An 83,054-nucleotide genomic window follows, 5' to 3' on the forward strand; every position below is an offset into this window, starting at 1 on the left:
CGACGAGCATGTGTTGGTGGCGGTGGTGCACCATATTGCCGCCGATGGCTGGTCGATCACTCCACTGGTGGCCGATCTCGGGATGGCGTATGCCAGCCGCTGTGCGGGTCAAAGCCCTGCCTGGGCGCCGTTGCCGGTGCAGTATGTCGACTACACGCTGTGGCAGCGCGCCCAATTCGGTGACCTCGACGACCGGGATAGCCGCATCGGCGAGCAGCTGGCGTATTGGGAAGATGTCCTGGCCGGCATGCCCGAGCGCCTCGCCTTGCCAACGGATCGGCCCTATCCGCGGATCGCCGATCAGCGCGGCGCCACGGTTTCGGTGGAGTGGCCCGCCGAATTGCAGCAGCGCGTGCGCGAACTAGCCCGCGAGCACAATGCGACCGGTTTTATGGTGGTGCAGGCGGCCCTGGCGGTGTTGTTGGGCAAGCTCGCCGCGAGTCGGGATGTGGCCGTTGGTTTCCCGATCGCGGGGCGGCGTGACCCGGCGCTCGACGGGCTGATCGGGTTCTTTGTCAACACACTGGTGTTGCGAGTGGATCTTGCTGGAGATCCCACCATCGCAGAGCTCATAGCCCAGGTGCGCCGGCGCAGCCTGGCCGCCTATGAACATCAGGACGTGCCGTTCGAGGTGCTGGTGGAGCGGCTCAATCCGATCCGATCGCTGGGCCATCATCCGCTGGTGCAGGTGATGCTCGCCTGGCAGAACCTGCCCGGCCACATCAGCGACCCCGCCGCCGGGTTGGCGTTGGGTGATCTGGAGGTCTCCCAGTTGCCGGTGGACACCCACACCGCGCGAACCGATTTTTCGTTGTCGTTGGCCGAACGCTGGACCGAGGATGGTGAGCCCGCCGGGATCGCGGGGTCGGTGGAATTTCGCACCGACGTGTTCGACACCCAAACCATTCACGCGCTGACCGAACGCTTGCAGCGCGTGCTGGAGGCGATGACCACCAACCCCACCCGACGATTGTCGTCGATCGATGTGCTCGATGCTGCCGAGCACGCCCGCCTCGAGGAGATCGGTAACCGAAAGGCGCTGACCCAGCCCGCACCCGCGCCGGCATCGATCCCAACATTGTTTGCCGAGCGCGTGGTTCGGGCGCCGGGGGCGGTGGCGGTCAGCTTCGAGGGTCGCACGTTGACGTATCGGGAGTTGGATGAGGCGGCGAATCGGTTGGCGCACTTGCTGATCGGTGAGGGCGTTCGTCCTGGTGAGTGTGTGGCGCTGGTGTTGCCGCGCTCGGCGCAGGCGGTGGTGGCGATGGTGGCGGTGCTTAAATCGGGGGCGGCGTATCTGCCGATCGACCCGTCGCTGCCGGAGGCGCGGATCGGGTTCATGCTCACCGATGCCGCACCGATCGCGGCGATCACGACCAGCGAGTTGGCCGATCGGCTCAACGGCCACGAATTGCTCGTCGTCGACATCGACGACGAGCGGATCGCGGTCCAGCCCAGCACGGCACCACCGGCACCGGACGCCGGCGACGTTGCGTATGTGATTTACACCTCGGGTACGACGGGGGTGCCCAAAGGTGTTGGGGTGACGCATCAGAACCTGGCTCATTTGGCGGCGTCGTCGCCGACGGGTCTGCCGGTGGGTCAGGTGTGGACGCAGTGTCATTCGTATGCGTTCGATTTTTCGGTGTGGGAGATCTGGGCCGCGCTGCTGGGCGGGGGCCGACTGGTCATCGTGCCCGAACAGATCGTGGGCTCCCCGGAGGACTTCCACACGCTGCTGATCGGCGAGCGGGTCAATGTGTTGACCCAGACCCCCTCGGCGGTGGCCGCGCTATCACCGCAGGGGCTGGAGTCGGTGGCGTTGCTGCTCGGGGGTGAGGCCTGCCCGACCGAGGTGGTGGAGCGGTGGGCGCCCGGGCGCACGGTGATCAATGCCTATGGCCCGACCGAGGCCACGGTGTATGTGTCGATGAGCGCGCCGCTGTCGGTGGGGGCCGAGGGGGTGCCCATCGGTGCGCCGGTGTCCACGGCGGCGTTGTTCGTGCTCGATGAGTGGTTGCACCCGGTTTCGGTCGGGGTCATCGGTGAGTTGTATGTGGCCGGCGCCGGGGTGGGGGTTGGCTATCTGGGCCGTTCGGAATTGACCGCGTCGCGGTTTGTGGCGTGTCCGTTTGGCGGGCCGGGGCAGCGGATGTATCGCACCGGGGATTTGGTGCGCTGGCGCCCTGATGGGCAACTGGACTATGTGGGCCGTGCCGACGAGCAGGTCAAGGTTCGTGGGTATCGCATCGAGCTGGGCGAAATCCACACCGCCCTCATCGAACTCGACGGCGTGCAGCAGGCCGCGGTGATCGCTCGCGAAGACTCCTCGGCCACCACGCGCCTAGTCGGCTACATCACCGGAACCGCCGATCCCGCCCGCATCCGCACCGCACTGGCCGAACGCCTACCCGCCTACATGGTGCCCGCCGCCATCGTCGTCCTCGACGCACTACCCCTGACCGTCAACGGCAAGCTCGACACCCGCGCCCTACCCGCACCCGACTACGGCGCCGAGCGGTATCGGGCCCCCACCACACCCGCCGAAGAAATCCTGGCCACCATCTACGCCCAAGTCCTCGGAGTGCCCCGCGTCGGAATCGACGACTCCTTCTTCGACCTGGGCGGCGACAGCATCCTGTCGATGCAGGTGGTCACGCGCGCGCGTGCCGCCGGCCTGACATGCAAACCGCGCGACATTTTCGTCGAGCAGACAGTGTCGCGGCTGGCGCGGGTGGCCGGGGTCGCGACCGACGCCGGTGGCGTGATCGACGAGGGTGTGGGCCCGGTGGCCGCGACCCCGATCATGCGATGGCTGCAGGGCGTCGACGGTCCGGTGGAGCAGTTCAACCAGACCGTGGTGATCCAGGCGCCCGCAGGCGCGACCGAGGCCGACGTTGTGGTGCTGCTGCAGGCCTTGCTGGACCGCCATGGCATGTTGCGGCTGCGCGTCGAAGACGACCGGTCGCTGACGGTGCCCGAGCCCGGGTCGGTCGATGCCCACGCGTGCCTGCAATCGGTGAACGCGTTGTCCGAGGACGAGCTTGTCCAGGGGCGAGCCCGACTGAATCCGGCCGCCGGGACGATGGTCAGCGCGCTGTGGGTCGCCGGTACGGGCCAGTTGGCATTGATCATTCACCATCTCGCCGTCGACGGCGTGTCATGGCGAATCCTGTTGGAGGACTTGAATATTGCGTGGGCCCAGCACCGTAGCGGCGGGCCGGTGGCATTGCCGGCGGGCGGGACGTCGTTCGCGCGGTGGGCCTCGCTGCTGACCGAGCACGCCCACGACCCGACGGTGCTAAAACAAGCCGAGACCTGGCGGCAGGTGGCCGCCGCCCCCGCCACGTTGGCCACGCCGCCACCCGAACTCGACACCTATGCCAGCGCTGGGCACCTGTCGATGGACCTCGACGTCGAGACCACCCGAATGCTGCTCGGTGAGGCGCCCGCGGCGTTCCACGCCGGGATACAGGACATCCTGTTGATCGGATTTGCCCTGGCGCTGGCACAATTCGTGGGCAGCGGCAGCGCGCCGATCGGCATCGATGTCGAGGGCCACGGACGCCACGACGAACTTTCCCCCGATGTCGACCTGTCGCGCACGGTGGGCTGGTTCACCACCAAATACCCGGTGGCCCTGAAGGTTGGCCCGATGTCCTGGGCGCAGGTCATCGCCGGCGAGGCCGCGCTGGGGGCGGTGATCAAAGACGTCAAAGAACAGCTCCGCGCCCTGCCCGATCCCTTGACCTACGGTCTGCTGCGCTATCTCAACGCCGACGTCGACTTGGCCGGGTCCGACCCGCCGATCGGGTTCAACTATCTGGGACGCTTGGGCGCGGCGGCCGAGCCGTCCGGCGAATTGTGGCGGATCAGTCGGGATGGCCTGTCGGCCACCGGCGCGGCCACAGCGATACCCATGCCGTTGGCGCACACGGTCGAGCTCAACATCGCCACCGTCGACACCGACGCCGGCCCGTATCTGCACGCCGACTGGACGTGGGCGCCGTCGGCGCTCGATGACAACAAAATCAGCCGCCTCGCCCAGTTGTGGTTCGACGCGCTGGCCGGCATCTGCGCGCATGTCCAGAGTGGTGGGGGCGGGTTGACCCCGTCCGACATCGCGCCCGCCCGGCTTGGCCAGCACCAAATCGACGCGCTGCGAAAGCAATACACCATCGCCGATGTTCTGCCGCTGACCCCGATGCAACACGGGCTGCTCTTCCACGCCAGCACCGCGCAGGAAAGCGGCGACGATGTGTATGCGATGCAGCTGGACATCGCCGTGAGCGGTCCCCTCGACCAGCACCGGCTGCGCGAAGCGGTGGACACGGTGGTCAGCCGCCATCCCAATCTGGCGGCCATATTCTGCCAACAGTTCGACGAACCGATGCAGATCATCCCCGCCGATCCCGAGACGCCCTGGCGGTACGTCGCAATCGGCGGCGACGACATCGATGAGCAGATCGACCGACTCTGCGCCACCGAACGCGCGGCCGTGTGCGACCTCAGCCACCCGCCGGCGTTCCGGGTAGCGCTCATTCGCACCGCGCCAGACCAGCACCGGATAGTGCTGACCGCTCACCACATCGTGCTGGATGGCTGGTCGCTGCCGATCCTGCTGCGGGAGATCTTCGCCGGCTATTACGGGCAGCGACTGCCCGCGCCGGTCCCGTATCGCAGGTTTGTCACCTGGCTGGCGCACCGAGACCTCGAAATCGCCCGCACAGCGTGGCGCGACGTGCTGGCCGGATTCGACACGCCCACGATGGTGGGCCCGCCGGAACGGGCGCACCTGGGGCCGCGAGGCGCGACCTCGCATCGATTGCCGGCCGACATCACGCGAGCCCTAGGCGATCTGGCCCGCTCGCACCACACCACGGTCAACACGGTGCTACAGGCGGCGTGGGCGTTGCTGCTGACTTCGCTGACCGGCCGGCATGACGTCGCCTTCGGTGTCGCGGTCTCGGGTCGGCCGGCCGAGGTATTGGGCGCGGACTCGATGGTCGGCCTGTTGATCAACACCGTGCCGGTACGGGCGCACATCACAACGGCAACCACCACCGCCGACCTCATCGATCAGCTGCAAAGCGCTCACACCAAAACCCTTGAGCACCAACACCTGTCGCTGAGCGACATTCACCGCATCACTGGCCACGACCAATTGTTCGACACGTTGTTCGTGTTCCAAAACTTTCCGATCGACACCGGCACACCATTGGGCGCCGACGGATTGAACGTCACCGATTTCGCGAGCCGCGAATTCAACCACTACCCGCTCACGGTCCAGGCCACGCCGGGCGCTGAACTGGGCCTGCGCGTCGAATTCGACACCGATGTCTTCGGCGCGGCGAGCGTCCAGGCGCTGATTGAGCGGTTCGGGCGGGTGCTGGTGGCGATGACGGCCGAACCCGCGCGACGGCTGTCATCGGTGGATGTGCTCGATACCGACGAGCGTGCCCGCCTCGCTCTGTGGGGCAATCAGGCGGTCCTGACCGAGCCGGCAACCGCTTCGGCGTCGATTCCAACGCTCTTCGCCGTCCAAGTCCTACGTGCTCCCGAGGCGGTCGCGCTGACTTGCGGTGGCCGCTCGATGACCTACCGGGAACTGGACGACGCCGCAAACCGGTTGGCGCACTTGCTGGCCGGCGAGGGCGCCGGCCCCGGTGAGCGTGTTGCGCTGCTAATGCCCCGCTCGGCCGAAGCGGTTGTCGCGATATTCGCGGTGCTCAAGACGGGGGCGGCGTATCTGCCGATCGACCCCGCGCTGCCCGGCGCGCGGATCGAATTCATGCTCGAGGACGCCGCGCCTCTCGCGGCGATCACCACGACCGAATTGGGCGGCCGGCTGGACGGGCATGAGTTGCTCGTCGTCGATATCGACGACCCGCGTATTGATGCGCACCCCTGCACGGCGTTGCTGGAGCCGCGCCCGGATGACGTTGCCTACCTGATCTACACCTCGGGGACCACCGGTGCGCCCAAAGGTGTGGCGGTCACCCATCGCAATGTCACCCGGCTGGTCGAAGCGCTCGAGTGCGCCGACGTGGGACTGTCCGCGGGACAGGTGTGGACACAGTGTCATTCGTTGGCGTTCGACTTCTCGGTGGGTGAGATCTTCGGTGCGCTCCTCGGTGGTTCACGGCTTGTCGTGGTGCCCGAATCGGTGACCCGATCCCCGGACGACCTGCGCGACTTGCTGATTGCCGAACAAGTCAGTGTGTTGAACCAGACGCCGTCGGCGTTTTATGCGCTGCAAACCACCGACGCGCTATCACCAAGGTCAGATCGGCTCAAACTCGAGACCGTGGTGTTCGGCGGGGAAGCGCTGGAACCACAGCGTCTTCGCGCGTGGCGGGACCGCCACCCAGGATTGCCGCGCCTGATCAACATGTACGGCATCACCGAGACGACGGTGCATGCCTCGGTGCGCGAGATTGCCGACACGGATCTGGATAGCAACGCCAGCCCAATTGGGGTGCCGTTGCCGGACCTGGCGTTTTTTGTGCTCGACGAGTGGTTGCACCGGGTGCCGGACGGTGTGGTGGGGGAATTGTATGTGGCGGGTCGCGGTGTGGGGCTTGGCTATTGGCACCGTTCCGGGTTGACCGCGTCGCGGTTTGTGCCCTGCCCGTTCGGTGGGCCGGGGGAGCGGATGTATCGCACCGGGGATTTGGTGCGCTGGCGCCCTGATGGGCAGCTTGAATATCTGGGGCGTGTTGACGAGCAGGTCAAGATTCGCGGGCATCGCGTCGAACTCGGCGAAATCCAAGCCGCCCTAATGGAACTCGACGGGGTCGAGTGGGCGGGGGTGATCGCCCGCGAGGATCGCCCCGGGGACAGGCGGCTGGTCGGCTACGTTACCGGTACCGAAGACGCGGCTCGATTGCGCGCCGCGCTGTCAGAACGGTTGCCGGCCTACATGGTGCCCGCCGCCATCGTGGCGATCGACGAGTTGCCGTTGACGGTCAATGGCAAGCTCGACACTCGCGCCCTGCCCGCCCCCGACTACACCGGCACGAGCGACCGTGCCCCGGCCACCCCGACCGAGGAGATTCTGGCCGGAATCTATGCCCACGTGCTTGGGCTGCAGCGCGTCGGGGCGGATGTCTCGTTCTTTGATTTGGGCGGGGATTCGTTGTCGGCGATGCGGTTGGTCGCGGCAATTAATTCCGGGGTGGGTGCGGGGCTTTCGGTGCGCGACCTTTTTGAGGCGCCCACCGTCGCGTTGCTGGCGCCGCGGATCGGTTCCGGAGGCGCTGAGTTGGAGCCGCTGGTGCCGATGCCGCGCCCGGCCGTGATCCCGTTGTCGTTTGCCCAGAACCGGTTGTGGTTCATCGACCAATTGCAGGGCCCGTCACCGGTTTACAACATGGCCGTGGCTCTACAACTGAGCGGAAATCTGGATGCCGACGCGTTGTGGAAGGCGCTCGCCGATGTGGTGGGTCGCCACGAGAGCCTGCGGACCCTGTTTGTTGCCGCCGACGGCATCCCGCTGCAGGTGGTGCTGCCCGCCGAGCGGGCCGACTTTGGATGGCAGATCATCGATGCCACCGGCTGGCCGGCGGACGCAATTCATCAGGCCGTCGAGGAGGTGGCGGGTCACAGTTTCGATTTGGCCAGCGAGATTCCGTTGCGGGCACGGCTTTTCCGTCTCAGCGACGACGAGCATGTGTTGGTGGCGGTGGTGCACCATATTGCCGCTGATGGCTGGTCGATCACCCCACTGGTGACCGATCTCGGCATGGCGTATGCCAGCCGCTGTGCGGGTCAAGCCCCCGGCTGGGCGCCGTTGCCGGTGCAGTATGTCGACTACACGCTGTGGCAGCGTGCCCAATTCGGTGACCTCGACGACGCCGGCAGCCTGATTGCCGCCCAGCTGGCCTACTGGGAGCGGGCGTTGGCCGGGATGCCCGAGCGGCTGACGTTGCCCACCGATCGGCCCTATCCGCGGATCGCCGACCAGTGCGGCGCCCGGATTGCGGTGGAGTGGCCCGCCGAGTTGCAGCAGCGGGTGGCCCGGCTGGCGCGCGAGCACAACGCTACCGGCTTCATGGTGGTGCAGGCGGCTCTCGCGGTGTTGTTGGGCAAGCTCGCCGCCAGTAGCGATGTGGCCGTTGGTTTCCCGATCGCCGGGCGCGGCGATCCGGCGCTCGACGGGCTGATCGGATTTTTCGTCAACACGTTGGTGTTGCGAGTGGATCTTGCTGGAGATCCCACCATCGCAGAGCTCATAGCCCAGGTGCGACAGCGCAGCCTGGCCGCCTATGAGCATCAGGACGTGCCGTTTGAGGTGCTTGTCGAGCGGCTCAACCCCACCCGAAGCCTGGCTCATCATCCGCTGGTGCAGGTGATGCTGGCCTGGCAGAACCTGCCCGGACATATCAGCGAGCCCACCGCGTTGGCGTTGGGCGACTTACGGGTCACCCAGCTACCGGTGGACACCCACACTGCCCGAACCGATTTGTCGGTCTCGTTGGCCGAACGCTGGACACCGGAGGGCGAGCCCGCCGGTATCGCCGGCATGGTCGAATTTCGCACCGACGTGTTCGACACCTCAACCATCCAAACCCTCATCGAACGCCTGCAACGGGTGCTCGAGGCAATGACCACCGAACCCACCCAGCGCTTGTCAGCGATCGACGTACTGCATCCTGCTGAGCACGCCCGCCTCGAGGAGATCGGTAACCGAAAGGCGCTAACGCAGCCGACATACGCGCCCGCATCGATCCCAACATCGTTCGCCGCGCAAGTCGCGCGCACACCCGAATCGGTCGCGCTGACCTTCGAGCGCCGCACCCTGACCTATCGGGAACTCGATGAGGCGGCAAACCGGTTGGCGCACTTGCTGATCGGTGAGGGCGCCGGGCCCGGTGAGCGTGTGGCTCTGCTGCTGCCCCGCTCGGCCGAGGCCGTCGTGGCGATGCTGGCGGTGCTCAAGACCGGGGCAGCCTACCTGCCGATCGACGCCGCGCACCCCGACGCGCGAATCGCATTCATGCTCAGCGACGCCGCACCCATCGCCGCGGTCACCACCACGGAGCTGGCCGAGCGGCTGAACGGCCACGAATTGCTCGTCGTCGACATCGACGACCCCCGCGTCACGACCCAGCCCAGCACCGCACCACCCGCACCGGCCCCCGACGACGTCGCCTACCTGATTTACACGTCGGGCACCACCGGGGTGCCCAAAGGCGTGGCCGTCGCCCACCGCAATGTGAGCCGGCTGCTGGACGCACTGGACGCGGACCTGGAGCTCTCAGGCCCCGGGGTGTGGACGCAGTGCCACTCCTATGCGTTCGACTTCTCGGTGTGGGAGATCTGGGGTGCGCTGTTGCACGGCGGGCGGCTGGTGGTGGTGCCCGAGTCGGTGACCCGGTCGCCAGAAGACCTGCACGCCCTGCTGGTGGCCGAACGGGTCACTGTGCTGAGCCAGACGCCGTCAGCGTTTTATGCGCTGCAGACCGTCGATGCGCTGGCGCCTGGGCGCGGGGATCGGCTCGAGCTCGAGGCGGTGGTGTTCGGCGGCGAGGCGCTGGAACCCTCGCGTCTTGGGTCGTGGCTGCATCATCACCCCGAATCGCCGCGCCTGATCAACATGTATGGCATCACCGAGACGACCGTGCATGCCTCGGTGCGCGAGATCGTCGACGCCGATCTCGACGGCAACGCCAGCCCTATTGGGCTGCCATTGGCCGATCTCGGCTTTTTCGTGCTGGATGGGTGGTTGCGGCCGGTGCCGGCAGGTGTGGTCGGCGAGTTGTACGTGGCCGGGGCGGGGCTGGCGTATGGGTATGTGGGCCGCTCGGGGTTGACGGCGTCGCGGTTTGTGGCCTGCCCCCACGGGGCGCCCGGGGCGTGCATGTACCGCACCGGGGATTTGGTGCGCTGGGGCGCCGATGGCCAATTGCTATACGTGGGCCGCGCCGACGAGCAGGTCAAGGTTCGTGGGTATCGCATCGAGCTCGGCGAAATCCAAACCGCCCTAACCGAACTCGACGGCGTTCAGCAGGCCGTCGTCATCGCCCGCGAAGACCGCCCTGGTGACAATCGCCTCGTCGGCTACGTCACCGGCACCGCCGATCCCGTTCAGTTGCGCGCCGAATTGGCCGAGCGGTTGCCGGCCTATATGGTGCCCGCGGCGGTCGTGGCGATCGGCGCCATGCCGCTGACGCCGAACGGGAAACTCGACAGCCGCGCCCTGCCCGCTCCCGACTACACGGATGGTGCGCGTTACCGTCCCCCTGGCAACCCGGTTGAGGAGATCCTGGCCGGCATCTATGCCCAAGCCCTCGGCGTGGAGCGGGTCGGCATCGACGACCCATTCTTCGACCTGGGTGGCGACAGCATCTTGGCCATCCAGGTGGTGGCACGGGCCCGTATTGCCGGAATCCGGTGCCGGCCGCGCGACATCTTCGTCGAGCAGACCGTGGCCCGGCTGGCGGCGGTGGTCGAAGTGGTCACCGGCGCGGGTGACGTGATCGATGCCGGCGTCGGGGCGGTGGTGCCGACCCCGATCATCCGCTGGCTGCAGGGCCTCGAGGGCCCGGTGGAGCAGTTCAACCAGGCCATGGTGGTGCAGGCGCCCGCGGGGGTGACCGAGGCCGACGTGGTTGTGCTGCTGCAGGCCTTGCTGGACCGGCATGCCATGTTGCGGCTGCGCGTCGACGACGACTGGTCGCTGACCGTGCCCGAAGCGGGATCCCTGGACGCCGGCGCCTGCCTGCAATCGGTGGACGTGTTGTCCGACGAGGCGCTGGTGGCGGCGCGCGCTAGGTTGAACCCAGCCACCGGGACGATGGTCAGCGCGCTGTGGGTCGGCGGTACGGGCCAGTTGGCGTTGATCGTTCACCATCTCGCCGTCGACGGGGTGTCGTGGCGAATCCTGTTGGAGGACCTCAACATTGCCTGGGCGCAGCATCGCGGCGGGCAACCGGTGGTGCTGCCGGCGGGCGGGACGTCGTTTGCGCGGTGGGCCTCGCTGCTGGCCGAGCACGCACATGCCCCGCACGTTGTGAACCAGGCGACCGTGTGGCGCCGGGTAGCGACGACCCCGGCGATATTGCCACCGGTGCAACCCGACCTGGACACGTATGCGAGCGCCGGGCAACTGTCGGTGGAGCTGGATGCCGAGACCACCCGGATGCTGCTCGGTGAGGTGCCGGCGGCGTTTCACGCTGGGGTGCAAGACATTTTGTTGATCGCGTTCGCATTGGCGTGGGCGCAATTGATGGAAACGGGCAGCACGCCGATCGGCATCGCGGTTGAGGGGCACGGGCGCCACGAGGAACTGGCCGCCGAGGTCGACCTGACGCGCACGGTGGGGTGGTTCACCACCAAATACCCGGTGGCGCTGACGGTAGGCGGACTGTCCTGGGCGCAGGTGCTCGGCGGTGAGGCCGCGCTGGGGGCGGTGATCAAAGACGCCAAAGAGCAGCTCCGCGCCCATCCGGACGGATTGACGTACGGTCTGCTCCGCTACCTGAACGCCGACGTCGACTTGGCCGGGCCCGACCCGGCGATCGGGTTCAACTATCTCGGCCGCCTCGGCGCCGCGCCGGCCTACGCGTCCGGGGATGTGTGGCTGGTCAGCCAGGAAGGTTTGTCGGCAACCGGTGCGGCAGGCGCGATTCCCATGCCGTTGCCGCATACCGTCGAGCTGAACGCCGGCACCGTCGACACCGGCACCGGCCCGCACCTGCACGCCAACTGGACCTGGGCGCCCTCGGCGTTTGACCACAACAAGATCGCCCGGCTCAGCCGGTTGTGGTTCGACGCGCTGGCCGGCATCTGCGCGCACGTGCGCGGCGGTGGGGGCGGGTTGACGCCGTCGGATATCGCGCCCGCCCATATGAGCCAGCAGCAGATCGACGAGCTGCAGCGGGTTTATCCGGTCGCGGACGTCTTGCCGTTGACGCCCCTACAGCAGGGGTTGCTCTTTCACGCCAGAGCGGCGCGGGGCTCCGGCGACGACGCGTATGCGGTGCAGTTCGGTATCACCGTGACCGGCCCGCTCGATCAGCACCGGCTGCGCGCCGCCGTGCACACCGTCGTCAGCCGGCACCCCAACCTGGCGGCGCGATATCTGGAGCGATTCGACGAGCCGGTGCAGATCATCCCGGCCAATCCCGAGGCGCCCTGGCGGTACGTCGAACTCGACGGCGGCGACATCGAGGAGCGGATCGAGCGCGTCTGCGCCGCCGAGCGCGCGGCCGTGCGCGATCTGACCGACCAGCCGCCTTTCCGGGTCGCATTGATCCGCACCGCACCGCAGCGGCACCGCATCGTGCTGACCAATCACCACATCGCACTCGACGGTTGGTCGACGCCGATCCTGCTGGCAGAAATCTTCGCCGGCTACCACGGGCAGCGGCTGCCCGCGCCGGTGCCGTATCGCAGCTTCATCGCCTGGCTGGCCGATCGAGACCTCGACACCGCCCGCGCGACCTGGCGCGAGGTATTGGCCGGCGTTGACGCCCCCACGCTGGTGGGCCCGCCCGATCGACTGGGCCTGGGGCCGCGAACTGTCGCGTCGTTCCGCGTGCCCGAGCCGACCACCCGCGCCGTCAGCGAGCTGGCCCGTTCGCGCCACACGACGGTCAACACCGTGCTGCAGGGCGCGTGGGCGCAGCTGCTCATGTGGCTGACCGGTCAGCGCGACGTCGTCTTCGGTGCCGTGGTCTCGGGCCGGCCCGCTGAGGTGGCCGGGGTGGAGTCGATGGTGGGCTTGTTGATCAACACGGTGCCGGTGCGGGCGCACATCACGCCGGCGACCACCGCCGTCGACCTCATCGACGAGCTGCAAAGCGCCCACGCTAAAACCCTTGAACACCAACATCTTTCGCTTAGCGAGATCCACCGCATCGCCGGTCACGACCAGCTGTTCGACACCGTTTTCGTCTACGAGAACTACCCGACCGACACCGCGGCGTCGGTGGGCGCCGGCGAGCTGGCCATCGGTGAGCTCACCAACCGCGACTACTACCACTACCCGCTCACGATCCAGGCCGGGCCGGGCCCGGAATTACAGCTGCGCGTGCAATATCGCACCGACGTTTTCGCCGCCGCTGGCGTCGAAGCGCTGATGGAGCGGTTTACGCGAGTGCTGGACGCGATGACCGCCGACCCGGAGCGCCCGCTGTCGTCACTCGATGACGGTGAGCGGGCCTGGGTCAACCGGATGGTGGCGACGCGGCCCGCCACGGTGCCGGCGCCAGCGCATCACGACACCGGCGACGGCTACGGCGCCCCGACGACCCTGGTCGAGGAGATGCTGGCCGACATCTACGCGCACGTCCTGGGGATAGATCGCGTCGGAGTCGACGAGTCATTTTTCGAGCTGGGCGGGGATTCGCTGTCGGCGATGCGCGCGATCGCCGCGATCAACGCGGCCCTGGACATCGACCTCGCGGTGTCCACCCTTTTCGATGCCCCGTCGGTTCGAAGTCTCAGCCGGCAGGCGAGCCCGGCAAAGGGAACTTCCCGCGGCGAGCCGGCCGGCAGCCCGTAAGCCGGCGCGGCGGTCACCACATAAGTGGGACCAGGCGATAGCGAACCTTCTCTGTGTACGAGCGGTATCCCTCCAATTCCTTTCGGAGAAGGGCTTCTTCGTCGCGGATGCGCAGACTGAGCACGACGACGCCGGGTATGACGAAGGCGAGGCCCCAGTAGGAACCAAGCGCAAGGGGGATGCCGACCATCATGATCACGTTGCCGGTGTACATGGGGTGGCGCACCAGCCCGTACAGACCGGTGGACGCCAGCTTCTGGTCCGCCTCCACCTGGACCGTGGTGGCCGCGTAGCTGTTCTGGATGACCACCAGCATCACCACACTGAGCCCGACGACTACCAGAACATCGCCGACCAAGCAGATCGCGGTGGGCACCGCCGACCAGCCGAGGCGATGGTCAACGGCGCTGAGCACAATCGCTGCCGCGAGAGACAGGTACCAGCCGACGATGATGACCTTCTGCACGGTCCGGGTCTCCGCGGTTGGCCCACCCCGTGTTCGCCTCTCGAGCGCTTGGGGATTGGTGCGCAACAAGTAGATGCCGGGAATCCACGTCGACAGGGACGACACCGCCAGAAACACCCACGCCTGCCAGTAGTTGAGAGTGCCGGCTGTCCCAAACAAGATCAGGCCGAATACGACCGGGTCGAGCAGGCCGAATAGCAGCCTCTTAAGAACCGAATTCACCGAGCCTCCCTAGGATGCGTACCGCACGCTAACAGGTGACGCCGCGGCGCCGGCAAGCCGCCGGGAGTTGCGTTCAGCCGTGCGTGATCGCTGGCCCACCGCTGAGCCGAGTAATTGCGGGCCGCTTACCCCGCGCGGGTGGCAAAAAAGATTTTGAAAAAACAGGTTTGAAAGATATTGACCCGGGTTATTCCTCACGCGTTTGATTGAGCTATTGCACACGTGTTCGGCAGGGCAAAGGGGTGCGGTATGGCTGGCTTCAAGAGAATCATCGTCGTGTTGATCCTCACCCTCACCGCCCTGCTAGCGAGCAGCTGCGCCGGGTGCAATGGGGCCACGTCATTCCTGCGCGTAGCTACCGATTCCATCCAGAATGATCCGATGGCAGTAAATGTGGTGCATGCAGAAGAACAGGTCTGCGTCGCCCATTCGAGCTAGTCGTTTTGCGCGGTTTTTCCGGCGCGGTTATCAGGGCTCAAATGACCAATCTTGTATTCGCCTGTTTGGCCACTTTTGAAACAATTTGCCAACCAATTGCAGGCATTGCCTTACCTCAGGTTCGGAAAACCGGGCAGAACGATGCAGCCGGTCGGATCGCTGGTTGTGTCACGAGACTCAGGTCTGCTTGACGGCCGGCGAGCGCGGGGTCTGCAGCGGCGGGCCCGGCGAGTGCGGCCACCGCCTCCAGTTTGGGTGCCCTCGGTGGGATTCGAACCCACACTGGACGGGTTTTGAGTCCGTTTCCTCTGCCAGTTGGGATACGAGGGCTTGATCCTGCTCGAGTCCGGCCTCCTACCTTAGAGGCAGCCTCCCACCATAGAGGATTCGGCGTGGATGCCCGTCTGACCCGCCCCGAGGTCGTCGGTCCCGCGCGTTCACGACACAATGTGCGTCATGACAGGCCCCACGACCGACACCGACGCCGCCGTGCCGCGCCGGGTCCTGATCGCGGAAGACGAAGCGCTCATCCGCATGGACCTGGCCGAGATGCTGCGAGAGGAGGGCTACGAAATTGTCGGCGAGGCCGGCGACGGCCAGGAGGCCGTCGAACTGGCCGAGCAGCATAAGCCCGACCTGGTGATCATGGACGTCAAGATGCCGCGCCGCGACGGGATCGACGCGGCGTCGGAAATCGCCAGCAAGCGCATCGCGCCGATCGTGGTGCTGACCGCCTTCAGTCAGCGCGATCTGGTCGAGCGGGCCCGCGACGCCGGCGCGATGGCGTATTTGGTGAAGCCCTTCACCATCAGCGACCTGATCCCGGCCATCGAATTGGCGGTGAGCCGGTTCAGCGAGATCAGCGCGCTGGAACACGAGGTGGCGACGCTGTCGGACCGGCTGGAGACCCGCAAGCTCGTCGAACGCGCCAAGGGCCTGCTGCAGACCAAGCAGGGCATGACCGAGCCCGAGGCCTTCAAGTGGATTCAGCGCGCCGCCATGGACCGCCGCACCACCATGAAACGGGTGGCCGAAGTCGTCCTGGAAACCCTCGGAGACGATTCGGCGGAGGAGTCCAAGTAGCCGTTCCGCATCGAGTGTGCGCTGACGGCGTCGAGTGTGCGCCCTAGGCGCCCCGCTTGCACACTCGACGGGGCAGAGACGGGCAGAGATGGGCAGAGGCCGCTAGCGCGCGACGATCACCGACGAACCGTGTCCGAACAGTCCCTGGTTGGCGGTGACGCCGACCCTGGCGTCCTCTACCTGCCGGCCGGTGGCCCGGCCGCGCAGCTGCCACGTCAGCTCGCAGACCTGAGCGATCGCCTGGGCCGGGATGGCCTCGCCGAAACACGCCAGTCCGCCCGACGGGTTGACCGGGATCTTGCCGCCGATGGTGGTCGCACCGCTGCGCAGCAGCGCCTCGGCCTCGCCCTTGGCGCACAGCCCGAGGTGCTCGTACCAGTCGAGTTCCAGCGCGGTGGATAGGTCATAAACCTCGGCCAGGCTCAGGTCCTCGGGCCCGATGCCCGCCTCGGCGTACGCCGCGTCGAGGATCTGATCCTTGAACACCCGGTCCGGTGCGGGCACCGCGGCGGTGGAATCCGTTGCGATATCCGGTAATTCGGGCAAGTGTTGCGGGTAGCGCGGGGTAACGGTGCTGACCGCGCGCACCGAGGGCACCCCGTCCAGCGAGCCGAGATGTTCGCGGGCGAACTTGGCGCTGGCAACAATGAGCGCCGCCGCGCCGTCGGACGTGGCGCAGATGTCCAGCAGCCGCAGGGGATCGGCGACCATCGGGCTGGCCAGCACGTCTTCGATCGACGTCTCCTTGCGGAACCGCGCGTTGGGGTTCTGCAGACCGTGCCGGGAGTTCTTGACCTTCACCTGAGCGAAGTCCTCGAGCGTGGCGCCGTAGAGGTCCATCCGCCGTCGCGCCAGCAGCGCGAAGTACACCGGGTTCGTGGCCCCGATCAGGTGGAACCGCTGCCAGTCGGGGTCGTTTTTGCGTTCGCCCCCGACGGGTGCGAAAAAGCCCTTCGGCGTCGTGTCGGCGCCGATCACCAGCGCAACGTCGCAGAACCCGGCCAGGATCTGGGCCCGCGCGCTCTGCAGCGCCTGCGAGCCGCTGGCGCACGCCGCGTAGCTCGAACTGACCGGAACCCCGTTCCAGCCCAGCTTCTGTGCGAACGTCGCGCCGGCGACGAACCCCGGATAGCCGTTGCGGATGGTGTCCGCGCCCGCCACCAGCTGGATCTGTTGCCAATCCAGCCCCGCTTCGTTCAGCGCGGCACGGGCGGCGGCCACGCCGTATTCGGTGAAATCGTTGCCCCATTTGCCCCAGGGATGCATTCCGGCGCCGAGGATGTACAGCGGTTCGGGCGTACTCATCTGGCGACCCTCATTTGCGCCGCTCCTCCTCATCGCTTCGCTCTGCATCGTCGCCGGCGCGCCTCCACGCGTGCACGAGGCGCTGCACGCCGTCCTCGTCGGTGAACAGCGGCATGGTCGTCAGCTCCATCTCCATGCCGACCTTCAAGTCGGCCGCCAGCGTGCCGTCGACCACCTTGCCCAGGATGATCAACCCCTCGTCGGCCAGCTCGACGGCGGCAACGGCGAAGGGCTCGAAGGGATCCGGGGACGGATAGGGCGGGGGCGGCGCGTAGCGGTTCTCGGTATAGCTCCACAGCTTTCCGCGCCGCGACAATGCGACCGATTCCAGCGCGTCGTTGGCGCACGCCGGATTGGGGCAGTTGTTTTCTCGCGGCGGGAAGACGTAGGTACCGCACTGCGGGCATTTGCTGCCGATCAGATGCGGGACGCCGGCTTCGACGGTGGTGAACCACCCATCGACCGCCGGTTCTTGGCGGGTGACCTCTGGCACCGGGTCAGCGTACCCAGCGGAGGCGCGAAACTGAAACGTGTTGCAGTTCTGCCGCGGTGTCGTGCCGATGACTTCGGCGGGCGGCGGCGGTCATACCGGTGTGAGCCAAGCGAAGGAGGGTCCCATGGTGATCGTCGCGGGATACCTCGTCGTCGACCCGCAGCGGCGAGACACATATCTGGCCGGATGTGAGGCCGTCGTCCGGCAAGCCGGCCGAACCCCGGGCTGTCTCGACTTCGCGATCAGTGCGGACCTGCTCGATCCGAGTCGCATCCGCATCTTCGAACGCTGGGAGTCGCGGGCCGCCGTCGAGGCGTTCCGCGGCAGCGGACCCACTGATGAACAACAGGGCTTGATCGTGCGCGCATCGGTTTCCGAGTACGACGTGGGCGCCGAACGGCGGCTCACTTGATGTCACGAGGGGTGCCTAGAGTGTGAGCCGTGAGCACCGCCAGCGAGGAACAGACCAAGCCGACGCTGATGCTGCTGGACGGCAATTCACTGGCGTTCCGCGCGTTCTACGCGCTACCCGCCGAGAACTTCAAGACCCGCGGCGGGCTGACCACCAACGCGGTGTACGGATTCACCGCGATGCTGATCAACCTGTTGCGCGACGAGGCCCCGACGCACATCGCCGCCGCGTTCGACGTGTCACGGCAGACCTTCCGTTCTGAGCGCTACCCGGAATACAAGGCCAACCGATCGTCGACGCCCGACGAGTTCCACGGACAGATCGACATCACCAAGGAAGTGCTGGGCGCGCTTGGCATCACGGTGCTCGCGGAGTCGGGATTCGAAGCCGACGACCTGATCGCGACGCTGGCCACCCAGGCGGAAAACGAGGGGTACCGCGTGCTGGTGGTGACCGGTGACCGTGACTCCCTGCAGTTGGTCAGTGACGACGTGACGGTGCTGTATCCGCGCAAGGGCGTCAGCGAGCTCACCCGATTCACCCCGGATGCCGTCGTCGAGAAGTACGGCCTGACCCCCGCGCAGTATCCCGACTTCGCCGCCCTGCGCGGCGATCCCAGCGACAACCTGCCCGGCATCCCCGGCGTGGGGGAGAAGACCGCCTCGAAATGGATCGTCGAATACGGCTCGCTGCAGGGGCTGGTCGACAACGTCGAGTCGGTGCGCGGCAAGGTGGGCGACGCGTTGCGCGCGCATCTGGCCAGCGTGGTGCGCAACCGGGAGCTCACCGACTTGGTGAAAGACGTGCCGCTGGCGCAGACGCCGGACACGCTGCGGCTGCAGCCGTGGGATCGCGACCAGATCCACCGGCTCTTCGACGACCTCGAATTCCGGGTGTTGCGTGACCGGCTGTTCGACACGCTGGCCGCCGTCGAGCCCGAGGTCGACGAGGGTTTCGACGTGCGTGGCGGCGCGCTGGACGCCGGCACCGTGGGCCAGTGGCTGGCCGAGCACGCCAGCGACGGGCGTCGCTGCGGGTTGGCGGTGGTCGGTACGCACCTGCCCTACGAGGGAGACGCGACCGCGCTTGCCATCGCCGCCGCCGACGGGGAAGGCGCGTACGTCGACACCGCGACATTGACCCCCGACGACGACGCCGCGCTGGGGGCGTGGCTGGCCGATCCCGCGAAACCCAAAGCGCTGCATGAGGCGAAGCTGGCCATGCACGACCTGTGGGGCCGCGGCTGGACGCTGAGCGGCGTAACGTCCGACACCGCGCTCGCGGCCTACCTGGTGCGGCCCGGTCAACGCAGCTTCACCCTGGACGACTTGTCGCTGCGCTACCTGCGTCGCGAACTGCGCGCGGAAACACCTGAGCAGCAACAACTTTCGCTGCTCGATGACTTGGACGAGGCGGGTGGCGTCGACGAGCAAGCGGTCCAGACGGTGATCCTGCGGGCCCGCGCGGTGGTGGATCTGGCCGATGCGCTGGATGCCGAGCTGGAGCGCATCGACTCCACGGCATTGCTGGCCGAGATGGAGCTGCCCGTTCAGCAGGTGTTGGCGCACATGGAAAACGCCGGCATCGCAGTCGATTTGCGGATGCTGACCGAACTGCAGAGCCAATTCGGCGACCAGATCCGCGATGCCGCCGAGGCCGCGTACGCCGTGATCGGCAAGCAGATCAACCTGGGCTCGCCGAAGCAGTTGCAGGTGGTGCTGTTCGACGAGCTGGGCATGCCGAAAACAAAGCGAACCAAGACCGGCTACACCACCGATGCCGATGCACTGCAATCGTTGTTCGACAAGACGGAGCATCCGTTCTTGCAGCACCTGCTCGCTCACCGCGACGTCACCCGGCTGAAAGTCACCGTCGACGGGTTGCTCAATTCGGTGGCGGGCGACGGACGCATCCACACCACGTTCAACCAGACCATCGCGGCGACCGGCAGGTTGTCGTCGACGGAGCCCAACCTGCAGAACATCCCGATCCGCACCGACGCCGGCCGTCAGATCCGGGATGCCTTCGTGGTTGGGAAGGGCGCGGGCGGCCCGATGGCCGAGCTGATGACGGCCGACTACAGCCAGATCGAGATGCGCATCATGGCGCACCTGTCCCGCGATGAAGGCCTCATCGAGGCGTTCAACACCGGCGAGGACCTGCACTCGTTCGTCGCTTCGCGCGCTTTTGGCGTGCCGATCGAGGAAGTCACCGCCGAATTGCGCCGCCGGGTGAAGGCGATGTCGTACGGATTGGCCTACGGGCTCAGCGCATATGGCTTGGCCGCCCAACTGAAGATCTCCACCGAGGAGGCGAAAGTCCAGATGGACCAATACTTCGCCCGATTCGGCGGAGTGCGCGACTACCTGATGGACGTCGTCGAGCAGGCCCGCAAGGACGGCTACACCTCAACGGTATTGGGCCGTCGGCGTTATCTTCCCGAGCTGGACAGCAGCAATCGCCAGGTACGCGAGGCCGCCGAGCGGGCGGCGCTCAACGCGCCGATCCAGGGCAGCGCGGCCGACATCATCAAGGTGGCGATGATCGAAGTCGACAAGGCCATCAAGGACGCCGGCCTCTCGTCGCGCATGCTTTTGCAGGTCCATGACGAATTGTTGTTCGAAATCGCCCCTGGCGAGCACGAACAGGTCGAAGCGCTGGCACGCGAAAAGATGGGCAGCGCCTACCCGCTGGACGTGCCGCTGGAGGTTTCGGTGGGCTACGGCCGCAGCTGGGACTCAGCGGCCCACTGAAGGGGAATAGCGCCGCATTACAGCCCGAGTTTGTCCAGCTTGTGCCCTGTCGAGTAGCCTCAACAGGTAAATCCCGAATTGTCCCTACGACCCCACCTGTCCGGAGCAACCCAACAACATGCCGAGTCCCGCCGTCACCTCGCCCCAAGTAGCCGTCAACGACATAGGCTCCAGCGAGGACTTTCTTGCCGCAATAGACAAAACGATCAAGTACTTCAACGATGGCGACATCGTCGAAGGCACCATCGTCAAAGTTGACCGGGACGAGGTGCTCCTCGACATCGGCTACAAGACCGAAGGGGTCATCCCCGCCCGCGAGCTCTCCATCAAGCACGATGTCGACCCCAACGAGGTCGTTTCCGTGGGAGACGAAGTCGAGGCCCTGGTTCTCACCAAGGAGGACAAAGAGGGCCGCCTCATTCTGTCCAAGAAGCGCGCGCAGTATGAGCGCGCCTGGGGCACCATCGAGGCGCTCAAGGAGAAGGACGAGGCCGTCAAGGGCACCGTCATCGAGGTCGTCAAGGGTGGCCTGATCCTCGACATCGGGTTGCGCGGCTTCCTGCCCGCCTCGCTGGTCGAGATGCGCCGGGTGCGCGACCTGCAGCCGTACATCGGCAAGGAGATCGAGGCCAAGATCATCGAGCTGGACAAGAACCGCAACAACGTGGTGCTGTCGCGGCGGGCCTGGCTCGAGCAGACCCAGTCCGAGGTGCGCAGCGAGTTCCTCAACCAGCTGCAAAAGGGCGCCATCCGCAAGGGTGTGGTGTCCTCCATCGTCAATTTCGGTGCGTTCGTCGATCTGGGCGGTGTGGACGGCCTGGTGCACGTCTCCGAGTTGTCTTGGAAGCACATCGATCACCCGTCCGAGGTGGTCCAGGTCGGCGACGAGGTCACCGTCGAGGTGCTCGACGTCGACATGGATCGCGAGCGGGTTTCGTTGTCGCTCAAGGCGACTCAGGAAGACCCGTGGCGGCACTTCGCCCGCACCCACGCCATCGGCCAGATCGTGCCGGGCAAGGTCACCAAGCTCGTTCCGTTCGGCGCGTTCGTCCGTGTGGAGGAGGGCATCGAGGGCCTGGTGCACATCTCCGAGCTGGCCGAGCGGCACGTCGAGGTGCCGGATCAGGTGGTCGCCGTCGGCGACGACGCGATGGTCAAGGTCATCGACATCGACCTGGAGCGTCGCCGGATCTCGTTGTCGCTCAAGCAGGCCAACGAGGACTACACCGAGGAGTTCGACCCCGCGAAGTACGGCATGGCCGACAGCTACGACGAGCAGGGCAACTACATCTTCCCCGAGGGCTTCGACGCCGAGACCAACGAATGGCTCGAGGGCTTCGACACCCAGCGCAACGAATGGGAAGCCCGCTACGCCGAGGCCGAGCGTCGGCACAAGATGCACACCACGCAGATGGAGAAGTTCGCCGCCGCCGAGGCCGCAGCGCCCAGCGGTGGCGACCAGTCGCCCGGCAACGGCGCTCCCCCCGAGAAGGCCGCCGGTGGGTCGCTGGCCAGCGACGCCCAGCTGGCCGCCCTGCGGGAAAAGCTCGCCGGCAACGCCTAACTCTCGATGCTGCGCATCGGGTTGACCGGTGGCATCGGCGCCGGAAAATCGGCGCTGTCCGCCACGTTCGCGGAGTGCGGCGGAGTCATCGTCGACGGGGACGTCATCGCGCGCGAGGTGGTCGAGCCCGGAACCGAGGGGCTGGCGTCGCTTGTCGACGCGTTCGGCGACGACATCCTGCTACCCGACGGATCGTTGGATCGACCGGCGTTGGCCGCCAAGGCTTTCGCCGACGACGAGGCACGCAAGAAGCTCAACGGGATCGTCCACCCGCTGGTGGGCAAGCGCCGTTCGGAGATCATCGCCGCCGTAGCCGAGGATGCCGTCGTCGTCGAAGACATCCCGCTGCTGGTGGAATCCGGGATGGCGCCGCTGTTCCCGCTGGTTGTCGTGGTGCATGCCGATGTCGAGTTGCGCGTACGGAGGGTGGTCGAGCAACGCGGCATGTCCGAAGAGGACGCGCGCGCAAGGATCGCCGCCCAAGCCGACGACGAGCAGCGCCGTGCCGTCGCCGATGTCTGGCTGGACAATTCGGGCAGCCAGGCGGATTTGGTACAGCGGGCGCGCGACGTATGGCACAACCGGATCCTGCCGTTCGCGCACAACGTGGCGCAGCGCCAGATCGCCCGGGCGCCGGCCCGGTTGGTGCCGGCCGACCCGGCCTGGCCCGACCAGGCGCGGCGTATCGTCGCCCGGCTGCAGACCGCCTGCGGCCACAAGGCGTTGCGGGTCGACCACATCGGATCGACCGCCGTGCCCGGCTTCGACGCGAAGGACGTCATCGACATCCAGATCACCGTCGAATCCTTGGCGGTGGCAGACGAACTCGCCGAGCCCCTGCTGTCCGTCGGGTATCCGCGCATCGACGCGATCACGCAAGACGTCGCCCACACCGACGATCCCGCGTTGTGGCGCAAGCGGATTCACGCGTCGGCCGATCCCGGCCGACCGACGAATGTGCACATCCGGGTGGACGGCTGGCCCAATCAGCAGTTCGCGCTGCTGTTCGTGGATTGGCTGACGGCCAACCCCGACGCCCGTGCCGACTATCTGACCGCCAAGCGCGACGCCGAAAAGCGGGGCAACGGCGACAGTGAAATCTACGTTGCCGCCAAAGAGCCGTGGTTTTTCGATGCCTATCGGCGTGCGTGGGACTGGGCCGACTCAACGGGCTGGCGGCCCCGGCCGGTCACCTAGCCCGGCAACGGCGCTCCGCATTGCAGCGAACCGCTATTCGGATCGCCGATCGCCGGCCTGACCATTTGGTCGGCTTGCGTGAAAACGTTGTCGTCGACATCGATCTCGCAATGCACGTTCGCGGCGTATGGGAAACGAAGGACGATCCGGAGGCCGGCTTGCTGCGGGTCGGGTAGCACGGTGTTGGCTTCGAACACGTTGCCCGGCATCGACGGAAGGCTGGTGGTGTTGGTCTGGCCGCCGTTGATCACGAAGGTGGCCTGGCTGCCCGTTGTCAGCGCATCGATCCTGGCGCGGTAGGTGATGTTGTGCAGGTCCGCCCGCGCGGTCGCCGGGCTTAGCTGCGCGCCGGCCGCAACCACGGTCAGGGCGGCGATCGTCATCCACCTGCGCTTGCTGAGGCTCATAACTGCCGAGATTACCCGGGCTGGCAGCGGGGACACCACACCGATGTCCGGCCCCCGACGCGACGGCGGGTGAGTCGCGTGCCGCAACGCAGGCAACTCGGGTCCGGCTCGTCGCGCACCCGGGTGAGCCAGCGCGATAGGCCGGGCACCCGGCCGTGTCGCACCGAGGTGCGCAGCACCCGCGTCATCGCGGCGTGAAGCCGTTTGACGTCGTCGGCGTCCAGGTCGGCAACCGGGAGCGTCGGTCGCAGCCGGGCCCGCCAGCAGATTTCGTCGGCGAGCAGGTTGCCGAGGCCCGCGATCACCGACTGGTCCATCAGGGTCGGCTTGAGCCGACCGTGCCGACCGGACAGCGCGTCGCGAAACGCCCGTAGGTCCATGCCCAACGCATCGGGGCCCTGCGGACCCGTCACATGCGCGATGTCGTCGTCGGAATCGGCCAGCCACACCCCGCGCAGCTTGCGCAGGTCGGCGTAGCGCAGTTCGCCCCTGTCCAGGGACATCACCAGCCGCTCATAGCCCTTCGGCTCGGCATCGTCGGCGGCGTAGTACGGATGGCCCGTCATCCCGCTGTGCACCAGCAGTGTCGGGCCGTCGGTGGGCAGGATGAGCCACTTGCCATGCCGGCGTGGCGCGCGGAAGCGGCGGCCAGTGCAGCGGCGTCCGAGCGCCGCCGCGGTGGTGTTGCGCAGAATGCCGGGATCCCGAACCTGCACGTGCCGAATGCGGCGGCCGGGCAACACGCCGGCAAGCTCGCGCCGAAACCCTTCCACGTCAGGCAGTTCAGGCACGACGCTTCGCCAGTCGCTTCGCCGGGCCGCCCAGCGCGCGCGCATGACGGGATATGTCCGCCCACGGATCACGTTGCCCCGCCAGCCGTTTGGGAACATCGCGGATGGTGAATCGGTCGGCCCGTAGGCCGCGGGCATCCAATTCGTCCCATTCCAGCGGCGTCGCCACCGGCGCACCGGGGCGGGCCCGCACCGAATACGGTGCAACCGCGGTTTGGGCGTACGCATTTCGCATCACGTCGAGATACACCCGGCCGCCGCGCTTGTCCTTGCGCACTTCCACGGTGCGATGCTTGGCGTCGTCGGCCGCGACCACCTCGGCGACGTCGCGGGTGAACTGCCGGGCGGTGTCGAAGTCCGTGTCGGGGCGTACCGGGACCACCACGTGCAGCCCGCGGGAACCGGTGGTCTGTACGTAGCACGCCAGTCCGAGGTCGTCGAGCACGCCGGCGGTCGCGCGGGCCGTCGCGCGCACCACCGCGAAGTCGCTGTCGGACGGGTCGAGGTCGAACACCAGCCGGTCGGGGTTGTGCAGCCGATCCCGCCGCGATTGCCACATGTGCAAAGTGATGCAGTTCTGGTTGGCCAGCCAGCGCAACGCCTCTCGGCGGTCGGCCACCGGATGCACAAGGGTGCCGCCCTCTTTGGCGACCTCGGCGCCGCTCATCCAGTCCGGCAGCGAATCGGCGAAATCCTGCTGCACGAACCCTTGTTCGCCGATGCCGCGCGGAAACCGTTGCACGGTCAGCGGGCGGTCGCGCAGGTGCGGCAGCATCGTGTCGGCCACCTCGCCGTAGTAGTCGACCAGATCGCCCTTGGTGATCCCCTTACCCGACGACGGATCGGGGAACAACACCCGATCCGGATGGGTGATTTCGACTTCACGTGTCATCAGTGCGTCTCCCGTACGACGTCCCGGGCATCCTTGTCGATGCGCAGTCCCTGATAGCGCGGGTGGCGCAGCTTGCCATCGCGCGTCCACTCGGTGAACCCGATCTGGGCCACCAGCTCCGGGCGGACCCAATGGGCGCTCTTCTCGCGCACCAGACCCCGGGTGAACGGCGGCGCATCCTGCTCGATGGGGGACAGGCGCTCGTGCAGGCTGTGCAGGGTGGCTTCGTCGAAGCCGGTGCCGACCTTGCCGGCGTAGACGAGGTCGCGGCCGTCGTGATAGCCAATCAACAGCGCGCCCAACTCGATGCGGCTGCCTTTGGGGCTGGTGTAGCCGCCGACCACGAATTCTTGGTCGCGAACGCATTTGAACTTCAGCCAATTCGGTGAGCGGCGGCCTTCATACGTCGCGTCGGCGCGTTTCGCGATCACTCCCTCGTCGCCGCGGGCGCAGGCGGCCCGGTAGGCGGCGATGCCATCCCCGACGCGGTGCGGCGCATAGCGCAGTGAGCCGGTGAAGTCGATCGCGTTGCGCAGCAGTCGTTTACGCCAGAGCAGCGGTACCTCGGTGGTCGACATGCCGTCGAGGTGCAGCAGGTCGAACAGGTAGTAGTAGACGCGGATCCGCGACGCCCGGGCCACCTCGGGGTCGGTGATGCCCAGCCGCCCCTGCAGCCGGGCGAAGCTGGTGCGGCGTCCCTCGAACGCCACCACCTCGCCGTCGACGACGAATCGGGTGGTGTGCTGGGCCGCGAGCGCGTCGACCAGTTCCGGGTAGGTTCCGTTGAGCCGCTGACGATTTCGCGACAGCAGCCGCACCCGATCGCCGTCACGAAACGCCAGGCAGCGCATCCCGTCGAATTTTCGCTCGAAGATCCAGCGATCGTCGGAGAAGCGCTTCTCGGTCAGGGTGGCCAGCGTGGGACCCCGCCACTCCGGTACCGGCTCGTCGCGCAGGGCCGCGCGTACCGGGCCGGGCATCCCGGCAAGAGGGGTCACGACTCGTCCAGGTCGTCGAGCGTGCGGCCGGACAGCACCGATTCCGGCTGGCTCTTGACCGGCTTTCGGCGCGCATCGGCGTCCTCGTCCCGGCGTTTGATCAGCAGCCAGGTCTCGTCCTTGCCCTCACGGATCCGTGTGAGCGCAAAGCCACCGTGCAGCTTTTCGCCGTGCAGGCGGAACGAAAGGTGGCCTCGGTCAAGGCCTTCGGCCATTTCGTAGTTGGTTGCGTTGGCATAGGTCCCGCGGTCCCAGACGATGACCTCGCCGGCGCCGTATTCGCCGCGCGGGATGACTCCTTCGAACGTCGCATAGTCGAGCGGATGATCCTCGGTGCGCCGCGCCATTCGCCTGTCCTTCGGGTTCGTCGACGGCCCCTTGGGTATCGCCCACGACACGAGCACGCCGCCGATCTCGAGTCGGAAGTCATAGTGATCGCTGCGCGCCGCGTGGTGCTGGATGACGAAAGACGGCCGCTTGCCGGCCTTGCGGCGCTTCGTGTCCCGCTCGCCACGCGGCTCGGGGCTGGTGCCGGTTCGAAGGCCGGAGCGCCGTTTGCGCCGATACTCGCTCAGGGGCATGTCGGGGGCATACCCCTCGGCGGGTGCGGAAAACTGTTACGCCGTGCGCCAGGTGAGTTGCATGCCGTTGCCGGCCAGCCATCGGGCGAGGTCATAGCCGTTGCGGGCCAGCCCGTCGACGGCATCCACGGCGCGCCGCACCGCCCGTTCGGCGACATCCGGAGTCAGCAGGCCGTGGCGGACGGCGTCGAACAGCTCGTCGACATCGGCCAGCTCGGCTCCCCTCCCGGTACGAACCTCGATGTCGAGATAATGGTCTTCGGAGTGCCACGCCTGCCGGCCGGGCGTGTATTCGCCGACGTCGAGGTAGTAGTCATGGTCGCGCTCGTGGCCGGGATTGAAGTGGAACACCGTGGCGCGCAGGCCCAGCGACGGCAACAGCCACGACTCCAGGTAATGAAACTGGGCCCGCCCCGGGGTGGGCCGGGCGACGTAGAGCCCCCACGGCTGCACGACGTACTCGTCGACGCCCCGCACGATGCCCTTCGGGTCGGTATTGGTGCAGGCGACCAGGTCGAATGTCTCGTGTTTCGGCGGATGCATGAGTCAGCGGCGCAGCCGGATCTTCCATCGCACAAACCCGGCATAGAACAGCGACAATGCGGCCAGCATGCCCATGTCCAGCAGCCAGATCTTCGGCGTGTGTTGCCAGAACCGGTCCTCGGGGACCAGCGAACCGGGCACCAGGTTGCGCAGGTCGACGGTCGACGCCGCCGCGGCATAGCCCCAGCGCGCGGGCGTGGCGAAGGACAGCTGATCGAGCCCCAGCCGGCCGGTCACCGGGACCATCCCGCCGCATAGCACCAACTGCGCCATCACCGAGACCACGAACAGCGGCATGATCTGCTCAGTGGAACGGACCAGCGACGAAATCGCCAGCCCTAGCAACGCCGAGGCCACACACGTCGCGGCGACGGTCGCGAATAGCTCGAGGGTGGCGTTCCCCAGCACCACCGCGCCCCGCGTCGGCGCGCCCTTGCCCAGCACGACGATCGCGGTCGTGATCGCCGACTGCAGGATCGCGAAGCCGCAGAACACCCCGGTCTTGGCAAGCAGATAGGCCGTGGTCGAGAGTCCGACCGCCTGTTCGCGCTGGAAGACGGCCCGCTCGCCGACCAGGTCGCGGATGGTCAGCGCGGTACCCATGAAGGCCGCGGCGGGCAGCAGCAGGCTGAGTATCTGCGCGGCTTCGTCCGGCGTGCCGGCATGGGGGCCCGCGGCGTGAAATCCGATGTTGCCGGGCACGGTCAGCGACAGCGCACCCAGGATGAACGGCAGCAGGGCCAGGAACACGAAGTAGGCGCGGTCGGAAACGACAAGGCGGACCTGACGGCGCGCGACGGTCGAGATCTGGCGCCGCACACTGGTATGCACCGGTGCGCCGAGGTCGCCCGGCCGGTCGGTGTTGTCCGGAAGGAGGTTCTGCGGCCGCCGCTGGGCCTCGGCGCGGGCCAGAAAGCGTCGATTGGCCTCTTCGGGGTCCGCGCCCACGTGGGTGAAGATCTTGGCCCAGTTCGTGGTGCCCATCGCCGCACCGATCTGGTCGGGCGGGCCGCAGTAGGCCGTCTTGCCGCCGGGCGCCACCAACAGCAGCTGGTCGCAGGTGTCGAGGTAGGACAACATGTGCGTCACCACGATCACCACCCGGCCGGCGTCGGCGAGCTGGCGCAGCATCGTCATGACTTGGTGGTCCAGTGCCGGGTCGAGACCTGATGTCGGCTCGTCGAGGATCAGCAGCGACGGCCCGGTGAGCAGTTCCAGGGCGACCGAGGCGCGCTTGCGCTGGCCGCCGGAGAGCTTGTCGACGCGGGCATCGGCGTGCTTGGTGAGCTCGAGTTCGTCGAGGACCTGCGCGACGACCCTGGCGCGGTCGGCCTTGCCGGTGTCGGGCGGAAGGCGTAACTCGGCGGCGTAGCCCAGGGCCTGGTTCACCGTCAGCTGGCGGTGCACGACGTCGTCCTGCGGGACCATGCCGATCCGGCTGCGAAGGGACGCGTATTCGGTGTGGATGTCGTGGCCCTCGAAGCTGACCGATCCGGAGGTGGGGCGGGCGTAGCCGGCGATCAGCCGGGCCAGCGTGCTCTTGCCCGCCCCGGACCCGCCGATCACGGCGGTCAGCGTCCCCGGCCGGGCGGTCAGGGAGATGTCGTCGAGCAGCTGCTTGCCGTTGTCGACGACGTACTTCACGCCGCGCACCTCGAGGCCGCCGGTGCGGGTCGCGGCGGCGCTGCGTTCGATCAGCGTGCCGTCGCGGAACACCAGGTCGACGTTGCCGATGGTGACCACGTCGTCCTCGGTCAGGATCGCCGACCCGATCCGGGTGCCGTTGACGAACGTCCCGTTGACGCTGGTGTCGCGGATCTCGGTGCCGAGGTGCGTCTGCACCAGGCTGGCGTGCCGGCGCGAGGCCAGGACGTCGGACACCACGACGTCACTGTCGGCGGCGCGGCCGATCGTGATGCCGGTGCCGACCGCCGGCGCGCGTGGGGTCAGGAACTTCACCATTCGCGTGGCGAGGTTGGACACGTCCGCGGTCTTGGCATCGATCACGGTGAACTCGCCGGGCGGCGCCGGGTGCGGCTTGGCTAAGGTGCCGGCGTTGATCACGGTCCGCTCGTTGTCCGGTGCCCGTCGCGGCGGCCGCGCCGGTCGCCGGATGGGATTCGTCTGCTCCGCGCTCGTCGACCACGCCAGAGTGGGAGGCCCGGAATCCGGCACCGCCCGCGTCGGGGATGGCCGACTGGTCGGCCCCCGCTGCGGGCCGACCGCGAAGGTCAGCTGGGGCCCTTGCGGATTGCCGACGTTGATGCTCTGTCCGTCGTGGATGTCGATGACCGGCATCGGGTAGCCGTTGACGTAGGTCCCGTTCAACGAGCCGTTGTCGATCGCCAGCCAGCGGCCTTGATCGAAACGCAGTATCAGGTGCGCGCGCGAGATCCGCGGGTCCGGGATGCGTAAGTCGGCGTGCAGGTCGCGCCCGACGACCACCTCATGACCCGCGGCGAAGGAACGTTGGGACCCGTCATGCCGAATGGTCAGCGCGGGCGCGGCGGGTCGACTCACCACACAAGTATCGGCCGCCGCCCGAGTGGGCTCCATGAGAGTCGGCTGTGATTTCGCTTTGTTTCGTGCTCACAGCTGTTTCATAACCTCCGGTGGCCCAACGCCTATCCGCGCCCGGCATCATGCGATGGGGTGCCGGGGGAGCGCCCGGCATCATGCGATGGGGTGCCGGGGGAGCGCCCGGCTGAGCGTGCAACGGTGCCTGCTCGACGCCCGAAGCGGCGATACCCATTAGCAATGCCGAGGCTTGAGGGGGCAGCCATTCGATGGACGAGCAAGACGACCACAAAGTAACCACCCGGCGCATTGCCGCCGGGCGGCTGCTGCTGCGCAACCCGCGGCGGGCCCGAGAGGCATTGCGCGCACACCTATTTCGCCGTGCCCCGGCGGCCAGCTCGAACCCGAACGAGGGCAGTGGCCCGCGCCTGGCGATGGCCGGCGGCACGAAGTTCGCCGGATACACCATCCTGCGACCGCTGGGCGCCGGGGGGATGGCCGAGGTCTATCTGGCTTTGCATCCGAGGCTGCCGAGGCGCGACGTGATCAAGGTTCTCGCCGAGGCGGTCACCGCGGATCCCGAATTCCGGGAGCGGTTCAATCGCGAGGCCGATCTGGCGGCAACCCTGTGGCACCCACACATCGTCGGCGTGCACGATCGCGGCGAATTCAACGGCCACCTCTGGATTTCCATGGACTACGTCGAGGGCACCGACGCATCGCGGCTGGTGCGAGAGCATCACCGCGATGGTATGCCAATCGACGAGGCGTTCGCCGTTCTCGACGCGGTCGCGGGCGCCCTGGACTACGCCCACGATCGGGGCCTGCTGCACCGGGATGTCAAGCCTGCCAACATTCTGCTCACCCATCCTGAGAACGATGAACGCCGAATCCTGTTGGCGGACTTCGGTGTAGCGCGCCACCTCGGCAGCATCAGCGGGATCACCGAGACCAATGTCGCGGTGGGAACGGTCGCTTATGCCGCGCCGGAGCAGTTGACCGGCGCCAACATCGATGGCCGCGCAGACCAATACGCGTTGGCAGGCACGGCATTTCATCTGCTCACCGGCGCGCCACCGTTCCAACACTCCAATCCCATTGCGGTGATCAGCCAGCACCTGCACGAGGATCCGCCCCGGCTCAGCGAGTACCGCCCGGATTTGGCGCACCTCGACGACGTGTTCGCCAAGGCCCTCGCCAAACGCCGCGAAGACAGGTTCGACCGGTGTCGCGACTTCGCCGCCGCCGTCGGCGAGCGGTTGGACAACGCCGCTCCGGCGGGGGTAGCCACGCACCGGCGGCGCGGCGCCCGGGCGCTCGTCGCGGCGATGGGCCACCGCTGCTCGTCGAGGACCCGATGGGCGACCGCGCTGGTGTGCGCGGTGCTGATCGCCGTGGCGGCGACCTGGTCGGTCCTGTACTCCTTCCAGCCGGAACCTACGCCGGCCAACCCCGCGCTCGCGTCGAGACCGTCGCCCCCGGCCGCTAGCGCCGCGCCCACGGGCCCCGGCGGTCCGACGTTGAGCGGCACCTACCAACTGACCTACGACCAGGGCAAGCGGACCGGAAACGGCGTCGCGATCCGTCAGGACGCGGCCGACACCGACTGGTGGGCTTTCCGCTCCGCGTGCACCACCAACGGTTGCGCGGCGACCGGGACCCGGTTGGACGACGCGGACCACCAGGTGGCGAGTACCGCCAACGGAGGGGAGACCGACAGCCTGCGTTTCGTCGCCGGATATTGGCAGGGCGCCCCGCAGCAGGAGCGGTTGCGCTGCGTCGCTCCGGACGGACTTGCCGGGGTCACCCAGCAGGAGACCGTCGCGTGGTCGCTGGCGCCGCAGGCCGACGGGACGCTGCGCGGCACGCAAACCGAGACCGTGGTGAGCAACGAGTGTGGCGCGCAAGGGGCCGTGGTGCGGATACCTGTGGTGGCCACCCGCGTCGGTGATGCGCCGGGGGGCGTGCCGTTGGCCGATCCCACGCAGGTCCTCGACACCTCGACCGCGCCGGCCAACCCGGTACCGCCCGTCCTCGGCGGGTCATGCACCGACGTCGACAAGCTGGCCTACGACCCGACGAACAACGAGCAGGTCGTCTGCGAAGGCACCGCCTGGGCCAAGGCCCCCATCACGACGGGCGTGCACGCCTCGGGCAGTTCGTGCGATCGCCCGGGCACCTCGGTGTTCGCCACCTCCACCTCGAACGACGGCTACCTGCTCCAATGCGACCCGGTCAGCCGGACGTGGACCCGCCCCGTCGGATAGGGCGCGCTCGCGAGACGACCTTGTCGGTGGCTGGCTCTACCCTGGTGGCATGGCTTTCGCCACCGAGCATCCGGTCGTCGCGCATTCGGAGTACCGCGCCGTCGAGGAGGTCATGCGCGTCGGTGGCCGCTTCGAGGTCGTCAGCCCGCACGCACCTGCCGGCGACCAGCCGGCCGCCATCGACGAGCTCGAGCGGCGCATCAAGGCGGGGGAGCGCGACGTCGTGCTGCTCGGCGCCACCGGGACCGGCAAGTCGGCCACCACCGCGTGGCTCATCGAGCGGCTGCAGCGGCCCACCCTGGTGATGGCGCCCAACAAGACGCTGGCCGCGCAGTTGGCCAACGAGCTGCGAGAGATGTTGCCGCACAACGCAGTCGAGTACTTCGTGTCGTACTACGACTACTACCAGCCGGAGGCGTACATCGCGCAGACCGACACCTATATCGAGAAGGACAGCTCGATCAACGACGACGTGGAGCGGTTGCGGCACTCCGCGACGTCATCGCTGCTGTCGCGCCGCGACGTGGTGGTGGTGGCCTCGGTGTCGTGCATCTACGGCCTGGGCACACCGCAGTCCTACCTGGACCGCTCCGTCGAGCTGCGGGTCGGCACCGAGGTCCCCCGGGACGCGCTGCTGCGGCTGCTCGTCGACGTGCAGTACACCCGCAACGACCTGTCCTTCACCCGCGGCTCGTTCCGGGTGCGCGGCGACACCGTGGAGATCATCCCGTCCTACGAAGAGCTGGCGCTGCGCATCGAATTCTTCGGCGACGAGATCGAGGAGCTGTACTACCTGCACCCGCTGACCGGCGACGTGGTCCGCAAGGTCGACTCGCTGCGGATCTTCCCGGCCACCCACTATGTGGCCGGGCCGGAGCGGATGGCGCACGCGATCTCGACGATCGAGGAGGAGCTGGCCGAGCGGCTCGCCGAACTCGAAGGCCAGGGCAAGCTGCTGGAGGCCCAGCGGCTGCGGATGCGGACCAACTACGACATCGAGATGATGCGCCAGGTCGGGTTCTGCTCGGGTATCGAGAACTACTCGCGGCACATCGACGGCCGCGGGCCTGGCTCGCCGCCGGCGACGCTGCTGGACTACTTCCCGGAGGACTTCCTGCTCGTCATCGACGAATCGCACGTCACCGTGCCGCAGATCGGCGGCATGTACGAGGGCGACATGTCCCGTAAGCGCAACCTGGTGGAGTACGGGTTCCGGCTGCCGTCGGCGTGCGACAACCGCCCGCTGACCTGGGAGGAGTTTGCCGACCGCATCGGGCAGACGGTGTACCTGTCGGCCACCCCCGGCCCGTACGAGCTGAGCCAGACGCAGGGCGAGTTCGTCGAGCAGGTGATCAGGCCCACCGGGCTGGTCGACCCCAAGGTCACGGTCAAGCCGACGAAAGGCCAGATCGACGATCTCATCGGCGAAATCCGCAAGCGCACCGCGGTCGACGAGCGGGTGCTGGTGACCACGCTGACCAAGAAGATGGCCGAAGATCTCACCGACTACCTGCTGGAGATGGGCATCCGGGTGCGGTATCTGCATTCCGAGGTCGACACGCTGCGCCGGGTAGAACTGCTGCGCCAGCTGCGGCTGGGCGACTACGACGTGCTGGTCGGCATCAACCTGCTGCGAGAGGGCCTCGACCTGCCCGAGGTGTCCCTGGTGGCGATTCTCGACGCCGACAAGGAGGGCTTCCTGCGCTCGACGCGCAGCCTGATCCAGACCATCGGCCGCGCCGCGCGCAACGTCTCCGGCGAAGTGCATCTCTACGCCGACACCGTCACCGACTCGATGCGCGAGGCCATCGACGAGACGGAACGGCGGCGCGCCAAGCAGGTGGCGTACAACGAGGCCAACGGCATCGACCCGAAGCCGCTGCGCAAGAAGATCGCCGACATCCTCGATCGGGTCTACACCGAAGCCGACGACACGGAAACCGTCGAGATCGGGTCGGGGCGGAGCGTCTCACGCGGGCGGCGGGCGCAGGGCGAGCCGGGCCGGGTGGTCAGCGCCGGGGTGTTCGAGGGCCGCGACACGACCAACATGCCGCGCGCGGAACTGGCCGACCTGATCAAGGACCTCACCGCGCAGATGATGGCCGCCGCCCGTGACCTGCAGTTCGAGCTGGCCGCGCGGTTCCGCGACGAGATCGCGGACCTCAAAAAGGAACTGCGCGGGATGGACGCCGCCGGCCTGAAGTGACGCACACCGCCACCACCACCGGCAGCTGGCGCGAGCTGCTGGGCGCCCGCTATCTGGGGACGTCCGTCGTGCTGGCCGGTGGGGTGGCGCTGTACGCCACCAACGAGTTTCTGACCATCAGCCTGCTCCCCAATACGGTCGCCGAAATCGGCGGCAGCCGCCTGTACGCCTGGGTGATGACCCTCTACCTGGTCGGGTCGGTCGTCGCCGCGACCATGGTCGGTCCGATGCTGCTCCGCTACGGGGCGCGCAGGTCGTATCTGATGGGGCTCGCCGTGTTCGCCGTCTCCAGCCTGGCCTGCGGCCTGGCGCCCAGCATGGAAATCCTGATCGCGGGACGCGCCCTGCAAGGCGTGGCCGGCGGCTTGCTGGCCGGCCTCGGCTATGCGGTCATCAACACCGCGTTGCCGCGCGCGCTGTGGACGCGGGCCTCCGCGCTGGTGTCCGCGATGTGGGGCGTCGCCACGGTGGTGGGACCCGCGACGGGTGGCCTGTTCGCGCAATTCGGTTTATGGCGTTGGGCTTTCGTCGCGATGGCGATTGTGACCGCCCTGATGGCGCTGCTGGTACCGGTCGCGTTGGCCGCCGGTCGGGGCGCCGCGAGCGGCGCCGCGGCGGTGATGAGGGTGCCGGTGTGGTCGCTGGTGCTGATCGGGGCCGCCGCGTTGGCGATCAGCGTCGCCCAAATCCCGCACGACGTCGTCGCGACCGGCGGACTGCTCGCCGTCGCCATCGTGCTGGTCGGACTGTTCGTACTCGTCGACTGGCGGATGCCTGCAAAGGTGTTGCCGCCCAGCGTATTTGGTCCCGGGCTCTTGAAGTGGATCTACCTGGCCATGGGTGCGCTGATGCTCGGCGCGATGGTGGACACCTACGTGCCGCTGTTCGGCCAGCGGTTGGCGCATCTGAGCCCCGTGGCGGCGGGATTCCTGGGCGCCGCGCTCGCCGTTGGCTGGACGTTCAGCGAAATCGTCAGCGCATCGCTGGAAAGCCCGCGAGCCATCGGGCGGGTCATCGGGGTGGCGCCGGTAGTGGTGGCCGCGGGTCTGGCGCTGGGCGCCTTCACCCAGCGCGACAACGCGTCGGCCGGGATCGTCGCGCTCTGGACGCTGGCCTTGCTGGTGGCCGGGATCGGCATCGGCATGGCGTGGCCCCACTTGTCGGTGCGCGCAATGGATTCCGTCAACGACCCGGCCGAAGGCGGCGCGGCGGCCGCGGCGATCAACACCGTGCAGCTGGTCTCCGCGGCGTTCGGTGCCGGTCTGGCCGGCGTCGTGGTCAACACGGTCCAGGGCGGCGACGTGATGGAAGCCCGTTGGCTGTTCGCCGTTTTCACCGTCTTGACCGGCGTCGGTGTGGTGGCGTCCTATGCGGCGGTCCGCGGTGATCGCCGAGCCCTCATCGCGTCGACTTGACCACCTGCGAGTAGTGGAATTGCCAACGCTCGACGATGTGGAAACCGAGGTAGCTCGGGAATCGGTACGCCGGGGCACGGCCGAACACCCCCGCCGGCAACGGTTGTCCGACTTGGTGATCGGGCAGGGACTTGTCCCTATTGGTGATGGTCCAGATGGTGGAGCACTTGTTGATCTTGGCGGTCGTCAGCCACACCGCGACATGGCCGTCCCACAGCCAGCCCACCTTGGGCCCGTAGACACCGCGCCCGACGTCGATCACCGACCGAAAGGCCTCGGGCCGGGTGGCCAGCACGGCGCGGATAGGACCGGGCCGCCAGGGCACCGTGTTGTCGACCAGCAAGCAGTCCCCCGGCGCGGCGTGGGAGCCGATCAGGTCGGCCACCTGGCTGTAATCCCAGCCCTCCTTGGCGTATGGCCAGCGCTGGATGAAAAGGTAATTCGGCAGCGCGGCCGCGGCGAACGCCAGGACCACCGCAGCGATTGGCCACGGTTTGCGGGCGAGCGTGACGATGCAGACGGCGATGACCATGGCCACTGCGGGGGAGGTGAGGATCAGGTAGCGCGGAAAATAGATCGGTTCGATGACGGCCGAGTAGACGACGACGAGCGCGGTGGGTAGGACGATCCACGTCGCGCAGATGACCAGCAGTACGCGCAGGTCGCTCGCCGGACGCCGCGCGCCGGTCAGCCGGGCCACCAGCGCCGCGCCTACGAGCACCGCCGTGAGAATCGCGAACGGAACGCTGTGGTCGAAGTACTGCCGCAGGACGATGTCGAACGCGTAGTGCCAGCTGACGGGAAAGATCCAGTTGACCTGGTACACCTGGCCATGGGCGAACACGAGGAACGGCGTCATGACGCCGACGGCGACGGCCGAGCTGACCGCCCACCACACGGCCGGGGACCTTCGGGATTTCGCGGGCACCAGCAACGGCAGCATCGCGGCGTACAGCAGAACCAACAGGATCAGGTTGAGGCTCAGCAGGATCGACAGCATCATCGCCAGCGCGTAGCAGAGCCACAGCCGGGGCCTGTTGCGCCGGACCGCGGCGACGAACAAAACGGTCAGCCATACCGCGGCGGCGGCCGCCAAGGCGTACGGGCGCGCCTCGATGCCCGCCCACGTGGTGCGCGGCAAGATGGCGAAGACGGCGCCCGCGCACAGCGCGGTCGCCCGTCCAGGGACGAATTGCTTGCTGAACACCGTGACGCCGGCGGCGGCGGCCCCGATCGCCAGGGCGCTGGGGACCCTCGACCAGAATTCGGTCGGCGGAAATATCGCGAACCAGCCGTGCATCAGCAGGTAATACAGGCCGTGCACAGCGTCGATGTGACCCAGCAGCTTCCACAGCTCGGGCAACGTTCGGCTCGCCGCCGCCGATATCGTCGCCCCTTCGTCGAACCACAGCGAAGGTCGGCAGGCCCAGGCTGCGCTGATGACGGCTGCCAGGGCGCCTACCAGGCACGGGTCGAGCAGCCGGCCGGGCCGGCGGCCGGGCGCAGGCTTGTCAACGACGCCCGGCGTGGGCTGCTCGATGGTGGGCATCGACATGATGCATGTCACTGTAAGTCAGGTGGCGCCGCGTCCGCCCAGGTCACCGGCGCACGCGGCCCAAATCCCGCGAGAAGTGATGCGATGCAATGCTTTCCGCCGCCGGCATGACGCAGCGGGAGCATTTTCGTCTGTAAATTGTCCGTTGCCGCAGCGTGGCGGGATAATTTGCGGGTTGCGCCACGCCACCGGTGTGTGGGTAATCTGACCCATCTTTCTCCGGCAACGCGATACTGTCTGGGGTTGGCGTAGCAACCGACACTGGGAGGGTAAATGAGCGCCTATCGGACTGTGGTGGTCGGGACCGACGGCTCGGACTCGTCGATGCGTGCGGTGGACAGGGCAGCCACCATCGCCGGGGACGGCGCCAAGTTGATCATCGCGTCGGCGTATCTACCCCAGCATGAGGACGGCCGGGCCGCCGACATCCTGAAGGAAGAAAGCTACAAGGTGTCGGGCACCGCCCCGATTTACGCGATCCTGCACGACGCCAAAGAACGGGCGCACAAGGCCGGCGCCAAGAACGTCGAGGAGAAGCCCATCGTCGGTGCTCCGGTCGACGCCTTGGTGCACCTCGCCGAGGAGGAAAAGGCCGATCTGCTGGTCGTCGGCAACGTCGGTCTGAGCACTATCGCGGGCCGGCTGCTGGGATCGGTGCCGGCCAACGTCTCACGTCGGGCCAAGGTCGACGTGCTGATCGTGCACACCACGTCGTAACCGCTCGTTCGGTCTACCAGCCCCGCTCGCGCCACTCGGCGAGGCTGCGTCGCTGTATGCCTATCGCCGTCATCGCGTTGCCGCGGCCCAGGCGATATGCCCCTCGAAGCCAAGTGTTTTCGCCATGTCCCGGTAGCGATCCCGGAAGGCCGCGTAAGCCGCGGCATCGCAGTGGGCCTGCGCCAATAGAGCTCGCAACCGTAGCAGCCAAATATCCTGCAGAGCCGAGCCGCCATCAGCCGGTGCCTGCGCTAACCGCTCGATCGAGGCCTCGGCTTCGCCCACGTCACCCTCGGCCCCGCGCTCTAACAGTGTCTCCACCAGAACACCCGTCGCTGGCGTACCCCACCCCAGGAGTTGCCCCTCGCGGAACAGGTGGTCGACGGTGGCGCGCAGGAGCCGTATCGCCCCGTCGAGATCTCCACGCCGGGCCCTTTCCCGCGCCACGTACACGTCGACGAGCGGTCGATCCCCTAAGTTGTGTGCCTGGCGTGCGAACACGTCACTGACCTCGGCTAGAAGAGTTCGTCCGCGTTCGCGCTCCGCACCCGTTCGGCGGTGAACCAGCGTGAGGCCGAGCGACATCCGGGCCAAGGCCAGCGCCATATCATTGCCGGATCGTTGCGCAATCCGTAGCGCATCCTCGATCTCACGCACCGCGCGATCGTCGGCAACCAATACGCCATTCGGGATTCCCGAGCAGTAACCCAGGGCAACGACCGCAGCGTAGGTCAGGGGGTCGGCGCTGCGGGCCATGTCCAGGGCATGGCGCAGGTCCTCGCGCCATCCGGGACGTCCTAGGTAGTAGCGGGCCATCGCCCTCGAGGTCAGGGCCAGCGCTAACGGAGACCCGAAGATGAAATTGCCCTTGTAGGGATCGTCGTCGGCCAGCTCGATAACCCTTTGTGACCACCGCAGCACGTCAGGCCATTCGCCACACTCGAATTTGGTGTAGATCGCTGGGTAGGACAGCCCCACCGTCAGGATCGGGTCGCCGATGGATTCGATGAGGGCCATGGCTTCCGATGCCCGGCGCGACGCCTCACGCAGCCGGCCCTGATACGCGTGATCCATCACCAGGCCGGCCATCGCGATGGCTAGCGACGCTTTGTCCCGTGCGGCGGTGCACAACTGCCGCAACTCGTCAAAGTAGACAGCGGCGATGTTGTTCGCATGGACCCGATAAACGGTCCCGCACAACATGGTGCGGGGGGCGATGCGCATGGCTGTCCGGTTCGGGTCCGCGGTGGGCAAAGCGTCGGCGATCTTTTTGGCGCGCTCCCAACTTTGGCGCGCCGCGGCCAGGTCGCGGCTGGTCGCCCACGCTGCGGCGCGCATGTGCCAGCCGTAGGCGGTGCACAGCTCACCGGCGGCCTCCAGATGTTCGGCGATCAACGCAGCGTTCTCCTCGGCCGCTGCCGGGTCACGTGATTCGATTGCGGCCGCGACGAGCCGGTGCAGCTCGGCGCGATCGGATTTCAGTTGTGACTCGTAGGCCACGGCGCGAATCAACGGATGGTGGAATGCATACTCGGCGCGCGGGGTGAACCGCACCTGGTCGATTAGCTCTGCCGCGACCAACTCGTGGACGCGCGGATCGATGGCCAGGCTGGTTAGCAGATCGGAACTGAAGCGAGATCCGATGACCGCTGCGGCGCCAAGGGTGTGTTTGGCTTTCGGGTCGAGCCGGTCAATGCGCGCGGCGATGGCCGCCTGTAGCGTCGCCGGGACGTGAATCTCGCCGACATCGGCGGAGCTGGTGTAGTGGCCGCGCTCGCCGATCAGGACGCCGCGCTCGGCGAGTTCGCGAGTGATCTCGTGTGCGAAGAACGGATTGCCGGCCGCGCGCTCGGCGATCGTCTGGCTGATCTGGCCCACGGACGGGTCGAGGCCTACCAGTTCAGCGACCAGCGTTGAGGTTTCCGCATCATTCAGGGGCGCCAGGGCGAGGGTCTGTGCGCCCGCCGCATGCTGCAGTGCTCCGTGGTATTCGGGGCGGTAGGTGAACAGCACTATCGAGTGGGTCTGGGGGACCACCGCCACAAAGTCGGCGAGCATGGATTCGCTGACCTCGTCGATCCAGTGCACATCCTCCACGACGAACATCGCCGGCCGAGCGCGGGCCAGTTGGGCGGTATTGATCAACGAGGTCAATCGCCGCCGCCTCGCGTCCGGGTCGATCTTCGGCAGCGGCACATCTGGATCGGCGACGCCCAGCAGATCATCGAGCAACAGCATGTCCTCGGCGTCGGCGTCTGCAAACCGTTCCCGCAGACGCACGCGCGCGGCCGCATCATCTAGGCCGCTGACCTGCCCCACGGAGCGGAGCAGACGCGCGACTACCCGAAATGGGATATCGGTGGCGTGCGATTCGCAAAAGGTCGAAAATACCTCGACTCCGCGGTCTTTCGCGAGCTGCACAACTTCACCGGCGAGCCGGGTTTTGCCGATGCCGGGAGGCCCGACCACGCCCATCACCGACCCACGTCCATCAATCGAGCGATTCAGCAGCGCCGCCAACGTGGCCAGTTCCCACTCGCGGCCTACCAACCTCAACGCCGACGGACTGCTTCGACTTGGCTGTGCGGTCATGCCCAACAGCCGTCGCGCCGGCACCGGATCTTTGGCGCCCTTGATGCGCACCACCTCCGGCTCAGCCAACACCGCCGCGCCCTCCACGAGCCGCGCAGTGGACTCACTGAGCATCACTCCGCCCTCGGGAGCGACCGACTCCATCCGCTGGGCCATCCCTACCTGTGCACCAACAGCGGTGTAACCCAAAGCGCCCGAGCCGATCTCACCCGCAATGACCTCACCGGAATTTAGGCCTACGCGCAGTCGCAGCGCGATGCGGTCACGGACTCGGACCTCGTTGGCCAGTTTGGTTACTGCCGACTGGATGTCGAGGGCGGCTAGACAAGCGCGAAACGCATGGTCCTCCAATGCAACTGGCGCGCCGAATACCGCCATGATGCCGTCGCCGGTGAATTTGTCCACCGTGCCGCCATAACGCTGCACTGTCGCCGAAGCGCGGTCGACCAGATCTGTCATGATCTCGCGCAGCCGCTCCGGACCGACGGCCGCGGCGATATCCATGGAATGCACCATGTCGGCGAACAACACCGTTACCTGCTTGTACTCGGCGTGCTCGCTGGCCGATGCGATCGGGGAACCGCAGCCGTCACAGAACCGGGCGCCTTGCCGCGGCTCGGTGCCACACACATGGCACGCGATCGCTGCGGTCATCCCGACCTCCGCCGCTTGCGGCCCCCGAGTTACCCGGTTCCCAGAATAGGGTGCTACACGCCTGGCTAGGCCGTTTTCACGGCGGATTTGGGATGAACGCCGGCGCCATCACCACCGTCGTTTCCGCCACTCCTCGAGCTGGGGACGCTCGGCGCCCAGTGTGGTGTCGTCACCGTGGCCGGGATAAACGACCGTCGCGTCGTCGAATCGGTCGAAGACCCTTGTCTTGACGTCATGGAACAAGGAGTCGAACTCCGCCGGTTTTGTGGTCCGCCCGAGGCCGCCCGGGAACAGGCAGTCGCCGGTGAACAACTGGGTAACGCCGCCGGTCGCGGGCCCGTGGAGCGCCAGCGCGATCGATCCGGGCGTGTGCCCGCGCAGGTGGATGACGTCGAAGCTGAGCTCGCCTATCCGCACGGTGTCGCCGCCCGAAAGCAAACGGTCCGGTTTGACCGGCAGTGCTTCGGCGTCGATCTCGTTGGCCGCGGTCGGCGCGCCGGTGGCCGCGGCGACTGCCTCGAGCGCCTGCCAGTGATCGAAGTGCTGATGGCTGGTCACGATCAGCGAAATCGTCGGGGCGTGCCGGCGGATCAGGTCCGTCAGGACCTCGGCGTCGTTGGCGGCGTCGATCAGCAGGGTTTCCCCGGTGGCCGCACACGTCACCAGATAGGCGTTGTTGTCCATCGGTCCCACCGACGCCTTTAGAATCGTGGCGCCGGGTAGGGTCCGGCGGGCCGCAGTACCAGGATCGACATGTCCGGTGTAGTTGTCATCCACGGCAGTCATGTGCGCCACGTTACTGGTCAATCGAAACTTGTCGGTATGGGCACATAGCATGGAATGCGCCGTGCGCGTTCACCGCTTTAAGCACTGGCAAGAGCTCCATCGAGAGGGACAGTGTGGCTGACCGCCTGATCGTCAAAGGCGCCCGCGAGCACAACCTGCGCGGCGTCGACCTCGACCTGCCGCGCGACTCGCTGATCGTGTTCACCGGGCTATCCGGCTCGGGCAAGTCGTCGCTGGCCTTCGACACGATTTTCGCCGAGGGCCAGCGCCGCTACGTCGAGTCGTTGTCGGCCTACGCGCGCCAATTCCTCGGCCAGATGGACAAACCCGACGTCGACTTCATCGAAGGCCTCTCCCCGGCGGTGTCCATCGACCAGAAGTCGACCAACCGCAACCCGCGGTCGACGGTCGGAACGATCACCGAGGTCTACGACTACCTGCGGCTGCTGTATGCGCGCGCGGGCACACCGCACTGCCCCGTCTGCGGCCACCGGATCGCCCGGCAGACGCCGCAGCAAATCGTCGACCAGGTGCTGGCGATGCCGGAGGGCACCCGATTCCTGGTGCTCGCCCCGGTGGTGCGCACCCGCAAGGGCGAGTTCGCCGACCTCTTCGACAAGCTCAACGCGCAGGGCTACAGCCGGGTCCGGGTCGACGGCGTGGTGCATCCGCTGACCGATCCGCCGAAGCTGAAGAAGCAGGAGAAGCACGACATCGAGGTGGTGGTGGACCGTCTCACGGTCAAGGCCACCGCCAAGCAGCGGCTCACCGACTCGGTGGAAACAGCGCTGAACCTGGCCGACGGCATCGTGGTGCTGGAGTTCCCCGACGATCACGACGAACACGGCCACCCGCGCGAGCAGCGGTTCTCGGAGAAGCTGGCCTGCCCCAACGGGCACCCCCTCGCGGTCGACGACCTGGAACCGCGGTCGTTCTCGTTCAACTCGCCCTACGGCGCCTGCCCGGAGTGCGTCGGCCTGGGCATCCGCAAGGAGGTCGACCCCGACCTGGTGGTCCCCGACCCGGATCGCACCCTGGCCGAGGGCGCGGTGGCGCCGTGGTCGAACGGCCACACCGCCGAATACTTCACCCGGATGATGGCCGGGCTCGGCGAGGAGTTGGGATTCGACGTCGACACGCCCTGGCGCAAGCTGCCGGCCAAGGCCCGCAAGGCCATCCTGGAGGGCTCGGACCACCAGGTGCATGTGCGCTACCGCAACCGGTATGGCCGCACCCGCTCGTACTACGCCGATTTCGAAGGCGTGCTCGCGTTCCTGCAGCGCAAGATGGCCCAGACCGAGTCCGAGCAGATGAAGGAGCGCTACGAGGGCTTCATGCGCGACGTGCCCTGCCCGGAGTGCGAGGGCACCCGGCTCAAGCCCGAGATCCTGGCGGTGACGCTGGCCGCGGGGGACCGCGGTGTGAAGTCCATCGCCGAGGTCTGTGAACTGTCCATCTCGGACTGCGCGGACTTTCTTCAGCGCCTCACCCTCGGTCACCGCGAGCAGGCGATCGCAGGGCAGGTGCTCAAGGAAATCCAGTCGCGGCTGGGCTTTCTGCTCGACGTCGGGCTCGAGTACCTCTCCCTGTCCCGCGCCGCGGCCACACTGTCCGGCGGGGAGGCTCAACGCATCCGGTTGGCCACCCAGATCGGCTCCGGCCTGGTGGGAGTGCTCTATGTCCTCGACGAGCCGTCCATCGGGCTGCATCAGCGCGACAACCGCCGTCTCATCGAAACGCTAACCCGCTTAAGGGATTTGGGGAACACGCTGATCGTCGTCGAGCACGACGAGGATACCATCGCGCATGCCGACTGGGTGGTCGACATCGGCCCGGGGGCCGGCGAGCACGGCGGCCAGATCGTGCACAGCGGCACCTACGGCGACCTGCTGGCCAATAAGGATTCGATCACCGGCGCCTACCTCTCGGGCAAGGAAAGCATCGAGATGCCGGTGATCCGGCGTCCGGTCGACCGCCGCCGTCAGCTCACGGTCGTCGGCGCCCGCGAGCACAACCTGCGCGACATCGACGTGTCGTTCCCGCTCGGCGTGCTGACCTCGGTGACCGGCGTATCCGGTTCCGGCAAGTCGACTCTCGTCAACGACATCCTGGCGGCGGTGCTGGCCAACCGGCTCAACGGCGCCAGGCAGGTCCCGGGACGGCACACCCGCGTCACCGGCCTGGATCGGCTGGACAAGCTGGTTCGGGTGGACCAGTCGCCGATCGGGCGCACGCCCCGATCCAACCCGGCCACCTACACCGGGGTCTTCGACAAGATCCGCACCCTGTTCGCGGCCACCACCGAGGCGAAGGTCCGCGGCTATCAGCCCGGCCGATTCTCGTTCAACGTCAAGGGCGGTCGCTGCGAGGCGTGCACGGGCGACGGCACCATCAAGATCGAGATGAACTTCCTGCCCGACGTGTACGTGCCGTGCGAGGTCTGCCACGGCGCCCGGTACAACCGGGAAACCCTTGAGGTGCACTACAAGGGCAAGACCATCTCCGAAGTGCTGGACATGTCGATCGAAGAAGCCGCGGAGTTCTTCGAGCCGATCACCGGCATTCACCGCTATCTGCGCACGCTGGTCGACGTCGGCCTGGGTTATGTGCGGCTCGGCCAGCCCGCGCCGACGTTGTCCGGCGGCGAGGCGCAGCGGGTCAAGCTGTCCGCGGAATTGCAGAAGCGCTCGACAGGGCGCACCATCTACATTCTCGACGAGCCGACCACCGGGCTGCATTTCGACGACATCCGCAAGCTGCTCAACGTGATCAACGGCCTTGTCGACAAAGGCAATACGGTGATCGTCATCGAGCACAACCTGGATGTGATCAAGACATCCGACTGGATCGTGGACATGGGTCCGGAGGGCGGCGCCGAGGGCGGCACCATCGTCGCCGAGGGCACTCCGGAGGACATCGCCGCGGTACCCGAAAGCTACACCGGGAAGTTTCTCGCCGAAGTCGTCGGCCGCGGGCGCGCGCCCGCGAGTACAACGCGGCGGCGGCGCAAGGTCGGCGTTTAAGGGAGGCTTTCGTCGCGACACATAAACGTCGCACACGACACGCCGTACAACCTCGCAGCGGTTTATGTCTCGGCGACGACGCCGACCGATTTGGACAGCGGCGACGGAAAACGCGGGCTGATCCGCACGCCGTCCAGCCAGGACGTGAGTTCGTCGGCCCGTCGCTGCAGCGCACGCCAGCCGCGCTGGCCCGGATCCTCGAGGAGTTGCAGCCGCACCCGGGAGCTGTCGTCCTGATACCAGCCGCCGACGACGCGTCCGCTCCACCACGCGGTGGGGCCGGCGTTGCCGTTGCGGTCGAAAACCTGACTCCGATGCGGGCCGAGATACCACTCCCGTTCGAACCAGCCCATCGTCGTGGCGTCCAGGCCCGGCACCAATGCGCACCACGGCGGTGCGTCCGGTTCCGGCTCGAGGTCGTCCGGGAGCGCGTACCCCGGGCTGCCGTGCAGGTCGACCTGCACGGCACCGATGTCGGCCAACGCCCTTCGGACCGCGGTCATCGTGGTGCCGAGCCACCATTTGATGTCGGCGGCGGTGGCCGGGCCGAAGCTGCGCAACCAACGCCGGATCAGTTCGGCCTGGGCGTCGACGGGCTCGTCCCGCCCGCCGAGCCACTGGGCCGCGTGGACCCACCGCGGCCGCGACGTGGTCCAGCTTCCGTCGTTGGGTCCGCGCACGATGTCGCCCCGCGCCGAGAGCACGGTGAGCACCCGCGAGGCAATGGGAATGGCTCCGCCCCAACGTTTTCCGGGCGCCGGGTCATAGGTGCCGGCAAGTTCGGGCAGCGCGGCCCGCAGTTCTGTGCTGCTGGCCGGCCCGTTCTCACTCAGGTGGCCTAATACCGCGGAGCAGGCCTCCTCGAGCCAGCGGTCCCCGTCCGCGGCCAGGCCGGCCTTGCGGACGTCGGCGGCCAGCCGGCGGCGTTCATTGTCGGCGACCCGGTCGCTGGCCGCGGACTGGATCATGGCCAGGTCGTCGCTGTTCACCAGCCACAGTGTCCGGCGCATCGCCAGATGCCTTAGCGCGGACCGCTTCTCGTACAGCTCCGCATCGAGGTCGGCGGTGGCGAAGCCGGGGGATCGGGCCCACAGCGACAAGTACGGCGTCGCCGGGTCGGTCGCATGCAAAGCGACGAGCCCGGCGATGATCCGCGTTACCGGCTGCGGATCCGTCGGCACCAGGAAGTGCCTGCGCGCCAGGCGGTTCCGTCGCTCCTCGGCAGTGAATTTTCGCATGCCGCTATTTCGGTATCTTGGCCGCCATTTCGTTGGCGATCAGCCTGGCCTGGTTGATGGTTCCGGGTGCGCAGACGTTGACGTCGAGGACAACATTGGACACGGCGTCGAGGACGTGCTGGCACACCACAGGACTGCCGGCCAAACTGTGCTGCAGGGCGATATTGGGCGGATTTCCACTGAGTTGGCCGAACGTCCACTCGGACGTCTTGCCGTTGTTGACCTGTGTCACGGATTTCCCGGCGCACCTGCGCCACTGGTCCACCTGACCCGTCACAAAACCGTTTGCCTGGCCCGCGGAAGCGAAAATCACGGCGCCTTGGACCAAGGCGTAGCCGGGGTTGCTATTCGGCTTCTCCATCAACTGGGCCACCATCGCGGTGTAGCCACTGCTCTTGTAAACCCGGGTCTGGTAACCGATGAGCGCCCCGCGACACTGTTCGTCCGACAGCGTGTCCTCGGGGCCCGGGTCTTTCATATCCCTCGTGGTGCGGCTGACGACGATGCCCGTGGTGCCGACGATGACATTGACCTGCTCGGGCGGGAGCAGGAACGAGTCCAGTTGCGCGGGAGCGACCGTCGGGACCGCGGAGGTTGACGCGGTAACCGTGGTCGTTATGGCCGGACTGTTCGTGGTGGTGACTGGGCTGCCGGACTGCCCGCCGTCAGTGTTGGCCAGTCCCAACCAAATTCCGGTGGCGGCAACGGCGGCGACGACGGTCAGCACAGCGGCCAGGATCAGCCAGGGTCTGCGCCGCGCCGGCGCGGGGGGCGGCAGTGGTGGTGGTGCCCAGGGCATCGGGCCGCTGGGCGCGGGGGCGAATTGCTGGGTGTGCGCGAGCATGGTGACGGCACGCTCGCGGTCCGGAACGCTGAGCGCTTGCTGGGCGGCGCGAGCTAGGTCCCCGGCGGTGGGATAGCGCTGGGACGGGTCTTTGGCCATGCCCCGCGCCACCACGCCATCGAAGGCGGCCGGGATGCCCGGGCGTTGCTGGCTGGGCCGGGGGATGGGCTGCATGAGATGCGCCCCCATGAGGCTGGTCAGGTTTTGGGTTCGATACGGCCGTGTGCCCGTGAGGCATTCGTAAAGCACGCAGGCCAGCGCGTAGATGTCGGATCGGTAGGTGACGTCGTCGCCGGCGAACCGTTCGGGTGCCATGTAGCTCCAGCTGCCCACCGCGGTTCCGGTTTGGGTGAGGTGGTGCTGGTCGGTTGCCGCGGCGGCGATGCCGAAGTCGACCAAATAGGCGAAGTCGTCGCCCGTGATCAGAATGTTTTCGGGTTTGATGTCGCGGTGGACGACTCCGGCGCGGTGAGCGGCATCCAGTGCCGCCGCGACCTGGCTGATGATCGCGACTGTCCGGGGCGGCGATAGCGCTCCGCGGCGAAGCATGCCGCCGAGGTCGGTGCCTTCGATGAAGCGCATGTCGATGAACAGCTGGCCGTCGATTTCGCCGTAGTCGTGGATGGGCACGATGTGTGGCTCTTGAAGGCGTCCGGCGGTGTGGGCCTCGCGTTGCATGCGCCGTCGAAATACGTTGTCGGAGTTGAATTCCTGGGACATGAGTTTGAGCGCGACGGTGCGATCTTTCGCGGTGTCGTGCGCTTCGTAGACTTCGCCCATTCCGCCGCGGCCCAGTAATCGCGTGAGGCGGTAGGGCCCGAACTGGGTGCCCACCCGCGAGGCCGGCGCCGCGTCACTCATCGGGGTGCATGGACTCGCGGATCTGCGCCAGCCGCTCGGCTGCCGCGCGCTGACGCTCGTCGTATTGCTCCTCGACGTCGCGGCCTTCCGGAGTTTCCGCGGCCAGTTCCGCGGCGCCCTGCGAGGTGCCGTAGCGGTTCTCGATCTTCTCGCGGACGTGTTCGAAGGTCGGCACGCCCGCGTCGTCGTACCCGGGGTCGGGCTCCGCGGGAGTCACTGGTTCGTCGGGCATGCCTGAGAGGTTACTTCGGCGCGTGCTGGCGATCGAAATAGCGCACCATCTGCTCCCAGTACACCAGCGTGAGCGCCATCTGCACGGCGGTTGCGAGGGCGGCCGGCACCAGCCGGCGCCGGCGGGCGGAGATCAGGGCGCCCACCGCGGCCACGGAGGAGAGCGCGCTGACGACCATGGCCGCGTCCCGTGGCCGACGGCTGATCCACAGCTCCTCGCCCAGCATCGCCCTCGTCGACCAGGCGCGGTGGTGCGCGGGCTTGCCGAAGACGAACGGATTGACCGCCAGCCACACCGCCAGCGCCGCGGCGTGGCCCCAGCGCCGCGTCCACGCCGGCACCAGCGTCAGCGGTGTGGTCGCCCAGCGGGTCCACGCGCTCCACGGATTGCAGTGCCGCGCAAAGAGTGCGCGCCGTGCCCGCTCAACCGCTGGCATCGGCCGCTACTTCATCGCGGTGGCGGGCCGCTCGACGGGGACCACCGGTCCGGTATGGGCGGAGGGAGGGTTGGTGCCGGGCAACGCAATCCGCGGGACGTCCGGGGTGCCCAGCTGTCCGGCCAACCACGGCAGTGCGGACGCGAAGACCCGGTCCGCGAACGGCCAGTCGTGCTTGCCCGGCTGGGGGACGACGGCGCAGTCGATGCCGTGATCACGGCCGAGCGCGCACAGCGAATACGCGGCCGCCGTCTGGTTGCTCGGGTTGGCGGCGGCGTCGCCACTGGCCAGGCGTATCGAGCCGGCATCCGCCATCGCGAAGTTGCGCCGCGGCGCCGGCGGGGCGTCCGAGGAGATCGCGAACCATCCGGCGACATCCGTGTAGTGGCCGTGCCGGGTGATCACGGAGGTCGGATCGAACGCCGCCCAGGCGGTCGCGTTTCCGCCGAACAGCCGGGCGATGGTCTGCGCCTTCGTCCCCGCATTCGGGAAGAAGTCACCGGCGACATCGACGAAGGCGCTGAACATTTCGGGGTGCATGACGGTCAGATCCACGGCGCATGTTCCGCCCATGGACCAGCCCGCAATGCCCCAGTTGGACCGCGCGGGGCTGACGCCGAAGTTCGAGACCATGTACGGCACAACGTCTTTGGTCAGATGATCGGCCGCGTTGCCGCGAACGCCGTTGACGCATTCGGTGTCGTTGTTGAAGGCGCCTCCGGAGTCCACGAACACCAGCACCGGGGCCTTGCCGTGATGAGTGGCCGCGAAGTCGTCGATCGTCTTGATCGCGTTACCGGCGCGCGTCCAGTCGGCGGGGGTATTGAACTGCCCGCCGATCATCATGACGGTCGGCAGCTGCGGCGGAGGGTTGCTGGCGAACCACTCGGGCGGCAGATAGACGAGTTCCCCGCGGTGCTTGAAATGTGAGGCGTCGGACGGGATCACGACCGGGACCACGCTGCCGTGCGTGGGGCGGTTTCCCTTGCTCGCCATCGCGGCGACGGTGGCCTTGTCGGTTTGATCCGGCAGCGGGCCGGAGGTGAGCTGGTTCCATGCGGACTGCACAGTGGGGAAGTAGCCCACCCACAGGTTGAGCACCAGCGCCGTGCTGAGCAGGCACAGCGGCACGGCCGCAAATGCTGCGCCGCGCCGCCAGCGGTGCGCGGTGCGCCAGCCCAGGATCAGCACCGCCGCGGCCATGCCCGTCAACGCGATCCAAAGCCACAGCGCCGGGGGCGCGGGTTCGTCGGAGAGGCCCCGGTCGACGATGTACCAGTGCGTCGCGTAGGCCGCGACGCCGCCCGCCAAGCCGGCCGCCGGCAGCCACACCGTTCGCCAGCGCCGCGAGCGCCAGCCGATGGCCGACGCCAATACGACTCCCGCAGTCAGCTGGATCGTGAGGGGAACCCAGCCATGCATCAGCGAGGTGTGGCTGGTTGCGAGCAACTGCGCCATGGCATGGGGCGTCGACGCGGTCACGGATCCATTGTGAGGGATCGTTAACCTTCCCGGAACACATTCACCGAATGTTCGCCGTGCACTCGCCGCACGTCGGCGGGGCCCACTAGTGGGGCTTGGCCAGCGGAAATGGCAGGGTCTCGCGGATGCTGCGGCCGGTTATGAGCATCACGAGGCGATCGATGCCCATCCCCAGCCCGCCGGTGGGCGGCATCGCGTATTCCATCGCCTGCAGGAAGTCCTCGTCCAGCTCCATCGCCTCGGGGTCGCCGCCGGCCGCCAACAACGACTGCTCGTGCAGGCGGCGCCGCTGTTCCACGGGGTCGGTGAGCTCGCTGTAGGCGGTGCCCAGCTCCACACCCCACGCCACCAGGTCCCACCGCTCGGCGACGCCGCGTCGACTGCGGTGCGGGCGGGTCAACGGCGACACGGACGTCGGAAAGTCGATGTAGAACGTCGGCCGCTCGGTCCGGTCCTCGACGAGGTGCTCGTAGAGCTCCAGCACCACCGCGCCGGAGTCCCACTGCGCCCGGTAGGGAATGTGCGCGGCGTCGGCCAACTTGCGCAGCGCGCTCAACGAGGTGTCGGGCTCGATGCGTTCGCCGAGGGCTTCGGACACCGCGTCGTGCACGGTTTTCACGGGCCACTTGCCCGAAATGTCGACGGGCTCAACCTCGGCGCCGCCGGGCCCGGGGTCGGCGCGGGGCCGCAACACGGTCTGCTCGCCGTTGGCGGCCTGGGCCGCGTTCTGGATGAGCTCGCGGCACCCGTCGATCCACGTCAGGTAGTCGGCGTGCGCCTGGTAGGCCTCCAGCAGGGTGAACTCGGGGTTGTGGCTGAAGTCCACCCCCTCGTTGCGGAAGGCCCGGCCCAGTTCGAAGACTCGCTCCACGCCGCCGACGCACAACCGCTTCAGATAAAGCTCCGGCGCGATGCGCAAGAACAGGTCCATGTCGTAGGTGTTGATGTGCGTGACGAACGGCCGGGCCGTGGCCCCGCCGTGAATCTGCTGCAGGATCGGGGTCTCGACTTCGATGAACCCCTTGGCGAACAGCGTCTCCCGGACCGAACGCAACACGCTGCTGCGGGCGGTGATCAGGCCGCGCGACTCGGTATTGACGGCCAGGTCGACATAGCGGGTCCGCACCCGCGCCTCGGGGTCGGTCAGCCCTTTCCATTTATTCGGCAACGGCCGCAGGCACTTACCGATCATCCGCCAGTCGCGCACGATCAGCGAGCGCGTCCCGTTCTTGGAAAAACCCATGTGCCCTGTCATCTCGACCAGGTCGCCCAGATCGATGGCCGCGTGGAAATCGGCGGTGCGGCCGCACTCCAGACGTGAATTATCCAGCAGCACTTGCATTTCGCCCGACCAGTCACGCAACTGGGCGAATAGAACACCGCCGAAATCGCGGATCCGCAATATCCGGCCGGATACCGAGACGGCGTCCTGGTCGCCGGCGTCCAGCGCCTGCGCGACGGTGTGGCTTGGTGGGGAGCCGACGGGGTAGGCGTCAATGCCGGTGCGGCGCAGCGTCTTCAGCTTGGTCAGGCGCACCCGCACCTGCTCGGGCAGGCGGGACCTGAACTCGTCGTCCTCCTCGATGCCCTCGTCGCTTCTGAGCCCACTGACATCCGGCGCCGACCCGTCGTGGTGCAGCAGCCCCGATTCCGCCAGCCGGGCCGGCACCGCGGGGTGGTGCCCGGTATGCAGCTTGTCGCGCCGCCTGAACGGCAACACCAGGAAACCCTCGGCGATCACCGACGCGACGCCCACCCGGGGGATCAACCGGGCATCTTCGTAACAGGCATAGCGGGGAACCCAGTCGGGTTGGTATTTCATGTTCGAGCGGTACAGCGTCTCCAGCTGCCACCACCGCGAGAAGAAGATCAACAGCCCGCGCCACAACCGGGCAATCGGACCGGCGCCAAGTTGCGCGCCTTGCTCGAACGCCGACCGGAACATCGCAAAGTTCAGCGAAATGCGGGAAATACCAAGCGTTTCGGCGTTCAGGGCCAGATCGCTGACCATCAGCTCGATGGTGCCGTTGGGGGACTGCGGAGAACGCCGCATCAAATCCAGGGAGACGCCGGTGGTTCCCCAGGGGACGAGCGACAGCATGGCGACCACGTGGCCGTGCGGGTCGATCGCCTCGACCAGCAGGCAGTCCCCGTCGGCCGGATCACCCAGCCGGCCCAACGCCATGGAAAAGCCTCGCTCGGTTTGGGTGTCGCGCCACGAGTCGGCGCGCGAGATGGTCTCGCTCATCTCCTCGGGTGAGATGTCGCGGTGCCGCCGGATGCGCACCGTCAGCCCGGCCCTGCGGGCCCGCGTCACGGCCTGGCGGACCCCGCGCATGTCCGGGCCTGACAGTTTGAACTCGGCGGTACGCAGAATCGCCTCGTCGCCCAGCTCGAGCGCGTTGAGGCCGGCCTCCCGATACACCTGCGCGCCTTGTGAACTGGCGCCCATGACGCCGGGCGCCCAGCCGTAGGTCTGGCACAGGCCCAACCACGCATCGACGGCCTGCCGCCATGCTCGCGGGTCGCCCACCGGGTCGCCGCTGGCCAGGCAGACGCCGATTTCGACCCGATAGGTGATGGCCGCGCGGCCGCTGTGCGCGAAGACCACCGACTTGTCACGACGGGTCGCGAAGTAACCCAGGGAGTCGTTCTTGCCCCACAGCTCCAGCAGGCCGCGGATGGCCGACTCGTCCTCGCCGGTCAGTGCGTTGTCGGCGCGCTGGGACTGGAACAGCACGATCGTCGCGGCGATCAACGCGAGCGCACCGAACAACCCGAAGATCGCGTTCATCAGCACGTGCGGCCTGCCGGTGAACAGATCGGGATCGGCGAGGGCGAATCCGACCACCCGGTTAGCGACGTAGGGCAGGCGGTCTTGCCGCGCAAGCGTTCCGGGGAACAACTCGACGAGACCCCAGGACAGCAGGATGCCGATCACATCGCCGACCACCAGCACCGCGGCCGCCTTGAACAGCGCGGCTTTGCGGACCTTGGCCCAGAACTCCCGATAGCCCAACACCAGCAGGACGACCGCGACGACGTGTACGGCGAACCCGAGGTTCTCGCCGAAGGTCTCGGCGGCGGTGTTGTCGCCCGCGGCGATGTCGGCGGCATTCCAGAACGCGGCCAGGATCATCTGGCCGAGCAGCAGCAGCCAGGCGATGCGTTTGCGCGCGGTCAGCGCCGCGGCCAGCAACGCCAGCACGAACGACCACGCGATGCTGGTGTCGGGGAAGTTGAACAGATAGTCGTTGATGAATTCCCGCGGGACCTTGATCAGCCAGCGGAACAGTGGCGACACGCTGCCCACCAGCGACAGGGTGGCGATGACGCCAACGGTCCAGCCAGCCGCCGCCGGTACCCAGTGATACCGGGAGCGCGACCGGCTGCCAGACCGAGGGCCCGAGCCAGCAGAAGCGAGTGTCACAGACCGCGAGGATATTCCCTCTACCCGTGAAATGCCGCGTGATGCGAAAGAGTTTGTCGCCGCGTTGCCGCGCTCGCGAATGCTGGCCGGCGGCTCACGGCTGCTAGACTGACCGTCGCGACCATCCCGGCGAAAGCCAGGACAGTTAAGTGGAGTCCCACTCCCACCGCTAGCCACGAGACGGTTTCCGTCTCGGTCACGGCGACACGGTCCGGTCACGGGCATTGCATAATGCCTGCTCCGCGCGTGGCGCGGGCGGCTTGACCCAAGGTTCAAGCGGCGATCGGTCGGCATTGGGCCCTGCTTGTGCAGGGCCTTTTTGCTGGTGGTGTGGCGTTTCCACCGCTGACTTCGGACGGGCCCAGGCACTGGTCGTGATTGGACGACCAGAAGCCCAACAAGGGAGGCCCCATCAGCACTGAGACCCGCGTCAACGAGCGCATTCGCGTACCTGAAGTCCGATTGATTGGCCCAGGGGGGGAGCAGGTAGGCATCGTGCGTATCGAAGACGCACTGCGCGTCGCCGCAGACGCCGATCTCGACCTTGTCGAAGTCGCCCCGAACGCCAGGCCCCCGGTCTGCAAGATCATGGACTACGGCAAGTACAAGTACGAGGCGGCGCAGAAGGCGCGCGAATCCCGCCGGAACCAGCAGCAGACCGTCGTCAAAGAGCAAAAGCTTCGACCCAAGATCGACGATCACGACTACGAGACCAAGAAGGGCCACGTAGTCCGCTTCCTGGAAGCGGGATCGAAGGTAAAGGTCACCATCATGTTCCGCGGACGTGAGCAGTCGCGGCCCGAGCTGGGCTACCGATTGCTGCAGCGGCTGGGCGCGGACGTCGCCGACTACGGCTTCGTCGAAACGTCGGCCAAGCAGGACGGCCGCAATATGACGATGGTGCTGGCACCGCACCGCGGCGCGAAGACGCGCGCAAGGGCGCGGCACCCCGAAGGACCAGAGGCCACGCCAGAGGCCAATCCGAATACCGCAGAACAGCAGAACTAGAACCAGAGGAAACATGCCCAAGGCCAAGACCCACAGCGGGGCTTCGAAGCGGTTCCGGCGCACCGGGACCGGAAAGATCGTCCGGCAAAAAGCCAATCGCCGGCATCTGCTCGAGCACAAGCCCACCAAGCGGACCCGGCGGCTGGACGGCCGCACCACGGTTTCAGCCAACGACACCAAGCGCATCAACGCGTTGTTGAACGGCTGACCCTGACCATTTACGTCTGAACGAGAGTAGGAACATCCATGGCACGCGTGAAGCGGGCGGTCAACGCCCACAAGAAGAGGCGCAGCGTTCTGAAGGCCTCGAAGGGCTATCGCGGCCAGCGATCCCGGCTCTATCGCAAAGCCAAAGAGCAGCAGCTGCATTCGCTGAACTACGCCTACCGCGACCGCCGTGCGCGCAAGGGCGAATTCCGCAAATTGTGGATCTCGCGGATCAACGCCGCCGCGCGCGCCAATGACATCACCTACAACCGGCTGATCCAGGGTCTGAAGGCCGCGGGTGTCGAAGTGGACCGCAAAAACCTCGCCGATATCGCGATCGCCGACCCGGCGGCGTTCACCGCGCTCGTCGACGTCGCCCGGGCGGCACTGCCCGAGGACGTCAACGCCCCCTCGGGCGAGGCTGCCTGAGTTCCCGTTCGCGGCAAGCCGTTTCGGTGCTCACCGAACGGTCCGCGAGGGTATCCGCGGCGGTCAAACTGCATCGCCACGTCGGCCGGCGGCGGGCGGGGAAATTTCTCGCCGAAGGCCCCAACCTGGTCGAGGCCGCGTCGCTGCGCGGACTGGTCCGGGAGCTGTTCGTCACCGAGCCCGCCGAGCAGCGGCACGCGCCGCTGCTGGCCGCCCTGGCTGAGCGACATGACGTTCCCGTCCACCTGGTGACCGAACGTGCCGCAAAAGCCTTGTCCGACACCGTCACTCCCGCGGGGTTGGTGGCGGTGTGCGACGTCCCGGCCATCGGGCTCGAGGACGTGCTGGCCGACGCCCCCCGGCTGATCGCCGTCGCCATCGAGATTGGCGAGCCGGGCAATGCGGGCACCGTCATCCGCATCGCCGACGCCATGGGCGCCGCCGCGGTGATCTTGGGCGGGCACAGCGTCGACCCGTACAACGGCAAGTGTTTGCGCGCGTCCGCCGGGAGCATTTTTTCGATCCCGGTCGTCGCCGAGCCCGACGCCGATGCCGTCCTGACCGCGCTGCGGGCCGCCGGGCTGCAGGTGCTGGCGACCACGGTCGACGGCGAGACCCGCCTCGACGAGGCCGGGGAATTGCTCGGCGCGCGCACGGCTTGGCTGTTCGGGCCCGAATCGCAAGGCCTGCCAGTCGAAATCGCCAACCGGGCGGATCATCGCGTGCGCATCCCGATGTCCGGCGGCGCGGAGAGCCTGAACGTGGCCGCCGCCGCGGCGATCTGTCTCTACCAGAGCGCGCGGGCCCTGGCTGGGCCGAAGCTGCCTTAGCGGACTTTTACGCAGCTTTTTTGGGGCCCCGCGCGGACCGCACGCCGGCCAGCGAAAGCGTGGTGTGCACCAGTGACCCGGCGCGTTCGATCAGCGACTTGCGCGGCGGGAAGTAGTGCATCGGCAGCCCGCGGCGATCGCGCGGGGGCGCCATGAATTCCGGCGCCTCGACCAACGGCGCGTCGCCCGGAATTCGCCCCTGGGCGCGCCGGTACGCGGCCAGCGCGCGTGGGTGCAAGCGAATCTCGTCCGGGACGGCCAGGAAGGCCAGCTCGACCATCTTGCCGAAGATGCGCAACAACACCTCGTCGCCCGGCGTCCAGCGCATGCCCGCCTTCTCGCGCACCGCGGGCTCGAACAGACCCGCCGCGATCCAGCGCTGACCGGCCACCAACGGCCTGAACAATTGGTCCCAGATCGGCGTCGGCATCAGGATGAACTTGGGCTTGGGGATGCGAATCTGGAAGATGTCCAGCGTCGCCTGGTTGATTTCCAGCTCCTCGCGGCACACCCGGTCCCAGTACTCCTGGAATTCCTCCCAGGATTTCGGCACCGGCCGCATACTCATCCCGTACATCCGGTACCACCGCACGTGCTCGTCGAACAGCTGTCGCTTTTCTGCCTCGGTCAAGCCCCCGCAGAAGTACTCGGCCACCTTGATGACGAGCATGAAGAACGTGGCGTGCGCCCAGTAGAAGGTCTCCGGGTTCAGGGCGTGGTACCGGCGCCCTTCGGTGTCGGTCCCCTTGATGGTGTCGTGGTAGCGCTTGATCTGCTCACCGGTCTGCGCGGCCCGCTCGCCGTCGTAGACGACGCCCATGATGGGGTACACCGACCGGGCCACGCGCTGCAGCGGCTCGCGCAGCAGGATCGAATGCTCCTCGACCCCCGCGCCGAGTTCCGGATACATGTTCTGGATTGCGCCGATCCAGATGCCCATCATCCCGGTGCGCAAATCGCCAAAGTACTTCCACGTGAGTGAATCTGGTCCGAGCGGATCAGCGGATGCAGTCGATGCGGCAGTCATCACGGCCTCCTAGTACTACCTGCGCTCACGATAACTTTGACAACGCGTGTTGTCTATGATTTCGGCCCTCGGCGCGGCCGGGTGTTACCGAGTTTCGATGCCGGCGTGGCCGGCCGGTAATCCGGTGTCAATCAGGGCCTTCGATGCGAGATGTGACACAACCGAAGCGGGTGTCATTGCCTGCGTCAGCCGGAACTACTTACCCTGGCCAAGTGGAGCGCGCACCTGGCGATCCGGTCCCGGGTGAGCCCCAGGAAACGGACTCTGAATCGGTGACCACGGCGGCGCCCCCCGACTCGAAACTTCGCTCTCCGGCGCAGTGGTTGCGCACCACCAACCACAGCCCCGGCGTGGTGGCGTTCGTCCGGCGGGCGCGACGGCTGTTGCCCGGCGATCACGAATTCGGCGACCCGTTGTCCACCGCGGGTGAGGGCGCGCCGCGGGCGGCGGCGCGCGCCGCCGACCGGCTGCTAGGGGATCGCGACGCCGCGTCGCGGGAGCTCAGCCTCGGCGTGCTGCAAGTGTGGCAGGCGCTGACCGAGGCGGTGTCCCGACGGCCGGCCAACCCGGAAGTGACGCTGGTGTTCACCGATCTGGTGGGCTTCTCGACGTGGTCGCTGCACGCCGGTGACGACGCGGCGCTCGCCCTGCTGCGGCAGGTGGCGCGGGCGGTCGAACCGCCGCTGCTCGACGCGGGAGGGCACATCGTCAAGCGGATGGGCGACGGGCTGATGGCGGTGTTCGGCGATCCGACGGTCGCCGTGCGCGCCGTGCTGGCCGCCAAGGAGCAGCTGCGAACGGTCGACGTGGACGGCTACACGCCGCGGATGCGGGTCGGGATCCACACCGGACGCCCGCAGCGGATGGCCGCCGATTGGCTGGGCGTCGACGTCAACATCGCCGCTCGCGTGATGGAACGGGCTACGAAGGGCGGAATCATGGTGTCGAGTTCGTCACTCGACCAGATACCCCAAACCGCGCTCGACGAGATGGGCGTCGTCGCCAAACGTGCACGTAAACCGGTGTTCGCGCCCAAAACCGCCGGCGTCCCCGCGGACTTGGCGATCTATCGCCTGCGGACTCTTAGGGAGTTGACAGCCTCCGATCACACTTCGGAAACAAATTAGCCCGCATAATAGACACCGATGATTGGGGGCATCTTCTCCCGGCTGGCCCGGGTCCGGTTCACCATTGGGTACGTGGCGATTCTGCTCGCCATCAGCTGCGCGATCCTTGCGCTCGGCCCGCACGCGCACGACGTGCTCGTTCAGCGCGCCAGCACCAACCTGCACAACCTCGCGCACGGCCATGTCGGCACGCTCCTGGGCAGCGCGCTGGTCGTCGATGCCGGCCCGCTCTACTTCTGGCTGCCGTTCCTGACGTGCCTGCTCGCGCTCGCCGAACTGCATCTGCGCACCATCCGGCTGGTCATGGCGTTCTTAGTCGGACATATCGGCGCGACGTTGGTGGTGGCCGCCGCCCTCGCGGCGTCGGTCGAGTTCGGCTGGCTGCCGATTTCGATTACCCGCGCCAGCGACGTGGGGATGAGCTATGGCGCCCTGGCGGTGCTCGGAGCGATGACGGCGGCGATTCCCGAACGCTGGCGACCGGCCTGGGTCGGCTGGTGGGTCTCGGCGGGCATGGCGTCGGCGATCATCGGTGGTGACTTCACCGATGCGGGTCATACTGTCGCCGTCGTGCTGGGCGTCCTGGTGTCCGCGCGGTTCCGCCAGCCGATCCGGTGGACCCCGGTGCGGTTCCTGATGCTGGCGGCGTCCTCAGGATTTGGGTTCCTGATGTTGGCGCACCACTGGGGAACGATGGCCGCCGCGTCGTCGTTCGGCGTCCTGGGCGCCGTAGTGGCTTACGCGGTCGCCCAGTTCTTCGCGCGGCGCGGCGCGCTCCCGCTGGCCGCCGACGCACCGGCCGGTCTGCAGCCGGTCATGGCGGGCTAAGCGCCGCTCGACATCTGCTAGCACGCGCCCAGCGCCGTGCTCCGAATCCCCTATGATCGGCATTTGCGCTGGGCGCATCCAGCCCTGCAACAGCCTCGTCAGCAAGGAGAGTGTCGCCGCGTGGGCGATCAACCCGTCGACCTGTCGCCGGAAGCGTTGACCAATGCGGTCGATGCCGCCCGGCAGGCCATCGCACACGCGGATGACCTGGAGGCGCTGGCGCTCGTCAAGACCGAGCACCTCGGGGACCGTTCGCCGCTGGCGCTAGCGCGACAGGCGCTCGCGGCCTTGCCCAAGGACCAGCGCGCGGACGCCGGCAAACGCGTCAACACCGCGCGCGGGGAGGCTCAGCGCAGCTACGACGAACGGCTGGCGACCCTGCGCGCCGAGCGCGACGCGGCCGTGCTGGTCGCCGAGGGCATCGACGTCACGTTGCCGTCGACTCGGCAGCCGACCGGCGCCCGGCACCCGATCACGATATTGGCCGAGCACGTCGCCGACACCTTCATCGCGATGGGATGGGAGCTGGTCGAGGGGCCGGAGGTGGAGACCGAGCAGTTCAACTTCGACGCCCTCAACTTCCCTCCCGACCATCCCGCGCGCAGCGAACAGGACACCTTCTACATCGCGCCGGAGGGTTCGCGACAGCTGCTGCGCACGCATACCTCGCCGGTGCAGGTGCGCATCCTGCTCGAGCGCGACCTGCCGGTCTACATCGTCTCGATCGGCCGTACGTTCCGCACCGACGAACTCGACGCCACCCATACGCCCGTCTTCCATCAGGTCGAAGGGTTGGCGGTGGACCGCGGCCTGACCATGGCGCATCTGCGGGGAACGCTGGACGCGTTCGCTCGCGCGGAGTTCGGCCCCTCGGTGCGCACCCGGTTCCGGCCACACTTCTTCCCGTTCACCGAACCGTCCGCCGAGTTCGACGTCTGGTTCTCCGACAAGAAGGGCGGCGCCGACTGGGTAGAGTGGGGTGGCTGCGGCATGGTGCATCCAAATGTGTTGCGCGCCGCGGGGATCGACCCCGACGTCTACTCCGGCTTCGCGTTCGGCATGGGCCTGGAACGCACGCTGCAGTTCCGCAACGGCATTCCCGACATGCGCGACATGGTCGAGGGCGACGTCCGCTTCTCGCTGCCCTTCGGGGTGGGTGCCTGATGCGCATTCCGTACAGCTGGCTGCGCGAGGTCGTCGCCGTGGGCGCCCCGGGCTGGGATGTCACCCCCGGCGACCTCGAGCAGACCCTGGTGCGCATCGGCCACGAGGTCGAGGAAGTCGTCACGCTCGGTCCGGTCGACGGGCCGCTGACCGTGGGGCGGGTCACCGGCATCGAGGAGCTCACCGAGTTCAAGAAGCCGATCCGGGCATGTCTCGTCGACGTCGGCGAGGGGCAGCCCCGCGATATCGTTTGTGGAGCAACCAATTTCGTCGTCGGCGACCTGGTTGTGGTGGCGTTGCCCGGTACCACGCTGCCCGGCGGGTTCGCGATCACCGCGCGCAAGACGTATGGCCGCAACTCCGACGGAATGATCTGCTCGATGGCCGAACTTGGTTTGGGCGCAGACCATTCCGGAATCCTGGTACTCCCGCCAGGCACTGCCGAACCCGGGGCCGACGGCGCCGGCGTGCTCGGATTGGACGACGTGGTCTTCCACTTGGCCATCACCCCCGACCGCGGCTACTGCATGTCGGTGCGCGGCCTGGCCCGTGAAATCGCCTGCGCCTACGACCTGGACTTCGTCGACCCCGCCGAGGTCAAGCCGCTGCCCGTCGAAGGCGAGGCCTGGCCGCTGACGGTGCAGGCCGAAACCGGCGTTCGCCGTTTCGCGCTGCGACCGGTCACCGGCATCGACCCCGCCGCGGTATCGCCATGGTGGCTGCAGCGCCGGCTGCTGCTCTCCGGCATCCGCGCGACCTCCCCGGCCGTCGACGCGACCAACTACGTGATGCTGGAACTGGGCCACCCCATGCACGCCCACGACCGCAACCGCATCAGCGGCGGCCTCGGCGTGCGGTTCGCGCGGCCCGGCGAGACCGTCGTCACCCTCGATGACGTTGAGCGCAAGCTCGATTCCGCCGACGTCCTGATCGTCGACGACGCGGCCACGGCGGCGATCGGCGGCGTTATGGGTGCGGCCAGCACCGAGGTGCGGGCCGATTCCACCGACGTGCTGCTGGAGGCCGCGGTATGGGACCCGCCCGCGGTGTCGCGCACCCAGCGACGGCTGCACCTGCCCAGCGAGGCCGCTCGTCGCTATGAGCGTGGGGTGGACCCGGCCATCTCGGTGGCCGCGCTGGACCGCTGTGCCGCGCTGCTCGCGGGCATCGCCGGGGGAGCGGTGGTCGAAACCCTCACGGATTGGCGCGGTGACCCGCCGCGCGACGACTGGTCCCTGCCCCCGATCCGGATCGCCGTCGACCTGCCGGACCGCGTCGCGGGCGTCGCCTATGCCCCGGGCACGACCGCAAGGCGGCTGGCCCAGATCGGCGCCTTGGTAGCGGAAGAAGTCACCGAAGATGGCGGCGTGTTGACGGTGACCCCGCCGAGTTGGCGCCCCGATCTCGTGCAGCCCGCCGACCTGGTGGAGGAAGTGCTGCGGCTCGAGGGGCTGGAGGCCATCGGATCGGTGCTGCCGTCGGCGCCCGGCGGGCAGGGGCTTACCGCGGTGCAGAAGCGCCGCCGTGCCATCGGCAAGTCGCTGGCGCAGTCCGGGTACGTCGAGGTCCTGCCGACACCGTTTCTGCCGGCCGGCGTGTTCGACCTGTGGGGACTGCCCGCCGACGATCCGCGGCGCAGCACCACCCGCGTGCTCAACCCGCTGGAAGCGGATCGCCCGGAGCTGGCCACCACGTTGCTGCCCGGTCTGCTGGAAGCGTTGGGGCGCAACGTGTCCCGCGGCCTCGTCGACGCCGCGCTGTTTGCCATCGCCCAGGTGGTGCAGCCGACCGAGCAGACTCGCGGCGTCGAGCTCATCCCCGTCGACCGCCGCCCGACCGATGCCGAGATCGCGATGCTGGATGCGTCGTTGCCTGGGCAACCGCAGCACGTCGCCGTGGTGCTGGCCGGCCTGCGTGAACCACGCGGCCCCTGGGGCCCCGGCCGCGCCGCCGATGCCACCGACGCGTTCGAGGCGGTGCGAATCATCGCGCGCGCCAGCGGAGTTGACGTGACCCTACGGGCGGACCAATGTCTGCCATGGCATCCGGGGCGCTGCGCCGAGGTGCTCGTCGGGGAGACCCGGGTCGGTCATGCGGGCCAACTGCATCCCGCCGTGATCGAGCGCTCGGGGCTGCCGAAGGGCGCCTGCGCGCTCGAGCTGAATCTCGACGCGATTCCGATCGTCGAAGCGTTGCCGGCGCCCCGGGTGTCGCCGTTCCCGGCCGTGTTCCAGGACGTCAGCCTGGTGGTCGCCGCCCACGTGCCCGCCCAAGCGGTCGCGGATGCCGTCCGCGAGGGGGCGGGCGAACTGCTGGAGGACATTCAGCTCTTCGACGTGTTCACCGGCCCTCAGATCGGCGAGCGTCGCAAGTCGTTGACGTTCGCGCTGCGCTTCCGCGCGCCGGATCGCACGCTCACCGAGGACGACGCCAGCGCCGCGCGTGACGCCGCCGTGCGGCGCGCCGCCGAGGCCGTGGGCGCCGAACTACGCATGTAGCATTGATTTGCAATCTATTGCATAACCATGCAGAATGGTCGAAATGGCCGACGTTCTCAAGGTGGCGGTTGCCGGTGCCAGCGGCTACGCGGGTGGCGAGATCCTCCGCCTGCTGCTCGGACATCCCGCCTACGCTGACGGCCGGCTCACGATCGGTTCGGTGACCGCCGCCGCCAGCGCCGGCAGCGCGCTGGGTGAGCACCATCCGCACCTGACGCCGCTGGCGCAGCGGGTGGTCGAGCCCACCGAGCTCGCCGTCCTGAGCGGTCATGACGTGGTCTTCCTGGCGCTGCCCCACGGGCATTCGGCGGCACTGGCCGAACAGCTCGGCCCCGACACGCTGATCGTCGACTGCGGCGCGGACTTCCGGCTCGGCGACGCCGTCGCGTGGGAGCGGTTCTACGGGTCCCCGCACGCCGGCAGCTGGCCCTACGGGCTGCCGGAGCTCCCCGGGGCGCGCGAGCGGTTGCGCGGCGCCCGACGCATCGCGGTACCCGGCTGCTATCCCACCGCGGCGCTGCTGGCGCTGTTGCCCGCGGTAGCCGAGGACCTCGTCGAGCCCGCCGTCACCGTGGTCGCCGTCAGCGGAAGCTCCGGGGCCGGTCGCGCGGCCAAGACCGACCTGCTCGGCTCCGAGGTCATCGGGTCGGCGCGGGCCTACAACATCGCCGGCGCCCACCGGCACACGCCCGAGATCGCGCAGGGGCTGCGGGCCGTCACCGAGCGCGACGTCACGGTGTCGTTCACGCCCGTCCTCATCCCGACGTCACGCGGCATCCTGGCCACCTGCACCGCGCGCACCCGCTCCCCGCTGTCACAACTGCGCGCCGCCTACGAAAAGGCCTATGACGCAGAGCCTTTCGTCCATCTGCTGCCGGACGGCCAGTTGCCCCGCACCGGGTCGGTCATCGGCAGCAACGCGGCCCACATCGCCGTCGCGGTGGACGAGGCCGCCGAGACGTTCGTTGCGATCGCCGCGATCGACAACCTGGTCAAGGGGACCGGCGGCGCCGCCGTGCAGTCGATGAACCTGGCGCTGGGTTGGCCTGAGACCGAAGGCCTTTCGGTGGTCGGAGTGGCGCCGTGACCACCACGACCACCGAGGCTCGGCTGCTGCGTGAGCAGGGCGTGACCGCCCCGGCCGGGTTCCGGGCCGCCGGCATTGCCGCCGGGATCAAGGCATCGGGCGCTCGTGACCTCGCCCTGGTCTTCAACGAAGGGCCCGACTACGCCGCCGCCGGGGTGTTCACCCGCAACCGGGTCAAGGCCGCGCCGGTGCTCTGGACCCAGCAGGTGCTGACGACCGGAGCGCTGCGCGCGGTGATCCTCAACTCCGGCGGCGCGAACGCCTGCACCGGGCCGGGCGGCTTCCAGGACGCCCACGCCACCGCGGAGGCGGTGGCCGCCGCGCTGTCGGACTGGGGAACCGAGACCGGGGCCATCGAGGTCGGGGTCTGCTCCACCGGTCTGATCGGCGACCGGCTGCCAATGGACAAGGTGCTGGCCGGGGTTCGCGAAATCGTGCACGAGATGGCGGGCGGGCTCACGGGCGGGGACGACGCCGCGCACGCCATCATGACCACCGACACGGTGGCCAAACAGGTTGCGCTGCATCATCGGAACAACTGGACGGTCGGTGGGATGGCCAAGGGTGCGGGCATGCTCGCGCCGTCACTGGCCACGATGCTGTGCGTGCTCAGCACCGACGCGGTCGCCGACGCGGCAGCGCTGGACGCGGCGCTGCGCGGGGCCGTCGCCCGCACGTTCGACCGGCTCGACATCGACGGCTGTTGTTCCACCAACGACACCGTGCTGCTGCTGGCGTCGGGTGCCAGCGGGATCGCGCCGCCGCAGGCAGAACTCGATGAGGCGGTGCTGCGGGTCTGCGACGACCTGTGCGCGCAGCTGCAGGCCGACGCCGAGGGCGTCACCAAGCGCGTCACCGTGACGGTGACCGGCGCGGCGTCCGAGGACGACGCGCTGATCGCCGCCCGGGCGGTCGCCCGCGACAGCCTGGTCAAAACGGCGCTGTTCGGGTCGGACCCCAACTGGGGCAGGGTGCTCGCGGCCGTCGGCATGACGCCGATCACCCTCGAACCGGATCGAATCAACGTGTCGTTCAACGGTTCCGCGGTGTGCGTCGACGGGGTCGGGGCCCCCGGCGCGCGGGAGGTAGACCTGTCGGGTGCGGACATCGACGTCACCGTCGACCTGCGTGTCGGAGAAGCCTCCGCCGCCGTCCGCACCACCGACCTCTCGCACGGGTACGTCGAAGAGAATTCGGCCTACAGCTCATGACCATGAAGATCGAAGAGTTGACCACCGTGGTCAAGGCGCAGGTGCTCGCCGAGGCGCTGCCGTGGCTCAAGCAGCTGCACGGCAAGATCGTCGTGATCAAATACGGCGGCAACGCGATGACCGACGACGCGTTGCGGCACGCCTTCGCCGCCGACATGGCCTTCCTGCGCAACTGCGGGGTCCACCCCGTCGTGGTGCACGGCGGCGGGCCACAGATCACTACGATGCTGCGTCGCCTGGGCATCGAGGGCGACTTCAAGGGCGGATTCCGGGTCACCACACCGGAAGTGCTCGACGTCGCGCGGATGGTGCTGTTCGGACAAGTCGGCCGCGAACTGGTGAACCTGATCAACGCGCACGGGCCCTACGCCGTCGGCATCACTGGCGAGGACGCGCAGCTGTTCACTGCCGTGCGGCGCAGCGTCACCGTCGACGGCGTGGCCACCGACATCGGGCTGGTGGGCGACGTCGATCGGGTCAATACGGCGGCGGTGCTGGATCTGATTGCGGCGCGCCGCATTCCGGTGGTGTCGACGCTCGCGCCCGACGCCGACGGCGTGGTGCACAACATCAACGCCGACACCGCCGCGGCGGCGCTGGCCGAAGCCCTGGGGGCCGAAAAGCTGTTGATGCTGACCGATGTCGAGGGCCTGTACACCAGCTGGCCGGACCGCGATTCGCTGGTCAGCGAAATCGACACCGCCACACTGGCGCAACTGCTACCCACGCTGGAGGCCGGCATGATCCCCAAGGTCGAAGCGTGCCTGCGCGCGGTCACGGCCGGGGTGCCCAGCGCACACGTCATCGACGGGCGGGTCGAACACTGCGTGCTGGTGGAGCTTTTCACCGACGCGGGCACCGGCACCAAGGTGGTTTCCGCATGACGCACACCGACGAGCTACGGCAGCGCTGGGAAGCCGTGATGATGCACAACTACGGAACCCCGCCGGTCGCGTTGGCCAGCGGGGAGGGCGCCGTCGTGACCGACGTCGACGGCAAGACGTACCTGGACCTGCTCGGCGGCATCGCCGTCAACGTGCTCGGCCATCGCCACCCCGCCATCATCGAGGCCGTCACGCATCAGGTCGCGACGCTGGGCCACACGTCCAATCTGTATGCCACCGAGCCCGCGATCGCGTTGGCCGAAGAACTGGTCGGGCTGCTGGGCGCGGACGCGGCGACCCGGGTGTTCTTCTGCAACTCCGGGACCGAGGCGAACGAGATGGCATTCAAGCTGTCCCGGCTCACCGGGCGCACGAAACTCGTTGCCGCACAAGGGGCTTTTCACGGCAGGACGATGGGCTCGCTGGCGCTGACCGGTCAGCCCAGCAAGCAGGCGCCGTTCGCGCCGCTGCCCGGTGAGGTCACGCACGTCGCGTACGGCTCGGTGGACGCGCTGGCGGCCGCCGTCGACGACGACACCGCCGCGGTGTTCCTCGAACCGATCATGGGGGAGAGCGGCGTCGTCGTCCCGCCGGAGGGCTACCTGGTCGCCGCCCGCGAGATCACCAACCGGCATGGGGCACTGCTGGTGCTGGACGAGGTGCAGACCGGAATGGGCCGCACCGGTGCGTTTTTCGCCCATCAGCACGACGGCATCACCCCCGACGTGGTGACGCTGGCGAAGGGGCTCGGCGGCGGGCTGCCGATCGGCGCGTGCCTGGCCGTCGGTCCGGCTGCGGAGCTGCTGACGCCGGGCCTGCACGGCAGCACCTTCGGCGGCAACCCGATCTGCACCGCCGCGGCGCTGGCCGTGTTGCGCGTCCTCGCCGCCGACGACCTCGTCCGGCGCGCCGAGGTGCTGGGCAAGACGATGCGGCATGGCATCGAAAGGCTCGGTCACCCGCTGATCGACCACGCGCGCGGCCGCGGCCTGCTGTGGGGCGTGGTGCTGTCCGCGCCGCGGGCCAAGGAGGCCGAGGCGGCCGCCCGCAACGCGGGATTCCTGGTCAACGCCGCCGCGCCGGACGTCATCCGGCTGGCGCCGCCGCTGATCATCACCGAATCCCAGATCGAGGGCTTCATCGCCGCCCTGCCGGGCATCCTCGACACTGCCGGGGCCGCAACATGATTCGGCATTTCCTGCGCGACGACGACCTCGCACCCGCCGAGCAGGCCGAGGTCCTGCAGCTCGCCGCCGACCTCAAGAAGGACCCGTTCGCCCGTCGCCCGCTCGAGGGTCCGCGCGGCGTCGCGGTGCTCTTCGACAAGAACTCCACCCGCACCCGGTTCTCGTTCGAGGTGGGCATCGCCCAGCTTGGCGGGCACGCCGTCGTCGTCGACGCCCGCAGCACCCAGCTGGGCCGCGACGAGACGCTGCAGGACACCGCCAAGGTGTTGTCCCGCTACGTCGAGGCCATCGTGTGGCGGACGTTCGGGCAGGACCGGCTCGACGCCATGGCTTCGGCGGCGACGGTGCCGGTGATCAACGCGCTGTCCGACGAGTTCCATCCCTGCCAGGTGCTCGCCGACCTGCAGACCATTGCCGAACGCAAGGGGACGCTGCATGGGCTGCGGCTGTCCTACTTCGGCGACGGCGCCAACAACATGGCGCATTCGCTGATGCTCGGCGCCGTCACCGCAGGCATCCACGTCACGGTCTCCGCGCCCGACGGCTTCGCGCCCAACGCGACGTTCGTGGCCGCGGCCGAGCAGCGCGCACGGGCCACCGGCGCATCGGTGCTGGTCACCGCCGACGCCGAGGCCGCCGCTGCCGGCGCCGACGTCCTGGTGACCGACACCTGGACGTCGATGGGCCAGGAGGACGACGGGCTGGACCGCCGTACACCGTTCCGGCCGTATCAGCTCAACCCGCGACTCGTCGGCCTGGCGGATTCGGAAGCCATTGTGCTGCACTGCCTTCCGGCCCACCGCGGTGACGAGATCACCGACGAGGTGATGGACGGACCGCGCAGCGCGGTCTGGGACGAGGCCGAAAACCGGCTGCACGCCCAGAAGGCGCTGCTGGTGTGGCTGCTGGAGCGGGCGCGATGACGCCGCGCCGGCGACGATGCAGAGCGCAGCGATGGGGAGGAGTGGCGCAATGACACGCAGCAAGCCCACCCCCGAAACCACCCGCGCCGGCCGGCAGGCCCGCATCGTGGCGATCCTGTCGTCATCGTCGATCAGCAGCCAGAGCGAACTAGCGGTGCGGCTGGCCGACGAGGGCATCGACGTCACCCAGGCCACGCTGTCGCGCGATCTCGAGGAGCTCGGCGCGGTGAAGCTGCGCGGCGCGGACGGCGGCGTCGGGGTCTACGTCGTCCCCGAGGACGGCAGCCCGGTGCGCGGGGTCTCCGGCGGCACGGCGCGGCTGTCGCGGCTGCTCGGCGAGCTGCTGGTGTCCGTCGACTCCAGCGCGAACCTGGCGGTGCTGCGCACCCCGCCCGGCGCCGCCGACTATTTGGCCAGCGCAATCGACCGGGCGGCGCTACCGTACGTGGTCGGCACCATCGCCGGCGATGACACCCTCTTCGTGGCCGCCCGAGAGCCGATGACCGGCGCCGAGCTGGCCGCCACCCTCGAGAGCCTCAAATAAAGGAGATTGACTCATGTCAGAACGCGTCATCCTGGCGTATTCCGGCGGTCTGGACACCTCGGTGGCGATCAGCTGGATAGGCAAGGAGACCGGCCGTGAGGTCGTGGCGGTGGCGATCGATTTGGGCCAGGGCGGCGAGGACATGGAAGTCGTGCGCCAACGGGCCCTGGACTGCGGCGCCGTCGAGGCGGTCGTCGTCGACGCCCGCGACGAATTCGCCGAGGGCTATTGCCTGCCAACAGTGCTGAACAACGCGCTGTACATGGACCGCTACCCGCTGGTGTCCGCGATCAGCCGGCCGCTGATCGTCAAGCACCTCGTCGCGGCCGCCCGCGAGCACGGGGGCGGCATCGTCGCGCACGGCTGCACCGGCAAGGGCAACGACCAGGTCCGCTTCGAGGTCGGATTCGCTTCGCTGGCACCGGATTTGGAGGTGCTGGCGCCGGTTCGTGACTACGCGTGGACGCGGGAGAAGGCGATCGCGTTCGCCGAGGAGAACGCCATCCCGATCGGCGTCACCAAACGCTCGCCGTTCTCCATCGACCAGAACGTGTGGGGCCGCGCAGTGGAGACCGGGTTCCTCGAGCACCTGTGGAACGCGCCCACCAAGGACATCTACGCCTACACCGAAGACCCCACCCTGAACTGGAGCACGCCCGACGAGGTGATCATCGGATTCGAGCGGGGCGTGCCGGTCTCCATCGACGGCAAGCCGGTGTCGATGCTGCAAGCCATCGAGGAACTCAACACCCGTGCCGGTGCGCAGGGCGTGGGGCGCCTCGACGTCGTCGAGGACCGGCTGGTCGGCATCAAAAGCCGCGAGATCTACGAAGCGCCCGGCGCGATGGTGCTCATCACCGCGCACGTCGAACTCGAACACGTCACCCTCGAGCGCGAACTGGGCCGCTTCAAACGGCACACCGACCAGCGCTGGGCCGAGCTGGTGTACGACGGGCTGTGGTACTCACCGCTCAAGGTCGCGCTGGAGAGCTTCGTCGCCAAGACGCAAGAACACGTGTCCGGCGAGGTGCGAATGGTGTTGCACGGCGGCCACATTGCGGTCAACGGCCGTCGCAGCGCCGAATCGCTGTACGACTTCAACCTGGCCACCTACGACGAGGGCGACAGCTTCGACCAGTCGTCGGCGAAGGGCTTCGTCTACGTGCACGGGTTGTCGTCGAAGATCGCCTCCCGCCGGGACCTGGCCGCCGACGAGACGTGAGCACGCGCGAGGGATCCCTGTGGGGCGGGCGGTTCGCCGACGGCCCGTCCGAGGCGCTGGCCGCGCTGAGCAAGTCCACCCACTTCGACTGGGTGCTGGCGCCCTACGACATCACGGCGTCGCGGGCCCACACCATCGTGCTGTTCCGGGCCGGGCTGCTCACCGAGGAGCAGCGCGACGGGCTGCTCGCGGGGCTGGACAGCCTGGCCGAGGATGTGGTCGACGGCAGCTTTTCGCCGCTGGTCAGCGACGAAGACGTGCATGCCGCCCTGGAGCGCGGCCTGATCGACCGGGTCGGGCCCGACCTGGGTGGCCGGCTGCGGGCCGGCCGGTCGCGCAACGATCAGGTGGCCACGCTGTTCCGGATGTGGCTGCGCGACGCGGTGCGGCGGGTCGCCGCCGGGGCGCTCGACGTCGTCGCGGCACTGGCCGCCCAGGCCGCCGCCCACCCGAAGGCGATCATGCCCGGCAAGACCCATCTGCAGTCGGCCCAGCCGATCCTGCTGGCCCACCATCTGCTGGCGCACGCGCATCCCTTGCTGCGCGACGTCGACCGGATCGTCGACTTCGACAAGCGCGCGGCGGTGTCCCCGTACGGCGCGGGCGCGCTGGCCGGGTCGTCGCTGGGGCTGGACCCCGACGCGATCGCCGCGGACCTGGGCTTCGCCGCCTCGGCGGACAACTCCGTCGACGCGACCGCGGCCCGGGATTTCGCCGCGGAAGCCGCGTTCGTGTTCGCCATGATCGGCGTGGACCTGTCCCGGCTCGCCGAGGACATCATCATCTGGAGCTCGACGGAGTTCGGCTACGTCACCCTGCACGATTCGTGGTCCACCGGCAGCTCGATCATGCCGCAGAAGAAGAATCCGGACATCGCCGAGCTGGCGCGCGGCAAGTCGGGGCGGCTGATCGGGAACCTGGCCGGCCTGCTTGCGACGCTGAAGGCCCAGCCGCTGGCCTACAACCGTGACCTGCAGGAAGACAAGGAACCTGTATTCGACTCGGTGGCCCAGCTGGAGTTGCTGCTGCCGGCGATGGCGGGCCTGGTGGCCAGCCTGACCTTCAACGTCGAGCGGATGGCAGCGCTGGCCCCGGCGGGCTACACGCTGGCCACCGACATCGCTGAATGGCTTGTGCGCCAGGGAGTCCCGTTCCGGTCCGCGCACGAGGCCGCCGGCGCCGCCGTGCGCGCGGCCGAGGAGCGCGGCGTCGGGCTCGAGGAGCTGACCGACGACGAGCTGGCCGCCATCAGCTCCGACCTGACGCCGCAGGTCAGGGAGGTGCTGACGATCGAGGGCTCGGTGTCGGCGCGCGATGCCCGGGGAGGCACCGCGCCGACCCGGGTCGCCGACCAACTCGACGGGGTCCTGGCCAGCTCCGAGCGGCTGAAAGAGCGGCTGCAACAGCAGCTGGCGGGCTGAAACGAGACTGGCCGTTTCTTTGCCGTTAATTTGCGAGCGGACTAAGCTTCCATCAGCTAAGCAATCCGGGTGAACCGTCGTGCCCGGGGGTACGTGACCAGGGGGTGGGTTCAATGAGCGTCATCGCGGGAGTGTTCGGTGCGTTGCCGCCATATCGCTACTCCCAGCGCGAGCTCACCGACTTTTTCGTCAGCATTCCTGAGTTCGAAGGTTACGAGGACATCGTTCGGCAGCTGCACACCAGCGCCAAGGTCAACAGCCGACACCTGGTGCTCCCGCTGGAGACGTATCCGACCCTCAAAGACTTCGGCACGGCGAACCGGATCTTCATCGAAAACGCCGTGGACCTCGGCTGTGAGGCGCTGGAGGGGGCGCTGGACGAGGCGGGCCTGCGACCCCAAGACCTCGACGTGCTTGTCACGACGACGGTCACCGGGCTGGCGGTGCCGTCGCTGGATGCCCGGATCGCCGGGCGGCTCGGGCTGCGCGACGATGTGCGCCGGGTACCGCTGTTCGGCCTGGGCTGCGTGGCCGGGGCCGCGGGGGTGGCCCGGCTGAACGACTACCTGCGCGGCGCGCCGGACGGGGTCGCGGCGCTCGTGTCGGTCGAGCTTTGCTCGCTGACCTACCCGGGATACAAGCCGTCGCTGGCGGGCATGGTCGGCAGCGCATTGTTTGCTGACGGTTCTGGAGCGGTGGTCGCGGTCGGCGAGCGTCGCGCCGAACAGATCGGCGCCGCCGGGCCCAGCGTCATCGATTCCCGCAGCCACCTCTACCCCGATTCGCTGCGCACGATGGGCTACGACATCGGCACGACGGGATTCGAGCTGGTGCTGTCCAAGGATGTCGCTGCGGTCGTCGAGCAATACATCGAAAAGGACGTCACGGAGTTCCTGGCCGCCCACGGCCTGAGCACCGACGACATCGGCGCCTTCGTCAGCCACCCCGGTGGCCCGAAGGTCATCGAAGCGATCAACGCCGCCCTGTCGCTGCCGGCGGAAGCCCTGGAGCTGACCTGGCGCTCACTCGGTGAGATCGGCAACTTGAGCTCGGCGTCGGTGCTGCACGTGTTGCGCGACACCATCGGCAAGCGGCCGCCCAGCGGCAGCCCAGGCCTGATGCTCGCGATGGGTCCGGGATTCTGCTCTGAACTTGTGTTGTTGCGCTGGCATTGATGCGCGATCGTGGACTCCTGCTCGATCGCAGCACGAAAGGCCGGGTCCTATGAACAGCAGTCAGGACGAGCTCGTCGAGGCTCTCCGCAAGTCTCTCAAGGAAATTGAGCGGCTGAAGCGGGAGAACCGCGAGTACCTGGCGACCGACCCGATCGCGGTGGTGGGGATGGCGTGCCGGTATCCGGGCGGCGTGGATTCCCCGGAGGCCTTGTGGGAGATGGTCGTCGAGGGCCGCGACGTGGTGTCCGATTTCCCGTCCGATCGCGGCTGGAATCTGAGCGAGCTGTTCGACCCCGACCCCGACGCCATCGGCAAGTCATACACCCGGTGCGGCGGATTCCTGGCGGACGCCGCCGATTTCGACGCCGCGTTCTTCGGCATCGCGCCCAGCGAGGCGCTCGCGATGGATCCGCAGCAGCGCTTGTTGATGGAAGTGTCGTGGGAAGCGTTGGAGCGGGCCGGAATTGATCCGTTGGAGCTGCGCGGATCGGCGACGGGCGTGTTCGCCGGGATATTTCACGGTTCGTACGGGGGGCAGGGGCGGGTCCCCGGAGAGCTGGAGAGATACGGGCTGCGCGGTTCGACGCTGAGCGTGGCCTCGGGGCGGGTCGCCTACGCGCTGGGGTTGGAGGGCCCGGCGGTGTCGGTGGATACCGCGTGTTCGTCGTCGTTGGTGGCCCTGCACTTGGCGGCGCGCTCACTGAGGTCGGGCGAGTGCGAACTGGCGTTGGTCGGCGGGGTGACGGTCATGGCCACTCCCGCGATGTTCATCGAATTCAGTCGGCAGCGCGCGCTGGCCACCGACGGACGGTGCAAGGCGTATGCCGGTGCGGCCGATGGAACCGGCTTCTCCGAGGGTGTCGGGGCGTTGGTGCTGGAGCGGTTGGCCGATGCGCGGCGGCTGGGCCACCCGGTGCTCGCGGTGGTCCGGGGCTCGGCCGTCAACCAGGACGGCGCCTCCAACGGCTTGGCGACTCCGAACGGGCCGGCGCAGCAGCGCGTGGTGCGGGCCGCACTGGCCAACGCGCGGTTGAATACGGCCGACGTGGATCTGGTGGAGGGCCATGGCACCGGCACCACGTTGGGCGACCCGATCGAGGCCCAGGCGCTGCTCGCGACCTACGGCCAGGACCGGCCGGCGGATCGGCCGCTGTGGCTGGGGTCCATCAAATCGAACATGGGTCACACCTCGGCCGCCGCGGGCGTAGCCGGGGTGATCAAGATGGTGCAGGCGATCCGTCACGGGCTCATGCCGCGGACGCTGCACGTGGATGTGCCCACGCCGCACGTGGATTGGTCGGCGGGCGCCGTCTCGTTGTTGACCGAACCCCGGGCATGGCCGGCGGGGGACGGTTTGCGCCGGGCCGGGGTGTCGTCGTTCGGAATCAGCGGGACCAACGCGCATGTGATCCTGGAGCAGGCCGACGCGCCGGCACTGGAAACCGTTGGCGCTTCGGGTGATAACGACATGCCGGTGGTGCCGTGGGTCTTGTCCGCGCGGTCGGCCGAGGCGCTGACGGCTCAGGCGGAGCGGCTGTTGACGCACGTGGGCGCCGATCTCGATGCGGCCGACGTGGGCTGGTCGTTGGTGTCGACGCGTTCGGTGTTCGAGCATCGGGCCGTGGTGGTGGGCGGTGACCGCGAGCAGCTGCTGGCCGGATTGGCCGGGTTGGCGGCCGGCGAGCCCGGTGCGAACGTCGTGGTGGGGCGTGCCCGCGCGGTGGACAGGACGGTGTTCGTTTTTCCCGGCCAAGGCTCGCAATGGGTCGGCATGGGAACCCAATTACTCGACACATCAAAGGTTTTCGCCGATCACATGCACCGATGCGACAAGGCGCTCGGCGAACACGTGGAATGGTCCCTGATCGATGTCATCCGGGGCGCGGCGGGCGCCCCGGGGCTGGACCGGGTCGACGTGGTGCAGCCGGTGCTGTGGGCGGTGATGGTATCGCTGGCCGAATTGTGGCGGTCGGTGGGCGTCGGCCCGGACGCGGTGATCGGCCACTCGCAAGGAGAGATCGCGGCGGCGTATGTCGCGGGCGCGCTGTCGCTGGAGGACGCCGCCCGGGTCGTGGCGCTGCGAAGCCGGCTGCTGGTGCGATTGTCGGGTTCCGGGGGCATGGTCTCGCTGGCGTGCGGCCTGCCGCAAGCGCGCCAGTTGCTGGAGCCGTGGGGGGATCGGCTCAATGTTGCCGCCGTCAACGGTGTTTCGGCTGTCGTTGTCTCCGGTGAGGTGACGGCACTCGAGGAACTGATGGCGCGCTGCGAGGCGAACGGCGTCCGGGCGCGCAGGATCGATGTCGACTATGCCTCGCACTCCGCGCAGGTGGACGTGATCCGTGAGCCGCTCGCCGAGGCGCTGACCGGCATCGCGCCGCGTTCGTCGTCGGTGGCTTTCTTCTCCACGGTCACCGGCGAGCTCATGGATACCGCCGGCCTGAACGCCGAGTACTGGTACCGGAGCATCCGGCAGACAGTGCAGTTCGAACGCGCGGTGCGCGCCGCGGGCGAGAGCGGGCACCAGGCTTTCATCGAATCCAGTCCCCATCCGGTGTTGCTCGCCGGCATCGAGCAAACCTTGGCAGATCGGAATGCCCCCGACGCCGTCGTCATTCCATCGCTGGGGCGCGACGACGGTGGGCTCGATAGGTTCTTGCTGTCGGCCGGTCAGGCTCACGTCGCGGGCGTGGACGTGAATTGGCGGGCGGCGTTTGTGGGCGGATGTCAGGTGCCGTTGCCGACGTATGCCTTTCAGCGGCAACGGTTTTGGCTGCCAGAGATGGGCGCCGGAACCGGCGACATGGGCGCCCTGGGTTTGGCGGGGGCCGAGCACGGCTTGCTGGGCGCGGTGGTTCACCGGCCCGACTCGGGCGGAGTGGTGCTCACCGGCCGGCTCTCGACCGCTGCCCAACCGTGGCTGGCCGATCACGCGGTGGCCGGGGTGGTGTTGTTCCCGGGCGCCGCGTTCGTCGAGTTGGCGTTGCGCGCCGGCGACGAGGTCGGTTGCACCGTGCTGGAGGAGCTCACACTATCGGCGCCGCTGCTGTTGCAACCGGCCGAGGGCGTGCGGGTCCAGGTGGTGGTGGGCGCCCCGACGAGTTCGGGTGGACGGACGGTGTCGGTGTATTCGCTTGCGGCGCAGACCGGTTCGGAGTGGGTGTTGCATGCCGAGGGCGTGCTGAGCCCGGGAACGGTGCAGCCGGCCGCGGATCTGTCGGTCTGGCCGCCGGTGGGGGCGACGCCGCTTGACGTGGTCGATGCGTACGAGCGACTGGCCGACCGGGGTTATGAGTATGGGCCGGCGTTTCGGGGTCTTCGTGCGATGTGGCAGCGGGGCAGCGAAGTGTTCGCCGAGATCGCTGTCCCCGAGGCCACCGGAGTGGACGTCGGCGGCTTCGGGATCCACCCGGTGGTGTTGGACGCGGCGCTGCACGCGATGGGAGTCGCCGGCGAACAGGCCGAGACGATGCTGCCGTTTTCCTGGCAGGGAGTGTGTTTGTACGCGGCGGGAGCGGCGCGTGCGCGAGTGCGGATCGCGCCGGTCGGCGTGGCGGCGGTGTCGGTGGACCTGGCCGATGGTGCGGGTCTGCCCGTCTTGTCGGTGCGCGAGCTGGTAGTTCGCCCGGTCTCGGTGGCGCAGTTGTCGATGCCCGTGCCGGGCCGTCGGGCGGGTGGGGGATTATTCGAGGTGACCTGGTCACCGGTGTCATTGGCGTCCAACGGGATTGGCGATGACGGCGTGACGGTGTGGCGGCCGGGCCCGGCGGCCGACGGTGTGGTCGGGTCGGTGTATGCGGCTACCCATGAGGCGCTGCGAGCATTGCAGTCATCTCAGGCCGGCGATGGTTCCGGGATTCTCGCGGTCGTCACTCAGGGCGCGGTGAGTTGGGCCGGTGAGGCGGCCACCGATCTGGCGGGTGCGGCGGTGTGGGGGTTGGTGCGCTCGGCGCAGGCCGAGCATCCGGGCCGGTTCGTGTTGGTGGACTCGGACGGATCGGTCGACGTGCGCGATGTCATCGGTTGTGGTGAACCGCAACTCGTGGTCCGTTCCGGTGTCGCGCACGCTGCTCGGCTGACCCCGGTCGGGGCCGGGGCGGTACTGGAGTTGCCGGATGGAGGCTGGCGGTTGGCCGCCGGCGGCGGCGGCACGTTGGAGGACTTGGTGGTGCAGCCCAGCGCGCGGGTGGAGTTGGCTGCCGGGCAGGTGCGGGTGGCGGTGGCCGCGGTGGGGGTGAACTTCCGGGATGTGTTGGTGGCCTTGGGGATGTATCCGGGCGGCGGTGAGATCGGTGTCGAGGGCGCGGGTGTGGTCGTCGAGGTTGGGCCGGGGGTAACCGGGCTCGCAATTGGCGATGCGGTGATGGGTTTGTTGGGGGTGGTGGGTTCCGAGGCGGTGGTGGATGCGCGGTTGGTGACGGTGGTGCCGGTGGGCTGGTCGTTGGTGGAGGCCGCGAGTGTGCCGGTGGTGTTTTTGACCGCGCTGTACGGGCTGTCGGTGCTGGCCGGCGTGAAGGCGGGGGAGAAGGTGCTGGTGCATGCCGCGGCCGGTGGGGTGGGCATGGCGGCAGTGCAACTGTTGCGCCATTGGGGTGCGGAGGTTTTCGTCACCGCCAGCCATCCCAAGTGGGACACGTTGCGCGCGATGGGGTTTGATGACGACCACATCGGTGACTCTCGAACGCTGGAGTTCGAGCAGAAGTTTCTTGCCGCCACCGGCGGTGCCGGGGTGGATGTGGTGCTCAATTCGCTGGCCGGTGAGTTCATCGACGCGTCGTTGCGGCTGCTGAGCGATGGTGGGCGCTTCATCGAGATGGGCAAGACCGACCTGCGCGACCACAGGCAGGTCAGCGCTGACCACCACGGTGTGCACTATCGGGCGTTCGATCTGATGGAAGCCGGCCCGGATCACACCGCGGCGATGCTGACCGAGCTGATGGCGCTCTTCGCGGCGGGCAGGTTGAAGCCGTTGCCGGTCAAGACCTTTGACGTGCGGTCCACCGCTGCGGCGTATCGGTTGATCAGCCAGGCTCGCCACATCGGCAAAGTGGTACTCACGATCGGCGACCCCGGCCTGGCCGGGGGGAGCGTGGTGGTCACCGGGGGGACCGGGATGGCGGGTTCGGCGCTGGCGGAGCATCTGGTGGCCCGTTATGGGGTGGCGCATGTGGTGTTGGCCAGTCGCCAGGGTTCCGATGCCGAGGGTGTGGCCGAGGTGGTGTCGCGGTTGGAAGGTGCCGGGGCGCGGGTGTCGGTGGTGGCCTGTGATGTGGCCGATCGCGATGCGGTCGCGGCGTTGATCGCGGGGCTGCCGGCCCGCTACCCGCTCAAGGGGGTGTTTCACGCTGCGGGCCTGCTTGATGACGGGTTGATTGGTTCGTTGACGCCGGGTCGGGTGGATGCGGTGTTGCGGGCCAAGGTGGATGGGGCCTGGAACTTGCACGAGCTGACCCAGGATTTGGATGTGTCGGCGTTTGTGATGTTTTCGTCGATGGCCGGCATCGTGGGGACCCCGGGGCAGGGTAATTATGCGGCGGCCAACAGTTTCCTCGATGGGCTGGCCGCCTACCGGCGCGCGCGGGGTTTGGCGGGGTTGTCGGTGGCGTGGGGGCTGTGGGAACAGCCCAGCGCCATGACCCAGCACCTGGGTGAGCGTGACAAGGCCCGCATGACCCGACTCGGGCTCGCACCGCTATCCACCGAACACGCCCTACAACTCTTCGACGAAGCCATGCTCGCCGACCTTCCGATGCTGGTGGCCGCGCGCGTCGATGCCGCCGCGCTCGCCGACCAGCGCGCCGCGCTGCCCCCGCTGCTGAGCCACTTGGTCGTCGCTCGTCCCACCCGGCGTGTGATCGACGACACCGACACCACGGCGGCCTCGATGACGAGCCTCGTCGCACGGCTGCAGGGCCTGACCGCCGAGCAGCGACACGACCGACTCGTCGACGTGGTATGCAGCAACGCCGCCACCGTGTTGGGCCGCCAGAACGCCGCCGACATCAACCCCGGAACCGTGTTTCAAGACCTCGGGTTCGATTCGCTGACCGCCGTCGAGCTGCGCAACCGGCTCAAAACCGCTACCGGACTGACCCTTTCGCCCACGCTCATCTTCGACTACCCGACGCCGATCGTGTTGGCCGAACACCTCGACGCCCGCTTGGCCGTCGACACCACCAGCGCCGGCCAACCGAACCTGATGCACCGATTCAACGACATCACTCGTGAACTACAAGGACTGCTCGATCAACCCGACTGGAAGCCCGAGGACAAGACGCAACTCACTACCCGCATCCAGGCCCTGCTGACCACCCTCAGCACCCACCTCGACCCGTACGAGTCCTACGACTCCGACGACGAGGACATCGAAACCGCCACCGAAAGCCAGCTCTTCGCCATCCTCGACGAAGAGCTCGGCTCCTAAAGTTCGCAAGGAGCGACAGTGTCGGGCCCCGACAAGCATCTCGAATACCTCAAGCGCCTCACCGCCGATCTACGGCGTACCCGGCGGCGCCTTTCCGAATTGGAAGGCAAACTGTCGCAGCCGGTGGCGGTGGTGGGGATGGCGTGTCGGTATCCGGGCGGCGTGGATTCGCCCGAGGGCTTGTGGGACATGGTGGTCGAAGGCCGCGATGCGGTGTCCGACTTTCCCGCGGATCGGGGCTGGGACGTGGCGGGGCTGTTCGACCCGGACCCGGATACGCCGGGCAAGATGTACGTGCGCCAGGGCTCATTCCTGTCCGACGCCGGCGATTTCGATGCCGGATTCTTCGGCGTCGGGCCCAGCGAGGCGCTCGCGATGGATCCGCAGCAGCGACTGATGCTGGAGTTGTCGTGGGAAGCGTTGGAGCGCGCCGGAATTGACCCGTTGGCGCTGCGCGGCTCGGCGACGGGGGTATTCGCCGGGGTGATCCACGCCGGCTATGGCGGCGAGGTGCACGGCGAGCTGGAGGGCTACGGGCTCACCGGCTCGACGTTGAGCGTGGCCTCGGGACGCGTGTCGTACGTGCTGGGGCTGGAAGGCCCGGCGGTATCGGTGGATACGGCGTGTTCGTCGTCGCTGGTGGCGCTGCACTTGGCGGCGCAGTCATTGCGGTCGGGAGAGAGCGATCTGGCGCTGGTCGGCGGCGTGACCGTGATGGCCACCCCAGCGGCGTTCGTGGAGTTCAGCCGCCAGCGAGCGCTGGCGCCGGACGGGCGGTGCAAGGTGTACGCCGGAGCCGCCGACGGCACCGCGTGGTCCGAAGGCGCGGGGGTGTTGGTCGTCGAACGATTGGCCGACGCCCGACGGCTGGGACACCCGGTCTTGGCCCTCGTGCGCGGCTCCGCGGTGAATCAGGACGGTGCTTCCAACGGGCTGACCGCACCGAATGGGCCATCCCAGCAGCGGGTCGTGCGCGCGGCGCTGGCCAGCGCCGGCCTTGCCGCCGCGGACGTCGATGTGGTGGAGGGGCACGGCACGGGCACCACGTTGGGCGATCCGATTGAGGCGCAAGCGCTTCTGGCCACGTATGGACAGGATCGGCCGGCGGACCGGCCGCTGTGGCTGGGGTCCATCAAATCGAACATCGGTCACACGTCGGCCGCCGCGGGCGTGGCCGGGGTGATCAAGATGGTGCAGGCGATCCAACACGGCGTGCTGCCGCAGACGTTGCACGTGGATGTCCCCACGCCGCATGTGGATTGGTCGGCCGGAGCGGTCTCGCTGTTGACCGAGTCAATGCCGTGGCCGGATGGTCCCCGCCGGGCCGGTGTCTCGTCGTTCGGGATCAGCGGGACCAACGCGCATGTGATCATCGAGCAGGCCCCGGCGTTGGAGAGCGAAAACGTTGCGGCGCAGCCCGATCACGTCGCGACGGCGTGGGTATTGTCCGCCCGTTCGGAGCGGGCACTGGCCAACCAGGCCAAGCGATTGCTGGCGCGGGTGGCCGCCGATGCCGACCTGACTCCGGCGGATGTCGGTTGGTCGTTGGTGACGACGCGGCCGGTCTTCGACCATCGGGTCGTCGTCGTCGGCGCCGACCGCGACGATCTCGTCGCGGGGTTGATCGAGCTGGCGGCCGGCGAGCGGGGCGCGGGCCTCGTCGCGGGTCGTGCGCAAGCGGGCGGTAAGACGGCGTTCGTGTTTCCCGGGCAGGGTTCGCAGTGGTTGGGAATGGGCCGGCAATTGCATCAACGCTTCCCGGCGTTCGCGGAGGCGTTTGACGCGGCGGTCACCGCGTTGGATCCGCATCTGCGACTGCCGCTGCGCCAGGTCATCTGGGGCGACGATGCAGCGCTGTTGGAAAGCACCGAATTCGCCCAGCCGGCGTTGTTCGCCGTCGAGGTGGCACTGGCCGCATTGTTGCGGCACTGCGGCGTGGAGCCGGACGTCGTGACGGGTCATTCGGTAGGCGAGATCGCGGCCGCCCATGTGGCCGGGGCGTTGTCGCTCGCGGATGCCGCCCGGGTGGTGGCCGGCCGGGGCCGGTTGATGGCGGCCCTACCTGGCGGCGGGGTGATGGTCGCCGTAGCCGCCGGCGAGTCGGAAGTCGCACCATTGCTGACCGAGGCGGTGAGCATCGCCGCGGTCAATGCCCCCAACGCGGTGGTGATTTCGGGTGCCCAACAGCCGGTGGAGGCGGTCTCGGATCGGCTGGCCGAGTCGGGTCGCCGGGTGCACCGGCTGGCGGTGTCGCACGCGTTTCACTCCACCCTGATGGAGCCCATGCTCGACGAGTTCGGGCAGCTGCTCGAGGGGATTTCCGCCGAGCCACCGCGAATTGCGTTGGTGTCGAACCTGACCGGTCAATTGGCCGGTCCCGGGTACGGGTCGGCGCAGTACTGGGTTGACCATGTGCGGCAACCGGTCCGTTTCGTCGACGGCGTAAGGGCCGCCGAGTCGTTGGGCGCGGACGTTTTTGTGGAGGTGGGTCCCGGGCGTGGCCTGACCGCCGCGGTGGAGCAGTCGTTGACCGCCGACCGGGCGGCGTCGGTGGTGACGCAGCCCAAGGACCGACCCGAAGCCGAGTCGCTGCTGGCCGCCCTGGGGCAGTTGTTCGCCCGCGGTGTCGGTGTGGACTGGCCTGCCGTGTTGGGGGGCGGGCGCCGAGTCGACCTACCGACGTACGGATTTGTGCGGCAGCGGTATTGGTTGCCTTACGGCGCCGTGGGATCGGCGGACGTGAGGGGTGCGGGGTTGACGCACGCCGCGCATCCGCTGTTGAGCGCGGTGGTAGAGCGGCCCGATTCGGGCGGCGTCGTGCTGACGGGCTCCTTGTCGGTGGGCGATTTCCCGTGGCTGGCGGATCACGTCGTCGACGAAGTGATGCTGTTTCCCGGAGCGGGATTCGTGGAGTTGGTCCTGCGGGCCGGCGACGAGGTCGGCTGTTCGGTCCTGGAGGAGCTCACATTGTTGGCGCCGCTGGTGCTCCCGGAGTCCGGCGGGGTGCGGGTGCAGCTGGTCGTCGACGCGGCCACCGAGTCGGGTTCGCGAGCGGTATGGGTCTATTCGCGCGGCGCCCACGCGGATTCGATCTGGCTATTGCACGCGCAGGGCGTGCTGAACGCGGGTTCGCCGGCGCCCGCGGACCTGTCGGTGTGGCCGCCGGCCGGAGCGTCGGCGGTGGAGGCCGGCGATGTGTACGGCGTGTTGGCCGCGCGGGGCTATGAGTACGGGCCGGCGTTTCGCGGCCTGCGGGCGATATGGCAACGGGGGCAAGAGATTTTCGCCGAGGTCGCCGTAGGTGAGGGTGTGACGGTCGCGGGGTTCGGAATTCATCCGGTGGTGTTGGACGCGGCGCTGCACGCGATGGGAGTGGTCGGCCAACAGGTCGAAACGATGCTGCCGTTTTCCTGGCAGGGCGTGTGTCTGCATGCCGCCGGTGCATCCAGGGTCCGGGTCCGGATCGCGCCGGCCGGTGCCGGCGCGGTGTCGGTGGACCTGGCCGATGGTGCGGGTCTGCCCGTGTTGTCGGTGCGCGAGTTAGTGCTTCGCCCGGTCTCGGCGAAAGCGCTGTCGGCGGCGGTCGCGGCGGCCGCCGGTGGCGGTGGCGGCTTGTTCGACGTTGTGTGGTCACCGGTCCCATTGCAACCCACTGGCATTGGCGATGACGGCGCGACGGTGTGGCAGCTAGGCCCGGCGGCCGACGGTGTGGTCGGGTCGGTGTATGCGGCTACCCATGAGGCGCTGCGGGTGTTGCAATCGCGGCTCGCCGGCGATGACTCTGGGGAGCTGGTCGTGGTGACGCACGGCGCGGTGAGTTGGGCCGGTGAGGCGGCCACAGATCTGGCGGGTGCGGCGGTGTGGGGGTTGGTGCGCTCGGCGCAGGCCGAGCATCCGGGCCGGTTCGTGTTGGTGGACTCGGACGGATCGGTCGACGTGCGCGATGTCATC

51 protein-coding genes and 1 tRNA gene are annotated in these 83,054 nt (G+C 68.0%); 31 read left to right on the top strand and 21 right to left on the bottom strand.

Annotated features, from left to right (window positions below; translation table 11 throughout):
* A partial coding sequence (locus ACQI5H_RS20765) for an amino acid adenylation domain-containing protein (RefSeq protein ID WP_427081187.1) occupies nt 1-13,510 on the top strand: 13,510 nt, incomplete at its 5' end.
* A gap of 13 nt (nt 13,511-13,523) precedes the next feature.
* On the opposite strand, the gene ACQI5H_RS20770 is transcribed toward ACQI5H_RS20765, so the two are convergent.
* Entirely contained in the window at nt 13,524-14,198 is a 675-nt protein-coding gene (locus ACQI5H_RS20770; protein WP_427081188.1) for a methyltransferase family protein, read from the bottom strand.
* A gap of 249 nt (nt 14,199-14,447) precedes the next feature.
* Here ACQI5H_RS20770 and ACQI5H_RS20775 point away from each other — a divergent pair, with 249 nt between their 5' ends.
* Complete coding sequence (locus ACQI5H_RS20775) at nt 14,448-14,636, top strand: hypothetical protein (RefSeq protein ID WP_076126124.1); 189 nt, start codon at nt 14,448-14,450, stop codon at nt 14,634-14,636.
* A 256-nt stretch (nt 14,637-14,892) separates the two neighbouring features.
* Here ACQI5H_RS20775 and ACQI5H_RS20780 read toward each other — a convergent pair.
* Nucleotides 14,893-14,966 (bottom strand) — tRNA-Leu (locus ACQI5H_RS20780).
* Nucleotides 14,967-15,092: 126 nt separating this feature from the next.
* On the opposite strand from ACQI5H_RS20780, the gene ACQI5H_RS20785 reads away from it, so the two are divergent.
* Nucleotides 15,093-15,719, top strand: a complete 627-nt coding sequence (locus ACQI5H_RS20785) for an ANTAR domain-containing response regulator (protein ID WP_427081189.1) — start codon at nt 15,093-15,095, stop codon at nt 15,717-15,719.
* 102 nt (nt 15,720-15,821) lie between these two features.
* Here ACQI5H_RS20785 and ACQI5H_RS20790 read toward each other — a convergent pair whose 3' ends face one another.
* Complete coding sequence (locus ACQI5H_RS20790) at nt 15,822-17,057, bottom strand: lipid-transfer protein (RefSeq protein WP_427081190.1); 1,236 nt, start codon at nt 17,055-17,057, stop codon at nt 15,822-15,824.
* A complete protein-coding gene (locus ACQI5H_RS20795) occupies nt 17,035-17,517 on the bottom strand; it encodes a Zn-ribbon domain-containing OB-fold protein (RefSeq protein ID WP_427081191.1) in 483 nt (160 codons plus the stop codon). The genes ACQI5H_RS20790 and ACQI5H_RS20795 overlap by 23 nt, the downstream gene beginning before the upstream one ends.
* A 124-nt stretch (nt 17,518-17,641) precedes the next feature.
* Here ACQI5H_RS20795 and ACQI5H_RS20800 point away from each other — a divergent pair, with 124 nt between their 5' ends.
* The 4 genes from ACQI5H_RS20800 to coaE all read left to right on the top strand — a co-directional run bounded on the left by ACQI5H_RS20800 (nt 17,642) and on the right by coaE (nt 23,443).
* Entirely contained in the window at nt 17,642-17,929 is a 288-nt protein-coding gene (locus ACQI5H_RS20800) for a putative quinol monooxygenase (RefSeq protein ID WP_427081192.1), read from the top strand.
* Nucleotides 17,930-17,997: 68 nt separating this feature from the next.
* Nucleotides 17,998-20,682, top strand: coding sequence for a DNA polymerase I (gene polA / locus ACQI5H_RS20805; RefSeq protein WP_427081228.1), 2,685 nt, complete (start codon nt 17,998-18,000; stop codon nt 20,680-20,682).
* 118 nt (nt 20,683-20,800) lie between these two features.
* Entirely contained in the window at nt 20,801-22,246 is a 1,446-nt protein-coding gene (rpsA, locus tag ACQI5H_RS20810; RefSeq protein ID WP_427081193.1) for a 30S ribosomal protein S1, read from the top strand.
* Between the two features lie 6 nt (nt 22,247-22,252).
* Nucleotides 22,253-23,443 (top strand): dephospho-CoA kinase, encoded by a 1,191-nt coding sequence (coaE, locus tag ACQI5H_RS20815; protein ID WP_427081194.1) that lies wholly within the window; start codon nt 22,253-22,255, stop codon nt 23,441-23,443.
* Here the strand turns inward: coaE and ACQI5H_RS20820 are convergent.
* From ACQI5H_RS20820 to ACQI5H_RS20850, 7 genes are all read right to left on the bottom strand, one after another.
* Nucleotides 23,440-23,850: a hypothetical protein gene (locus ACQI5H_RS20820; protein ID WP_427081195.1), complete on the bottom strand. Its 411-nt coding sequence runs from the start codon at nt 23,848-23,850 to the stop codon at nt 23,440-23,442. The genes coaE and ACQI5H_RS20820 overlap by 4 nt on opposite strands.
* 11 nt (nt 23,851-23,861) lie before the next feature.
* Nucleotides 23,862-24,641: an Fpg/Nei family DNA glycosylase gene (locus ACQI5H_RS20825; protein WP_427081196.1), complete on the bottom strand. Its 780-nt coding sequence runs from the start codon at nt 24,639-24,641 to the stop codon at nt 23,862-23,864.
* Nucleotides 24,634-25,533: a non-homologous end-joining DNA ligase gene (gene ligD / locus ACQI5H_RS20830; protein WP_427081197.1), complete on the bottom strand. Its 900-nt coding sequence runs from the start codon at nt 25,531-25,533 to the stop codon at nt 24,634-24,636. The genes ACQI5H_RS20825 and ligD (ACQI5H_RS20830) overlap by 8 nt, the downstream gene beginning before the upstream one ends.
* Nucleotides 25,533-26,513, bottom strand: a complete 981-nt coding sequence (gene ligD / locus ACQI5H_RS20835; protein WP_427081229.1) for a non-homologous end-joining DNA ligase — start codon at nt 26,511-26,513, stop codon at nt 25,533-25,535. The genes ligD (ACQI5H_RS20830) and ligD (ACQI5H_RS20835) overlap by 1 nt, the downstream gene beginning before the upstream one ends.
* Before the next feature lie 14 nt (nt 26,514-26,527).
* Nucleotides 26,528-27,112, bottom strand: coding sequence for a DNA polymerase ligase N-terminal domain-containing protein (locus ACQI5H_RS20840; protein WP_427081198.1), 585 nt, complete (start codon nt 27,110-27,112; stop codon nt 26,528-26,530).
* Nucleotides 27,113-27,148: 36 nt separating this feature from the next.
* Nucleotides 27,149-27,589, bottom strand: coding sequence for a DUF402 domain-containing protein (locus ACQI5H_RS20845; RefSeq protein WP_427081230.1), 441 nt, complete (start codon nt 27,587-27,589; stop codon nt 27,149-27,151).
* Nucleotides 27,590-27,658: 69 nt separating this feature from the next.
* Entirely contained in the window at nt 27,659-30,211 is a 2,553-nt protein-coding gene (locus tag ACQI5H_RS20850; RefSeq protein WP_427081199.1) for an ATP-binding cassette domain-containing protein, read from the bottom strand.
* 230 nt (nt 30,212-30,441) lie between these two features.
* Here ACQI5H_RS20850 and ACQI5H_RS20855 point away from each other — a divergent pair, with 230 nt between their 5' ends.
* Genes ACQI5H_RS20855 through ACQI5H_RS20865 form a run of 3 tightly spaced genes read left to right on the top strand, consistent with a single transcriptional unit; the run spans nt 30,442 to nt 36,060 of the window.
* Nucleotides 30,442-32,439 carry a serine/threonine-protein kinase gene (locus tag ACQI5H_RS20855; RefSeq protein WP_427081200.1) on the top strand — a complete coding sequence of 666 codons (1,998 nt, stop codon included), beginning with the start codon at nt 30,442-30,444 and terminating at the stop codon, nt 32,437-32,439.
* A gap of 49 nt (nt 32,440-32,488) precedes the next feature.
* The gene (gene uvrB / locus ACQI5H_RS20860; RefSeq protein WP_427081201.1) at nt 32,489-34,645 is read left to right on the top strand and encodes an excinuclease ABC subunit UvrB; all 2,157 of its coding nucleotides are present in this window, start codon (nt 32,489-32,491) and stop codon (nt 34,643-34,645) included.
* Nucleotides 34,642-36,060, top strand: a complete 1,419-nt coding sequence (locus ACQI5H_RS20865; protein ID WP_427081202.1) for an MFS transporter — start codon at nt 34,642-34,644, stop codon at nt 36,058-36,060. Before uvrB ends, ACQI5H_RS20865 begins: the two co-directional genes overlap by 4 nt.
* Here the strand turns inward: ACQI5H_RS20865 and ACQI5H_RS20870 are convergent.
* On the bottom strand, nt 36,044-37,615 hold the full coding sequence (locus ACQI5H_RS20870; RefSeq protein WP_427081203.1) for a glycosyltransferase family 39 protein: 1,572 nt from the start codon (nt 37,613-37,615) through the stop codon (nt 36,044-36,046). The two genes, ACQI5H_RS20865 and ACQI5H_RS20870, sit on opposite strands and share 17 nt — an antisense overlap.
* Before the next feature lie 273 nt (nt 37,616-37,888).
* On the opposite strand from ACQI5H_RS20870, the gene ACQI5H_RS20875 reads away from it, so the two are divergent.
* Nucleotides 37,889-38,332 carry a universal stress protein gene (locus ACQI5H_RS20875; protein ID WP_427081204.1) on the top strand — a complete coding sequence of 148 codons (444 nt, stop codon included), beginning with the start codon at nt 37,889-37,891 and terminating at the stop codon, nt 38,330-38,332.
* Between the two features lie 69 nt (nt 38,333-38,401).
* On the opposite strand, the gene ACQI5H_RS20880 is transcribed toward ACQI5H_RS20875, so the two are convergent.
* Entirely contained in the window at nt 38,402-41,578 is a 3,177-nt protein-coding gene (locus ACQI5H_RS20880; RefSeq protein WP_427081205.1) for an ATP-binding protein, read from the bottom strand.
* A gap of 108 nt (nt 41,579-41,686) precedes the next feature.
* The gene (locus tag ACQI5H_RS20885; RefSeq protein WP_427081206.1) at nt 41,687-42,364 is read right to left on the bottom strand and encodes an MBL fold metallo-hydrolase; all 678 of its coding nucleotides are present in this window, start codon (nt 42,362-42,364) and stop codon (nt 41,687-41,689) included.
* Nucleotides 42,365-42,477: 113 nt separating this feature from the next.
* Here ACQI5H_RS20885 and uvrA point away from each other — a divergent pair, with 113 nt between their 5' ends.
* The gene (uvrA, locus tag ACQI5H_RS20890; RefSeq protein WP_427081207.1) at nt 42,478-45,387 is read left to right on the top strand and encodes an excinuclease ABC subunit UvrA; all 2,910 of its coding nucleotides are present in this window, start codon (nt 42,478-42,480) and stop codon (nt 45,385-45,387) included.
* Between the two features lie 62 nt (nt 45,388-45,449).
* Here the strand turns inward: uvrA and ACQI5H_RS20895 are convergent, their stop codons facing one another.
* From ACQI5H_RS20895 to lysX, 6 genes are all read right to left on the bottom strand, one after another.
* A complete protein-coding gene (locus tag ACQI5H_RS20895) occupies nt 45,450-46,625 on the bottom strand; it encodes a winged helix DNA-binding domain-containing protein (RefSeq protein WP_427081208.1) in 1,176 nt (391 codons plus the stop codon).
* 4 nt (nt 46,626-46,629) lie between these two features.
* On the bottom strand, nt 46,630-48,330 hold the full coding sequence (locus ACQI5H_RS20900; protein WP_427081209.1) for a serine/threonine-protein kinase PknH/PknJ: 1,701 nt from the start codon (nt 48,328-48,330) through the stop codon (nt 46,630-46,632).
* Entirely contained in the window at nt 48,323-48,562 is a 240-nt protein-coding gene (locus tag ACQI5H_RS20905; protein WP_427081210.1) for a PspA/IM30 family protein, read from the bottom strand. Before ACQI5H_RS20905 ends, ACQI5H_RS20900 begins: the two co-directional genes overlap by 8 nt.
* 10 nt (nt 48,563-48,572) lie before the next feature.
* A complete protein-coding gene (locus tag ACQI5H_RS20910) occupies nt 48,573-48,998 on the bottom strand; it encodes a DUF6653 family protein (protein WP_427081211.1) in 426 nt (141 codons plus the stop codon).
* A gap of 6 nt (nt 48,999-49,004) precedes the next feature.
* A complete protein-coding gene (locus ACQI5H_RS20915) occupies nt 49,005-50,498 on the bottom strand; it encodes an alpha/beta hydrolase (protein ID WP_427081231.1) in 1,494 nt (497 codons plus the stop codon).
* Nucleotides 50,499-50,565: 67 nt separating this feature from the next.
* A complete protein-coding gene (lysX, locus tag ACQI5H_RS20920; protein WP_427081212.1) occupies nt 50,566-53,910 on the bottom strand; it encodes a bifunctional lysylphosphatidylglycerol synthetase/lysine--tRNA ligase LysX in 3,345 nt (1,114 codons plus the stop codon).
* Between the two features lie 411 nt (nt 53,911-54,321).
* On the opposite strand from lysX, the gene infC reads away from it, so the two are divergent.
* Genes infC through ACQI5H_RS20940 form a run of 4 tightly spaced genes read left to right on the top strand, consistent with a single transcriptional unit; the run spans nt 54,322 to nt 56,384 of the window.
* Nucleotides 54,322-54,918, top strand: a complete 597-nt coding sequence (gene infC, locus ACQI5H_RS20925) for a translation initiation factor IF-3 (RefSeq protein ID WP_427081232.1) — start codon at nt 54,322-54,324, stop codon at nt 54,916-54,918.
* 13 nt (nt 54,919-54,931) lie between these two features.
* On the top strand, nt 54,932-55,126 hold the full coding sequence (gene rpmI, locus ACQI5H_RS20930) for a 50S ribosomal protein L35 (RefSeq protein ID WP_076058850.1): 195 nt from the start codon (nt 54,932-54,934) through the stop codon (nt 55,124-55,126).
* Between the two features lie 38 nt (nt 55,127-55,164).
* Nucleotides 55,165-55,554, top strand: coding sequence for a 50S ribosomal protein L20 (gene rplT, locus ACQI5H_RS20935; protein WP_076058852.1), 390 nt, complete (start codon nt 55,165-55,167; stop codon nt 55,552-55,554).
* Between the two features lie 26 nt (nt 55,555-55,580).
* The gene (locus ACQI5H_RS20940) at nt 55,581-56,384 is read left to right on the top strand and encodes a TrmH family RNA methyltransferase (RefSeq protein ID WP_427081213.1); all 804 of its coding nucleotides are present in this window, start codon (nt 55,581-55,583) and stop codon (nt 56,382-56,384) included.
* 7 nt (nt 56,385-56,391) lie between these two features.
* On the opposite strand, the gene ACQI5H_RS20945 is transcribed toward ACQI5H_RS20940, so the two are convergent.
* Nucleotides 56,392-57,411 carry an oxygenase MpaB family protein gene (locus ACQI5H_RS20945; RefSeq protein ID WP_427081214.1) on the bottom strand — a complete coding sequence of 340 codons (1,020 nt, stop codon included), beginning with the start codon at nt 57,409-57,411 and terminating at the stop codon, nt 56,392-56,394.
* Between the two features lie 212 nt (nt 57,412-57,623).
* On the opposite strand from ACQI5H_RS20945, the gene ACQI5H_RS20950 reads away from it, so the two are divergent.
* The 15 genes from ACQI5H_RS20950 to ACQI5H_RS21020 form a co-directional block, all read left to right on the top strand.
* Nucleotides 57,624-58,538 (top strand): adenylate/guanylate cyclase domain-containing protein, encoded by a 915-nt coding sequence (locus tag ACQI5H_RS20950; protein WP_427081215.1) that lies wholly within the window; start codon nt 57,624-57,626, stop codon nt 58,536-58,538.
* A gap of 18 nt (nt 58,539-58,556) precedes the next feature.
* Nucleotides 58,557-59,366, top strand: a complete 810-nt coding sequence (locus ACQI5H_RS20955; RefSeq protein ID WP_427081216.1) for a rhomboid-like protein — start codon at nt 58,557-58,559, stop codon at nt 59,364-59,366.
* 120 nt (nt 59,367-59,486) lie between these two features.
* Nucleotides 59,487-60,530 carry a phenylalanine--tRNA ligase subunit alpha gene (gene pheS, locus ACQI5H_RS20960; protein WP_427081217.1) on the top strand — a complete coding sequence of 348 codons (1,044 nt, stop codon included), beginning with the start codon at nt 59,487-59,489 and terminating at the stop codon, nt 60,528-60,530.
* Nucleotides 60,530-63,028, top strand: coding sequence for a phenylalanine--tRNA ligase subunit beta (gene pheT / locus ACQI5H_RS20965; RefSeq protein ID WP_427081218.1), 2,499 nt, complete (start codon nt 60,530-60,532; stop codon nt 63,026-63,028). The genes pheS and pheT overlap by 1 nt, the downstream gene beginning before the upstream one ends.
* Nucleotides 63,029-63,071: 43 nt before the next feature.
* On the top strand, nt 63,072-64,115 hold the full coding sequence (gene argC / locus ACQI5H_RS20970) for an N-acetyl-gamma-glutamyl-phosphate reductase (protein WP_427081219.1): 1,044 nt from the start codon (nt 63,072-63,074) through the stop codon (nt 64,113-64,115).
* A complete protein-coding gene (gene argJ, locus ACQI5H_RS20975) occupies nt 64,112-65,326 on the top strand; it encodes a bifunctional glutamate N-acetyltransferase/amino-acid acetyltransferase ArgJ (RefSeq protein ID WP_427081220.1) in 1,215 nt (404 codons plus the stop codon). The genes argC and argJ overlap by 4 nt, the downstream gene beginning before the upstream one ends.
* Nucleotides 65,327-65,328: 2 nt before the next feature.
* Nucleotides 65,329-66,210 carry an acetylglutamate kinase gene (gene argB, locus ACQI5H_RS20980; protein WP_427081233.1) on the top strand — a complete coding sequence of 294 codons (882 nt, stop codon included), beginning with the start codon at nt 65,329-65,331 and terminating at the stop codon, nt 66,208-66,210.
* Entirely contained in the window at nt 66,207-67,397 is a 1,191-nt protein-coding gene (locus ACQI5H_RS20985) for an acetylornithine transaminase (protein WP_427081221.1), read from the top strand. Before argB ends, ACQI5H_RS20985 begins: the two co-directional genes overlap by 4 nt.
* Nucleotides 67,394-68,320, top strand: coding sequence for an ornithine carbamoyltransferase (gene argF / locus ACQI5H_RS20990; protein ID WP_427081222.1), 927 nt, complete (start codon nt 67,394-67,396; stop codon nt 68,318-68,320). Before ACQI5H_RS20985 ends, argF begins: the two co-directional genes overlap by 4 nt.
* 49 nt (nt 68,321-68,369) lie before the next feature.
* The gene (locus tag ACQI5H_RS20995) at nt 68,370-68,864 is read left to right on the top strand and encodes an arginine repressor (protein ID WP_076058868.1); all 495 of its coding nucleotides are present in this window, start codon (nt 68,370-68,372) and stop codon (nt 68,862-68,864) included.
* Between the two features lie 13 nt (nt 68,865-68,877).
* Nucleotides 68,878-70,086, top strand: coding sequence for an argininosuccinate synthase (locus ACQI5H_RS21000; protein WP_427081223.1), 1,209 nt, complete (start codon nt 68,878-68,880; stop codon nt 70,084-70,086).
* Nucleotides 70,083-71,507, top strand: coding sequence for an argininosuccinate lyase (gene argH, locus ACQI5H_RS21005; RefSeq protein WP_427081224.1), 1,425 nt, complete (start codon nt 70,083-70,085; stop codon nt 71,505-71,507). The genes ACQI5H_RS21000 and argH overlap by 4 nt, the downstream gene beginning before the upstream one ends.
* A gap of 113 nt (nt 71,508-71,620) precedes the next feature.
* Nucleotides 71,621-72,682, top strand: a complete 1,062-nt coding sequence (locus tag ACQI5H_RS21010) for a type III polyketide synthase (RefSeq protein WP_427081225.1) — start codon at nt 71,621-71,623, stop codon at nt 72,680-72,682.
* Nucleotides 72,683-72,731: 49 nt separating this feature from the next.
* Nucleotides 72,732-79,103: an SDR family NAD(P)-dependent oxidoreductase gene (locus tag ACQI5H_RS21015; protein ID WP_427081226.1), complete on the top strand. Its 6,372-nt coding sequence runs from the start codon at nt 72,732-72,734 to the stop codon at nt 79,101-79,103.
* A gap of 18 nt (nt 79,104-79,121) precedes the next feature.
* On the top strand, nt 79,122-83,054 hold a 3,933-nt coding region (locus tag ACQI5H_RS21020), incomplete at its 3' end, for a type I polyketide synthase (protein WP_427081227.1).

It is taken from the genome of Mycobacterium heidelbergense, assembly GCF_050205645.1.
Lineage (GTDB): Bacteria > Actinomycetota > Actinomycetes > Mycobacteriales > Mycobacteriaceae > Mycobacterium > Mycobacterium heidelbergense_A.

Bases quoted from the DNA above. Each gene is read 5' to 3' on its own strand.
- ACQI5H_RS20985 (WP_427081221.1), top strand. From the start codon at position 66,207: ATGACGCACACCGACGAGCTACGGCAGCGCTGGGAAGCCGTGATGATG.
- ACQI5H_RS20820 (WP_427081195.1), bottom strand. From the start codon at position 23,850: ATGAGCCTCAGCAAGCGCAGGTGGATGACGATCGCCGCCCTGACCGTG.
- ACQI5H_RS20905 (WP_427081210.1), bottom strand. From the start codon at position 48,562: ATGCCCGACGAACCAGTGACTCCCGCGGAGCCCGACCCCGGGTACGAC.
- pheT (WP_427081218.1), top strand. From the start codon at position 60,530: ATGCGCATTCCGTACAGCTGGCTGCGCGAGGTCGTCGCCGTGGGCGCC.
- ACQI5H_RS20870 (WP_427081203.1), bottom strand. From the start codon at position 37,615: ATGTCGATGCCCACCATCGAGCAGCCCACGCCGGGCGTCGTTGACAAG.
- ACQI5H_RS20875 (WP_427081204.1), top strand. From the start codon at position 37,889: ATGAGCGCCTATCGGACTGTGGTGGTCGGGACCGACGGCTCGGACTCG.
- ACQI5H_RS20945 (WP_427081214.1), bottom strand. From the start codon at position 57,411: ATGACTGCCGCATCGACTGCATCCGCTGATCCGCTCGGACCAGATTCA.
- uvrB (WP_427081201.1), top strand. From the start codon at position 32,489: ATGGCTTTCGCCACCGAGCATCCGGTCGTCGCGCATTCGGAGTACCGC.
- argB (WP_427081233.1), top strand. From the start codon at position 65,329: ATGAAGATCGAAGAGTTGACCACCGTGGTCAAGGCGCAGGTGCTCGCC.
- argF (WP_427081222.1), top strand. From the start codon at position 67,394: ATGATTCGGCATTTCCTGCGCGACGACGACCTCGCACCCGCCGAGCAG.
- rpmI (WP_076058850.1), top strand. From the start codon at position 54,932: ATGCCCAAGGCCAAGACCCACAGCGGGGCTTCGAAGCGGTTCCGGCGC.
- coaE (WP_427081194.1), top strand. From the start codon at position 22,253: ATGCTGCGCATCGGGTTGACCGGTGGCATCGGCGCCGGAAAATCGGCG.
- ACQI5H_RS21015 (WP_427081226.1), top strand. From the start codon at position 72,732: ATGAACAGCAGTCAGGACGAGCTCGTCGAGGCTCTCCGCAAGTCTCTC.
- ACQI5H_RS20840 (WP_427081198.1), bottom strand. From the start codon at position 27,112: ATGCCCCTGAGCGAGTATCGGCGCAAACGGCGCTCCGGCCTTCGAACC.
- ACQI5H_RS20895 (WP_427081208.1), bottom strand. From the start codon at position 46,625: ATGCGAAAATTCACTGCCGAGGAGCGACGGAACCGCCTGGCGCGCAGG.
- ACQI5H_RS20955 (WP_427081216.1), top strand. From the start codon at position 58,557: ATGATTGGGGGCATCTTCTCCCGGCTGGCCCGGGTCCGGTTCACCATT.
- ACQI5H_RS20855 (WP_427081200.1), top strand. From the start codon at position 30,442: ATGGACGAGCAAGACGACCACAAAGTAACCACCCGGCGCATTGCCGCC.
- ACQI5H_RS20790 (WP_427081190.1), bottom strand. From the start codon at position 17,057: ATGAGGAGGAGCGGCGCAAATGAGGGTCGCCAGATGAGTACGCCCGAA.
- ACQI5H_RS20775 (WP_076126124.1), top strand. From the start codon at position 14,448: ATGGCTGGCTTCAAGAGAATCATCGTCGTGTTGATCCTCACCCTCACC.
- rplT (WP_076058852.1), top strand. From the start codon at position 55,165: ATGGCACGCGTGAAGCGGGCGGTCAACGCCCACAAGAAGAGGCGCAGC.
- ACQI5H_RS21010 (WP_427081225.1), top strand. From the start codon at position 71,621: ATGAGCGTCATCGCGGGAGTGTTCGGTGCGTTGCCGCCATATCGCTAC.
- ligD (WP_427081197.1), bottom strand. From the start codon at position 25,533: ATGACACGTGAAGTCGAAATCACCCATCCGGATCGGGTGTTGTTCCCC.
- argC (WP_427081219.1), top strand. From the start codon at position 63,072: ATGGCCGACGTTCTCAAGGTGGCGGTTGCCGGTGCCAGCGGCTACGCG.
- ACQI5H_RS20880 (WP_427081205.1), bottom strand. From the start codon at position 41,578: ATGACCGCAGCGATCGCGTGCCATGTGTGTGGCACCGAGCCGCGGCAA.
- ACQI5H_RS20885 (WP_427081206.1), bottom strand. From the start codon at position 42,364: ATGACTGCCGTGGATGACAACTACACCGGACATGTCGATCCTGGTACT.
- ACQI5H_RS20800 (WP_427081192.1), top strand. From the start codon at position 17,642: ATGGTGATCGTCGCGGGATACCTCGTCGTCGACCCGCAGCGGCGAGAC.
- ACQI5H_RS21000 (WP_427081223.1), top strand. From the start codon at position 68,878: ATGTCAGAACGCGTCATCCTGGCGTATTCCGGCGGTCTGGACACCTCG.
- ACQI5H_RS20910 (WP_427081211.1), bottom strand. From the start codon at position 48,998: ATGCCAGCGGTTGAGCGGGCACGGCGCGCACTCTTTGCGCGGCACTGC.
- ACQI5H_RS20995 (WP_076058868.1), top strand. From the start codon at position 68,370: ATGACACGCAGCAAGCCCACCCCCGAAACCACCCGCGCCGGCCGGCAG.
- ACQI5H_RS20850 (WP_427081199.1), bottom strand. From the start codon at position 30,211: ATGGAGCCCACTCGGGCGGCGGCCGATACTTGTGTGGTGAGTCGACCC.
- ACQI5H_RS20785 (WP_427081189.1), top strand. From the start codon at position 15,093: ATGACAGGCCCCACGACCGACACCGACGCCGCCGTGCCGCGCCGGGTC.
- rpsA (WP_427081193.1), top strand. From the start codon at position 20,801: ATGCCGAGTCCCGCCGTCACCTCGCCCCAAGTAGCCGTCAACGACATA.
- polA (WP_427081228.1), top strand. From the start codon at position 17,998: ATGCTGCTGGACGGCAATTCACTGGCGTTCCGCGCGTTCTACGCGCTA.
- ACQI5H_RS20900 (WP_427081209.1), bottom strand. From the start codon at position 48,330: ATGAGTGACGCGGCGCCGGCCTCGCGGGTGGGCACCCAGTTCGGGCCC.
- ligD (WP_427081229.1), bottom strand. From the start codon at position 26,513: ATGCCCGGCCCGGTACGCGCGGCCCTGCGCGACGAGCCGGTACCGGAG.